The sequence below is a fragment of the Pseudomonas sp. DF5 genome (assembly GCF_058148225.1).
Window position 1 is genome coordinate 1 of record NZ_JBYVYM010000025.1, and the last position, 110,585, is coordinate 110,585.

General features: G+C 59.3%; 100 protein-coding genes, 4 tRNA genes and 2 pseudogenes. 68 read left to right on the top strand and 38 right to left on the bottom strand.

What is annotated here, in order from left to right:
• Window positions 1–1,762: VCBS domain-containing protein (locus tag AC30D7_RS21330; protein ID WP_490135384.1), on the bottom strand; the 1,762-nt coding region annotated here is incomplete at its 3' end.
• Window positions 1,763–2,500: 738 nt separating this feature from the next.
• Between AC30D7_RS21330 and AC30D7_RS21335 the strand changes: the two genes are divergently transcribed.
• Window positions 2,501–3,040, top strand: a complete 540-nt coding sequence (locus tag AC30D7_RS21335) for a hypothetical protein (RefSeq protein WP_490135385.1) — start codon at window positions 2,501–2,503, stop codon at window positions 3,038–3,040.
• Between the two features lies 1 nt (window position 3,041).
• Here the strand turns inward: AC30D7_RS21335 and AC30D7_RS21340 are convergent, their stop codons facing one another.
• Window positions 3,042–7,190, bottom strand: coding sequence for a CheR family methyltransferase (locus AC30D7_RS21340; protein ID WP_490135386.1), 4,149 nt, complete (start codon window positions 7,188–7,190; stop codon window positions 3,042–3,044).
• Between the two features lie 369 nt (window positions 7,191–7,559).
• On the opposite strand from AC30D7_RS21340, the gene AC30D7_RS21345 reads away from it, so the two are divergent.
• The 4 genes from AC30D7_RS21345 to AC30D7_RS21360 all read left to right on the top strand — a co-directional run bounded on the left by AC30D7_RS21345 (window position 7,560) and on the right by AC30D7_RS21360 (window position 12,757).
• The gene (locus tag AC30D7_RS21345; protein WP_019650359.1) at window positions 7,560–9,164 is read left to right on the top strand and encodes a tetratricopeptide repeat-containing response regulator; all 1,605 of its coding nucleotides are present in this window, start codon (window positions 7,560–7,562) and stop codon (window positions 9,162–9,164) included.
• Window positions 9,161–9,853 carry a sensor histidine kinase gene (locus tag AC30D7_RS21350; protein ID WP_305422798.1) on the top strand — a complete coding sequence of 231 codons (693 nt, stop codon included), beginning with the start codon at window positions 9,161–9,163 and terminating at the stop codon, window positions 9,851–9,853. The genes AC30D7_RS21345 and AC30D7_RS21350 overlap by 4 nt, the downstream gene beginning before the upstream one ends.
• A gap of 221 nt (window positions 9,854–10,074) precedes the next feature.
• Window positions 10,075–11,316 (top strand): glutamine synthetase family protein, encoded by a 1,242-nt coding sequence (locus tag AC30D7_RS21355; protein ID WP_490135443.1) that lies wholly within the window; start codon window positions 10,075–10,077, stop codon window positions 11,314–11,316.
• Between the two features lie 70 nt (window positions 11,317–11,386).
• Window positions 11,387–12,757, top strand: coding sequence for an MFS transporter (locus AC30D7_RS21360; protein ID WP_490135387.1), 1,371 nt, complete (start codon window positions 11,387–11,389; stop codon window positions 12,755–12,757).
• A 63-nt stretch (window positions 12,758–12,820) separates the two neighbouring features.
• Here AC30D7_RS21360 and AC30D7_RS21365 read toward each other — a convergent pair whose 3' ends face one another.
• The 4 genes from AC30D7_RS21365 to flgA all read right to left on the bottom strand — a co-directional run bounded on the left by AC30D7_RS21365 (window position 12,821) and on the right by flgA (window position 15,427).
• Window positions 12,821–13,567 (bottom strand): flagellar brake protein, encoded by a 747-nt coding sequence (locus tag AC30D7_RS21365; protein ID WP_490135388.1) that lies wholly within the window; start codon window positions 13,565–13,567, stop codon window positions 12,821–12,823.
• A gap of 88 nt (window positions 13,568–13,655) precedes the next feature.
• Window positions 13,656–14,123, bottom strand: coding sequence for a flagella synthesis protein FlgN (locus AC30D7_RS21370; RefSeq protein ID WP_018926324.1), 468 nt, complete (start codon window positions 14,121–14,123; stop codon window positions 13,656–13,658).
• A 48-nt stretch (window positions 14,124–14,171) separates the two neighbouring features.
• Window positions 14,172–14,498: a flagellar biosynthesis anti-sigma factor FlgM gene (gene flgM / locus AC30D7_RS21375; RefSeq protein WP_490135389.1), complete on the bottom strand. Its 327-nt coding sequence runs from the start codon at window positions 14,496–14,498 to the stop codon at window positions 14,172–14,174.
• Window positions 14,499–14,665: 167 nt separating this feature from the next.
• The gene (gene flgA, locus AC30D7_RS21380; protein ID WP_033063966.1) at window positions 14,666–15,427 is read right to left on the bottom strand and encodes a flagellar basal body P-ring formation chaperone FlgA; all 762 of its coding nucleotides are present in this window, start codon (window positions 15,425–15,427) and stop codon (window positions 14,666–14,668) included.
• Between the two features lie 81 nt (window positions 15,428–15,508).
• Here flgA and AC30D7_RS21385 point away from each other — a divergent pair, with 81 nt between their 5' ends.
• The 6 genes from AC30D7_RS21385 to flgE all read left to right on the top strand — a co-directional run bounded on the left by AC30D7_RS21385 (window position 15,509) and on the right by flgE (window position 20,616).
• Window positions 15,509–16,441, top strand: a complete 933-nt coding sequence (locus tag AC30D7_RS21385; RefSeq protein WP_019650363.1) for a chemotaxis protein CheV — start codon at window positions 15,509–15,511, stop codon at window positions 16,439–16,441.
• 46 nt (window positions 16,442–16,487) lie between these two features.
• Window positions 16,488–17,315, top strand: coding sequence for a protein-glutamate O-methyltransferase CheR (cheR, locus tag AC30D7_RS21390; RefSeq protein ID WP_019582906.1), 828 nt, complete (start codon window positions 16,488–16,490; stop codon window positions 17,313–17,315).
• Window positions 17,316–17,677: 362 nt separating this feature from the next.
• The gene (gene flgB, locus AC30D7_RS21395; RefSeq protein WP_007937506.1) at window positions 17,678–18,085 is read left to right on the top strand and encodes a flagellar basal body rod protein FlgB; all 408 of its coding nucleotides are present in this window, start codon (window positions 17,678–17,680) and stop codon (window positions 18,083–18,085) included.
• A gap of 3 nt (window positions 18,086–18,088) precedes the next feature.
• Window positions 18,089–18,532, top strand: coding sequence for a flagellar basal body rod protein FlgC (gene flgC / locus AC30D7_RS21400; protein ID WP_007937507.1), 444 nt, complete (start codon window positions 18,089–18,091; stop codon window positions 18,530–18,532).
• A gap of 16 nt (window positions 18,533–18,548) precedes the next feature.
• A complete protein-coding gene (gene flgD, locus AC30D7_RS21405) occupies window positions 18,549–19,271 on the top strand; it encodes a flagellar hook assembly protein FlgD (RefSeq protein ID WP_019582907.1) in 723 nt (240 codons plus the stop codon).
• A gap of 31 nt (window positions 19,272–19,302) precedes the next feature.
• Entirely contained in the window at window positions 19,303–20,616 is a 1,314-nt protein-coding gene (gene flgE, locus AC30D7_RS21410) for a flagellar hook protein FlgE (protein ID WP_490135390.1), read from the top strand.
• Between the two features lie 226 nt (window positions 20,617–20,842).
• Here the strand turns inward: flgE and AC30D7_RS21415 are convergent, their stop codons facing one another.
• Entirely contained in the window at window positions 20,843–23,737 is a 2,895-nt protein-coding gene (locus AC30D7_RS21415) for a ribonucleoside-diphosphate reductase subunit alpha (protein ID WP_018926318.1), read from the bottom strand.
• Window positions 23,738–24,474: 737 nt separating this feature from the next.
• On the opposite strand from AC30D7_RS21415, the gene AC30D7_RS21420 reads away from it, so the two are divergent.
• Both AC30D7_RS21420 and AC30D7_RS21425 read left to right on the top strand, forming a co-directional pair.
• Window positions 24,475–25,188 (top strand): response regulator, encoded by a 714-nt coding sequence (locus tag AC30D7_RS21420; protein WP_490135391.1) that lies wholly within the window; start codon window positions 24,475–24,477, stop codon window positions 25,186–25,188.
• Entirely contained in the window at window positions 25,185–26,795 is a 1,611-nt protein-coding gene (locus AC30D7_RS21425; protein WP_490135392.1) for an ATP-binding protein, read from the top strand. The genes AC30D7_RS21420 and AC30D7_RS21425 overlap by 4 nt, the downstream gene beginning before the upstream one ends.
• Before the next feature lie 111 nt (window positions 26,796–26,906).
• Here the strand turns inward: AC30D7_RS21425 and AC30D7_RS21430 are convergent, their stop codons facing one another.
• A complete protein-coding gene (locus AC30D7_RS21430; RefSeq protein ID WP_490135393.1) occupies window positions 26,907–27,632 on the bottom strand; it encodes a 4'-phosphopantetheinyl transferase family protein in 726 nt (241 codons plus the stop codon).
• Window positions 27,633–27,830: 198 nt separating this feature from the next.
• Window positions 27,831–28,622: a dienelactone hydrolase family protein gene (locus tag AC30D7_RS21435; RefSeq protein WP_019581239.1), complete on the bottom strand. Its 792-nt coding sequence runs from the start codon at window positions 28,620–28,622 to the stop codon at window positions 27,831–27,833.
• 147 nt (window positions 28,623–28,769) lie between these two features.
• On the opposite strand from AC30D7_RS21435, the gene AC30D7_RS21440 reads away from it, so the two are divergent.
• The 5 genes from AC30D7_RS21440 (at window position 28,770) to AC30D7_RS21460 (ending at window position 34,913) form a co-directional block, all read left to right on the top strand.
• The gene (locus AC30D7_RS21440; RefSeq protein WP_019581238.1) at window positions 28,770–29,372 is read left to right on the top strand and encodes a membrane protein; all 603 of its coding nucleotides are present in this window, start codon (window positions 28,770–28,772) and stop codon (window positions 29,370–29,372) included.
• A 92-nt stretch (window positions 29,373–29,464) separates the two neighbouring features.
• The gene (locus AC30D7_RS21445) at window positions 29,465–30,142 is read left to right on the top strand and encodes a response regulator (RefSeq protein ID WP_490135394.1); all 678 of its coding nucleotides are present in this window, start codon (window positions 29,465–29,467) and stop codon (window positions 30,140–30,142) included.
• Window positions 30,139–31,485, top strand: coding sequence for an ATP-binding protein (locus AC30D7_RS21450; RefSeq protein ID WP_490135395.1), 1,347 nt, complete (start codon window positions 30,139–30,141; stop codon window positions 31,483–31,485). The genes AC30D7_RS21445 and AC30D7_RS21450 overlap by 4 nt, the downstream gene beginning before the upstream one ends.
• Before the next feature lie 203 nt (window positions 31,486–31,688).
• Window positions 31,689–34,067 (top strand): hypothetical protein, encoded by a 2,379-nt coding sequence (locus AC30D7_RS21455; RefSeq protein ID WP_490135396.1) that lies wholly within the window; start codon window positions 31,689–31,691, stop codon window positions 34,065–34,067.
• 486 nt (window positions 34,068–34,553) lie between these two features.
• Window positions 34,554–34,913 (top strand): DUF6124 family protein, encoded by a 360-nt coding sequence (locus tag AC30D7_RS21460; protein ID WP_490135397.1) that lies wholly within the window; start codon window positions 34,554–34,556, stop codon window positions 34,911–34,913.
• 203 nt (window positions 34,914–35,116) lie between these two features.
• On the opposite strand, the gene AC30D7_RS21465 is transcribed toward AC30D7_RS21460, so the two are convergent.
• The gene (locus tag AC30D7_RS21465) at window positions 35,117–36,115 is read right to left on the bottom strand and encodes an AraC family transcriptional regulator (RefSeq protein ID WP_490135398.1); all 999 of its coding nucleotides are present in this window, start codon (window positions 36,113–36,115) and stop codon (window positions 35,117–35,119) included.
• Window positions 36,116–36,455: 340 nt separating this feature from the next.
• Between AC30D7_RS21465 and AC30D7_RS21470 the strand changes: the two genes are divergently transcribed.
• Both AC30D7_RS21470 and AC30D7_RS21475 read left to right on the top strand, forming a co-directional pair.
• Window positions 36,456–37,790, top strand: a complete 1,335-nt coding sequence (locus tag AC30D7_RS21470) for a dicarboxylate/amino acid:cation symporter (protein ID WP_490135399.1) — start codon at window positions 36,456–36,458, stop codon at window positions 37,788–37,790.
• Window positions 37,791–37,933: 143 nt separating this feature from the next.
• Window positions 37,934–39,115, top strand: a complete 1,182-nt coding sequence (locus tag AC30D7_RS21475; protein ID WP_490135400.1) for a CaiB/BaiF CoA transferase family protein — start codon at window positions 37,934–37,936, stop codon at window positions 39,113–39,115.
• A gap of 24 nt (window positions 39,116–39,139) precedes the next feature.
• Here the strand turns inward: AC30D7_RS21475 and AC30D7_RS21480 are convergent, their stop codons facing one another.
• Together AC30D7_RS21480 and AC30D7_RS21485 are read right to left on the bottom strand one after the other, a co-directional pair.
• Entirely contained in the window at window positions 39,140–39,634 is a 495-nt protein-coding gene (locus AC30D7_RS21480) for a SprT family zinc-dependent metalloprotease (RefSeq protein ID WP_007937535.1), read from the bottom strand.
• Window positions 39,635–39,783: 149 nt separating this feature from the next.
• Entirely contained in the window at window positions 39,784–40,386 is a 603-nt protein-coding gene (locus tag AC30D7_RS21485) for a Yip1 family protein (RefSeq protein WP_490135401.1), read from the bottom strand.
• 447 nt (window positions 40,387–40,833) lie between these two features.
• Between AC30D7_RS21485 and ttcA the strand changes: the two genes are divergently transcribed.
• Together ttcA and AC30D7_RS21495 are read left to right on the top strand one after the other, a co-directional pair.
• Window positions 40,834–41,658, top strand: a complete 825-nt coding sequence (ttcA, locus tag AC30D7_RS21490) for a tRNA 2-thiocytidine(32) synthetase TtcA (RefSeq protein ID WP_007937538.1) — start codon at window positions 40,834–40,836, stop codon at window positions 41,656–41,658.
• A gap of 130 nt (window positions 41,659–41,788) precedes the next feature.
• Entirely contained in the window at window positions 41,789–42,463 is a 675-nt protein-coding gene (locus AC30D7_RS21495) for a DNA-3-methyladenine glycosylase I (protein WP_305409902.1), read from the top strand.
• Between the two features lie 114 nt (window positions 42,464–42,577).
• On the opposite strand, the gene AC30D7_RS21500 is transcribed toward AC30D7_RS21495, so the two are convergent.
• Genes AC30D7_RS21500 through arsC form a run of 3 tightly spaced genes read right to left on the bottom strand, consistent with a single transcriptional unit; the run spans window position 42,578 to window position 43,951 of the window.
• Window positions 42,578–43,003, bottom strand: a complete 426-nt coding sequence (locus tag AC30D7_RS21500) for a DUF2069 domain-containing protein (RefSeq protein WP_490135402.1) — start codon at window positions 43,001–43,003, stop codon at window positions 42,578–42,580.
• Window positions 42,996–43,601, bottom strand: a complete 606-nt coding sequence (wrbA, locus tag AC30D7_RS21505; RefSeq protein ID WP_018926302.1) for an NAD(P)H:quinone oxidoreductase — start codon at window positions 43,599–43,601, stop codon at window positions 42,996–42,998. Before wrbA ends, AC30D7_RS21500 begins: the two co-directional genes overlap by 8 nt.
• Window positions 43,598–43,951 carry an arsenate reductase (glutaredoxin) gene (gene arsC / locus AC30D7_RS21510; RefSeq protein WP_018926301.1) on the bottom strand — a complete coding sequence of 118 codons (354 nt, stop codon included), beginning with the start codon at window positions 43,949–43,951 and terminating at the stop codon, window positions 43,598–43,600. Before arsC ends, wrbA begins: the two co-directional genes overlap by 4 nt.
• 114 nt (window positions 43,952–44,065) lie before the next feature.
• Between arsC and AC30D7_RS21515 the strand changes: the two genes are divergently transcribed.
• Window positions 44,066–44,533 (top strand): TlpA family protein disulfide reductase, encoded by a 468-nt coding sequence (locus AC30D7_RS21515; RefSeq protein ID WP_490135403.1) that lies wholly within the window; start codon window positions 44,066–44,068, stop codon window positions 44,531–44,533.
• A gap of 186 nt (window positions 44,534–44,719) precedes the next feature.
• Here the strand turns inward: AC30D7_RS21515 and AC30D7_RS21520 are convergent, their stop codons facing one another.
• Window positions 44,720–45,124 (bottom strand): META domain-containing protein, encoded by a 405-nt coding sequence (locus tag AC30D7_RS21520; protein ID WP_490135404.1) that lies wholly within the window; start codon window positions 45,122–45,124, stop codon window positions 44,720–44,722.
• The gene (locus AC30D7_RS21525; RefSeq protein ID WP_490135405.1) at window positions 45,124–45,558 is read right to left on the bottom strand and encodes a hypothetical protein; all 435 of its coding nucleotides are present in this window, start codon (window positions 45,556–45,558) and stop codon (window positions 45,124–45,126) included. Before AC30D7_RS21525 ends, AC30D7_RS21520 begins: the two co-directional genes overlap by 1 nt.
• Window positions 45,559–45,692: 134 nt before the next feature.
• Between AC30D7_RS21525 and AC30D7_RS21530 the strand changes: the two genes are divergently transcribed.
• Window positions 45,693–46,088: a hypothetical protein gene (locus AC30D7_RS21530; RefSeq protein ID WP_490135406.1), complete on the top strand. Its 396-nt coding sequence runs from the start codon at window positions 45,693–45,695 to the stop codon at window positions 46,086–46,088.
• 5 nt (window positions 46,089–46,093) lie between these two features.
• Here AC30D7_RS21530 and AC30D7_RS21535 read toward each other — a convergent pair whose 3' ends face one another.
• Complete coding sequence (locus AC30D7_RS21535; protein ID WP_490135407.1) at window positions 46,094–47,083, bottom strand: 2-hydroxyacid dehydrogenase; 990 nt, start codon at window positions 47,081–47,083, stop codon at window positions 46,094–46,096.
• Between the two features lie 110 nt (window positions 47,084–47,193).
• The gene (locus AC30D7_RS21540) at window positions 47,194–49,944 is read right to left on the bottom strand and encodes a response regulator (protein WP_490135408.1); all 2,751 of its coding nucleotides are present in this window, start codon (window positions 49,942–49,944) and stop codon (window positions 47,194–47,196) included.
• Window positions 49,945–50,159: 215 nt separating this feature from the next.
• Here AC30D7_RS21540 and AC30D7_RS21545 point away from each other — a divergent pair, with 215 nt between their 5' ends.
• The 8 genes and pseudogenes from AC30D7_RS21545 to AC30D7_RS21580 all read left to right on the top strand — a co-directional run bounded on the left by AC30D7_RS21545 (window position 50,160) and on the right by AC30D7_RS21580 (window position 59,047).
• Window positions 50,160–50,882 (top strand): response regulator transcription factor, encoded by a 723-nt coding sequence (locus tag AC30D7_RS21545; RefSeq protein ID WP_490135409.1) that lies wholly within the window; start codon window positions 50,160–50,162, stop codon window positions 50,880–50,882.
• Window positions 50,883–50,895: 13 nt separating this feature from the next.
• Window positions 50,896–51,612: pseudogene (locus tag AC30D7_RS21550) on the top strand (sensor histidine kinase); the annotation flags it as partial.
• Window positions 51,613–51,757: 145 nt separating this feature from the next.
• Complete coding sequence (locus AC30D7_RS21555; protein WP_018926293.1) at window positions 51,758–52,780, top strand: PDDEXK nuclease domain-containing protein; 1,023 nt, start codon at window positions 51,758–51,760, stop codon at window positions 52,778–52,780.
• A 104-nt stretch (window positions 52,781–52,884) separates the two neighbouring features.
• Window positions 52,885–53,787 (top strand): cysteine synthase CysM, encoded by a 903-nt coding sequence (gene cysM / locus AC30D7_RS21560; protein WP_490135410.1) that lies wholly within the window; start codon window positions 52,885–52,887, stop codon window positions 53,785–53,787.
• Window positions 53,787–55,139: a 23S rRNA (uracil(1939)-C(5))-methyltransferase RlmD gene (gene rlmD, locus AC30D7_RS21565; protein ID WP_490135411.1), complete on the top strand. Its 1,353-nt coding sequence runs from the start codon at window positions 53,787–53,789 to the stop codon at window positions 55,137–55,139. Before cysM ends, rlmD begins: the two co-directional genes overlap by 1 nt.
• Window positions 55,140–55,260: 121 nt before the next feature.
• The gene (relA, locus tag AC30D7_RS21570) at window positions 55,261–57,504 is read left to right on the top strand and encodes a GTP diphosphokinase (protein WP_490135412.1); all 2,244 of its coding nucleotides are present in this window, start codon (window positions 55,261–55,263) and stop codon (window positions 57,502–57,504) included.
• Window positions 57,505–57,645: 141 nt separating this feature from the next.
• Entirely contained in the window at window positions 57,646–58,479 is an 834-nt protein-coding gene (mazG, locus tag AC30D7_RS21575) for a nucleoside triphosphate pyrophosphohydrolase (RefSeq protein ID WP_028938909.1), read from the top strand.
• Between the two features lie 25 nt (window positions 58,480–58,504).
• Complete coding sequence (locus AC30D7_RS21580; RefSeq protein ID WP_477815485.1) at window positions 58,505–59,047, top strand: DUF2058 domain-containing protein; 543 nt, start codon at window positions 58,505–58,507, stop codon at window positions 59,045–59,047.
• Window positions 59,048–59,113: 66 nt separating this feature from the next.
• On the opposite strand, the gene AC30D7_RS21585 is transcribed toward AC30D7_RS21580, so the two are convergent.
• From AC30D7_RS21585 to AC30D7_RS21610, 6 genes are all read right to left on the bottom strand, one after another.
• Complete coding sequence (locus tag AC30D7_RS21585) at window positions 59,114–59,302, bottom strand: hypothetical protein (protein ID WP_030130084.1); 189 nt, start codon at window positions 59,300–59,302, stop codon at window positions 59,114–59,116.
• 375 nt (window positions 59,303–59,677) lie between these two features.
• A complete protein-coding gene (gene fabB, locus AC30D7_RS21590) occupies window positions 59,678–60,898 on the bottom strand; it encodes a beta-ketoacyl-ACP synthase I (RefSeq protein ID WP_007937568.1) in 1,221 nt (406 codons plus the stop codon).
• A gap of 11 nt (window positions 60,899–60,909) precedes the next feature.
• Window positions 60,910–61,425, bottom strand: a complete 516-nt coding sequence (gene fabA, locus AC30D7_RS21595; RefSeq protein WP_018926285.1) for a 3-hydroxyacyl-[acyl-carrier-protein] dehydratase FabA — start codon at window positions 61,423–61,425, stop codon at window positions 60,910–60,912.
• A gap of 245 nt (window positions 61,426–61,670) precedes the next feature.
• A complete protein-coding gene (locus tag AC30D7_RS21600) occupies window positions 61,671–63,572 on the bottom strand; it encodes an ATP-binding protein (RefSeq protein WP_490135413.1) in 1,902 nt (633 codons plus the stop codon).
• Window positions 63,569–64,501 (bottom strand): ABC transporter substrate-binding protein, encoded by a 933-nt coding sequence (locus AC30D7_RS21605; RefSeq protein WP_490135414.1) that lies wholly within the window; start codon window positions 64,499–64,501, stop codon window positions 63,569–63,571. Before AC30D7_RS21605 ends, AC30D7_RS21600 begins: the two co-directional genes overlap by 4 nt.
• Window position 64,502: 1 nt before the next feature.
• On the bottom strand, window positions 64,503–66,620 hold the full coding sequence (locus AC30D7_RS21610) for a TonB-dependent receptor plug domain-containing protein (protein ID WP_490135415.1): 2,118 nt from the start codon (window positions 66,618–66,620) through the stop codon (window positions 64,503–64,505).
• Window positions 66,621–66,816: 196 nt separating this feature from the next.
• Between AC30D7_RS21610 and AC30D7_RS21615 the strand changes: the two genes are divergently transcribed.
• The 10 genes from AC30D7_RS21615 (at window position 66,817) to AC30D7_RS21660 (ending at window position 75,476) form a co-directional block, all read left to right on the top strand.
• Window positions 66,817–67,839: an NAD(P)H-dependent glycerol-3-phosphate dehydrogenase gene (locus AC30D7_RS21615; RefSeq protein WP_490135416.1), complete on the top strand. Its 1,023-nt coding sequence runs from the start codon at window positions 66,817–66,819 to the stop codon at window positions 67,837–67,839.
• 35 nt (window positions 67,840–67,874) lie between these two features.
• Window positions 67,875–68,222: a DUF4389 domain-containing protein gene (locus AC30D7_RS21620; RefSeq protein WP_007937595.1), complete on the top strand. Its 348-nt coding sequence runs from the start codon at window positions 67,875–67,877 to the stop codon at window positions 68,220–68,222.
• On the top strand, window positions 68,219–68,671 hold the full coding sequence (gene sixA, locus AC30D7_RS21625) for a phosphohistidine phosphatase SixA (protein WP_489836897.1): 453 nt from the start codon (window positions 68,219–68,221) through the stop codon (window positions 68,669–68,671). The genes AC30D7_RS21620 and sixA overlap by 4 nt, the downstream gene beginning before the upstream one ends.
• A 196-nt stretch (window positions 68,672–68,867) precedes the next feature.
• Complete coding sequence (locus tag AC30D7_RS21630; protein ID WP_490135417.1) at window positions 68,868–70,535, top strand: AMP-binding protein; 1,668 nt, start codon at window positions 68,868–68,870, stop codon at window positions 70,533–70,535.
• Between the two features lie 32 nt (window positions 70,536–70,567).
• Complete coding sequence (locus AC30D7_RS21635; RefSeq protein WP_096480908.1) at window positions 70,568–71,011, top strand: hotdog fold thioesterase; 444 nt, start codon at window positions 70,568–70,570, stop codon at window positions 71,009–71,011.
• 157 nt (window positions 71,012–71,168) lie between these two features.
• A complete protein-coding gene (locus AC30D7_RS21640) occupies window positions 71,169–71,975 on the top strand; it encodes an alpha/beta fold hydrolase (RefSeq protein WP_490135418.1) in 807 nt (268 codons plus the stop codon).
• Window positions 71,972–72,826, top strand: a complete 855-nt coding sequence (locus tag AC30D7_RS21645) for an alpha/beta hydrolase (protein WP_018926275.1) — start codon at window positions 71,972–71,974, stop codon at window positions 72,824–72,826. Before AC30D7_RS21640 ends, AC30D7_RS21645 begins: the two co-directional genes overlap by 4 nt.
• A 50-nt stretch (window positions 72,827–72,876) precedes the next feature.
• Window positions 72,877–73,536, top strand: a complete 660-nt coding sequence (locus AC30D7_RS21650; RefSeq protein ID WP_019581213.1) for a glutathione S-transferase family protein — start codon at window positions 72,877–72,879, stop codon at window positions 73,534–73,536.
• Window positions 73,537–73,544: 8 nt separating this feature from the next.
• The gene (locus AC30D7_RS21655; RefSeq protein WP_019650391.1) at window positions 73,545–74,351 is read left to right on the top strand and encodes a DUF4892 domain-containing protein; all 807 of its coding nucleotides are present in this window, start codon (window positions 73,545–73,547) and stop codon (window positions 74,349–74,351) included.
• Window positions 74,352–74,420: 69 nt separating this feature from the next.
• On the top strand, window positions 74,421–75,476 hold the full coding sequence (locus tag AC30D7_RS21660; RefSeq protein WP_430954860.1) for an AI-2E family transporter: 1,056 nt from the start codon (window positions 74,421–74,423) through the stop codon (window positions 75,474–75,476).
• A 106-nt stretch (window positions 75,477–75,582) separates the two neighbouring features.
• Here the strand turns inward: AC30D7_RS21660 and xopAW are convergent, their stop codons facing one another.
• The 3 genes from xopAW to AC30D7_RS21675 form a co-directional block, all read right to left on the bottom strand.
• On the bottom strand, window positions 75,583–76,437 hold the full coding sequence (xopAW, locus tag AC30D7_RS21665; protein WP_490135419.1) for a XopAW family type III secretion system calcium-binding effector: 855 nt from the start codon (window positions 76,435–76,437) through the stop codon (window positions 75,583–75,585).
• Between the two features lie 227 nt (window positions 76,438–76,664).
• Window positions 76,665–77,717 carry a sensor histidine kinase gene (locus tag AC30D7_RS21670; protein ID WP_490135420.1) on the bottom strand — a complete coding sequence of 351 codons (1,053 nt, stop codon included), beginning with the start codon at window positions 77,715–77,717 and terminating at the stop codon, window positions 76,665–76,667.
• Window positions 77,717–78,475 (bottom strand): response regulator, encoded by a 759-nt coding sequence (locus AC30D7_RS21675; protein ID WP_490135421.1) that lies wholly within the window; start codon window positions 78,473–78,475, stop codon window positions 77,717–77,719. Before AC30D7_RS21675 ends, AC30D7_RS21670 begins: the two co-directional genes overlap by 1 nt.
• Window positions 78,476–78,767: 292 nt before the next feature.
• Between AC30D7_RS21675 and pyrF the strand changes: the two genes are divergently transcribed.
• Window positions 78,768–79,466: an orotidine-5'-phosphate decarboxylase gene (gene pyrF / locus AC30D7_RS21680; RefSeq protein WP_167331181.1), complete on the top strand. Its 699-nt coding sequence runs from the start codon at window positions 78,768–78,770 to the stop codon at window positions 79,464–79,466.
• A gap of 72 nt (window positions 79,467–79,538) precedes the next feature.
• Here the strand turns inward: pyrF and AC30D7_RS21685 are convergent, their stop codons facing one another.
• Entirely contained in the window at window positions 79,539–80,543 is a 1,005-nt protein-coding gene (locus AC30D7_RS21685; protein ID WP_490135422.1) for an NADP-dependent oxidoreductase, read from the bottom strand.
• A gap of 235 nt (window positions 80,544–80,778) precedes the next feature.
• Between AC30D7_RS21685 and AC30D7_RS21690 the strand changes: the two genes are divergently transcribed.
• The 4 genes and pseudogenes from AC30D7_RS21690 (at window position 80,779) to AC30D7_RS21705 (ending at window position 85,321) form a co-directional block, all read left to right on the top strand.
• Complete coding sequence (locus AC30D7_RS21690; RefSeq protein WP_018926266.1) at window positions 80,779–81,540, top strand: SDR family oxidoreductase; 762 nt, start codon at window positions 80,779–80,781, stop codon at window positions 81,538–81,540.
• Between the two features lie 316 nt (window positions 81,541–81,856).
• A complete protein-coding gene (locus AC30D7_RS21695) occupies window positions 81,857–83,248 on the top strand; it encodes an aminotransferase-like domain-containing protein (RefSeq protein WP_490135423.1) in 1,392 nt (463 codons plus the stop codon).
• 147 nt (window positions 83,249–83,395) lie between these two features.
• Window positions 83,396–84,460: pseudogene (locus tag AC30D7_RS21700) on the top strand (HAMP domain-containing protein); the annotation flags it as partial.
• Entirely contained in the window at window positions 84,458–85,321 is an 864-nt protein-coding gene (locus tag AC30D7_RS21705) for a methyl-accepting chemotaxis protein (protein WP_370741109.1), read from the top strand. The pseudogene AC30D7_RS21700 and the gene AC30D7_RS21705, both read left to right, overlap by 3 nt.
• Before the next feature lie 110 nt (window positions 85,322–85,431).
• Here AC30D7_RS21705 and AC30D7_RS21710 read toward each other — a convergent pair whose 3' ends face one another.
• On the bottom strand, window positions 85,432–86,190 hold the full coding sequence (locus tag AC30D7_RS21710; protein ID WP_490135424.1) for a hypothetical protein: 759 nt from the start codon (window positions 86,188–86,190) through the stop codon (window positions 85,432–85,434).
• Window positions 86,191–86,585: 395 nt separating this feature from the next.
• On the opposite strand from AC30D7_RS21710, the gene AC30D7_RS21715 reads away from it, so the two are divergent.
• From AC30D7_RS21715 to AC30D7_RS21730, 4 genes are all read left to right on the top strand, one after another.
• Window positions 86,586–86,661, top strand: a tRNA-Glu gene (locus AC30D7_RS21715).
• A 2-nt stretch (window positions 86,662–86,663) separates the two neighbouring features.
• Window positions 86,664–86,739: transfer RNA gene (locus tag AC30D7_RS21720), tRNA-Gly, on the top strand.
• Between the two features lie 104 nt (window positions 86,740–86,843).
• Window positions 86,844–86,919 (top strand) — tRNA-Glu (locus AC30D7_RS21725).
• Between the two features lie 3 nt (window positions 86,920–86,922).
• Window positions 86,923–86,998 (top strand) — tRNA-Gly (locus AC30D7_RS21730).
• A 58-nt stretch (window positions 86,999–87,056) separates the two neighbouring features.
• On the opposite strand, the gene AC30D7_RS21735 is transcribed toward AC30D7_RS21730, so the two are convergent.
• Window positions 87,057–87,920: a helix-turn-helix transcriptional regulator gene (locus AC30D7_RS21735; RefSeq protein ID WP_096480901.1), complete on the bottom strand. Its 864-nt coding sequence runs from the start codon at window positions 87,918–87,920 to the stop codon at window positions 87,057–87,059.
• A 413-nt stretch (window positions 87,921–88,333) separates the two neighbouring features.
• Here AC30D7_RS21735 and AC30D7_RS21740 point away from each other — a divergent pair, with 413 nt between their 5' ends.
• The 12 genes from AC30D7_RS21740 (at window position 88,334) to AC30D7_RS21795 (ending at window position 98,621) form a co-directional block, all read left to right on the top strand.
• Window positions 88,334–88,534, top strand: a complete 201-nt coding sequence (locus tag AC30D7_RS21740) for a Flp family type IVb pilin (protein WP_349746983.1) — start codon at window positions 88,334–88,336, stop codon at window positions 88,532–88,534.
• A gap of 157 nt (window positions 88,535–88,691) precedes the next feature.
• On the top strand, window positions 88,692–88,886 hold the full coding sequence (locus AC30D7_RS21745) for a Flp family type IVb pilin (protein ID WP_349746982.1): 195 nt from the start codon (window positions 88,692–88,694) through the stop codon (window positions 88,884–88,886).
• Window positions 88,887–88,916: 30 nt separating this feature from the next.
• Complete coding sequence (locus AC30D7_RS21750) at window positions 88,917–89,447, top strand: A24 family peptidase (RefSeq protein WP_349746981.1); 531 nt, start codon at window positions 88,917–88,919, stop codon at window positions 89,445–89,447.
• A gap of 2 nt (window positions 89,448–89,449) precedes the next feature.
• Window positions 89,450–90,775: a DUF8689 domain-containing protein gene (locus tag AC30D7_RS21755; protein WP_490135425.1), complete on the top strand. Its 1,326-nt coding sequence runs from the start codon at window positions 89,450–89,452 to the stop codon at window positions 90,773–90,775.
• 15 nt (window positions 90,776–90,790) lie between these two features.
• Window positions 90,791–91,597, top strand: coding sequence for a Flp pilus assembly protein CpaB (gene cpaB, locus AC30D7_RS21760; protein ID WP_490135426.1), 807 nt, complete (start codon window positions 90,791–90,793; stop codon window positions 91,595–91,597).
• A 75-nt stretch (window positions 91,598–91,672) separates the two neighbouring features.
• The gene (locus AC30D7_RS21765; RefSeq protein ID WP_490135427.1) at window positions 91,673–93,004 is read left to right on the top strand and encodes a Tad domain-containing protein; all 1,332 of its coding nucleotides are present in this window, start codon (window positions 91,673–91,675) and stop codon (window positions 93,002–93,004) included.
• An 8-nt stretch (window positions 93,005–93,012) separates the two neighbouring features.
• Window positions 93,013–93,492 carry a TadE/TadG family type IV pilus assembly protein gene (locus AC30D7_RS21770; RefSeq protein ID WP_490135428.1) on the top strand — a complete coding sequence of 160 codons (480 nt, stop codon included), beginning with the start codon at window positions 93,013–93,015 and terminating at the stop codon, window positions 93,490–93,492.
• A complete protein-coding gene (locus tag AC30D7_RS21775; protein ID WP_490135429.1) occupies window positions 93,492–93,986 on the top strand; it encodes a TadE family protein in 495 nt (164 codons plus the stop codon). The genes AC30D7_RS21770 and AC30D7_RS21775 overlap by 1 nt, the downstream gene beginning before the upstream one ends.
• Window positions 93,980–95,200, top strand: coding sequence for an AAA family ATPase (locus AC30D7_RS21780; protein WP_490135430.1), 1,221 nt, complete (start codon window positions 93,980–93,982; stop codon window positions 95,198–95,200). Before AC30D7_RS21775 ends, AC30D7_RS21780 begins: the two co-directional genes overlap by 7 nt.
• 3 nt (window positions 95,201–95,203) lie before the next feature.
• Window positions 95,204–96,646, top strand: a complete 1,443-nt coding sequence (locus tag AC30D7_RS21785; RefSeq protein WP_490135431.1) for a TadA family conjugal transfer-associated ATPase — start codon at window positions 95,204–95,206, stop codon at window positions 96,644–96,646.
• Window positions 96,643–97,629, top strand: a complete 987-nt coding sequence (locus tag AC30D7_RS21790; protein WP_490135432.1) for a type II secretion system F family protein — start codon at window positions 96,643–96,645, stop codon at window positions 97,627–97,629. Before AC30D7_RS21785 ends, AC30D7_RS21790 begins: the two co-directional genes overlap by 4 nt.
• A 29-nt stretch (window positions 97,630–97,658) precedes the next feature.
• On the top strand, window positions 97,659–98,621 hold the full coding sequence (locus tag AC30D7_RS21795; RefSeq protein ID WP_490135433.1) for a type II secretion system F family protein: 963 nt from the start codon (window positions 97,659–97,661) through the stop codon (window positions 98,619–98,621).
• 288 nt (window positions 98,622–98,909) lie between these two features.
• Here AC30D7_RS21795 and AC30D7_RS21800 read toward each other — a convergent pair whose 3' ends face one another.
• The 5 genes from AC30D7_RS21800 to AC30D7_RS21820 form a co-directional block, all read right to left on the bottom strand.
• Window positions 98,910–99,179 carry a DUF3613 domain-containing protein gene (locus tag AC30D7_RS21800; protein ID WP_490135434.1) on the bottom strand — a complete coding sequence of 90 codons (270 nt, stop codon included), beginning with the start codon at window positions 99,177–99,179 and terminating at the stop codon, window positions 98,910–98,912.
• Window positions 99,180–99,197: 18 nt separating this feature from the next.
• On the bottom strand, window positions 99,198–99,911 hold the full coding sequence (locus AC30D7_RS21805) for a tetratricopeptide repeat protein (protein WP_490135435.1): 714 nt from the start codon (window positions 99,909–99,911) through the stop codon (window positions 99,198–99,200).
• A 122-nt stretch (window positions 99,912–100,033) separates the two neighbouring features.
• On the bottom strand, window positions 100,034–101,263 hold the full coding sequence (locus AC30D7_RS21810; RefSeq protein ID WP_490135436.1) for a type II and III secretion system protein family protein: 1,230 nt from the start codon (window positions 101,261–101,263) through the stop codon (window positions 100,034–100,036).
• Window positions 101,264–101,854: 591 nt separating this feature from the next.
• A complete protein-coding gene (locus AC30D7_RS21815) occupies window positions 101,855–102,181 on the bottom strand; it encodes a hypothetical protein (RefSeq protein ID WP_490135437.1) in 327 nt (108 codons plus the stop codon).
• 4 nt (window positions 102,182–102,185) lie between these two features.
• Window positions 102,186–102,812 carry an alanyl-tRNA editing protein gene (locus AC30D7_RS21820; protein WP_490135438.1) on the bottom strand — a complete coding sequence of 209 codons (627 nt, stop codon included), beginning with the start codon at window positions 102,810–102,812 and terminating at the stop codon, window positions 102,186–102,188.
• A 90-nt stretch (window positions 102,813–102,902) separates the two neighbouring features.
• On the opposite strand from AC30D7_RS21820, the gene AC30D7_RS21825 reads away from it, so the two are divergent.
• Window positions 102,903–103,901 carry a LysR family transcriptional regulator gene (locus tag AC30D7_RS21825; protein ID WP_490135439.1) on the top strand — a complete coding sequence of 333 codons (999 nt, stop codon included), beginning with the start codon at window positions 102,903–102,905 and terminating at the stop codon, window positions 103,899–103,901.
• A gap of 72 nt (window positions 103,902–103,973) precedes the next feature.
• On the opposite strand, the gene AC30D7_RS21830 is transcribed toward AC30D7_RS21825, so the two are convergent.
• Both AC30D7_RS21830 and AC30D7_RS21835 read right to left on the bottom strand, forming a co-directional pair.
• A complete protein-coding gene (locus AC30D7_RS21830) occupies window positions 103,974–104,381 on the bottom strand; it encodes a PA2817 family protein (RefSeq protein ID WP_007938686.1) in 408 nt (135 codons plus the stop codon).
• Between the two features lie 108 nt (window positions 104,382–104,489).
• The gene (locus tag AC30D7_RS21835; RefSeq protein WP_490135440.1) at window positions 104,490–106,946 is read right to left on the bottom strand and encodes an acyl-CoA dehydrogenase; all 2,457 of its coding nucleotides are present in this window, start codon (window positions 106,944–106,946) and stop codon (window positions 104,490–104,492) included.
• Between the two features lie 246 nt (window positions 106,947–107,192).
• Between AC30D7_RS21835 and AC30D7_RS21840 the strand changes: the two genes are divergently transcribed.
• The 4 genes from AC30D7_RS21840 to AC30D7_RS21855 all read left to right on the top strand — a co-directional run bounded on the left by AC30D7_RS21840 (window position 107,193) and on the right by AC30D7_RS21855 (window position 110,362).
• Window positions 107,193–107,852, top strand: a complete 660-nt coding sequence (locus tag AC30D7_RS21840) for a transglutaminase-like domain-containing protein (RefSeq protein ID WP_490135441.1) — start codon at window positions 107,193–107,195, stop codon at window positions 107,850–107,852.
• Between the two features lie 44 nt (window positions 107,853–107,896).
• Window positions 107,897–108,520, top strand: a complete 624-nt coding sequence (locus AC30D7_RS21845) for a glutathione S-transferase family protein (protein WP_461772464.1) — start codon at window positions 107,897–107,899, stop codon at window positions 108,518–108,520.
• A 133-nt stretch (window positions 108,521–108,653) separates the two neighbouring features.
• Window positions 108,654–109,586, top strand: a complete 933-nt coding sequence (locus AC30D7_RS21850; protein WP_490135442.1) for an ABC transporter ATP-binding protein — start codon at window positions 108,654–108,656, stop codon at window positions 109,584–109,586.
• Complete coding sequence (locus AC30D7_RS21855; protein WP_018926238.1) at window positions 109,583–110,362, top strand: ABC transporter permease; 780 nt, start codon at window positions 109,583–109,585, stop codon at window positions 110,360–110,362. Before AC30D7_RS21850 ends, AC30D7_RS21855 begins: the two co-directional genes overlap by 4 nt.
• The last annotated feature ends 223 nt before the right edge of the window (window positions 110,363–110,585 follow it).

Below are 110,585 nucleotides of genomic sequence, written 5' to 3' on the forward strand. Positions count from 1 at the left end.
TGCCGTCGACGGCGATCGAGCCATAAGTGCCGGTATTGGACCCGGCAATACTCCAGGTAGCCGTGGCCGCATGATCAATGTCGCTCGAGCTGAACTGGCCACTGACGCTGAGGGTGGTGTCTTCCTGCACCGCGCCGGCATCGTTGCCGGTGGCGAAACTCAGCACCGGTGCATCGTTGCTACCAGTAATGGTGATGGTGACAGTCTGCGTCGCCGAAGCAGCGTTAGCCGCGCCGCTGTTGTCGGTGGCGACCACCGTGTACGAGAAGGTGACGGTTTCACCTGCGCCGAGGAAGTCGAGGTTCTGGCTGGTGCTGTAGTCCCAACTGTTGTGATCGACCGAGAAACCGGCGACCAGTGCCGAAGCCACGCCCGCATCGAGCGTGCCGCCGCTCCAGGCGATGTTGCCGTTGGAGGTGTGCGACACAGTCACCACGTCGATGTTGTCCACATCGGCAAAGCTCAGTGCGCCGCTGTCGCTCAGTGTGGCCGTACCGTTGCCTTCGCTCATGGCGCCGGTGGTGTCGGCAATCGCCAGCGTCGGCCGATCGTTGGTGCCGGTGATGGTAATGGTCACGGTCTGTACCGTGCCGTCACCGATCGCCACGTTATAAGTCTGGGTGAGGGTCTGGCCTTCGCCCAGGAACTGCACGGCGGCGTTGTCTACCGTGAAGTGCCAGCCCAGCGAGCCGCTGCCTGTACCGGTGCTGTCATGCAGTGGATCTGTGGTGAAGCTGCCCAGATAGCCGGAAGCGCCCGGTGTGACGGTGACGCTGTGGGTGTCGATCAGGTCGGCGTCGGTGAAGGTGATGCTGCCGTTGGCGGCGTAGTCGCCACTGTCTTCCTTGACATCGCCGGTCTGCACGCCGCTGGTGATGTGCACCTGGTCGTTGGTGCCGGTGATGGTGATGATCACATTTTGCGTTGTCGACGAACCATGCCCATCGTTGAGGGTGACCACATAGGTTTCGGTAGCCGTCTGACCTTGGGCCAGGTACTGGGCTGCCGCATTGTTCACGGTGTAAGTCCAGTTAACGGTGCCGTTGGCCGCATTGGCCGCTTCAACCACAGAGGCCAGGCTGAAGTTGCCCAGCGCTGTGGTATTGCCTCCCGCCGCCACGAATGAGGCGGTATGCGTGTCGCTCAGATCGACATCGCTAAACGCAATCGTGCCCGTCGTACTCAGCGAATCGGTTATGCTCGGCGTTGTGGGCGCATCTTCGGTCACCGTGCCAGCCTGCACGCCGATGTTCATCGTCACACTGTCATTCATACCTGCGAATTGCACTTGCGCAGTGGCCCAACTGAGGGTGCCATTGCCGAGACGAATCGCATACGTAAAGCTGTCTGTCAGGGACGCTCCGGCGGCAAGCGACTGAAGTTGCGTCTTGAACGCAGTCGACAATGTAGCGGCGTCGTAGCCGACCTTGCCATCCGAGGTAATCCAGATCTTTGCCCCATTGAGGCTGGTGTCGGTACTCGTCGCCTCGATTCTGTTCGTGTCCTGGACCAGGAGGTCGGCCGGGGCATAAACCTTGGTGGCAGTAGAGAGACTGGTCCCATCATCAAGTGACCAGAGTGTCTTTGCGTTACCGCCCAGGTCATTGGACATGACGTCCAGGTACACGACCCCCAGCAGGTCTTCAGTGATGCTAGCGCTGTTCGTGCCAATGACACCTGTGGTGAAAATGTCGTCCTGCGCCTGCGGTGTATTGGAAAACGAAGTAACGGTGCCGCCGCTGGTTGTGGTGGTGGTAGCCATGTCTTTCTCCCGAGAATGCTTTTTTTATTGGAATCGCCAGGGACTGCTAACAGGACGAAGTCCCGTGTTTGTGCCGCTCAGAGTGTTCAGGAGCGGTACGGGGCGGCTACCGGACATCGTCGACCGTCTGGGCTAGACGGGACAGGCGCTGCCGGCAGAGGGGTGCTGGTCTCGCGGGGGTGAAGAAACTCGCCGTACTTGAGGAGCGAATCGCAGGAGCGGTCGGGCGAACGTGGGCCCAAGCCTGAGGCTGCGCTGCGCGTGGCGCGCAGTATCCTGAGAGCACCCATAGGGAAGGGACTCCTGAAGTAATGGCTGGATGAGGCCGTATTTTGGTACAGCACTGATTCAGGGATACGGCCTTTCCTGATATCAGTTTGATAGGTGTTTAGTTGTGGGGTCAGGCTTTGTAAAGGTGTTAAGCGCAGGTAACAGTACGATGTGCCAATATTCCGACAAGTGGATGTTTTGGTGTCAATATTATGTCGATTTGTTTTTGGCGAAAGGGCCGAGGCACTCAATACCAGTACGCCTAAAATGAGCTGAAACCCTTATTCGGCATGGCCTGGCGGCGGTATACCAATGCTGGAACACCCTCTGGTTTCAGCGTCAGCGGTTAGAAAGCCCCGCCGGGGCATTCCTCTGGCGGGGTTTTTCGTGCTCGAACCACCCGACGACCTACATGGAAAGTCCGACATTGCTGTGTATTACTTCTGACTCCACTCACGGAGCCAAGCAATGCGACACAGAGGTGCACAGTTCTGGTTATGGACCGATCCCCGGTTGCCTCACCACATTCATGAAGAAGTGCTCAGTGACGGGACGCAAGTGGAAGTGCGGGCACGGCTGAGTCGTAAGGGGATCACCCAGGTGTTCATCGGTGTTTACGATGACCATGGGATCATGCTGTGTGAGGAGTTCCACGACAGGGGCCACGATGAGCCTTACTGCGCGGCGTTGAAGTGGGGCGCTCTACGAGCGGGCGAGATCGTCGCCGGCACGCAGGCGTTCGTTGCACCTCATCGGGTGCAACTGACGCTAGGCACGGTCATCACCGATGAGTCGGTACTGGCGCTGCGGCGGATGGAAATGAGCGAATATGAGCGTCTCAAGCTCCGTTGTGAGGACGCGTGGTCGGAATACCTGGCCGCCAAAGCAGCCATGCTGAACCTCATGCGTGCGCCCAAGGTCGATCCAAAAGTCTGGGCAGACCACAAAGAGCGATTGAAACAGGCGATTGACCGGCGCGTCTGCGTGCAACGCGCCTATCTTCGCTGAACTATCGAGAACCTGGTGCCTGGGGCTGGCGCAGGGATTCAATGGTTGCGATCAGATCGTCGTAGGACACCGGTTTTCCAATGTGCTGGTTAAACCCCGATTGGCGGGCCTTCTGAATATCGCTATTGGCGCCATAACCCGTCAGGGCAATGGCCGGCACATTCTTGACATTTGGCAACTGACGTAATGCTTGTATCAGTTCATGGCCATTCATGACCGGCATGCCCAAATCCGAAATGATCAGGTCGAAGTGGTTGCTTGTGGCCGCATCCAGAGCGTCCTTCGCACGATCAAAGGCAACGACTTCGGCGTCTTCCATTTCCAGTAGCATCTTCAGGGTTTCCAGTACCTCGGCAGAGTCGTCGACCAGCAGAATCGTCAGGCCGCTCAGTCTTCCTGACACCTCGTCGGTTGGCGTTGTGGTTTGAGTTTTACCTTCACTACTGGCCAGCGGCAAATAGACAGTGAAGGTACAGCCTTCACCAACGCCCGGCGAACTCACCTCAACCGTGCCATGTTGTGCCTCGGTCAATTGGCGCACCAGTGACAAGCCGATGCCTAGCCCCTCGCGCTGGTGATTGGTGTGCTGTGTTTCAGCCTGGCCAAACAGATCGAATACGTGTTCGAGGTTCTCGGCTGCGATGCCGGTGCCATTATCCTTGACGTCCAGCCGCGCCATGTTCCCGACCTGGCTGGCGATCAATTGCACGCGGCCATCGGGCGGGGTGAATTTCAGTGCGTTGTTCACCAGGTTCCAGATGATCTGCTCCAGGCGCGTCGGATCGGCATGGACCATCAACGGCTCCGAAGGTACTTGCAGCTCGACAGTGGTGCCGTGCTGATCGTTGAGGACGACGGTGTAAATATCGCGCAGCACACTGGCCAGATCCACGGCGATCGGCTTGAGCTTGAGCTTGCCGGTGCGCACACGGGCGACGTCCAGCAGGTCGTCGATGATCCGCGCCTGGCTGCTGACGGCATCGCAGATGGTGCTCACGGCTTTGGCAGCCGGCGCCACCGACTTGGTCACCGGCAAGCGCCGCAGCAGTTCGGCATTGAGCTGGATCAGGTTCAGAGGATGCTTGAGTTCGTGGGACATGACCGCGAAGAACTCATCCTTGAGGTAATTGGTGTTCAGCGTCTCGGCCAGTTGTTGGCTCTGCTCTTCATGCTGGCGTTTGTGGCCGGTCAGATCCCGGGCGATTTTCACGTAGCCGTGAAGGTTGTCACCGTTGAGCTGGGTCACCTCGCCGCTGCAATAGAAACGGCTGCCATCCTTGCGTAGATGCCAGCGTTCATCTTCGGAACGGCCATGGGTGCGAGCCCCCAGCAGTTCGGTTTCAGGCACGCCGGAGGCGCGGTCTTCGGCGGAAAAAATGAAGTCGTAGTAAGCGCCTTCGGCCTCGGTCTTGCTGTAACCGAAGATCAGCTCGGCGCCTTTGTTCCAGGTGGTGATCACGCCTTGTTCATCAAGGGTGATGATCGCGTAGTCGCGGGTGCTTTCCGCTACCAGGCGCATGCGTTCTTCGCCTCGGCGCAGTTCTTCTTCGGCCTCGCGGCGTTTGGTGATGTCAATGAACGTCAGCACGGTGCCGTCGATACGGTCTTCGCTGGAGCGGTAGGGCAGCAGGCGGGCGATATACCAGTGCTTGTCGGTGCTGCTGACTTCACGCTCGATCATGTTCAATGATTCGAACACCTGTGCGGCATCACTCGCCAGGTCGTCGTAGTGCAGGCGATGCGTGATGTCGAGCAGGGAGCGGCCGGTATCCATCGGCAACATGCTGAAAATGTCGGTGGCGCGCGGGGTGAACCATTTGATTCGCATGCTGCGGTCGACAAACACCGTGGCAATGTCGGTGGAGGCGATCAGGTTGGTCAGGTAGTCGTTGATCTTGTCGGTTTCTTCAACTTTGGTCTTTAGCTCGTAGTTGACCGTCAGCAGCTCTTCGTTGATCGATTGCAGCTCTTCCTTGCTGGTTTCCAGCTCTTCGGTGGCCGAGCGCAGTTCTTCGTTGATCGCCTGCATTTCTTCGTTGGAAGCTTTCAGTTCTTCGCTGGAGATTTCCGATTGTTCGATGGTGTCCTGCAAGTGCAGCTTGGTGCGTTGCAGTTCTCGTTCCAGGTTGGACAGCACCTGGCTTTCGGTTTGCAGCAGGGTCGTGGCCGTCGCTTGTGAAGGATCGACTTCAACTTCCTCGAAAATCACCAGGACGAACTCGCCGTCCGACTCGTCATCCTTGTAAGGCTGCGCCTCCAGGCTGACCTTGTAACGCCGCTCTTCGCGCTTGATCGGCACCTCGCGGGATTTCACCGCCAGGCCACTTTGCTGGACCTGGAACAGCGTGGTGCGGATTTCCAGGCGCAGCTCCGGCAGGATCAGCGTCAGCAGGTTGCGTGACAGCTCACCGCCCACATGCCGCAGGAAGCGCCCGGCACTTTCGCTCATGTGCAGGATGTCGGCGTTGGCATCGACGATCATGCTCGGCGGAGCCGCGCGTTCGAGGGCGCGCTGGTGGATGTCGGCGAAGGACAGTTTGCGCTGCACGGTGTGTTGCGGTGCCTGATGGGAAATATTGGAGCGTACGTAACCACCGCGCGGCACAGTCGGCGTGCGTCGGCTGTTGGCAGTGCCGGTCTTGGCGCGGAAGATCCGGTTGCGTTTGTCCACCGGCGTGAACAGCTCATGGCAAGCGTCTGCGCTTTCGGAAGACCCCAGGAACAGGAAGCCACCGGGCCGTAATGCAAAGTGGAACATCTGCAGGATTTCGCGCTGTACTTCGCGATCCAGGTAGATCAACAGGTTCCGGCACACGATCAGATCGATTTGCGAGAAGGGTGGATCGGACAGCAGGCTGTGCTTGGCGAACAGCACCTTCTCGCGGATTTCCTTGCGAATCCGATAGTGGTCGTCTTCCTTGATGAAGTAGTGCCGCAGCCGTGTCGGCGGCACGTCCGTCACGATGGCTTGCGGGTACAGGCCGGCCCGGCCGAAGCTGATGGCGCGTTCGTCGATGTCGGTGGCGAAAACTTGCAGTGAGGCCTTGCTGGCTTCCTGTTGCAGCTGATCGTTGACCAGCATCGCCAGGCTATAGGCTTCTTCGCCGGTGGAACAACCAGCCGACCAGATGCGGATTTCTTCTTTTTCAGGCTGCGCCCCCACCGCGGCGCTGACCAGTTGCGGCACGATATCGCGCTCCAGCGCTTCGAAGGCTTCGCGATCACGGAAGAAGTTGGTCACGCCGATCAGCATGTCTGCCAGCAACGCCTTGGTTTCTTCGGGGTTGTTTTGCAGGTAGCGGTAATAAGCCCCCAGCTCTGGCTGGGCGGTGACTTGCATCCGGCGCTCGATCCGCCGCAATACTGTCGCGCGTTTATAGTGCTTGAAGTCATGACCAGTGCCGGTGCGCAACAGGATCAGGATGTCGTGCAGCATTTGCTCGGCCAGCGCCGCATCGCGCTCGGACACCGAGGTGAAGGATTGCAATTCCGGATCGTTGGCGGCAGGCAAGCTGATTTCTCGGGAGTTGCGCCACAGGTCCAGCAGCTTTTGCGGCATGTCCGTCACTGGCAACACCAGATCGACCATGCCTGTCTCGATGGCCGCCCGGGGCATACCATCGAACTCGGCATCTTCCGGCACCTGTGCCAGGGTAACACCGCCCTGTTCCTTGATCCGCGAAAGACCGACGGCGCCGTCGGAACCGCTGCCCGAGAGCACTAGGCAGAAGGCGCGTTCGCGGTGTACCTGCGCCAGATCGCGGAAGAACAGATCGATCGAGGCGTGGCGTCCCAGTTGTGGATCGTTTTCACCGACCTCAAGGTTATTGCCGTTCATTGTCAGCCGCTGTGCCGGTGAGATGACGTACACCCGGTTTTTCTCGATCGGCACGGTTTCGGTGACCTGCAAGACCGGCATCCGGGTCGATTCCTGGATGATCTTGTCAGCGATGCTTTGGTGATCGGGGGACAGATGAAGAATGATCACGAACGCCATGCCATTGTCGTGAGGCATGTGTTCGAAAAACAACTTGATGGCTTGCAACCCACCTGCTGACGCGCCAATTCCCACCACCGGAAAGTCCAGGGTGCTGGGACTCAAGGCCTTTCGCTCGGGAGCTGTGGCCGAGTGCTTGGGGGGGGTGGTCATTTCTTTCTGCCTTTGCTGGCGATGTAAAACGTATTGAGGGCGAACGGGTATAAAACGCGGGTTTCTTAAAACAGGATAATCCCGTTTTTCAATAACGCCTTCAATTATTTAGCGCGCATTTGTGCGGCTATATAAGTTTTTGACAAGCAAATGCGCGATTGCACTCCCGCCGCTTCAAGGGATCGCGACTACTGGCCGATAACCTCGATGGTCGTCGCTTCTGGCGGCTGGCAATCACAGCTTGTGCGAAATGACTTGATAGCCTATGGCCTCTCGCTATCATCTGCGCGCCCAAAAGGGCCGCGAAGCCGGTTTGCTCACAGTGGTTGCCTTTAGGTTGTTCTTCCTTAAATTGCCTGGAAATCTTCGATGCTGTCGTATCACCAAAAAAGCTTTCTGATCGTCGATGATTTCTCGGATTTCCGCAGTTCCGTCAGGTCCATGCTGCGGGAGCTGGGCGTCAAGGACGTCGACACCGCTGATACCGGTGAGCAGGCGCTGCGCATGTGCTCGCAGAAGTCCTACGACTTCATCCTGCAGGATTTCCACCTGGGCGATGGCAAGAAAAACGGTCAGCAGGTACTCGAAGATCTGATGATCGAGAAGCTGATCAGCCATGAAAGCGTGTTTGTCATGGTCACCGCCGAAACCAGCCAGGCCATGGTGCTCAGCGCGCTGGAGCATGAGCCCGACGCTTATCTGACCAAACCGTTCAACCGCTCCGGCCTGGCCCAGCGCCTGGAGCGGCTGGAACAGCGCAAGACCTTGCTCAAGCCGATCCTGCAAGCCCTTGACCGGGGCAAACCGGTTGAAGTGCTCAATGCCTGCATCGCCCTGTGCAAACAGGACATTCGTTATTCGCCGCTGTGCCTGCGTTACCGCGCCGATGCGTTGCGCGACTTGAACCAGAACGAAGCGCTGGAGCGTCTTTACGACAGCATCATTGCTGATCGGCCATTGCCCTGGGCGTTTGCCGGATTGGGCCAATTGCTGTTCAAGCGCGGGCAGGTCAGCCAGGCCAAGGGCATTTACGAAAAAGCCTTGAAAGTCTTCCCGATGATGCCCGCCCTCTACGATGGCATGGCTGATGTGCTGGTCGCCGAAGGCGACACCAAAGCGGCGCAGAAAGTATTGGAAGAGGCTATTCGCCTGTCGCCGCTGGCGGTGCGTCGGCAAGCGTTGCTAGGCAAGTTGGCAATGGCCAACGAAGATTTCGACACCGCCTCCAAAGCCTATCGCCAGGCGGTGAACCAAGGGGCGCAGTCACGGTTCAAGGATGCGGAAAGCAACCTCGGCCTGGCCCATGCCTTGATCAGCAAAGGCTCGGAAAAGGGCCTGGACACGCGAACCCGACTGGAAATCAACACGACGCTGAGTGCGGTGGCGAAGGAGAACCCGTCAGACCCGGGCCTGCAGATTCGCGCGCGTCTGATGAAGGCCACCAGCCTGCTGCTCAACGATGCCGAAACCGCCGAGAAGCTCACCGAGCAAGCGATGATGCGCCTCGACGGCATGGAGCAGTTCATGAGCGCCGAAGCAGCGCTGCTGGTGGCCAAGCAGCTGCAAATGCTCGGGCAGGCGAGTGCGGGTGCTTCGATGCTGAAAAACTGTGCGGAAATCTACGGCGACGATCCGACCGTGATGAAAGGCATCGCCAAGCTGACCGACGACCCGACCATCCTCAACTCGGGCAACGCCGCCGCCGACCTCAACCGTCAGGGTGTGCGGGTGTACAAGACTGGCAACCTGGTTGAAGCCCGGGAAGTGTTCCGCAAAGCCCTGGCGCTGCAACCGAAGAACATCAGTATTGCCCTGAACATGGCGCAGTCGCTGCTGCATGGCACCGACACCAGCGTGCCGTCGGCTGAGCTGGAAGAGTGCCGGGCCTGCCTGAAAACGGTCGGCCTGATGCCCGATACCGACGCGCGTTATCCGCGCTACCAGAAACTGAAAATCAAGGCGTTCGGCGAATGATCGACAGCGAACCGTCACTCGACTTCTCCACGGTGATTGCTTCCACCGTGCATGACATGAAGAACTCACTGGCCATGCTGATGCAGGCGCACAGTCAATGGCTGGCGCGCTTACCCGACCCTGAGCAACACACGCCGGAGCAGGGCGTCATCGACTTCGAGTTCGCCCACCTCAATGGCATGCTGGTGCAGTTGCTGGGGCTGTATAAGCTGGGCGTCAACCAGATGCCGTTGCAGCCGGCCTACCATGAGCTGGATGACTTCATTGAGGCGCAACTGGCGGCTCACCAGGAAGTGTTCGCCAGCCGCGGCATTATCGCGACCTATGAAGTGGACCCGTTGAGCCCGCTGGGTTTCTTCGATCGAGAGCTGATTGCCTCGGTGCTCGCCAACAGCATCAACAACGCCATCCGTTACGCCCGGCATGCCTTGTTGATCAGCGTCAGCGATGAGGCCGGGCAACTGGTGCTGACCATCAACGACGATGGCGAGGGTTATCCACCCGAGATGATCGAGCGTCAGGCCGACTATGTGCAGGGCATCAACCACAGCAGTGGCAGTACCGGCCTGGGCCTGTACTTCGCCGGGCGGATTGCCGCCTTGCACCAGCGCAATGGCGTGGGCGGACGCACCGAAATCAGTAACGGCGGCCCATTGGGTGGCGGCGTGTTCAGCCTCTATCTCCCCTGAACGACACGTTCCTCACAGGATTGCGCCTTTTTGTTTGACGCTGCTTGATATTCTGAACAGCTGGAGCCTATTTTGTACGGGTCGCCGTTCGCGGCTCGTACAACAACAAGGATTGCGTCATGACAACCGATGGCCATCGTTCACTCGCGCAGCGATTGACGGGCATTGATGAGATTGAATGTATTACGCCGGACCTGAACGGCGTACCCCGCGGCAAGGTAATGACCGCCGAAGGATTTCTTGAGGGGCGGCGTTTGCAGATGGCGCGGGGAGTGCTGCTGCAATGCATCATGGGCGGCTATCCGCCGGCGCATTTTTACGGCAGCGATGATGGCGACCTGGCGCTGGTGCCGGATCCGGCGCAGATCCACCGCTTGCCCTGGAGTTCGCACCCTCGGGCACTGGCCATATGCGATGCGCAGGAACTGACTGGCGAGAGCTCGCGCCTGTCGACTCGCGGCCAACTCAAGGCGGTGATCGCTCGCTACGCCGCCCTCGGTCTGGCGCCGGTCGTGGCGACCGAGCTGGAATTCTTTGTGTTCGCGCCCAACCCTGACCCTACGCAACCCTTCCAGCCGCCAGTGGGCCTGGACGGTCGTCGCGAGGACGGTCATTCGGCATTCAGCATCAGCTCCAATAACGGCTTGCGGCCGTTCTTCACTGAAGTCTACGCAGGCATGGCGGCGCTGGGCTTACCCCGCGATACCTTCATGCACGAGATGGGCGTCAGCCAGTTCGAGATCAACCTGTTGCATGGCGATCCGCTGCTGCTGGCCGACCAGACCTTGCTGTTCAAGCATCTGCTCAAGGAAGTCGCGCTCAAGCATGGCCTGACCGTGGTCTGCATGGCCAAGCCGTTGGCTCACACGCCGGGCAGTTCGATGCATATTCACCAGAGCGTCGTCGAGATCGGCACCGGGCGTAACGTGTTCAGCGACAAGGCTGGCGAGCCGACCGCGACCTTCCGTCATTTCATCGGTGGTCAGCAAGCTGGCCTTGCGGATTTCACCGTGCTGTTTGCGCCGAACGTGAACTCTTATCAGCGCCTGTGCCATCCTTTTGCATCGCCCAATAATGCCTGCTGGTCCCACGACAACCGCGCGGCCGGCCTGCGCATTCCAGCCAGTTCACCGGTCGCTCGTCGGGTCGAAAACCGCTTGCCGGGGGCTGATGCCAACCCGTACCTGGCGATCGCCGCGAGCCTGGCGTCGGGGCTGTATGGCATCGAAAACAAACTGGAACCGAGCGAAGCGGCCCGGGGCGAGTTCGTGGTGCCGGATAATCTTGCGTTGCCGTGTACCTTGCATGCCGCACTTGAACGTCTGAAACGTAGCCAATTGGCGAAGGAACTGTTCGGCAAGGAGTTCATCGAAGGCTACATCGCTTCGAAGACCCTGGAGTTGACCAGCTTCCTCGATGAAATTACTCCCTGGGAACGGCGTGTTCTAGCAGCCCAGGCCTGACGACCTGTCGCCATCGGGCTATCGTTGTCGATAGCCCGATACTCACTGCAAGGAGCCGCTCGGAACGCCAATGCGCCAAATCCTGAAATCCTTTCGAGGACTTTATTTCGCCTCGCTGATGATGTTGATCGGCTCGGGCCTGTTGAGTACTTACCTGGCCCTGCGCCTGGCGGCCGATAAGGTCGACAGCCTGTGGGTCGGCGCGTTGATGGCGGCCAACTATTTCGGCCTGGTGCTGGGCGGCAAGATCGGCCATCGGCTGATTGCCCGGGTGGGGCATATTCGAGCTTATTCAGCCTGCGCCGGGATCGTCGGCGCGGCGGTGCTGGGCCATGGCCTGGTCGATTGGCTGCCCGCGTGGCTGTTCCTGCGGGTGATCGTTGGCCTGGGCATGATGTGCCAGTACATGGTGATCGAAAGCTGGCTCAACGAGCAGGCTGAAGCCAAGCAGCGTGGCGTGGTGTTCAGCGGCTACATGATCGCTTCGTACCTGGGGCTGGTATTGGGGCAGCTGATTCTGGTCATGCACCCGGGGCTGGGCCTGGAACTGTTGATGCTGGTCGCGCTGTGTTTTGCCCTGTGTCTGGTGCCGGTGGCCCTGACCCGACGGATTCACCCGGCACCTTTGCACCCGGCGCCGATGGAACCGCGCTTTTTCATCAAGCGTGTGCCGCAGTCGCTGAGCACGGTGTTGGGGGCGGGATTGATCGTCGGCTCGTTCTACGGCCTGGCGCCTCTGTATGCCTCCCAGCAAGGATTGTCCACCGAGCAGGTCGGTCTGTTCATGGGCACCTGTATTTTTGCAGGCCTGGTGGTGCAGTGGCCGTTGGGTTGGCTGTCGGATCGTTATGACCGGGCGGTATTGATCCGCAGTTTTGCGTTTAGCCTGGCACTGGCAGCATTGCCGCTGGCGATCATGCCGCAGGTGCAACTGGAGGTGCTGTTCATCGCCGGTTTCCTCTGTTCGTTGGTGCAATTCTGTCTGTACCCGCTGGCGGTGGCGTTCTCCAACGACCACGTCGAGGGGGATCGCCGGGTGTCGCTGACGGCGATGCTGCTGGTGACTTACGGTGTCGGCGCGAGTATCGGACCGTTGGTGGCCGGGGTATTGATGAAGCTGTTCGGCAGCCAGATGCTGTATGCCTTTTTCAGTTTTTTTGCCTTGGTACTGGTGTGGCGAATCCGCCCGAAAGCAGTCACCAATCTGCATCAGGTGGACGATGCTCCGCTGCATCACGTGGCCATGCCGGACAGCATGACGAGTTCGCCACTGGTGGCTTGCCTTGACCCGCGTGTCGATGAACAGGTGGTGCAGGATCAGATGCAGAATCCGGTCAACCCGGAACCTGATCTGGAGCCGGATACCGAGCCTGAATCGGTAACGGAGTCAGAAGACCCTGATACAGCGCGCGAGCAAAGTTTTACCGAAGCGCGGCCGTGATCAAGGCATAAAAAAACGGGCAGTCACCGTAAGGGACTGCCCGTTTTTTATTGGCGGGGCGTATCAGAAATCGTCTTTATCGAAGCGCCGCGCTTCACGTTGCAGCTGATAGACGAACCGCTCGACTTGCCGTTGTACCAGTCCGCTCATGTTGTGAAAACGCACGCCGGCGAAGGTAGTGTTGATCTTTTCTTCAAAGTGCAGGTAACGCAGTTCGACCGGTGCCGTCATGCTGCCAAAGGGCAGGGCGGCGATGAAGCGGTCGTAGACCTGACCTAATTGCAGCCTGGCGGTGATATCGCCGTCGAAGCGCAATTTGCAGCCGGTGGCGGAGATGTCCAGCAGTTTGCCGGCGATGGGCGACTTGAGTTTCTCACCCCCCAGCTCGACATTGACCAGTTGCGCCAGTTTCAATGCAGCACGGAAAGCATTGCGGCGCTGGTGGTAAACCACCTCATCGGGCAGCGTGCCACGGTAGCAGCGGCCATCGCCGGACTCGTCGATGGTCAGCGGGCCATTGCTTTCCCAGGCGATGCGTACACCGTCGTGGAAGCCTTCAACCTTGAACGGTTCGCCGGCCAGCAGAAAGCGTTCACCGTCGCGCGGGATCATTTCGTCCAGGGCGATCATGTTGCTGTCACGATCAACATCCACCAAGTAACTCTGGAAGCGCTGGCTGCGCTCATGGAATGTGATGATCAGCGGGTCATGGCTGTCTTGCAGCTGACGCAGGTTGCCGGAGATTTCCAGGGGCGTGGTGAGCACCTTGGGTGGCTGCGGAGCATCTTCCGCGCTTAAGGCATTGAACACGGGGCATCAATCTCCAGACAAATATGACTACTAGCCAGCATTCTGCCAGCATGTTTCGCGTCTTGATAGGGCGTGCTCATTGAAAGGCTCAGGCCTGACTGAGCGGGCGTGGCTTGGCGAGCTTGGAGGTTGATCCGCGGGCATCGTAGAGCGCTGGCGGCTCGCCGCCGGTGAGGATTTTCAGCTGGTTGGCCGTGGCGGCCTGCTGCACCAGAATCGACTGGCCATTATTGGCATTGGCGGCCTGGCACTGGGCCAGAAGGTCGGTCAGCACATCGCTCTGTCCCAGCAACCGTTCGCCAATGCTCGACTGGCTGGCGAGTTGCTCCAGGCCTTGGCGATTGGTCGGCAGGTTGAGGCTGGCGAGGATTTCACTGCGCTTGCGGCCATGCTGTTCGAGCAGAATGATCAATGCCTGTTTATGCGCCAGAATTTCTTCGAGCAGTGGCATGTCGCGACCGTGCAAGGCGAGGGACTCGGTTTGCAGCAGCTCCAGCAATTGTTGCGCCGGGGCAAAGTCGTCGATGATCAGTTGCAGTAAATGAGTGTCGTGCATGGCTGGCCTTGGGTTTTAAGCGTCCAAAAGCCTGGCGCGGGCCGTGGCCTAGCGCTGGGCTTCGAAATTGAGCAGTTTGCTGGCTACACGGTTGCTGTCGACTTTATAGCTGCCATCGGCAATCGCTGCTTTCAACTCGGCCACGCGGGCGTTGTCGACGGCAGGCTGATCGCGCAGCTTGTCAGTGACCTTCTGCAACTGTTGAGCCTCATTGCTGAGGTGTACCGATTCCCCGCTTTTGGTGGTACTGGCCTGTTCGGCCGGGGTATTCAGCTGCGCGGATTGGCCGGCTTCGGCGGTTTCCTTAGCGGTGCTGGTACGCGTACTGCCCGTAAGTGACGAGGAGCTGTTTAAACGACTGAAATCGATGACCATGACAAAAAACCTCTGGATATTTGGACGCTTGCCATGTTTTCGGCGATTCCCCGAAAAACTTTAGGCCCATTTATCAATGAGCTTGCATGCGCCAGCGCATGCCCTGCATGCGGCACAGTTTAGGCAACCGCCAGGCGGTGCGCCATCACTTCACAAACACAGAGCCCTTACATGGCCACTTCCACCTGGCCGGGCGCGGTGACTTGCGCCTTGATGACCCGCTGGGAGTTAAGGTTCTTCACGCGAATCTGTTCGCTCAGGCCGCCGTTGGACAGCGCTTCACCGGGCATGCGCACACTGAGCGTACCACTGCGGGCGGTAATCACCACCTGGTCGCCCTTGCGGACCACTTCCGCCTGTTCGAGGTGCACCAGGGTGATGATCTGATCGGCGACCATTGGTCGGGTAAGTTTTTGCCCGATCGCCTGATCGACGGAAGTCAGAAAGCCTTGGTTTATCAGGCTGATATCGCGCTCGCGCAGGGTTACGTCCTGAGGTTCGATAATCCCCGTGCGCTTGAGCGGACGAGTGGTCGTCACGATGTCGCGAAACAGCTTTACCTGGGCGGGCACGAAGACGGTCCAGGGCGAGGCGCCATCGCAGCGAACCTTGACCGTGACCCGTCCCAGAGGCCTCGCCGGGCTCTCGAGGGTGGCTGTCAATTCCTTGTCGCACATAGGCATGCGCAAGCGCGGATCGAGCTGGTTGACCTGGATTTCGTAGCGACCTTGCGTTTGACTGGTGGCCAGATAGTCCTCTACGGTGAATTCAAGAAAGCCCTGGGTGACGCCGATAAGCATGTCAGGCAAGGTAACCGTATCAGCAAGGGCAGGGCTGCCAGCGTTGAACAGGCAAGCAGCCGACATCGCGCAGAGTAATCTGCGGCAGGTTGATTTCAGGTGTCGGAAAAATGTCGGTTCTGTGTTCATAAGAGTTAAAAAGCAAGCGCCGTGCCGTTTCGTGATGAATGTGCGTCGCAACACACTTAGCGTTGGTGTAGGAGTCTGGGCATGGCTGGTGTAATGGATTCGGTGAACCAGCGCACGCAACTGGTAGGGCAGAATCGCCTTGAGCTGTTGTTGTTCCGTCTCGACGGCCAGCAGCTGTATGGGATCAACGTGTTCAAGGTTCGCGAGGTGCTGCAATGCCCCAAGCTGACCCTGATGCCCAAGTCCAGTCCTGTCGTGTGCGGTGTGGCGAATATTCGGGGGGCAACCATTCCGATTCTGGATCTGGCGATGGCGACCGGTGCCGGTCGGTTGCTGGACCAGAGCAATCCCTTCGTGATCATCACGGAGTACAACACCAAGACCCAGGGTTTCCTGGTTCGGTCGGTGGAGCGCATCGTCAACATGAACTGGGAGGAGATTCATCCGCCACCCAAGGGCACGGGGCGCGATCACTACCTGACGGCTGTGACTCGGGTCGACAATCAGTTAGTCGAAATCATCGATGTCGAGAAGGTGCTGGCGGAAGTAGCGCCGACACCGGAAGCGATTTCGGTTGGCGTGGTGGATGTCGAGACTCAGCACAAGGCATTGTCCTTGCGGGTGCTGACGGTCGATGACTCGTCAGTGGCGCGCAAGCAGGTGACCCGTTGCCTGCAAACGATCGGTGTCGAAGTGGTGGCGTTGAATGACGGCCGACAAGCGCTGGATTACCTGCGCAAGCTGGTCGACGAGGGCAAGAAGCCGGAAGAAGAGTTCCTGATGATGATCTCCGATATCGAGATGCCGGAGATGGACGGGTACACCCTGACGGCCGAGATCCGCAACGACCCGCGCATGCAAAAGCTCCATATCATCCTGCATACTTCGTTGTCGGGTGTGTTCAATCAGGCGATGGTCAAGAAGGTCGGTGCCGATGACTTCCTGGCCAAGTTCCGTCCTGATGACCTGGCATCCCGGGTAGTCGACCGGATCAAAGCAGCAGATAACAGCTAGAGGCCTTCTGCCCCTGGCGGTCAACACGATTTAAGAGGCGGTATCTTTGTCTACGGGTAATTTGGATTTCGAACAGTTCCGGGTATTCCTGGAAAAAGCCTGTGGCATTTTGCTCGGTGAAAACAAGCAATATCTGGTCTCGAGCCGTCTCAACAAACTGATGGAACAGCAGGGCATCAAATCGTTGGGTGAGCTGGTTCAGCGCATCCAGACCCAGCCGCGCAGCGGTTTGCGCGAGATGGTGGTGGATGCCATGACCACCAACGAAACCCTGTGGTTTCGTGACACCTATCCGTTTGAAGTCTTGAAGAACAAGGTATTGCCTGAAGCGATCAAGGCCAGCCCCGGTCAGCGCCTGCGGATCTGGTCGGCGGCGTGTTCGTCGGGTCAGGAACCGTATTCGCTGTCGATGTCCATCGATGAGTTCGAACGGGTCAACATGGGCCAGTTGAAGATGGGCGTGCAGATCGTTGCCACCGACCTGTCCGGCAGCATGCTGACCAACTGCAAGACCGGCGAATACGACAGCCTGGCCATCGGTCGCGGTCTGTCGCCCGAGCGCCTTCAGCGTTACTTCGACCCCAAGGGGCCGGGGCGCTGGGCCATCAAGGCACCAATCAAGAGTCGGGTGGAGTTTCGCTCGTTCAACTTGCTGGACAGCTACGCGAGTCTGGGCAAGTTCGACATCGTGTTCTGCCGCAACGTGCTGATCTACTTCTCTGCCGAGGTGAAGAAAGACATCCTGTTGCGCATTCACAGCACACTCAAGCCGGGCGGTTATCTGTTCCTTGGCGCGTCCGAAGCGCTGAACGGTTTGCCGGACCATTACCAGATGGTCCAGTGCAGCCCGGGGATCATTTACAAGGCGAAGTGACTCGTTGACGGCATACAAAAAAACGGGAGTCCTCAGGGGCTCCCGTTTTTTTTGCCTGCTTGTTTCTCATAGGCACCCCAATACCTGTAGGAGCGAGGCTTGCCCGCGAAAGCGTTGGGGCGGTCAATGATGATTGTTGTCTGGCACACCGTTTTCGCGGGCAAGCCTCGCTCCTACAGTTGATCGGTGTTGCCCTGGGAAAGCGGCAGAAAAGCGGCAGGCGGCGGAAATCGGTTGCCGCTTTTCTGGCATTGCCGCCTCACCACTGCCCGCAAAGCCCCGGTTTACCGGGTTTTTTGAATTGGCACGCCGCTTGCTATGTTCACGTTACGAAAAATCAGGTCACCCGAAGGTTTCCCGACATGAGCATCAGCTTCGATAAAGCGCTCGGTATCCACGAACAAGCCCTGGGCTTCCGCGCTCAGCGTGCCGAAGTCCTGGCCAACAACATCGCCAACGCCGACACCCCGAACTACAAGGCTCGGGATCTGGACTTCTCGAAAGTGCTCGCCGAGCAGAACGAGAAAACCAAAAACGGCAAGTTCGCCTTGAGCATGACCAACAGCCGTCACATCGAAGCTGAAGGCCTGGGCAATGGTGATGAGTCGCTGATGTATCGCACGCCGATGCAACCGTCGATCGACCAGAACACCGTGGACGCCCAACTGGAACAGTCGAACTACGCGGAAAACGCGGTCAACTTCCAGGCCAGCTTCACCCTGCTCAACAGTAAATTCAAAGGGCTGGTGTCAGCCCTGCGCGGAGAGTAATTCATGTCCCTATCCAGTGTTTTCAACATTGCCGGTAGCGGCATGAGTGCCCAGACCACTCGCTTGAACACCGTGGCCTCGAACATCGCCAACGCCGAAACCGTTTCGTCGAGCATCGACCAGACCTACCGCGCCCGTCACCCGGTGTTCGCCACCATGTTCCAGGGTGGCCAGAGCGGCGGCAGCGATTCGCTGTTCCAGAACCAGGACGCGGCCGGTCAAGGCGTCCAAGTGCTGGGCGTGGTCGAAGACCAGAGCAACCTCGAAGCGCGCTACGAGCCGAATCATCCGGCCGCCGATGCCAAGGGCTACGTCTACTACCCGAACGTCAACGTCGTCGAAGAAATGGCCGACATGATTTCCGCGAGCCGTTCGTTCCAGACCAACGCCGAAATGATGAACACCGCCAAAACCATGATGCAGAAGGTCCTGACCCTCGGTCAGTGATAAGGGGCGACTTTCGATGAGTGTTACCGATACCACCAGCGGCGTAAGCATCAAGGATGTCCTGGCCAACTCTTCGGTCAAGACCACGACCACCAGTGATGGTCTTTCCGCGGCGACCAGCAGTGCCACCGGCAGCAAGGCATTGGGCAAGGATGCGTTCCTGCAACTGCTGGTCACCCAGCTGAAAAACCAGAACCCGCTCGATCCTCAGGACAACAGCGCGTTCGTAGCTCAGTTGGCGCAGTTCAGTAGCCTGGAAGGCATCACCACGCTGAACGACACCGTCAGCGGTATTGCAGGCAACTACAACTCGTCGCAAGCCTTGCAGGCTTCTTCGCTGGTGGGCCGCTCGGTCATCGCGCAGACCGACAAAGCGGTGGTCGATACCTCCAAGAGCCTCAACGGTACCGTCGTGGTGCCGACATCGGTTTCCGCAGCCACCGTCAAGATCACCAACTCGGCAGGCACGGTCATCCGCACCCTCGACCTGGGCAGTCAAAGCGCCGGCAATGCCAGTTTCATTTGGGACGGCAAGGATAGTTCGGGCGCGGTGGCACCGGCGGGTACTTACACCTTCGGCGCCACGACCACCATCGATGGCACGAACACCTCACTGATTACTTACCTGCCGGCAACGGTCAACAGCGTGACCATCAGCCAGACCGGCGGTGAGTTGATGCTGAACCTGGCAGGCCTGGGCAGCGTTGCCCTGTCCAAAGTGCAAACCATTGGTCTATAGAGCCGACTAACACGGCACAAAGGAGTGGAATATGTCTTTCAATATCGGCCTTAGCGGTCTCTATGCAGCCAACAAACAACTGGACGTGACTGGCAACAACATCGCCAACGTCGCGACCACCGGTTTCAAATCGTCCCGTGCAGAATTCGAAGACGTGTACTCGGCCACTCGCCTGGGCACCGGCAGCAAAACCATCGGCAACGGCGTACGCCTGGCCAACGTTTCCCAGCAGTTCAGCCAGGGCGACGTGAACAACACCGGCAACGTGCTGGACATGGGCATCCAGGGTAACGGCTTCTTCATCCTCAGCGACAACGGCTCCCTGAGCTACACCCGTGCCGGTGCGTTCAAGACCGACGCTCAAAACTTTGTGGTCGATAACAACGGTAACCGTCTGCAGGGTTATGGCGTCGATGCCAACGGCAAGATTGTCAACGGTGTGTTGACTGACTTGAAGATCGATACGTCGAGCCTGAAGCCGAATCCGACGACCCGAATTGATCAAACCCTTAACCTCAACTCGTCGGAATTATCGCCGACCGTGGCTACGTTCAGCCCTACGGATACCAACAGCTATAACAAGACCATTTCCACCAAGGTCTATGACAGCCAGGGCAACGAACACACCATGGATCAGTACTACGTGAAGACGGGTACTAACACCTGGAAAATGTATACCTACATGGATGGCCGTACTCCATCCGATCCGGCTAACAACACACTGACTCCGCTGACTGCCGACATCGTTTTCAACTCGGACGGCACGGTCAAGACCCTGACCGGCAGTGTTGGTTTTGCTAACGTCGGTGGCACGCTGACCATGACGGGATGGAAACCTGGGGCAATCACAAACGCCAATACAACACCTGTTACCTGGGGCTTGAACGGGGCTGATGCTGCGGCCGCCGGTATTGCGGTGTCCATGACTAAGGTCTCTTCCTATAACTCGCCAACTGCCCGTACCGCCCAATACCAGGACGGCTACGCCACCGGCCAGATCTCCAGCCTGACCATCGACGCCAGCGGCGTCATGACCGCCAACTTCAGCAACCAGCAAACCAAGGCCATCGGCCAGGTGGCTGTGGCGAGCTTCGCCAACGAGCAAGGCTTGCAGCCAATTGGCGGTACGCGCTGGAAAGAAACCTTCGCCTCCGGTGTGGCCGGTGTCGATGCGCCGAAAACCGGTACCCTGGGTTCGGTCGTGTCCAACTCGCTGGAAGAGTCCAACGTCAACCTGACCAACGAGCTGGTTGATTTGATCAAGGCGCAGAGCAACTACCAGGCGAACGCGAAGACCATCTCCACCCAGAGCACCATCATGCAGACCATCATTCAGATGACTTGATGCTTGATAGTGCAGCACAAGAAACCCCTCGAAAGAGGGGTTTTTTCATTCTGTAGGAGCGAGGCTTGCCCGCGAAGAATGCACTGCGGTTTTTCAGGTATTACGCGTCATCGTTCTTCGCGGGCAAGCCTCGCTCCTACAAGGCAGGGGCAAAAGAAAACCCCCGACCAGCCAGAGGCTCATCGGGGGTTTCAGGTAAGCGCCCTGGAGCGCCTACTGGCTCAGCTTACTGGCAAGCTTCGCAATCCGGCTCGTCGATGGCGCAAGCCTTCGGCACTGGAGCTGGACCGGCTGGGGCTGCCAGGACCGAGTCGTCACCGTGGTTGCCGCCGCTGGAAACAGCGTTCAGCTTACCGGTGTTGATGGTCGACTTCTCGGTGCTGGTCGCGGCCAGGGCACGGAGGTAGTAGGTGGTTTTCAGACCACGGTACCAGGCCATGCGGTAGGTCACGTCCAGCTTCTTGCCCGAAGCGCCGGCGATGTACAGGTTCAGCGACTGAGCCTGGTCGATCCACTTCTGACGACGGCTGGCGGCGTCGACGATCCACTTGGTGTCCACTTCGAAGGCAGTCGCGTAGAGCTCTTTGAGTTCTTGCGGGATGCGCTCGATCTGCTGCACCGAACCGTCGTAGTACTTCAGGTCGTTGATCATGACCGAGTCCCACAGACCGCGAGCCTTCAGGTCGCGAACCAGGTACGGGTTGATCACGGTGAATTCGCCCGACAGGTTCGATTTCACATAGAGGTTCTGGTAGGTCGGTTCGATCGACTGCGACACGCCGGTGATGTTGGCGATGGTTGCGGTCGGTGCGATGGCCATGATGTTGGAGTTACGAATGCCTTTCTGCACACGGGCGCGAACCGGTGCCCAGTCCAGGGTTTCGTTCAGGTCAACGTCGATGTACTTCTGGCCACGCTGCTCGATCAGGATCTGTTGCGAATCCAGCGGCAGGATGCCTTTGGACCACAGCGAACCCTGGAACGTCTCGTAGGCGCCACGCTCGTCAGCCAAGTCGCAGGAAGCCTGGATCGCGTAGTAGCTGACCGCTTCCATCGACTTGTCGGCGAACTCGACGGCAGCGTCGGAACCGTAAGGGATATGCTGCAGGTACAGAGCGTCCTGGAAGCCCATGATGCCCAGACCAACCGGACGGTGCTTGAAGTTGGAGTTCTTCGCTTGCGGCACCGAGTAGTAGTTGATGTCGATCACGTTATCGAGCATGCGCACGGCGGTGTTCACGGTGCGTTGCAGCTTGGCGGTGTCCAGCTTGCCGTCGACGATGTGGTTCGGCAGGTTGATCGAGCCCAGGTTGCAAACGGCGATCTCGTCCTTGTTGGTGTTCAAGGTGATCTCGGTGCACAGGTTCGAGCTGTGAACCACGCCCACGTGCTGCTGCGGGCTGCGCAGGTTGCACGGGTCTTTGAAGGTCAGCCATGGGTGGCCGGTTTCAAACAGCATGGACAGCATTTTGCGCCACAGGTCTTTGGCCTGGATGGTCTTGAACAGCTTGACCTTGCCCGGGTACTCGGTCAGGGCTTCGTAGTACTCGTAGCGCTCTTCGAAGGCCTTGCCGGTCAGGTCGTGCAGGTCCGGTACTTCGGACGGCGAGAACAGGGTCCACTTGCCGTCATCGAAGACACGCTTCATGAACAGGTCAGGGATCCAGTTGGCGGTGTTCATGTCGTGGGTACGACGACGGTCATCACCGGTGTTCTTACGCAGTTCGATGAACTCTTCGATGTCCATGTGCCAGGTTTCCAGGTAGGCACAGACAGCGCCTTTGCGCTTGCCACCCTGGTTAACGGCGACGGCGGTGTCGTTCACCACTTTCAGGAACGGTACGACGCCCTGGGATTTGCCGTTGGTGCCCTTGATGTACGAACCCAGCGCCCGAACCGGAGTCCAGTCGTTGCCCAGGCCGCCTGCGAATTTCGACAACATGGCGTTGTCGTGGATCGCGTGGTAGATGCCCGACAGGTCATCCGGCACGGTGGTCAGGTAGCAGCTCGACAGCTGTGGACGCAGGGTGCCGGCGTTGAACAGGGTCGGGGTCGAGGACATGTAGTCGAAGGACGACAACAGGTTGTAGAACTCGATCGCACGGTCTTCTTTCTGCTTCTCTTCGATCGCCAGGCCCATGGCCACGCGCATGAAGAAAATTTGTGGCAGTTCGAAGCGGATACCATCCTTGTGGATGAAGTAACGGTCGTACAGGGTTTGCAGGCCCAGGTACGTGAACTGCTGATCGCGCTCGTGGTTGATCGCCTTGCCGAGTTTTTCCAGGTCGAAGGACGCCAGAACCGGGTTCAGCAATTCGAATTCGATACCTTTGGCGATGTACGCAGGCAGTGCCTTGGCATACAGGTCGACCATTTCGTGGTGGGTCGCGCTGTCGGCGACACCGAGGAAGCCCAGGCCTTCGGCACGCAGGGTGTCCATCAGCAGGCGGGCGGTCACGAACGAGTAGTTCGGCTCACGCTCGACCAGCGTACGGGCGGTCATCACCAGAGCGGTGTTGACGTCGGTCAGGGCCACGCCGTCGTACAGGTTTTTCAGGGTTTCGCGCTGGATCAGCTCGCCATCGACTTCTTCCAGGCCTTCGCACGCTTCGGTAACGATGGTGTTCAGACGACCCATGTCCAGTGGCGCGAGGCTGCCATCGGCGCGGGTGATGCGGATCGATGGGTGAGCGTTGACGGCTTCTTCGGCAGGGGAGTGTGCTGCGCGCTCTTTGGCGCGGGAGTCACGGTAGATCACATAGTCGCGGGCGACTTTCTGCTCGCCGGCACGCATCAAGGCCAGTTCGACCTGGTCCTGGATTTCTTCGATGTGGATGGTGCCGCCCGAAGGCATGCGACGCTTGAAGGTCGCGGTGACTTGTTCGGTCAGGCGGGCAACGGTGTCGTGGATTCGCGACGAAGCGGCAGCGGTGCCGCCCTCAACTGCGAGAAACGCTTTGGTGATGGCGACGGTGATCTTGTCATCGGTGTAAGGGACGACAGTGCCGTTACGCTTGATCACGCGCAGTTGGCCAGGCGCGGTGGCGGACAGATCCGAATTCGAATCGGCAGCCTGCGGCAAGGTGCCCTGCGGGTTCTCGCGAGTTGTGTCGGTTTGCATGGGGGGGTATCTCCACATTCTCTATGTTTGTTTGGGCACCATCACGGTGCCCACCGTTCTGTCCTGAAGCACTACAACCGGCGGGGGCCGGGCATACCAACTTCGGGACAGATCAGGAAGGGGCTATCGGGCGCCGCTTCCATGCCGAAGTCTTTGGTGTCACGCCTTAGGCCTGAAACCGAATTCCGTTTTGGGCGGCAGTAAATGACTGCAACACCCGTACCGTTATCGCCGTTTCGGGCTTAAAAACAGTAGCCATCCGCACGCGCGGTTTGGTCTTTCGAAAATACGTTTGGTTCAACCGGAAAGAGGCAATAAAAGCGCTTGAAATCGGTGTCCGGTTTGTGTTTGGTTTTTGGCGTAAAACCCTACATGTAGGGTTTTTTTTGCGCCGAGGTACAAGATAATGCGTTTTGGAGGGTGTTGCAACGTACTACCTGTGGATAAACCTGTGCGTAAATTGTGTGTGAAAGAGGGAACAGGCGTGTAGGCCGCGACCTAGCTGGAGCCGACCATTTTTCACTGATTTTCAGCGACAGAAAACAGTCATCCGGATTTTTAAGGGCGCGAACCCTATCACAAAAAACCGTTGTGTCCGAACGCATTTACCGGCTTGTGTTCCAGACGTGTGGCGTTTATACAATCGGCCAATGCAGATGCATTCTTATCCTCCCCAATCATTACAAAAAGACGGGTGGATCCTTCCTTATTGATGGTGTTGGCAAGCAGAGGTGATCGTGGAGCAAGAAGCCTGGCAGGTATTGATTGTCGAGGACGACCAGCGTCTGGCCGAACTGACCCGCGATTACCTGCAAACCAACGGCCTGCGAGTATCGATCGAGGGTAATGGCGCCCTGGCCGCGGCACGCATCATCAAGGAGAAACCGGACCTGGTGATTCTCGACCTGATGCTCCCGGGCGAAGACGGCTTGAGCATTTGCCGCAAGATTCGCGACCGCTATGACGGGCCGATCCTGATGCTCACCGCGCGCACCGATGACACCGATCAGATTCTTGGCCTGGACCTGGGCGCCGACGACTACGTCTGCAAACCGGTGCGTCCACGTTTATTGCTCGCGCGTATTCAAGCCCTGCTGCGCCGCAGCGAAGCCCCGGAGGTGGCCCCGGAAAAACTCCGGCGCCTGCAGTTCGGTCCGTTGGTGGTGGACAATGCATTGCGCGAAGCCTGGCTGCATGACAAAGGCATCGAATTGACCAGTGCCGAGTTCGATCTGCTCTGGCTGCTGGTGGCCAATGCCGGGCGTATTCTGTCCCGCGAAGAAATATTCACCGCGCTGCGCGGTATCGGTTATGACGGCCAGGACCGCTCGATCGACGTGCGCATCTCGCGCATCCGCCCCAAGATCGGCGATGACCCGGAGCATCCGCGGCTGATCAAGACCGTCCGCAGCAAAGGCTATTTGTTCGTGCCGGAAGCCTGCACCCTGTGAACTCGATCTTCCTGCGTATTTATGGCGGCATGTGCGCGGCGCTGATTCTGGTGGCCGTACTCGGTGTGCTGGCCTTGCACCTGCTTAACCAGGTGCGCAGCGAGCAGTACCGCGAGCGCCTGGCCCACGGCACGTTCTCGCTGATGGCCGATAACCTGCAACCGATGAACGAGACCGAGCGCCACCGGGCCTTGCTGGTGTGGGAGCGCTTGCTCGGGATTCCGCTGGCGCTGAAGACGTTCCCCCAGACCGACCTCGACCTGACCCAGCGTACCCGCGTACTGCGCGGTCAGGCACTGGTGGAGCAGACCGGCCCGCACGCGGCGAAGGTTTATCGTCTGGTCAGCGACAAGGAACAACTGGTGCTCACCGGTGAAGTCCAGCAGATCAGCGAGCAACTGGCGCGGGCGACCATCTACCTGCTGGCCGATGAACTGGTGCGCTACCCGGTGGCCGAGCAGCCCAAGCGTCTGGAGCAGTTAAAGGAAGATAAGGGTTTCGGCTTCGATCTGCGGCTGGTGACGGTTGATGAGGCCGACATGGACGAAGACCAGAGCCGCCGCGTGTCAGAAGGCGACACGGTGATGGCGTTAGGCAAGGGCGGCGATTCGATTCGGGTGTTTGCCGGCATGGTTGGTACGCCGTGGGTGCTGGAAATTGGCCCGTTGTATCAGATGAATCCTTACCCGCCCGAGTGGCTGGTGCTGATCGCGGCCCTTGGCCTGAGCCTGATCGGTTTGATTGTCTATCTGTTGGTGCGGCAACTGGAGCGTCGTTTGCGCGGTCTGGAAGCCGCCGCCACGCGAATTGCCAAGGGCAGCCTGGAAACCCGCGTACCGGCACGCGGTGCCGACTCGGTGGGGCGGCTGGCCGCAGCGTTCAACGGCATGGCCGAGCACTTGCAGCAATTGTTGGCGATTCAGCGAGAACTGGTGCGTGCCGTGTCCCACGAATTGCGTACACCGGTGGCGCGTCTGCGTTTTGGCCTGGAGATGATCGGTTCGGCCAGCACGCCTGAGGCACTGGAGAAATACCGCGAGGGCATGGACCACGACATCGAAGACCTCGATCGGCTGGTCGACGAGATGCTCACCTATGCGCGGCTGGAGCAGGGTTCGCCGGCGCTGAATTTCCAGCGGATCGATCTGGATGCGCTGGTCAATCAGGTGATCGAGGAGTTGGCACCGTTGCGCGCCGAGGTCACGGTACAGCGCGGCTTGTGCCTGTCGGCCGCCGATTGCGACGGGGCTTGGGTCGAGGCCGAGCCGCGTTACCTGCACCGGGCGTTGCAGAATCTGGTGAGCAACGCCATGCGCCATGCCCATTCACGGGTGACCGTCAGCTATCAGGTGGGGCAGCAGCGCTGTCGGGTGGATGTCGAGGATGACGGGCCGGGCGTGCCGGAAACCGCGTGGGAGAAAATCTTCACCCCGTTCCTGCGCCTCGACGATAGCCGCACCCGCGCCTCGGGTGGGCATGGGCTGGGGTTGTCGATCGTGCGGCGGATCATCCATTGGCACGACGGGCGAGCGCTGATCAGCAAGAGCAAAAGCCTGGGCGGGGCGTGTTTCAGTTTGAGCTGGCCGAGGAATCAGGAGCGGCGTTGAGATTTTTGGTGGTGTCAGGGCTGTCGCCTTCGCGGGCAAGCCTCGCTCCTACAGAATTCCCGTAGGAGCGAGGCTTGCCCGCGAAGAGGCCCTGACAGCCACTACAAACCCTCAGGCCTTGATACTGACCAGACTCAACAACTGCCCATCCATCACCGCAAACTGCGCGTCCAGTTCGGTGCCGCTGCGCCACTCACTGGACAGGTCGGTCAGCAACCGCAACCGCACTTCACCGCCCTCGCTCCACTCCAGCACTTCGGCGTGTTCGAAATAGAAGCGCTTTTGGACGATCGGGTAGAGCGCCTTGAACAGGCTTTCCTTCACCGAAAACGTCAGCGTCACCACCATCGCCAACTGATCGCGAGCCCCGGCGGCCATGCGCCGCAACTCAGTCCCGGTGAGAATCTCTCCGGCCAGGCGTTCGGCCCGTTCTGCGTCGAGCAGATTTTCCAGGTCCATTCCCAAGCCGCGCCAATGGGCCTTGTTCGCGACAATCGCCGCGGCCCGGCCGGTGCTGTGGGTGATCGAACCGGTGATATGCGCTGGCCACACCGGTGCGCGGTCTTCACCAATGGCCGGAATGAAGCTCAGCCCTTCCAGCTGTTGCAACGCGGCCCGAGCGCAAATTCGCCCGGCGAGAAACTCGGCCTGACGCTTGGCCACCGAACGCTGGATGCTCGCGGGCGGCTCGATGGCGCTGCGCTGGAAATCATCGCTGGCCAATTGCTTGGTATCGAAGTGAGTGCCCAGCAGGACCGTATCGGGCAGCACAAACGGCAGCGGCCAATGGGCGTCGAGCGGGGTGCAGCAGGCGGGTAGGGCGGGGACGGGATTCATGACGGGCATTTTGCCGTTTAGCTCAATGGCTGGGTAGTGGCAGCAGGGCTTTTGTGGCGAGGGGGCTTGCCCCCGTTCGGCTGCGAAGCAGTCGTAAACCCGGTCAACGTAGTGTGTCTGTCGACATGCGATTGCAGGTTTTGGGGCTGCTTCGCAGCCCAACGGGGGCAAGCCCCCTCGCCACAGAGGTCTATCTGATCAGCCAAAGATCTTCTTGAAAAACGCCTGCATGTCCGCCCACGATTTCTCATCGGCGGCCTTGTTGTAACCAATGTCCGGCCCGCCATGATCGCCGTGGCTCAGACGATCCGCATCAGGGTTGCTGAAGCCATGCTTGGCGCCTTCAAGACTGACGAACTTATAGTCGGCACCGGCCTTGTCCATTTCCGCCTTGAACGCCGCCACATTATCCGCCGTGACCATGCTGTCCTGCGCGCCATGCTCCACCAGTATTTTCGCTTTCACACTGCCAGGCGCCGCCGGCGTATTGGTCGCCAGTGCACCGTGGAAACTCACCACGCCCGCCAGCGGCAAGCCTTGGCGTGCGGCATTCAGCACCACTGCGCCGCCGAAGCAATAGCCGATGGCCGCCAGTTTGGCCGGATCGGTCTGTGGCTGTTTCTTCAGCAAATCGAGCCCGGCCTGAAACCGCGCGCTGGCTGCTGCGCTGTCCTTCGTCGCGGCTTGCATGAACGCCATGGCGTCCTTGGGGTGTTCGGTGTTCTTGCCGTCGCCATACATGTCGATCGCCAGCGCGCTGTAGCCCAGGCCGGCCAGATCGCGGGCGCGTCGCTTGGCGTAGTCGTTGAGCCCCCACCATTCATGTACCACCACCACACCCGGACGCGGACCTTTAATGGCGTCGTCGTAGGCGTAATAGCCAATCAGCTTGGTGCCATCGGCACTCTGATAGGGAATTTCCTGGGTCTTGATGGCGGCCTGGCTGAGCCCGCTCACGGCCAGCAATACAAGGGCGAGCAACACACGCATGGCTGAATCTCCTTATAAACAAACGTCAAGAAAGCGTAGTCGATTTGATTCAGCTCAGGTTCAGAGTGCGTTCAGGGGCTGTACAGGGTGAGGTCAGTAACCTTGCCCCGTACCCAAAAAGCACATAGCGCATGAGGAAATTCCCCAATGACTACTTTGAAAAAACTGCTCCTGGCTTTCACCGTGATGGGCGCCAGTGTTGCCGCCCACGCCGACACCACCAATTTTGCCGGCCTGACCTTTGGCCAGACCAGCGACAAGGTTAAAAAATCCAGTGCCCTGAACGACAACCTCAACCACCCGAACGCCGACGGTGTGATCGGCAAGGACAACACCTGGGGTTTGCGTGTGGGCCAGCAAGACAGCCAGGGCCGCTACTACGCCACTTACGACAACGTGTCGGGCTCGCATAATGGCATTAAACTGCGTCAGGAAAACCTGCTGGGCAGCTACGATCTGTTTTACCCAGTGGGTGGCAGCACCAAACTGTTCGGCGGTGCCACGGCCGGTTTGACCAAAATGACCCAGGAATCGCCAGGCTTCAGCCGCGACAGCGACATCGGTTACGCCATTGGCGGCCAGGTCGGCGTGTTGCAGCAAGTTACGCAAAACACCTCGGTCGAGCTGGGTTACCGTTACCTGCGTAGCAACGCCAGCACCGAGATGAGCGAGCGCGGCGGCAGCAAACAGGGTTCGCTGGACTTGACCAGCAGCGCCCAGACGTACTTGTCCGCCAACTACGCTTTCTAAACAGCGTTTGGTTGCCAGTCAGTTAAGCCTCGCAACCTGTGGGAGCAGGCTTAACTGACCTTTGGAGATGTTGATTTGCCCCGGAGAGCCTTATGAAATTGCTGGTTGTCGAAGATGAAGCGCTGTTGCGCCATCACCTGCAGACCCGTTTGACGGACAGCGGCCACGTGGTCGAGGCCGTGGCCAACGCCATCGATGCGTTGCATCAGGCCGAGCAGTTCAACCATGACCTGGCGGTGATCGACCTCGGTCTGCCGGGCATGGGCGGGCTCGACCTGATTCGTCAGCTGCGCTCCCAAGGCAAGACGTTTCCGATCCTGATCCTCACCGCGCGCGGCAACTGGCAAGACAAGGTCGAAGGCCTCGCCGCCGGTGCCGACGACTACGTGGTCAAGCCGTTCCAGTTCGAAGAGCTGGACGCCCGGCTCAATGCCTTGCTGCGTCGCTCCAGCGGTTTCACCCAGTCGACCATCGTCGCCGGTCCCTTGCTGCTGGACCTCAATCGCAAACAGGCGTCCCTCGATGATCAGCCGCTGGCGCTGACCGCCTACGAATATCGGATCCTCGAATACCTGATGCGGCATCATCAGCAAGTGGTGGCCAAGGACCGCTTAATGGAGCAGCTCTACCCGGATGACGACGAGCGCGATCCGAATGTGATCGAAGTGCTGGTCGGCCGCTTGCGCCGCAAACTCGAAGGCCCGACCGGGTTCAAGCCGATCGATACCGTGCGTGGCCTCGGCTACCTGTTCAATGAGCGCTGCACTTGATTCGTTCCCTTCGTGTCCGCTTGATGCTCGCCGCTACCACCCTGGCGGTGTTGTTCATGCTGGCGTTGCTGCCAGCGATGCAAGGTGCGTTCAGCCTGGCATTGCAGGACTCCATCGAGCAACGCCTGGCGTCGGACGTCACCACGCTGATCTCCGCCGCCCGGGTGGATAACAACCGCTTGCAGATGCCGGCGCAGTTGCCTGATGAGCGTTTCAACCTCGCCGACAGCCGATTGCTCGGCTACATCTATGACCGCGAAGGTCACCTGGTCTGGCGCTCGAAGGCCACCCAGGAAGAGAACATCAACTACAAGCCGCGTTACGACGGACGCGGCAACGAGTTCGCGAGGATTCGCGAGGCCAATGGTGAAGAGTTTTTCGTCTATGACGTCGAGGTCAAGCTGCTCGGCGGCAAAAGCGCGGCGTTCAGCATCGTCGCGCTGCAACCGGTGCGCGAATACGAAGCCACCCTCGAAGGCCTGCGGGAAAACCTCTATCTGGGCTTCGGTGCCGCATTGCTGGTGTTGCTCGTTTTACTCTGGGTTGGCCTGACCTGGGGCTTGCAGGCGTTGAGCCGCCTGAGCCAGGAGCTGGACCAGATCGAAAGCGGCACCCGCGAAAGCCTCAGCGAACAACACCCGCGCGAACTGCTGCGCCTGACCGGCTCGCTCAACCGTTTGCTGCACAGCGAGCGTGAACAGCGCAGCCGTTATCGCGACTCTCTCGACGACCTGGCCCACAGCCTGAAAACTCCGCTGGCGGTGCTGCAAGGGGTCAGCGAAGACATGGCGCAAAAGCCGCAAGAGCGCGATCAGGCTTGGGTGCTGCAAACCCAGATCGAGCGCATGAGCCAGCAGATCAGCTATCAACTGCAACGGGCCAGCCTGCGCAAAAGCGGCCTGGTGCGCCATCAGGTGCGCCTGCGCCCGGTGCTGCAAAGCCTCTGCGACACCCTGGACAAGGTCTACCGCGACAAACGCGTGCGGGTCGCCTTCGATCTGCCGGATCAGTGTTACGTGCCGATCGAGCAGGGCGCCTTGCTGGAAATGATGGGCAACCTGCTGGAAAACGCCTATCGCCTGTGCCTGAACGAAGTACGCATCAGCGTGCGCGAAACCCTCAGTGGCATTGAGCTTTGCATTGAAGACGATGGCCCTGGTGTACCAACCGACCAGCGCGCGCGGATTCTCGAACGCGGCGAGCGGCTGGATCGCCAGCATCCGGGGCAGGGGATTGGTTTGGCGGTGGTCAAGGACATCATCGAGAGCTATAGCGCCAGGCTGACGCTGGGGGATTCGCCGATGGGCGGCGCGGCGTTCCGGATTCATTTTCCGGTGGTTTGATGACGGCGGTGTAGCCGAAAGATCGTCGCCTCGTCAGAGCGCGCAGGCGCTGCCGAAGGCTGTGATCTTTTGATCTGATTCCCGCAACCACTCGTCGTTACTATCAGATCTGACAGTAGCCGGTCATTAATAAGTTCGCGTTATATCTCTCCAGCAGTTCCTGATTTCGGTTCCTTGAACTCGACGCCTTTGGAGATATCGCGATGGAAAACGCACGCTCGATTGAACTCTTTGCGCTGACACTGCCTTACGCGCCCAATATGGTTGATGTGGTGCCAGCCGATTCAGTGGAGCATGGCGGAGCTTCCATTGCTGACGCCAACGCGATCGATGGTTTTTACGTGATTTTGTTTGCGTACGTGGGGCAGTCAGTAAATGACCTTATTACGCTTTATCTGAACGATGAGTTTGCGGGCAAAGTGACCATTGCAAAAGGCAAGGAAGGGGAGGATGTAACGTTGACTATTCCTCCTGGACGTTTTCAGAGGGGCCAAAACAAAATTAAATTCAGTGTCAAACGTCCCTCCCAAAACGAAGAATTCACCCCCGAATTAATTTTGCTCTACCGCAGCTCCCCTCCGGGTGATACCCCGCCTGTATTGAACATTGACGTTAGCCACAAGAGTATTGGTAACGCTGAGGCGGATAGCGTGACCGTTACCGTGGGCTATAAAAATATGCAGTGGTACGACCGTATTTTTGTCGACTGCAACGGTGTCATCGTCAGGCACCAATTGCTGCCTGACAGCGAACCACCTACTTCGGCGCCTCCAACAAGCATCGTCATCCCGATTTCCAGGCAAGTGCTGGAACAAGGCGGGGATGATTCGGATTTTACATTCATGTTTCGGGTTGTGGACAATCTGACCAACCCGTCCGGGCCGCCTACCTGGTCGGAGATTGTGATTGCTGATGTTCACCTCAAACGGATTACCTTGCCGAAGGCGATATTTCGAGAAATTCCGACCGATAACAATGACGATCCCAAGACCGTGGACCTTCGCAAGTTGGCCGGTAATCCGTTATGGGCGTTAATTCACCTTGTTGAAACGATCTGGAAAGTGGGGGATTCCATCAAGCTGGTGTTTACTGCCGAGTTGAATGGCAGTGTCGTTGCGACTCACGAAGAAACACAGGCAGTCACTCAAGTCCCGAGTCAATTTTTGGGGAGTATTCCCAACGACAAAGTCATCGCCAATAGCATCTTGACGCTCGTGTATCAGATGGTCAGAGGCGGTACGGTCATCGCTACCTCGACGCCTGCCACGGCGCAGGTGATTGGCGAAGGCGCCATCAAGTTAATCCCGCCGACACTGGTTGCACCGGCCGTCAGTCCCATCGACCTATGGCGCTATTCGACCGGAGTCACCGTACGCATCGAGTTCCTGGCCGCGCTTGCCGGGGACAAGGCTCGCTTGATCGAAATCAACCCTGTACCGGGCGCCACGCCATTTTCGGCGGTGGCCTTCAACACGAACAAGCGGACGAACACCGTCCTGACCCAGGCATTTCTTGCGGCGCGGCACGGCAAACAACTGGAGTTTCGCTGGGCACTGATTCGGGATGGCAAGGAGATTGCCCGGTCTGGGCCGCTGGTGTTGAACGTTAATCGGATTGCGGATGGGGATGCGCGGTTTCCCACACCGGTCATTGTCGGTCAGACCGGGCAGGAACTGGATGTCCCAAAACTGGTGGCGACCGACACGTTGAGTGTTGGGTTATGGACACCGAGCGAATCTGGGCAAATCGTCTGGTTACGCTATGACGGGGTTAACAGCAGTGGGGCAGTGATTCATTTCGACGACCTTAATGGCGTGCCGCACACTGGAACGCAAGGGGTGACTCGGCCGGCACTGGTTGACTGGCTGAAAACGCTCAAGGATGGCACGAACGTGACGATCACGTTCAGGGTTAACTTTGGCAAGGTGGCTGATTTGGGTACCGCGGTGACCTTCCCGCCGCGGCGTTACACGGTCAAAGTGATGCCTGACATCCCTAAACTCATCGTAGACACGTCCCCACTACACCTTTCCGGGGCGCACATCTCCTTAAAAGGCAGTGGCTTCAATTGGACGCTCTTATCAGACCCACAAGGTACCTCCGCCACCCGTCCCGTGACAGGTGGCGTCCCCCCGATTAAATTTCTTGTATCCAATGATCAAATAGTATCCGTCGACAGCGGAAACGGGACGATCAGAAGCCTATGGAACGGTAACGCAACTGTCACTATAACCGACGCCATCGGCCAGAAAAAAACCATCGAGGTCACAGTTTCCAACGTTGCACAACTCCTCTACAACCCCACTCGCATGACATTCCAACAAGCATCTGCATGGATAAGCAGCATAGGCGGTCAACATTTCAACCACGTAACTGCCGCCCGAGCCTATATTTATGTCCTCTTGAACAACTATCATCCCAACAACAACCCGCCACCCAATACTTTGCCAGCTTTTCACCTCGGATGGAGTGATTTAACCTGGGGCATTACGCTTGGCACGGGACCCAACGGCCGATTCTCCGGACCATATGCTCACAACATGGGGGTTATAGCCCCCGCTATTTGTTATCGGCGGATCTGACACCTGCATTGCCAATTCGGGTACGAATTTAACGCAAACATAAGAGGCCCCCATTAGCCGGTCTCGAGTCAAGGCTAAAAGCCCGAAGGAAAAGGGGACGCATTTATTTAGGATATGAGTGAGCAATAAATGGAGATGTTTAAAATACATCTCCAGACACTCACTCAGGCTACACATCCTTGCGCCGCTGCCTACGACTACGCCAGAATCCGCCGGCTTGTGCGCCTGGGGCGTGGGTTCTATCGTTTCCGGGTCGCTGACGAATCAGCGATCGGGTTTAGCGATCCGATCCCCTACACAGACGCAAAAGTGCCCAAGTTTGATTGCAGTTTTTAGTGCCTGCAATTCGCGTAATGGTGGCTGTGCGTGGGAGACCTTCGAGTCTACCCGGGGTTTCTGTGACCCGGATCGCTAACCTGCGTACAGCCGCCACCTTTACTTGTTTAGCGATAGGTCGTGGCGGCTCAACCAATTACGGAGCTTCACATGTTCAAACCTACGCCGAACCCACCGGAAACCGATCCAACATCCCCCTACGAATCCCTCGATTCAAAAAAACTCCACGAAGCCGCCGACCGCGCCCTCGACCACTACCTCAAACCACCCACCCCCAAAGACACCAAGCGCAAGCCCAGCACCATTTACCATGTCGGTGCGAAGGTCGATAACGAAACCCTGCTGGTCAACGCCTGCGAATCCCTGGCGTCAGCGAGCGTGATGCTCAGTGAGTTCGCCGGGTTGATGGACATGCCACATCGCAACATGATGTTGGGGATTCAATCGGTGGTCATGCTTGGCGAGTTGGCGGTGAATCGGGTGCTGGATAACATCGATCCACCAGCCTGACGAAAGTCTGTGGTGAGAGCACTTATTGTGGCGAGGGAGCTTGTCGGATCGCCGCACCGTCCCGCTCGGCTGCGAAGCAGTCGCAAAACCTGAGTTTGCGGGGTGTCTGAAAAATCGTGATTGCCGGGTTTGGGGCCGCTTCGCGGCCCAGCGGGAGCAAGCTCCCTCGCCACAACAGCATGGCTGCCTGCAAAGTTGTGAAATCAGTTCTCCTGAGCCCGATAAGCCCCCGGCGTCAACCCCGTCCACTTCTTGAACGCCCGATGAAACGCCGAAGGTTCGGAAAACCCCAACTGCTCGGCAATCTGTTGCAACGACAGATCCGCCCGCCCCAGGTGATAAATCGCGATGTCCCGGCGTAACTGATCCTTCAATTCCTGAAAGCTCGTGCCTTCCTCACGCAAATGCCGGCGCAAGGTTTGCGGGCTGATGTGCAGGTGCGCCGCCACCGCTTCCAGATCCGGCCAGCGTGCGCTGTCGCGGCTGAGCAAGCGCCGCAATTGGCTGCTCAGGCTGTCGCCTTCGTCGGGGCGTGACAGCAGGTCGGCGGGGGAGCGCTCGAGAAAGTGCTTGAGGGTTCGTTCGTCCTGCAACAGCGACATGTTCAGGTAGCGGCCGTGGAACAGCAGGCTACTCTGAGTAGTATCGAACGTTAGCGGGCAGGAAAACAGCAAGTCGTATTCGGCCCCGTGCTCGGGTCTCGGGTAGCTGAATGTGGCGTGCTCCAGACGAATGCGCTGGCCGATCAGCCAGCTGCCGAAACGATGCCAGATCACCAGCAGGCTTTCGCAAAGGAAATGGTCCGGGTCCCACAGCGGCGAATCGTCGAGGCTCAGGCGAATCATCTCGCCTTCGCGGCTCAAGGTCAGACGCGGCGCCCCGGGAAACAGGCTGTAAAACAACAGGCCGCGATTGAGTGCTTTCTCCAGCGTGCGGCAGTGGATCACCGCGTGGCACATCATCGCGAAACTGCCGGGTTTGCTCGGCGCCAACCCGAAACCCAGGTATTCGTCATCCAGGGCCAGCCACAATCCCTGGATCAACCGGGTGAACTGCTCAGGCGCGATCCGCGCCCGTGGTTCCTCCAGCAACTCGGAGCTGATCCCCAGTTGCTGCAACAGGCTCGAATAGTCGAAGCCACGTCGGCGTGCACCGCCGAGGGCGGCGCGGGCGAAATGGCTGGCGATGGTGCGTTCACGCATGAGAGGGCAGGTCCGTCCACTGAGCAATGGATGGTAGCGGTGCCCATCAACGGTGGACAAGGCGGATATCCGCCAAATTGCAGGACGAGGTCTGGCGGATGGGCGGAAATCCGCCACATGGTCATAACGGGTTGGTGACCCAAAAAAACCTGTAACCCTTGATGTCAAAAGGTTCGCAGGCTTTTTGGTGAATGTGGCACGGGCCTTGCGATACAACGAGCAGATGCCTGCCGTTGCGCAGCTCGACAAAACAAATCCCTCCGGTGCAGGAGGGTTCGCAATTGAAGTGTCCTGGGCAACAGATGGATGTTGTCATTGGGCACTCTTGAGGAACTTTGCAATGACGACTCGTCAGCCACTGTACAAATCCCTGTATTTCCAGGTGATCGTTGCCATCGCCATCGGCATCCTGCTCGGTCACTTCTACCCGCAGACCGGTGTAGCCCTCAAGCCGTTGGGTGACGGGTTCATCAAACTGATCAAAATGATCATCGCTCCCATCATTTTCTGCACCGTTGTCAGCGGAATCGCGGGCATGCAGAACATGAAGTCGGTCGGCAAGACCGGCGGTTACGCGCTGCTCTACTTCGAAATCGTTTCGACCATTGCATTGCTGGTCGGTCTGGTGGTGGTCAACATCATCCAGCCGGGTAACGGCATGCACATCGATGTGACTAAGTTGGATGCTTCCAAAGTCGCTCAGTACGTCGCGGCCGGTGCTGATCAAAGCGTCGTTGGCTTCCTGCTCAACGTGATCCCGAACACCATCTTCGGCGCGTTCGCCACCGGCGATATCCTGCAAGTGCTGATGTTCTCGGTGATCTTCGGTTTCGCTCTGCATCGCCTGGGTGCCTACGGCAAGCCAATCCTGGACTTCATCGATCGCTTTGCCCACGTGATGTTCAACATCATCAACATGATCATGAAGCTCGCGCCACTCGGTGCCTTGGGCGCCATGGCGTTCACCATCGGTGCCTACGGTGTGGGCTCGTTGGTGCAACTCGGTCAGTTGATGGCGTGCTTCTACATCACCTGCCTGCTGTTCGTTCTGGTCGTGCTGGGTGGTATTGCTCGCGCTCACGGCTTCAGCGTACTGAAAATGATTCGTTACATCCGTGAAGAGCTGCTGATCGTGTTGGGTACTTCTTCTTCTGAATCGGTACTGCCACGCATGCTGATCAAGATGGAGCGTCTGGGTGCGCAGAAATCCGTCGTAGGTCTGGTGATTCCGACCGGCTACTCGTTCAACCTTGACGGTACTGCGATCTACCTGACCATGGCGGCAGTGTTCATTGCTCAGGCCACCGACACGCAAATGGACATCACTCACCAGATCACTCTGCTGGTGGTGTTGCTGCTGTCCTCCAAAGGCGCTGCTGGCGTGACCGGTAGTGGCTTCATCGTACTGGCCGCTACCTTGTCCGCTGTTGGCCACCTGCCGGTTGCCGGCCTGGCGCTGATCCTCGGTATCGACCGTTTCATGTCCGAAGCCCGCGCGCTGACCAACCTGGTAGGTAACGCGGTTGCCACCATTGTTGTGGCCAAGTGGGTCAAGGAACTGGACACCGACGTGCTGCAATCCGAGCTGGCCTCGGGTGGTCGCGGCATTGCCGACGAGCCTAAAGACGATGTTTTGGGCCACGTTGAAGGGGCAACCCCGACGAACGCCAAGTAAGCCTTGTTGCAATGAAAAACCCGCTTCGGCGGGTTTTTTGTTGCCTGCGATTTGAGCGTAACGGTCAGCGTCACTGGCACATAAGGTGATTGCTGCAATGTCCCGGGCTGCCTAGGCTTGGGGGACTGCACTGGAGAACGCTCATGCTCGGTCCACTGGCATCACTCAAGGTTCTGGATTTCTCGACATTGTTGCCGGGGCCGTTCGCCTCGTTGCTGTTGGCGGACATGGGCGCCGAGGTGCTACGCATCGAATCGCCGACCCGCATGGATTTGCTGCGGGTGCTGCCGCCCCATGATCAGGGCGTGTCGGCCAGCCACGCGTACCTCAATCGCAACAAGCGCAGCCTGGCGCTGGACCTCAAGCAGCCCGAGGCGCTGGAGGTGATCAAGCAATTGCTTGCGGACTACGACATTGTGCTGGAGCAGTTCCGCCCTGGCGTGATGGAACGGCTGGGCCTGGGGTATGAAGCCTTGAAGGCGATCAATCCACGGTTGATTTATGTGTCGATCACCGGCTACGGGCAGACCGGCCCTTACAAGGACCGCGCCGGCCACGACATCAACTACCTGGCGCTGGCGGGCCTTTCGAGCTACACCGGCCGTGCCGACAGCGGCCCGTTGCCGTTGGGCATGCAGGTGGCGGATGTCGCGGGCGGTTCGTTGCATGGGGTGATCGGGCTGCTGGCAGCGGTGATCGCGCGGCAACAGACCGGGCAGGGGCAGCATCTGGATGTGAGCATGACTGACTGCGCCTTCAGCCTGAACGCCATGGCTGGTGCCGGCTACCTGGCCTGCGGCGTTGAGCCTGGCAGGGAAGACCAGATGCTCAACGGCGGCAGCTTCTACGATTACTACCGGTCGCGCGATGGCCGCTGGTTGTCGGTGGGCAGTCTGGAACCGGGGTTCATGCAGCAACTGTGCACGGTGCTGGGCCGTCCGGAACTGGCGGCCGAGGGATTGTCGTCCGACCCCGCCCGGCAACGGGCGCTCAAGGACGCGCTGAACATTGAATTCGAAAAACACGACTTTGCCTGGCTGTGTGAGCTGTTTGCCGGGGTCGATGCGTGTGTCGAGCCGGTGTTGAGCCTGGGCGAAGCGGTCAGGCATCCGCAGTTGCAGGCGCGGGAATTGGTGGCTGAGGTGCCGCGGGGCGATGGCTCGACCCAGGCGCAGATGGCCTGTCCGTTGAAGTTTTCAGCGGGGTTACCTGAGCCGCGGCACATTGGCGCCCGGGTGGGGCAGCATACGGATGAGGTGTTGGGGGAGTTGGGGTTTAGTGTTGAGCGGATTGAAGCGCTGCGGCGGGCCAAGGTAGTTATCTAGCGTCTGTCCCGGCCGAAACTCAACTTATTCGACCCGCATCTCCCCACTGAACACCAACGTACTGCGACAACGCCGGCACAAATACCGCCGCCCCTGGCGCACCAGGCTATGACGCTGGGCCGAAAACGGGAAATCGCTGTCGGCGCAGGGGCATTTGTAGATGTAGCGGGTCACGCTGCGGCGTTTGACGTCATAGGTGTGGCAGCGGTTGGGCGGCAGTTCGTAAACGCCACGCATGATCAGTTGCCATTCTTCGCCGTGGGGCTGGATGCGGTCGCCGAACAGTTGATGGGCGATCAGGTGCGCGACTTCATGCGCCACGGTCTGCTTGAGGAAGTCTTCGGTGTTTTCCCGGTACAGCTGCGGGTTGAAGCGCAGCAGGTTCTCGTGCAAGTGCGCGACACCGGCTTTTTGCCCGCGCAGCTTGAGGCTCACCACGGGGCGTTTGAAAGGTCGTTTGAAAAAGGATTCGGCTTGCAGGAAACAGTCTTCGACGCGGGTATTGAGTTGCTCGGGCATGCTTGATGGATCTCCAAGGATGTCGAGTATGCCGCAACCCCGAGGGCTTGCGAATCGCTCAGGCGCCGAATGGTCGTTGCTCGCATTAGAAGGCCGCCTTGCGGCGGCCTGTAGTGGCGGAACGTGTTTTTTATGTCGGCGCTTGTTTGTCAGTTGGTATAGACCGGTCCCACGCCAAGGCCCCAGACAATCACGGTAAACGCCATGATGGCTACCAGCACCACCAGTCCTACGGCGAGCACCGAGCTCGAAAACAGGAAGCCCTCGTCAGATGGAATGTTCATGAACGTTGGTAGCCCTACATACAGCAGGTACACCGTGTAGCAGACAGCCGCGGTGCCGACGATCATCCCCAGCCACAAGTGCGGGTACAGCGCCGCCAGGCCGCCGATGAACAGTGGGGTGGCGGTGTACGTGGCGAATGCGATACAGCGCGCCAGGCTCGGGTTGGCGTCATAGGTGCGGGCCATCCAGTGAATGAAGGCGCCCATCACCGCGACACCGCCGAGCATCGCCAGGTACGACATGATGGTCATCCATAGCGCGCTTTCCATGGTCAGCATGACCGGCGCTCGATTACCGATGACCCAGCCGACTTGCGTAGTGCCTATAAATGCCGAGACGGCGGGGATCGCCGCCAGAATCAGGGTGTGCGTCAGGTACATGTGGCTGATGCTTTCTTCCTCGTCGCCACGGATTTCTTTCCATTCCTGGTCAGGGTGGGTGAAGAGCCCCACTACGTGATGGATCATGCCAGTCACTCCTCTTGTTGTTGCCATCGCCCCCCAGCGGAGCGCTTACGGGCCAAAGTGGCCAGGTAAGAACAGGTCTGAATACGTATGTGACCTTATGTCGCAGTATAGAAAGGAGTCACTGGCAATAGTGCGAGGGCTTTAGAGCAAATCGCGCTGTAAACAATCTTGTTAATCGCCGCAAGGTCTGTGCCGAATGGAACCTGTGGCGAGGGAGCTTGCTCCCGCTGGGCCGGGCTGGCGCTCCAGCGCGAAGCGGCCCCAAAACAGTCCTCCCTGTTGTGTCAGGCAAACCGCGGCGGCAGGTTTTGCGACTGCTGCGCAGCCGAGCGGGAGCAAGCTCCCTCGCCACAGGGGTATGCTCAAGTCATATAAGTGCAGGCTTCGCCCCGTCAGGGTTTTTGCGTAAAATGCCGACCTTTCGTCACACCTCACGGATTTCGCGTCATGGGCACTCTTACGGTCAACCAGAACAAACTGCAAAAGCGCCTTCGCCGCCAGGCCGGTGAGGCTGTTGCCGATTTCAATATGATTGAAGACGGCGACAAGGTCATGGTCTGCCTGTCCGGTGGCAAGGACAGCTACACCATGCTCGACGTGCTGATGCATTTGCAGAAAGTCGCCCCGATCAAGTTCGAGATCGTCGCCGTGAACATGGACCAGAAGCAGCCGGGCTTCCCCGAGCACGTGCTGCCGGCTTACCTCAAAGAACTGGGCATCGAGTACCACATCGTCGAGAAAGACACCTACTCGGTGGTCAAGGAGCTGATCCCGGAAGGCAAGACCACTTGCTCGCTCTGCTCGCGCTTGCGTCGCGGCACGCTGTACACCTTTGCCGACGAAATCGGCGCGACCAAAATGGCCCTCGGTCACCACCGTGACGACATCGTCGAGACGTTCTTCCTGAACATGTTCTTCAACGGCTCGCTCAAGGCCATGCCGCCAAAGCTGCGTGCCGACGACGGGCGCAACGTGGTCATCCGCCCGCTGGCCTACTGCAACGAAAAAGACATCCAGGCCTACTCGGACCTCAAGCAATTCCCGATCATCCCGTGCAACCTCTGCGGCTCCCAGGAAAACCTGCAACGCCAGGTGGTTAAGGAGATGCTGCAGGAGTGGGAACGCAAGACCCCGGGCCGTACCGAGAGTATTTTCCGCAGCCTGCAGAACGTGATCCCGTCGCAACTGGCGGACCGCAACCTGTTCGACTTCACCAACCTGCGTATCGACGAAAGCGCCGCATCGCGGTTCGTTAACGTAGTGAACCTCTGAACGCTTTTGTGGGAGCGGGCTTGCTCGCGAATGCTTAGTGTCATCCGACATTCATGTTGAATGGCACACCGCTTTCGCGAGCAAGCCCGCTCCCACAGTTGGTTTTTCGCTTCAATCCTCAGGAGAGGGCATGCGCGATTACAAGTGGCTGCACGAATACTGTCTGAACCGCTTTGGTTCGGCGGCTGAACTGGAAGCCCATCTGCCGGTTCCCAAGACCCCGGCGCAATTGCGCAAGATCAGCGACGACCGCTACCTCTCGACCATGGCGTTGCGGGTATTCCGTGCCGGGCTCAAGCACAGCCTGGTGGACGCCAAGTGGCCGGCGTTCGAAGAAGTGTTCTTCAAGTTCGACCCGGAAAAGGTTGTGCTGATGAGTGCCGAACATCTGGAGCGCTTGATGCAGGACGCGCGAATCATCCGCCACTTGGGCAAGCTCAAGAGCGTGCCGCGCAATGCGCAGTTCATTCTGGACGTAGCCCATGAGAAGGGCAGCTTTGGCGCGTTGCTCGCCGACTGGCCGGTGACCGATATTGTCGGCTTGTGGACCTACCTGAAAAAACACGGCCATCAGTTGGGCGGGTTATCGGCGCCGCGATTCTTGCGGATGGTCGGCAAGGACACTTTCGTGCCGAGCTACGACGTGGTGGCAGCGCTGAATGCACAGCAGATCGTCGACAAGGTGCCGAGCAGTCTGCGAGACCTGGCCACGGTGCAGAATGCGTTCAACCAATGGCACGAAGAGAGCGGTGGACGGCCGATGAGCCAGATATCGATGATGCTGGCTTACACCGTGAATCATTGAGACCGAGTCGATTTCATCGCGGGCAAGCCCGCTCCCACAGGGTTTTGAGTTGATCACACCATTGTGTTTCAACACAGATCCTGTGGGAGCTGGCTTGCCTGCGATGGCGGTGTGTCAAGCGACGCTGGTCTCGCCTTCCCCCGCCAACTTGCGGTTCAACTGATACCGCCACCGCACATACAGCATCGCCGAGCAGAACACCGCCAGGCTCGCGCCCATCTCCAGCAAACCGAACAGCTGCCGGTTCGGGTCATAGGCGGCCAATGCGCCCTTGATGAAGTACAGATTCACCACAAAACACATCCACGAATGCCCACGGGCACTGCCGACGATCATTCCCGGTGCCAGCAACAGCAGCGGCACCAGTTCGATCAGCAGAATCACCCACGGCCGCGCGCCATGCAGGTCGGCGAACACCAGGTAGTAGGCGCAAAGCAGCCCCGCCAGGCCGAAAAAGCACAGCAGGCTGATGACGCGCATCGCCCGTACACGCGGTTCAAGCCATTCGATGGCAGGCAACACCTTAGGCTTCTTAGCCACGATGGCTCTCCAGTTTCTGCGCAGTCTTCGCCAGGCGCAGGCCCAAGGCACGGCACAATGCAACTTCATGTTCGTTCAAACCGCTTTTGCCATCGGCCCCGGCGTGATGACTGGCGCCGTAAGGCGTGCCGCCGCCACGGGTTTCCAGCAGTGCCGATTCGCTGTAAGGCAGGCCGGTAATCAGCATGCCGTGGTGCAGCAACGGCAGCATCATCGACAGCAGCGTGGTTTCCTGGCCGCCGTGCAGGCTGGCGGTCGAGGTGAAGACTCCGGCCGGTTTGCCCACCAGGGCGCCGGTCAGCCACAGGTTGCTGGTGCCGTCGAGGAAGTATTTCAGCGGTGCGGCCATGTTGCCGAAGCGGGTCGGGCTGCCCAGGGCCAGGCCGGCGCAGTTCTTCAAATCGTCGAGGCTGGCGTACAGCGCGCCTTCATCGGGAATGTCCGGCGCCACGGCTTCGCATTCAGTGGAGATCGCCGGCACCGTGCGCAACCTGGCTTCAAGGCCGGCCTGCTCGACGCCACGGGCAATCTGCCGGGCCATTTCATTGGTCGAGCCGCTGCGGCTGTAATACAGCACCAGAATGTACGGCGCGCTCACGGCAGCAACTCCAGTACATTCTCCGGCGGACGGCCGATGATGGCTTTGTCGCCGACTTCGAGAATCGGCCGCTCCATGAGTTTCGGGTGTGCGGCAATGGCGGCGATCAATTGCGCTTCGCTCAAGCTGCTGTCGGCCAGGTTGAGGGTTTTGTACTCGTCCTCGCCGGTGCGCAGCAATTGCCGGGCGCTGATGCCGAGTTTGCTCAACAGGCTCTGGATTTGCGCGGCGTCCAGTGGTGTTTCCAGGTAGCGGACGACCGTTGGCGTCAGGCCACGGGCTTCGATGAGTTCGAGCGCACCGCGGGATTTCGAGCAGCGCGGGTTGTGATAAAGCGTCAGATCGGTCATGTGCGGGTCGCTTCTTGCGTAAAGTGGCGGCTATTCTAACTGTGCGGCGCGTAATCCAGAACCTTGGGAGGCGATGGGTCGCAGGTGCATTCTATTTTTGACAAGGATTGAGACATGACAAGGCGACTGGCAGCGGCATTGGCGATCATGGGGGCGTTATTGCTGGGGGGCTGTGGCAACGACTATGGCATCGACCAGAATGGTCACAAGGTCGCCGCCGAGCGTCTGGACAAACAATGGCTGGTGCTCAATTACTGGGCCGAGTGGTGCAGCCCGTGCCGGACCGAAATCCCACAGCTGAATGTGTTGGCCGAGCAGCTCCAGGGCAAGAAGATCGGCGTGTTCGGGGTCAACTTCGACAATGTGCAGGGTGAAGAGCTGAAAAGCGCCAGCGAGAAGCTGGGGATCAAGTTCACTGTGCTGGCCCAGGATCCGGCCGACCTTTTCGAATTGCCACGCAGTGAAGCGCTGCCAGTGACTTACATCATCGACAACAAGGGCAAGGTGCGGGAACAGTTGATGGGCGAGCAGACGGCGGCGGGAGTGATGGCGAAGCTTGAGGCGTTGCAGGCGACCAACTGACCGAGCACCGCCTGTGGCAAAGGAGCTTTGTGGCGAGGGGGCTTGCCCCCGTTGGGCTGCGAAGCAGCCCTAAACCCTGAAACCTCGTTTCATCAGACATTGCGGGTGTACGTTTTGCGACTGCTGCGCAGCCGAACGGGGGCAAGCCCCCTCGCCACAAGTCACTTGGCTACAACCGAGGGGCAATCACCCCTCTTCAAGCCACCAACGCAATGGCTTGCCTTCGGCCGGCCAGAAGCGCATCTGCTCGATCGGTGAAACGTCCCAGCGCTGGACGTTTTCCAGCGCCTGCAGGAAGCGTTTTTCCTGCTCCATCAGCGCCGGCGCGCAGAGTTTGCGGGTGCTGCCGATCTTGCCGAAGCTGAGCTTTTCACCTTCCAGGGAATACGGCGCGAACCAGTGGTTGCAGCCGCCGTTACCATAGGCCCGACCATCGTCACCGAGGGTGATGGTCAGGTGGCTGTAGTCCATCAGCGGACGCTCGCCGATCCATTCCAGAATGTAGCTGCGGTTCTGTTGCAACTTTGCCGGCTCGGCGGCGCAGCCCAGCAGGCTGGCACCGACCATCGTGGTCAGAGCAAGGCGTTTCATCACGCAAGCTCCCGGCATTTCGGGCACAGGTGTTTTTCGCCAGAAGCGGTCCAGCCCAGTTCGGCAATCCGTGCGGTGGCGGCTGGTTTTTCGGCCTTGTTGCCCAGCTTGGCGTCAACCGCGAACTCGAAGCTCAGCTCTTTGGCGCAGCTGTCGCAGTTGACTTTCCAGGTGTGGATCGCCAGTTCGCCGAACACCGGACCACTGGCCACCGCGACCCATTGGCCAGGCGGGTTGATCAGGTGGCGAACCGTTTCGACGGTCAGGCGCATGGATAAGTCCTTGCTGCCTTTGAGGGTCACTACCAGCACGTCGTTATTACGAATCGAGCCACCGTTGCCGGTGACTTGATAACGCCCCGGCACCAGGGCGCGGCATTCGGTGAGGGTGTGTTGCGGGTTCATCAGGCTGTAGCGGAAATCGTGTTCGACCATGGGTCCTCCAAATATGCGCGATATGCTAGCACGGGCATCAACGCAGCATGGCGCGGGCATGTGACCTTCGATCAGGTTCAAATTGCCTGCTAACCCATGGCAAACTGCCACTTTTTCATCTCTAAGGAACAGAAATGGCGTTGATCGAATGTTACGAGTGCAAGCAACGCATCAGTTCCACTGCGCCTGCTTGTGTTCATTGCGGTGCGCCTGCGGCAACGGTGCAAACGGTCACTTCGACGGCAGCGCCTGTGGAAGCAGCGCTCTCTTTCGGGCGTTTACCGAGCAATGAGAGTGTGCCACGGGTGACTCCGGCCGCATTCGGGCGTAAACGAAAAACCGAAGTCCAGGCTGAGGTTCCGGTATCGGTGCTCAATGGGCCGCGTCCGGTGGAGCTGTGGCTGAAATTGATGATTTTTTTACTGCCACCGTTTTTTGTCTGGTTCCTGCTGCGCCGCGGGCATTCAACGGGTCAGCGTTTGCTGGGCTTCGGCTGGTTGGGCCTGATGATCATCTTGTCCAAGGCCTGAGCCGCTCAGCTTTCGACCTGATTCTGCGGCGAACCGGCCACCCAGGCTGCGATGTTCTGCAAAGTAGTCGCGGCAATCGCACCCAGGGCTTCGCGAGTGAGGAAGGCTTGGTGTGCGGTGACGATCACGTTCGGAAAGGTCAGCAGGCGTGCCAGCACATCGTCCTGCAGTGGCAGGTCGGAGCGGTCCTCGAAGAACAACTGCGCCTCCTCTTCATAGACATCCAGCCCCAGATAGCCCAATTGACCGTCCTTCAACGCATCGATCAGCGCCGGCGTATCGACCAGACCACCGCGCCCGGTGTTGATCAGCATCGCGCCGGGCTGCATGTGCGCCAGTGACTCGCGGTTGATTAAATGTTTGCTTTGCTCGTTGAGCGGGCAATGCAGGCTGATGATCTGCGACTCGGCCAGCAGTTGCGGCAAGCTCAGGTAGCGTGCGCCGAGGGCTTCGACCTGCGGGTTCGGATAGGGGTCATAAGCCAGCAAGTGGCAACCGAAGCCGTGCATGATTTTTGCGAAGGTCGTACCGATCTGCCCGGTGCCAACCACGCCGACGGTCTTGTTCACCAGGTCGAAACCAGTCAACCCGTGCAGGCTGAAATCGCCCTCGCGGGTACGGTTATAGGCGCGGTGCAGGCGGCGGTTAAGTGCCAGGATCAACGCCACCGCGTGTTCGGCCACGGCGTGGGGTGAGTAGGCCGGGACCCGCACAATCACCAATCCCAGGCGCTTGGCCGCTACGAGGTCGACATGGTTGTAACCGGCCGAGCGCAGGGCGATCAGGCGTGTTCCGCCCGCCGCGAGGCGTTCGAGCACCGGGGCGCTGAGATCATCATTAATGAAGGCACAGACCACTTCGTGATGCTCGGCCAGCGCTGCCGTATCGAGGCTTAGTCGCGCCGGCTGGAAATGCAGTTCGATGCCGGTGGGCAAGTCGGCGGCGAGAAAACTGTCGCGGTCGTAGGTCTGGCTGCTGAAAAGAATCGTGCGCATGCTGTCCTCCTGGAGATCTCAAACCCCGTAGCAGCTGGCGAAACCTGCGTTCGGCAGCTGCTACGGGGGTTGAGTTTAGCGTTCAACGCCCCCGGCGTTATTGCGCTGCATCAGGCATTGATACGCGCATGAGCCGCCAGGCGATTGATAGCGCGTTCGAGTTCTTCCAGAGCGCCGGAGGCTTTCGGGTCTTGTTGCTTGAGCAAGGTTTCGCTGCGCTGGCAGGCCGCGCGCAGTTGCGGTACGCCGCAATAACGGGTTGCCCCGTGCAGGCGATGGACCCGCTCGATCAGGGCATTTTGATCGTTGGCTTCACGGGCGACGCGGATGGCCTCGCGGTCGGCTTCCAGGGAGGCCAGCAGCATTGCCAGCATGTCCGCCGCCAGATCGGCCTTGCCGGCCGCCAGGCGCAGGCCTTCTTCGTGATCGAGCACCTGCAGTTCATGACTGCTGTTGCTGTCGCGATTGCGCTCTGGTCCCTGATTGCGCAGCGCCAGGCCCGTCCATTTCAACACCACTTGCGCCAGTTGCCGTTCGCTGATGGGTTTGGTCAGGTAGTCGTCCATGCCGCTTTGCAGCAACGCGCGTTTTTCGTTGGCCATTGCATGGGCGGTAAGGGCGACGACCGGCAGTGGCGTGCAATGCCGCTCGCTTTCCCATTGGCGAATGGCTTCGGTGCTTTGACGCCCATCCATGCCGGGCATTTGCACGTCCATCAGCACCAGATCGAAAGTCTCGTTCTGTACAGCCTTGACCGCGGCGTAACCACTTTCTACCGCGAGTACCTTGGCGCCCATGTCTTCAAGCAGGGTTTGCACCAGTAGCAGGTTGGCCGGGTTGTCGTCGACGCAAAGGACCTTCGGTGCACGGCTGGAAACCGGTTCGGCGGGGTCGCTGCGCTGCTGGCGCGGGTTGACCAGATCAGACAAGGCCCGACGCAGCTTGCGGGTGCAGGCCGGTTTGGACTGGAGCTGGCTGTGGGGGTTGGGCACCGAGAGGTGGAACAGCGTCAGTTCGGTGGTCGGGCACAGCACCAGCACTCTGCAGCCCAGGTGTTCAAGGTCCCAGATGTGCTGGTTGAGGCGCTCCGGCGGCATGTCGTTGCTGGTGATGCCGAGCACCGCCAGGCCGATTGCCTGATCGGTCTGGTGGGCGCCGGTTACGCCGTTGGCCAGGCTTTCCAGGGTATTGAACGGCGTGACGGCCAAGCCGCAGTCTTCCAGTTGATGCTGCAATGCCTGACGGGCCAGTTCATGGTTTTCCAGGACTGCCACCCGCTGCCCGAGCAGCGGTGGACCTGGCAGGTCTTCGGCGTCGTCGCGGGTTTTGGGCAGGCTCAGGCTGATCCAGAATTCCGAGCCTTCGCCCGGTGTGCTGTCGACGCCGATCTCGCCGCCCATTTGTTCGATCAACCGTTTGGAAATCACCAGCCCGAGGCCGGTGCCGCCGGGTTGTCGGGACAACGAGTTATCGGCCTGGCTGAAGGCCTGGAACAAGGCGCGCACGTCTTGGTTCGACAAACCGATGCCGGTGTCCTGAATGCTGATGCGCAGTTGCACGCTGTCTTCATGCTCTTCTTCGAGCATCGCACGGGCGACGATGGTGCCTTCGCGGGTGAACTTGATCGCATTGCTCACAAGGTTTGTGAGGATCTGCTTGAGTCGCAGCGGATCGCCCACCAGCGACAGTGGCGTATCGCGATAAACCAGGCTCACCAGCTCAAGCTCTTTGGCGTGGGCGGCCGGGGCGAGGATGTTCAAGGTGTCTTGCAGCAAGTCGCGCAGGTTGAACGGAATATGGTCGAGCACCAGTTTGCCGGCCTCGATTTTCGAGAAGTCGAGAATCTCGTTGATGATCCCCAGCAGGCTGTCGGCCGACTTTTCTATGGTGCCCAGGTAATCGAGCTGGCGCGGCGTCAGTTCGCTTTTTTGCAGCAGATGCGTGAAGCCGAGAATGCCGTTGAGCGGCGTGCGGATTTCATGACTCATGTTGGCCAGGAACTCGGATTTGATCCGGCTCGCCTCCAGGGCTTCTTTGCGCGCCAGGTCCAGTTCGATGTTCTGGATTTCGATGGTTTCCAGGTTCTGGCGCACGTCTTCGGTGGCCTGGTCGACGCTGTTTTGCAATTCTTCCTGCGCGTTCTGCAGGGTCCCGGCCATGCGGTTGATGCCGGACGCCAGTTCATCCAGTTCCTGGCTGCCGAGGGGCGGCAGGCGGGTTTCCAGATGACCGTCCTTGAGTTGCGCCACGGCCTGTTTGATCTGGCTCAATGGCCGGTTGATGGTCTGGCCCATGCGTAACGCCAGCAGCGCCGCACCGGCCAGGCCCCCGCCGATCAGTAGCAGGCTGGCGAACAGGCTGCGGTAACCGCGCAGCAACATGCCGTTGTGGGACAGTTCGAGCTCGACCCAGCCCAGCAGGCGGTCGGCTTCATCGGGGATCAGGTCGCCGGCCAGGTTGCGGTGTTTGCCGAACACCGGCAGCAGGTAACGCGTGGCGTCATTGCCGCTGCGGCGCAGCAGTTGTGAACCGTTGCCCAGCGGCGCCTGATTGAGCATCGTCGGGCCGGCATGGGCCAGGGGCGTGCGGTCGGGGGCGAGGAAGGTCACCGCGCGCACGTCGGTCTGTTCCAGGGACTGGGTGGCGATGCGCTCCAGCAGCTCGTTGTCTTTGCGACCCATGGCAGGGGCCACCAATGGCGCCAGCTGTTCGGCGATCATTTCGCCGCGCTGCATGAGTTGGGCTTGCAGGTCCGATTGCTGCATCCAGGTGAAATAGCCGCCCAGGACCAGCGCCATCAGGGTGGTTGGCAACAGGGTCAGTAACAGCACGCGGCCTTTGATTCCCAGTTTCTTGAGCACGCATCTCTCCTGCATCCAGCTATTTATTGACCTGCACATGCGTCCGGCATGCGCCACCTGCGCAGTGTAGCGATTTGCATGCGGGCAATCTTCGTAAAATTGATGTCGTCATTCGTCGGTCAGTTCAATGCTTTGGTCCAGGGAGGCGAACCTTGGGTTGCCCCTGGAGAGGCAATCTTGAATAATCAGCAATTGAGAATTATTTGCAGATACTCATGACTCCCATCGCGATTGACCATCCTCGCATCCTCTCTATCGAAGACGATCCAGTGCTCGGTGCTTATGTTCATGAGCATCTGGGGCACTGCGGTTTTCAGGTGACCTGGTGCCAGAACGGGCAGGAAGGCCTGGCGATTGCGCGCCAGCAGGCTTTCGACTTGGTGTTGATGGATATCCTGTTGCCGGGGCTCGATGGCCTGGCAGTGCTGACCCAATTGCGCCAGAGCCATTCCACGCCGGTGGTGCTGATGTCGGCGCTGGGCGCCGAGGCGGACCGCATCAGTGGCTTTCGCCTCGGCGCCGACGATTACCTGCCCAAGCCCTTCAGCATGGCCGAGCTGCGGGTGCGCATCGAAGCGATCCTGCGGCGGGTGGCGCTCGACCGTCGGCTTACGCCGGCACCTATTACCCCGGTGCTGGACAGCCTGCGTTTCGACGATGAACTGGGGGAGGTCTTTTGGGGCGAATACGCGGCCGGCCTGACCCGCAGCGAATACCGCTTGCTGGACACGCTGAACCGCAACGGCGATGAAGTGTTGAGCAAGGCGTTCCTTTATCAGCAGGTGTTGCAGCGCCGTTATGCGCCCCATGACCGCAGCCTGGATATGCATATCAGTCAGATTCGCCGCAAGCTCAAGGCCATCGGCTACACCGAGCGTGAAGTGCGCACGGTGTGGGGCAAAGGGTACGTATTGAGTGCGGTCGATGAAGTGGTCTGACGTGTCGGGCCGCACGGTGGCCCGGCAACAGCAACTGCTGCGCGATCTGTCTCACGAATTGCGCACGCCGCTCAGCCGGTTGCGGGTGGCCTGCGAGAGCGAGCAGGATCTGGAGCAATTGCGCGAGCGCATCAGCCGGGAAGTCGACGGCATGCAGCGCCTGGTCGAGGATACGCTGCAACTGGCCTGGCTCGGCACCGAGAACACGCCGTTGCCCGATGAGGCAATCCAGGTCCAGGCCTTGTGGGAAATACTCACGGAAAACGCTTGCTATGAAAGTGGCTGGCCGGCGAGTCAGTTGCATTGTGCGGTGGATGCCTCCTGTTGGGTGCGCGGCCATCTCAATACCCTGGCCCAGGCGCTGGAAAACATCCTGCGCAATGCCATTCGTCATTCACCGAAGGGAGCTGTCGTGACGCTCGATGGCAGGCGCGATGGCGACTTCTGGCATCTGTGGCTGGAGGACGAGGGCGGTGGGGTGGCTGACGAGGATCTTGAGCGGATCTTCTCGCCGTTCATCCGGCTCGACGGTTCACGGCCGGGGGAGGGTGGGTTCGGGTTGGGGTTGAGCATTGCGAGGAATGCGGTGCAGCGGCAGGGCGGGCGGCTTTGGGCGGAGAATGCAGGGCGGGGCTTACGGCTGAATATGCTGTTATTGGCTGATCTCCATGGCGACAATGATGACGCCCCCGCTCCCACAATTGATATGTGTCGACCACAAATTGCGTGATCAACCCCGGCCGCGAAGAGGCTTGCTGATTTTGCCGGAGCGTTCCCGTTATTTTGTACGACCTTTCTTAAAGGGTATCGCCGACACCTTAAGCCTGACTTGACGGAATAGACTCGCGTTTTTCCTCGTCCTCCAGGAGTTCGGTATGAATGCATCCAGCGTCCCCGGCAACGCACACGACGACCGTTTCAATGAAGTGCTTGCGCTGATTCAAAATGCCAAACAGCAGGCCATGCAGGCGGTGAATACCCAGTTGATCGAGCTGTATTGGCAGGTCGGTGCTTACATCAGCCGCAAGCTGGAACAGGCTGAGTGGGGCGATTCTGTGGTCAGCCAACTGGCTGAGCATCTGGCTCAGACTCAACCGGGGTTGCGCGGGTTTACCCGGTCGAACTTGTTTCGCATGCGCCAGTTCTATGAGACTTATCACGCTGAAGAGAAAGTCGCACCACTGGTGCGACAATTGTCCTGGTCGCATAACCTGATCATTTTCAGCCAGAGTAAACGGCCGGAAGAGCGGGAGTTCTACGTGCGTTTGGCAGTTCAGGAAAAATGGTCGAAGCGCGAACTAGAGCGTCAGTTCAAAACCGCACTGTTTGAACGAAGCGTGACCCAACCAGCAAAAATCTCAGCAGTGCTGAGACAAGCCCACCCGGCAGCGCTTGAGATATTCCGCGACGCCTACATGCTCGAGTTTCTCGACCTGCCGGGTGGCCATGCCGAAACTGATCTGCATAAAGGGTTGATGGCGCGCCTCAAAGAATTCCTGAGCGAGCTTGGCCGCGATTTCTGCTTTGTCGGTTCCGAGTATCCGCTTCAAGTGGGTGGGTGTGATTTTTCCCTGGACCTGCTGTTCTTCCACCGTGGCCTTAATTGTCTTGTAGCCATTGAGCTTAAGGTCGGTCGTTTTAAGCCGGAGTATTTGGGCAAGCTGAACTTCTATTTGGAAGCGCTGGATCGCAAGGAGCGCAAACCCCACGAAAACCCGGCCATCGGTGTGTTGCTCTGCGCCAGTAAGGATGACGAAGTGGTCGAATACGCCCTTAACCGCAGCCTGTCGCCAGCGTTGATCGCTGAATACCAGGTCCAGCTTCCGGACAAACAGCTGCTGCAGGCCAAATTGCATGAGTTTTATGCATTGAATATTGCACAAGGAGAAGAGGAGTGAACTGCTTATTCCCATAAGCCATAAGCCCCTTACTTTGCGTGATATGGCCTGCGCACGTTTGCCGGTATGATAGGCGCCCCCGCAGTCCGGATTGCGAATACGCCATGACCTTGCAGTACCCAACCATCGCCGATTGCGTCGGCAACACTCCGCTGGTCCGTTTGCAGCGCCTGCCTGGCGTCACCAGCAACACGCTTTTGCTCAAGCTCGAAGGGAACAACCCGGCGGGTTCGGTCAAGGATCGTCCGGCGCTGTCGATGATCACCCGCGCCGAATTGCGCGGGCAGATCCACGTCGGCGACACGCTGATCGAAGCGACTTCGGGTAACACCGGGATTGCCCTGGCCATGGCCGCCGCGATCAAGGGTTACAAGATGATCCTGATCATGCCGGACAACTCCAGCGCCGAGCGTAAAGCCGCGATGACGGCCTATGGCGCCGAGCTGATTCTGGTCAGCCAGGAAGAAGGCATGGAAGGCGCGCGCGACCTCGCCCAGCGAATGGAAGCCGAAGGCCGTGGCAAGGTGCTCGATCAGTTCGCCAACGGTGACAACCCCGAGGCGCACTACACCACCACTGGTCCGGAAATCTGGCGTCAGACCCAGGGCACCATCACCCATTTCGTCAGCTCGATGGGCACCACCGGCACCATCATGGGTGTCTCGCGCTACCTGAAAGAACAGAACGAGAACGTGCAGATCATCGGTCTGCAACCCATGGAAGGCTCGGCAATTCCAGGCATCCGCCGCTGGCCGCAGGAATACCTGCCAAAGATTTATCAGGCCGATCGCGTGGACCGGATCGTCGACATGGCGCAAAGCGAGGCCGAAGACGTGACCCGTCGTCTGGCGCGCGAAGAAGGCATCTTCTGCGGCGTGTCTTCGGGCGGTGCCGTGGCGGCGATGCTGCGCCTGTCCAAAGAAGTTGAAAGCGCGGTGATCGTTGCGATCATCTGTGACCGTGGCGACCGTTACTTGTCGACCGGCATTTTCGACGCGCCCAACTGATGGCCAAGCAAGAGAGAGGCCTGCGCTTCCAGCCCACGGGTGGCAGCAAGGCCCCGCAAGTCCCAACCGGCAAAAAGCAGCGCTTGAACATCGAGCGCCTGGCTAATGACGGTCGCGGTATCGCGTTTTTTGAAGGTCGCACCTGGTTCGTCATCGGCGCCTTGGCCGGTGAAGAAGTCGAGGCGCGGGTCTTGGGTGCCCACGGTAAAGTGGTCGAGGCGCGTACCGAACGGGTGTTCCAGGCCAGCGAATTGCGTCGCCCGGCACCGTGCGCCCATGCCGGTCGCTGCGGTGGTTGCAGCGTGCAGCATCTGCCCCATAACGAACAACTCGCCCTGAAACAGCGCATGCTCGCCGAGCAATTGTCGCGGGTCGCCGGCGTCGAACCCGAAGAGTGGGCTGCGCCATTGAGCGGTCCGGAATTCGGCTACCGGCGTCGTGCCCGGGTGGCGGTGCGTTGGGACATGAAGGCGAAAAAGCTCGAAGTCGGTTTCCGCGCAGCCGGTAGCCAGGACATCGTCGCCATCAACGAGTGCCCGGTGCTGGTACAGCCCTTGCAGCCGATCATGACCCGTTTGCCGGACATGTTGCGGCGCTTGAGCAAACCTCAGGCACTGGGGCATGTGGAATTGTTCAGCGGTTCGTCGTTGGCGGTCTTGCTGCGGCACATGGCGCCGTTGTCCGAAGCCGACATGACGATCCTCAAGGAATTCTGCGCGCTCCATGAGGCTCAGTTGTGGTTGCATGGCGACGGCGAGCCGCAACCGGTCGTGGCCGATCAGTCCTTGGGCTATCGCCTTGAACAGTGGGATTTGAACCTGGCGTATCGGCCTGGAGATTTCATCCAGGTCAACGCCGGGGTCAACGAAGCGATGGTCGCTCAGGCGCTGGAATGGTTGGCGCCGAAAGCCGATGAGCGGGTTCTGGATCTGTTCTGTGGGTTGGGCAATTTTGCCTTGCCGCTGGCCAGGACCGTTCGTGAAGTGGTGGCGGTGGAAGGTGTGCAGGCCATGGTCGAGCGAGCCGCCGCGAACGCCGCTAGTAATAATTTGCATAACGCGAAATTTTTTCAGGCCGATTTATCCCAGCCTTTGGCTGATGCCGAATGGGCCAGCGAAGGCTTTTGTGCGGTACTCTTGGACCCACCTCGCGACGGTGCTTTCGAGGTGGTGCGCAAGCTGGCGTCCCTGGGTGCCGAACGATTGGTTTATGTGTCGTGCAACCCTGCAACTCTGGCGCGCGATACGGTCGAATTGATCAAGCAGGGCTACCGGTTAAAACGTGCCGGGATTCTCGATATGTTTCCTCAAACGGCGCATGTCGAGGCCATGGCGTTATTTGAAGCGAGCTAGGATGGCTCGTCTGGTCCGACTGACCGTCCGTGCGGCCACGCACCAGCCCGACGGGGCGCCCGGACAATGAAGGTCAGCGATTTGACGCATTGAATCTGCGTCGTAGGGAAGGTAAAGCAAGATGGTACAGGTGAGAGCACACCAGCCGATCAACACTGACGGCAGTATCAATCTCGAGGCTTGGCTCGATCACGCGGTCAGTATCGATACGGCACTGAATCGCGAAGCCTTGAAAGAAGCCTGCGAGTTCGCTCGCGAGGCCGAACAACAAGCCAATGCGGCGAAAAACCTGTGGTCCGAAGGGACCTCGAGTTTCCGCACCGGCCTTGAGATCGCCGAGATTCTCGCCGACCTCAAACTCGATCAGGATTCGTTGGTCGCGGCGGTCCTGTACCGCGGCGTGCGCGAAGGCCAGATCCAGTTGCCGGCGGTCAGCCAGCGCTTCGGCCCGGTGGTCGCCAAACTGATTGACGGCGTGCAACGCATGGCGGCGATCAGCGACAGCCTGAGTCCGCGTAAATCCATGGTGATGGGCACCCAGGGCCAGGTGGAAAACCTGCGCAAGATGCTCGTGGCCATGGTTGACGACGTGCGCGTTGCGCTGATCAAACTGGCCGAACGCACCTGTGCGATCCGCGCGGTGAAAACCGCTGATGACGAGAAGCGCAACCGCGTCGCCCGTGAAGTCTTCGACATCTACGCGCCGCTGGCTCACCGCCTCGGTATCGGTCACATCAAGTGGGAGCTGGAGGACTTATCCTTCCGTTACCTCGAGCCCGACCAGTACAAGCAGATCGCCAAGCTGCTCCATGAGCGACGGCTGGATCGCGAGCGCTTCATCAGCGATGTGATGACCCAGCTCAAGAACGAGTTGCAGGCCACCGGCGTCGAGGCCGACATCAGCGGCCGGGCCAAACACATCTATTCGATCTGGCGCAAAATGCAGCGCAAGGGTCTGGAGTTCAGCCAGATCTACGACGTGCGCGCCGTTCGCGTGCTGGTGCCGGAAATGCGCGACTGCTACACCGCGCTGGGCATTGTCCACACCCTGTGGCGGCACATCCCGAAAGAGTTCGACGACTACATCGCCAACCCGAAAGAGAACGGCTACCGCTCGCTGCACACCGCGGTAATCGGCCCTGAAGGCAAGGTGCTGGAAGTGCAGATCCGCACCCACGCCATGCATGAAGAAGCCGAGTTGGGTGTTTGCGCGCACTGGCGTTACAAGGGCACCGACGTCAAGTCCGGCTCGAACCACTACGAAGAGAAAATCTCCTGGCTGCGTCAGGTTCTCGAGTGGCACGAAGAGCTGGGCGATATCGGCGGTCTGGCCGAACAGCTGCGGGTCGATATCGAGCCGGACCGGGTTTATATCTTCACTCCCGACGGCCACGCCATCGACTTGCCGAAAGGCGCGACACCGCTGGACTTCGCCTACCGCGTGCACACCGAAATCGGTCACAACTGCCGCGGCGCCAAGATCAACGGGCGCATCGTACCGCTCAACTACAGCCTGCAAACCGGTGAACAGGTCGAGATCATCACCAGCAAGCACGGCACCCCGAGCCGCGACTGGCTGAACCCGAACCTGGGTTACATCACCACGTCGCGGGCGCGGGCGAAGATCGTTCACTGGTTCAAGTTGCAGGCACGCGATCAGAACGTCGCAGCCGGTAAAACCTTGCTTGAGCGCGAACTCAATCGCCTCGGTCTGCCGCAAGTGGATTTCGACAAGCTGGCCGAAAAGGCCAACATGAAGACCGCCGAGGACATGTTCGCTGCGTTGGGCGCGGGCGATTTGCGCCTGGCTCAACTGATGAACCTGGCGCAGCAACTGGTCGAGCCGGAACGCGGCAACGAACAGCTGGAACTGATCCCGCGCAAAGCCACCGGCTACAAACCGGGCAAGCGCGGCGATATCCAGATCCAGGGCGTCGGCAACCTGATGACCCAGATGGCCGGCTGCTGCCAACCGCTGCCGGGGGACGCCATCGTCGGTTACATCACCCAGGGCCGTGGCGTGAGCATCCACCGTCAGGACTGCGCCTCGGTGCTGCAACTGGCCGGGCGCGAGCCGGAGCGGATCATCCAGGTCAGCTGGGGGCCGGTGCCGGTGCTCACCTATCCGGTGGACATCATCATTCGCGCCTACGACCGTTCCGGTCTGCTGCGTGACGTGTCGCAGGTGCTGCTCAACGAGCGGATCAACGTGCTGGCGGTCAACACCCGCTCGAACAAAGAGGACAACACTGCGCTGATGTCCCTGACCATTGAGATTCCGGGGCTGGATGCGCTTGGGCGGTTGCTGGGGCGGATTTCCCAGTTGCCGAACATCATCGAAACCCGGCGTAACCGCACGCCGTGATGATGTTCATGTCTGGCACCGATCCACTGTGGGAGCGGGCTTGCTCGCGAAGAGGGAGTATCAGTCGACATCAATGTTGCCCGACACACCGCTTTCGCGAGCAAGCCCGCTCCCACAAGGGGTTTGCAGTGAGAGTGATTGATGTACAGCCTTGAAGACCTGCTGCACCTGATGAACCGTCTGCGCGACCCGCAATACGGCTGCCCGTGGGACATCAAGCAAACCTACGCCACCATCGTCCCGCACACCCTGGAAGAAGCCTACGAAGTCGCCGACGCCATCGAGCGGGGTGATTTCGATCACTTGCAGGGTGAGTTGGGCGACTTGTTGTTCCAGGTGGTTTATTACAGCCAACTGGCTCGGGAAGAAGGGCGCTTCGAGTTCGCGGGGGTGGTCGACAGCATCACGCGCAAGTTGATCCGCCGCCATCCTCACGTATTCCCCACCGGTGATCTGTACGCGCCGCTGGACGTCCCGCGTCTGAATGAAGAGCAGGTCAAGCAACGCTGGGAAGAGATCAAGGCTGAAGAACGTGCCGAGAAGTCTTCGGCGCCCGAGCAGTTGTCCTTGCTCGATGACGTACCCGCGGCACTGCCTGCGTTGTCCCGTTCGGCAAAACTGCAGAAGCGCGCAGGGCAGGTCGGTTTCGACTGGCCTGACGCCTTGCCGGTGCTCGACAAGGTTCGCGAAGAGCTCGATGAAGTGCTCGAAGCCATGGCCGACAATGACTCGGTGGCGATTGCCGATGAAGTCGGCGACCTGCTGTTTTCCGTGGTCAATCTGGCGCGTCACCTCAAGGTCGATCCGGAAACCGCACTGCGTGGCGCGAACACAAAATTTGAAAGACGCTTCCGATTTATCGAACAGGCATTGCGCGACACCCACCGTCCCATAGAAGATTGCACCCTCGAAGAGTTGGACGCCTTGTGGGGCGAAGCCAAACGTCAGGAAAAGAATTTGCCCAGCTGCGGCTGAGCTGTTGCCTAAGTGAGTAAGCACCATGAGCCTTTCCCTTCGCGACCAGTTGCTCAAAGCAGGGCTGGTCAACCAAAAGCAGGCCAAACAGGTCGGCAAAGAAAAACAGAAACAACAGCGTCTGGCCCACAAAGGCCAGATCGAACTCGATGACTCCCAGCAGCGTGCGGCTCAGGAAGCCATGGCCGAGAAGGTCAAGCGCGATCAGGAGCTCAACCGTCAGCAGCAGGAGAAGGCCGAGCAGAAGGCCCGCGCCGCACAGGTCAAGCAATTGATCGAGGTTTCGCGCCTGCCCAAGCTGAACACCGAGGACTACTACAACTTCGTCGACGACAAAAAGGTCAAGCGCATCTCCGTCAACACCCTGATGCGCAACAAGCTCAGCAGCGGTTCCCTGGCGATCGTGCATCACGCTGGCGGTTACGAAGTGATCCCTCGTGAAGCGGCCCTGAAGATTCAGGAGCGCGATCCACAGCGCATCGTGCAGCTGAATGTGAAGACAGAAGAAGTCAGTGCCGAAGACGATCCGTACGCGGCCTATCAGATTCCTGACGATCTGATGTGGTAAGGCGTTAACGGCTGCAATAACGACAAACCCCGCTCATGGCGGGGTTTGTCATTTTCAATGTGGTGGTTATGCAGAACGCGCTTCGCGTTGCTGCTCCAGTGTTTCCAGTTCGGCCTTGTATTGGTGGGCTTCGGTCTCGGAGTGGAACATCCCGACCAGCAGGTCTTGTTGATGTACATCCCAGATGCGGATACCGGCGGCGATGCCTTCATGGGACATATGTGAATCGTCGCGTTCAGTTACTTTTACAGTCATCTGCTAGCTCCAATCTCTGTTATCTGCAGCAAGGCGTGTGCAGGCCTTTGTTATAGAGTTTGTTAGCTAGCTAAGTAAACGGCTGAATTCGGTAACGGACTTTTTCAAAAACGGAGAAAGTGCTGCAGCCCGCGAAATACGCGACATTCAGTCGCAGGCTGTTGAGTTCCATGACAAATGTTTCATGTTTTCGAGGAGGAAAACACAGGCTGAACCTGATATCTGTAGGAGCCAGGCTTGCCGGCGAAAGCGTCCTTGAATACGCCTTCGCCGGCAAGCCTGGCTCCTACAAAGAGCGATTCCCGGAGCCAATTTACAAGCAAAAAAACGCCCCGAACCAGTCGGGGCGTTTTTATGTGTGGCGTAAGCGGGGTATTACTTACCCTGCCAGCGCTTCAGTACCAGCGTGGCGTTGGTGCCACCGAAGCCGAAGCTGTTGCTCATCACGGTGTTGATGGTGGCGTCTTCACGAGTCTTGGTCAGGATTGGCATGTCTGCCACTTCCGGGTCCAGTTCGTCGATGTTGGCGGAACCCGCCATGAAGTTGCCTTCCATCATCAGCATGCAGTAGATCGCTTCGTGAACGCCGGCGGCGCCCAGGGAGTGACCCGACAGGCTCTTGGTGGAGCTGATGGCCGGAGCGTTGTCGCCGAACACTTCACGCACACCTTTCATTTCCATCACGTCGCCGACCGGAGTCGAGGTGCCGTGGGTGTTCAGGTAGTCGATCGGTGCGTCGACGGTGGACATAGCCATCTGCATGCAGCGGATGGCACCTTCGCCGCTTGGGGCGACCATGTCGTAGCCATCGGAAGTCGCGCCGTAGCCAACGATTTCCGCATAGATCTTCGCGCCGCGGGCCAGAGCATGTTCCAGCTCTTCGACCACGACCATGCCGCCACCGCCGGCGATGACGAAACCGTCACGCTTGGCATCGTAGGCACGGGAAGCTTTTTCCGGGGTTTCGTTGTACTGGCTGGACAGGGCGCCCATGGCGTCGAACAGGAACGACTGGCTCCAATGCTCTTCTTCACCGCCGCCGGCGAATACGATGTCCTGCTTGCCCATCTGGATCTGTTCCATGGCGGTACCGATGCAGTGAGCACTGGTGGCGCAGGCAGAAGCGATGGAGTAGTTCAGGCCCTTGATCTTGAACGGGGTGGCCAGGCAGGCGGAAACAGTGCTGCTCATGGTCCGCGTTACGCGGTATGGGCCGACGCGCTTGACGCCTTTTTCGCGCAGGATGTCCAGCGCTTCCATCTGGTTCAGCGTGGAGGCACCACCGGAACCGGCGATCAGGCCGGTACGCGGGTTGGAAACTTGCTCTTCGGTCAGACCGGAGTCTGCGATGGCATCTTTCATGGCCAGGTAGGCGTAAGCCGCCGCGTGGCCGACGAAGCGATAGATCTTGCGATCGATCAGCTCTTCGAGGGGAAGGTCAATGGAGCCGGAAACCTGGCTACGCAGACCCATTTCGGCATATTCCGGATTGAACCGGATGCCAGGGCGGCTTGCACGCAGGTTAGCGGAGACGGTCTCTTTGTCATTGCCCAGGCACGAAACGATGCCCAGACCAGTGATAACGACGCGGCGCATGCGGATAACCCTTAGAAATTGTCAGTGGAGGTGAAAACGCCGACCCGAAGGCCTTCGGCGGTATAGATTTCGCGGCCGTCGACAGTCACGGAACCATCGGCGATGGCCATGTTCAGCTTGCCTTTGAGGACGCGTTTGATATGGATGTTATAGGTGACTTTCTTGGCGGTCGGCAGTACCTGGCCAAAGAATTTCACTTCGCCCGAGCCCAGGGCACGACCGCGGCCTGGCAGACCTTGCCAGCCAAGGAAGAAACCGACCAGTTGCCACATGGCGTCGAGGCCCAGGCAGCCCGGCATCACCGGATCACCTTCGAAGTGGCAGGCGAAGAACCACAGGTCTGGAGTGATATCCAGCTCGGCGACCAATTCACCTTTGCCGTACTTGCCACCCTCTTCGGAGATCAGGGTGATGCGATCGACCATCAGCATGTTCGGGGCGGGCAGTTGCGCGTTACCTGGGCCGAACAGCTCACCACGACTGCAGCGCAGCAGGTCTTCCCGGGTAAAGGCGTTTTGTTTGGTCATGCGAGCTCCTCAATAGTCCATGCGGCAGGGGGGCGAATCTTCCCGGCCGATCGAAGCGTTCATGCCTCGAGTCAGCAGCCTACTCATAGACTATTGCGTTGTAGTGAAAGTCACAGCACCAAGGACATGAATGTACACTTGTGCACTGAAATTATTATTCAAGCCCCTTTTAGGACTTGTTCGGGTGCCTAAGACTGCCGCACTTTCGTCTTTCACGCCAGTCGCAGATAGCCGAAAGGCCTGCACTACTGCACCCATCGCTGCAGAATTTGCTGCAGATCAGTGCGTTTGAAGGGCTTGGCCAGGTAATCGTTCATTCCTGCGGACAAACAGGCTTCACGGTCGCCCTGCAAGGCGTTGGCCGTCAGGGCAATGATCGGCACGTCAGCGCAGCCGGGCAGTCGGCGAATCTGTCGGGTGGCCTCGTAGCCGTCAATGACCGGCAGTCGGCAATCCATCAGAATTGCTTCGAAAATCAGGCTTTCGGCACTGCGCACCGCTTGTGCACCGTCGGTGACGACGCTGACAGTAAAGCCCAGACTGCGCAACATTGCTTCGACGACGGTGCGGTTGACCGGGTTGTCTTCCACCAGCAACACATTGCGACCTTCGCCGTGGCCATTGCCGGTATGTACTCGCGGCGTCAGCACCGGCAACGACTGCTTATACAGCGCCAAAGGAATTTCCAGGGTGAACACCGAGCCAACGCCTTCTTCGCTCTGAGCACGCAAGGTGCCGCCCATTCGTTCTGCCAGGGTGCGGGCAATCGGTAGCCCCAGCCCGGTGCCGCCGTAACGTCTTGAAATAGAACTGTCGGCCTGCTGGAACGCGTTGAACATCAATTCCAGGCTTTCAGCCGGGATGCCAATCCCGCTGTCGCGCACGGTGCAGGTGAACCACAGCAATTCGTGATCCAGCGACTGCCACTGCGGTTCGATCGTGACGCGACCCCGTTCGGTGAACTTCAGCGCATTGCCGACCAGGTTGACCAGTATCTGCCTGATCCGCGTCGGGTCGCCCTGAACCTGCAGGGCGCGCATGTCCTCGGGGATCTGCAGTTGCAGGTCAAGCCCGCGTTGCACTGCGCTGTGCTGGAACGACTGGGCGCAACTGGTGATCAGGTCCGCGAGGTTGAACGCAATGTGCTCCAGCTCCAGTTCCGAACGTTCGATGCGCGAGAAATCGAGAATATCGTTGATCACTTTGAGCAGATGCTCCGTTGATTCCGAGGCCAGCGCCGCGTATTCGATCTGCTCCTCGGTCATCTCGGTGGTTTCCAGCAGTTGCAGCATGCCCAGCACGCCATTCATCGGCGTGCGCAGCTCATGGCTCATCATGGCCAGGAAATCGGATTTGGCGTTGTTGGCCTTTTCCGCTTCCTCGCGGGTCCGGATCAATTGCGCCATGGCCTGATGTTGTTCGCGGCTGGCCTGTTCAAGGCCCTGGGCAAGGTTATTGATGTGTTGCGACAGGGCGCCCAGTTCGGTGTCGTCGACAATCGGCAGGGGCGTTTTGAAGTCGCCTTTCTGGATCGCCTTGACCGCATTACCGATGTCGTGGATCGGTTGCGACAGGCTGCTGGCCAGGCGCCGAGCCAGCAGAAAGGTAAACAGAAGGGCGAATAGGGCCAGGATCCCGGCCTTGAACAGGATTTCCTGCTGGCGCTGGTTGAAGGCGTCGTTGGACAGGCCGACGATCACCCGCCCCAGATAGTCCTCGCCCGGTTTCGTGGGAGTGGAGCGGCTGTTCTGGAAGAAGTCATTGTTGAGCGCGATGCGTTGCAGCCGAACCGGTGCCTGGAACACTTCGACCTGATGCGAGCGGTGGTGGCTTTCCGACGGTTGTTCGACATACACCAGAATCCGGTTGGTGCTGTCCTGCACTTCCAGAAAGCGCACATTGGGTGTGGCCAGGGTCGCTTTGAGCAAACTTTCGAGCACGTCGTTATTGCCAGAGATCACCCCGTATTCGGTGGCCGGCGCCAGTTGGTTGGCGATCAACTGACCGGTGTGGTCGAGTTCCTGGCGCAGGTCCTGGATTCGCACGAAAGTGAAGAAACTGATCAGTAACAACGTCAACAGCAGCGCCGGGCCGAGGCTGATGATCTGGGTACGGGTATTGATGTCCCAACCGCGACGGAAGGTCATGGGCGGTGTTCTCCTTCGGCCAGCTGTGTTGCGACTGAGGCTTCATTCATCGGTTCAATGCTTAATGAGCGAGCCACTTGCGGGTTGCTCAAGACCTTGAAGTGCTGCGGATAAAGGGTGCGCGGCCAGGTGCTGGAGGGGCGGTCGAGCAGTTCGTCGAGAATCTTCAGCCAATCGCTCTGGTCGCTGTAGGTGCTGGCGAGGCTGCCGGCCCTGACGAAGGCGGCGTTGGGACCGATCAGCGGCAACTGCCGTGCATAGCTGCTGAGCAGCAGGTTTTTCACGGTTTTCGGGTTATACAAATCAGGATCATCCAGGCCCAGCAGTACATCACTGTTTTTCAGCAGGGCCTGCAACGGGCGGCTGTCATTGGTGTTGTCCCAACGCTCTGTGACCACTTCAAGGCCCAGGGGCAGGGCAGCCTGATGCAGTTCCTTCAACAGGAATTCGCTGTGGCTGTCGAAAAGCACGCCGACCCGTCGGGCCTCGGGCAGGACGAGTCGGGTCAGGCGCAATTGTCGATCCAGCGGCGGATCGCTCCAGAGCAGGCTCAGGTGCGGGGGCAAAACATCGCCAAAGCGTTGGTGGGCTTGTAAGCGGCTGATGCGCAGCACCAGCGTCGCCGGACCCTGAGGGGCTTGCAGGCGCCAATCGAGACTTTGCAGGTCGAGCAGAATCAGGCGGGTGCCAGTGGGCAGCTGATCTGGCGCCGGAAGGCTGGTGACCGGCTGGAAACGCACATTGTCGGTGGGGCGCAACTCGCTCAGGGCCTGAACGAAAGACTCCACGCCGGGGCTGTCCTCGGCGCCGGTCAGCAGAATGTCGGCGGCCCGGGCCGGCAGAATGCACAGCAACCCGGTAAACAGCAGGCACAGCCCGGCCAGCAGGCGGCCAAGGGTTGGCGTCTTCCGTGGCAGGCGATGCTGCATCTTAAAACTCCAGCTCCGCGCTGAAGTAGAGCACCCGGCGCTCGTCGTAGTTGTTGTCGACGAAGGTGGTGGGCTGATTGTCGAGGCGTTGCTGGAGGATCCCGGCCAGTTCCAGATTGGCCTTGCCCAGGCCGATGCGTTTGGCGATGCGGGTGTCGACCCGTTCGAAGCGATAGCCGTTGAGGGCGTCGGCGCCATAGTAGAAGAGCGCGCTGTTCCAGCCCAGGCCCCAGTTGCGCAGCCAGCCGGCGGAGCCGCTGTTGCGCGCCGTCTGTTGTGCATCCAGCGGGTTGCTCGCCTCGGCATCGACATAGGCGTAGGTCAGGCGCAGACGGTCGGCGCTGCTGACGCGCCAGTCCAGCTGGGTTTCAGTCCCGGAGAATCGAGAGCTGTTCGAGTTGCTGGCAATGTACTGATTGTTGCGCAGCGGTTCGCTGATCATGCCGTTGATTTCGTCGTAGAACAGCTTCACATCGACCATCAGCCCCCACTCTGTGAAGAAGCCGTTGTAGCCCAGTTCCCGGGAGCGCATGCGTTCCTGTTCGAGGTCGCCCGGGCCACGGGTCCTGACGAAATAGCGGGCGCTGCTCTGGCCGTAGGCACTGGGTTGCAGGTTGGTCACCTGGTAGCTCCAGTTGACGCTGTTCTCGAACATGTCCGGTGAGCGGACGGCTTCCGAATACACCGCGCGCAAACCGTGGCGCGGGTTGATCAGATAGTTGACCGCCACCCGCGGGGTCAGTGAACTGCCGGTCAATTGCGTGTCTTCGAACATCGCCCCGCCTTGCAGCAACCAGTGCTCGGTGGCGCGCCACTCGAGTTGGCCGAACGCCCGCCAGGTGGTGTCGTCGAGCGTGCCATTGAAGTAGGTCTCGGAATCAGCCCGGTCGTAACGATAGTTCATGCCGCTGACCAGCCGCAGCGTGTCGGACAGGCTGAGGGTGTCTTGCAGTTCGAGGTCGTAGCGCGACTCTCGGGCACTCTGGTCGATGTCGCCGCACAGCGTTTTGTTCGCGCCGTTTCGCCATTGCGCCAGAACCTGATTGGCCAGGTCTTGTTCTGCCGCTGTACCGGGGGGCGCGCCGGTGAAACGAGCAATGTTGCGCGCCAGGCGTTCGGTGTAATTGGGATTGAGCTGCCAAAGTTGAGTCAGCTGCGGGCTGAACGAGATCTCGGCATCGCAGGCACGCCAGGTCTGCTGACGATCCCAGTGTTGCGCCGAGCCTTGAATATAAAGGCTGTGATCGGGGTTGATGTCCAGGTTCCAGCGCAGCGAGCCGGCATAGTCTTTGGCAATGACGTCGGAATTGTTCCCGGCGGCAGTAATCCCCGAGAATACCGGGCGATAGGTATAGGGCCGTTGATTGGTTCCGTCCTTGGCGTTCAGTTGCCAATCGATGCTCTGGTTCTCATTCAGCGTCTGGCTGACGGCGAGGCTGAAGCGGTTCAAGCGACGGCTGTCGCGGTAATCGGCACCGGTGCGGTCCGAGTCGAAGCCATCGTCTTGTTGGCCGGAGAGCGATAAACGCAAGTCGCCGCTGTCCCAGCCCATACCCTGGCTGGCGTAGAAATCATTGATGCCGCGTTGGCCACGGGTGACTTTCAGCCGTGTGCCGTGGCTGTCCACCGGTTTGCGGGTGATGATATTGACCACCGCCATCAGCGCATTGGCGCCGTAGCTGACGGTGTTCGGGCCACGGAAAACCTCGATGCGCTCGATGTCTTCCATGGCCACCGGAATATCACTCCAATCCACCGTGGCCAAGCCTGCACGGTACACCGAGCGGCCGTCGATCAGCACTTGCATGCGCCGCGCTTCGCTGGCGTTGGTGCCGTGGTAGTTCACCGCCGCCTGATTGCCGCTGATATTGCCGACCATCATTCCTGGCACCAGCCGCAGCAACTCGCTGATGTCCCGCGCACCGCTGGCGTTGATCAGTTCGCTGTCGATCACCGTCATGCTGCCCGGCACGGCCGCCGGCGACTGCTTCAGGCGCGTCGCGGTCAGCACTTGCGGCAACGGATCGTTGTCCAGGAACAAGTCGTCGGCCAGCAATGGCGAGCTGAACATCAGCGCCAGCACCAGTGGCGAGCGAGGAGAGGGAGAGCCAAAAGACACGGCACGGCCTTGATAGCGGTTGATTGGCGCGCATGTTAACCGAGAGCAAAGACTTTTCCAGTCACGTTGCAGGCATTTTCCTCGGTTTTCTCGGTCTTCTTCCTACAAGTGCCGGTAATTGATGTCGGGGCTGGCCGCCACTGGGCCGCTCCGTATAATGCGGGCATCGCCACTGGTATGGATTAACGGATTGCATATGACTGAACAGCGCCCAATTGCGGTCCTGGGAGGCGGAAGTTTTGGTACCGCCGTGGCTAATCTGCTGGCCGAGAACGGGCATCAGGTGCGGCTGTGGATGCGTGACCCCGAGCAGGCCGAGGCCATTCGGGTCAATCGCGAGAACCCGCGTTACCTCAAAGGCATCAAAATTCTTCCGGCGGTGGAGGCGGTCACAGAGCTGCAAGCCACGCTGGAGGCCTGCGACCTGTGCTTCGTCGCGCTGCCCTCCAGCGCGCTGCGCTCGGTGCTGGCGCCTTACGCTCAGCTTTTGAGCGGCAAAATGCTGGTGAGCCTGACCAAAGGCATCGAAGCCCATACGTTCAAGCTGATGAGCCAGATTCTTGAAGACATCGCCCCGCAAGCGCGCATCGGCGTGCTGTCCGGGCCGAACCTGGCCCGTGAGATCGCCGAACACGCGCTGACCGCCACGGTGGTCGCCAGCGAAGACGAAGACCTTTGCCAGCAGGTCCAGGCCGCGCTGCATGGCCGGACCTTTCGCGTGTACGCCAGCGCCGACCGCTTTGGCGTGGAGTTGGGCGGGGCGCTGAAAAACGTCTACGCCATCATCGCCGGCATGGCGGTGGCGCTGGGCATGGGGGAAAACACCAAGAGCATGCTGATTACCCGGGCACTGGCGGAAATGACCCGCTTCGCGGTGAGTCAGGGTGCCAACCCGATGACGTTCCTGGGGCTGGCGGGCGTCGGTGATTTGATCGTCACCTGCTCATCGCCCAAAAGCCGCAATTACCAGGTCGGGTTTGCCCTCGGCCAGGGCTTGAGCCTGGAGGACGCGGTGACGCGTCTGGGCGAAGTGGCCGAAGGCGTGAACACCCTCAAGGTGCTCAAGGCCAAGGCTCAGGAAGTAGGCGTGTACATGCCGCTGGTCGCCGGATTGCATGCGATTCTGTTCGAAGGGCGCACGCTGAATCAGGTGATCGAGTTGTTGATGCGTGGCGAACCGAAAACCGACGTGGACTTTATTTCCCCCAGTGGTTTCTAAGCACTTAACCGATACGAGCAGGGAACGAGGCAGACATGAACGATCCGAAAGTAGAAGGCAAGTACGAATCCATCCTGCTGCGGGTGCTGTGGATGATTGTCTATGTGCTGGTCTGGCAAGTGGCGCAATTGATCCTCGGCGCAGTGGTGCTGGTGCAGCTGATCTATCGTTTGATATATGGCGCACCGAGCGCCAGCCTGATGAATTTCGGTGACAGCCTGAGTCAGTTTCTGGCGCAGATCGGTCGTTTTGGCAGCTTTCATAGCGACCAGAAGCCTTGGCCGTTCGCCGACTGGCCAGCGCCGCGTACACCGGAGGGTGAAGCCCCGCACGTTGTGGCGCCGGCACCGCATCCGGCCCGAGATGAGGAACCGAAACTATGAAACTCTGGGTATTGCGTCATGGTGAAGCTGAGCCTCACGGTACTCGCCCGGACTCCGAGCGGGCACTGACCGACAAGGGGCGCAAAGAGGTGAAGCGCATCGCGGCCAAATTGAAGGGCAAACACCTGACTGCCATTTATGCCAGCCCTTACCTGCGAGCACAGGAGACCGCAATGCTGGTGCGCAAGGAGCTGGGGTTTGCACCGGAGATTCGCACCGTCGAGTGGCTGACGCCCGACAATAATCCGCAAGCGGTGGCGGAGCAGTTGGTGTCCGTGGATCATGCGCTGCTGGTCAGCCACAACCCGCTGGTCGGCAACCTGCTGGGTTATTTGCAGCATGGCCATGTGCAGGAACCGGAGAGAGTCTGCACTGCCGGGCTGGCGGAGCTTGAGGGCGATGAACTGCTGGTTGGGGCAATGAAGCTCAACGGCATCAAACACCCGTAACCTGCTTTTTGTGGGAGCGTGGCTTGCCCGCGATGCAGACACCACGGTGTATCAGTGAAACCGCGTTGATGCCATCGCGGGCAAGCCACGCTCCCACAGAGTCGGCGGCATTCTTGGTTTTTGCGTGAAATAGTCAACCAAGCACTTGCTTGGTTGACTACGCTTGCTCCAGATCAGAAATAAGGGAGCAAGTCGCATGTCCGCTGCTTTTCGTTTGCCACTGGACGTCTTCTACGAGCGCGAAGCCCGTCATCCGCGCCAGCGCTTTCTGGTCCAGCCGACCGGAGGCGGCCAGGTCGAAACGCTGACCTGGGCCGATGTCGGCCATCAGGCGCGCTGCGCTGCCCACTGGCTGCGGGCTCGCGAATTGCCGCAAGGCAGTCACATCGCATTGATCTCGAAAAACTGCGCTCACTGGATCATCGCCGACCTCGCGATCTGGATGGCCGGGCATGTTTCGGTGCCGCTGTACCCCAATCTGACCGCCGAATCCGTGGCCCAGGTGCTCGATCATTCTGAAGCCGCACTGGCGTTCATCGGCAAGCTGGATGACTGGCCGGGCATGTCCGTCGGGATTAGGCCTGACCTGCCGACCATCAGCCTGCCGCTGTGCCCGGTGGGCACTTTCGATTTCAGCTGGGCCGACCTGCAACGCAGCTCACCGATTCAGGACGACCCCAAACCCGCCGCCGATCAACTGGCGACCATCATTTACACCTCCGGCACCACGGGCCAGCCAAAAGGCGTGATGCACAGTTTCGGCACTCTGGGATTTGCCACCACCCATGGCACCCGGTTGTTTGGCCTGAATGAGTCGGATCGCCTGCTGTCTTACCTGCCGCTGTGCCACGTCGCCGAGCGGATGTTCGTCGAGCTGGCAGCGATCTACACCGGGCAAACAGTGTTTTTCGCCGAGAGCCTCGACACCTTCCTCACCGATTTGCAGCGTGCCCGACCGACCGCGCTGTTCGGCGTGCCACGCATCTGGACCAAATTCCAGATGGGCGTGTACAGCAAGATCCCGGCAAAACGCCTCGACTTCCTGCTCGGCCTGCCTTTCATCGGTAAACGGGTAGGGCACAAAGTCCTCGCCGGGCTGGGGCTGGACGCCTTGCGCATTGCCTTGTCCGGCGCGGCGCCAGTGCCACAGGCTTTGTTGAGCTGGTATCGAAAGCTGGGGCTGGACGTGCTGGAGGTTTACGGCATGACCGAAAGCTGCGGTTACTCCCATATCGGCCTGCCCGGTCAAAACAAACCCGGCTGGATCGGCAAGCCCTGCCCGGAGGTCGAGGTGCGTATCGAGCCGTCCGGCGAAGTGCTGGTGCGCAGTGGCGCGACCATGCTCGGCTATTTCAAGGAGCCTTTGAAAACCGCCGAAACCCTCACCGAGGACGGTTTCCTGCGCACCGGTGACAAAGGCGAGGAAGACGCCGAGGGCAACCTGCGCCTGACCGGGCGCCTGAAGGAAATCTTCAAGACCAGCAAAGGCAAATACGTGGCCCCGGCGCCAATCGAGAATCGTCTGGCGGTGCATTCGCGGATCGAACAAGTGTGCGTGGTCGGCGATGGCTTGAGCGCGCCACTGGGGTTGTGCGTGTTGTCGGCGGTCGGTCAGCAGGACGCCAGCGGGACGGCGAGGGCGGGTTTGCATTCAAGCCTGGAACAACTGCTGGAGGAGGTCAACGGCGTCCTCGACAGGCATGAACGCTTGCATCGGCTGGTGGTGGTCAAGGACAGTTGGGCGGTGGAAAACGGCTTCCTGACACCGACCCTGAAGATCAAGCGCAACATGATCGAAGCGGCTTACGGTGCGCGCTTCGAAGAATGGAGCGCGCGCAGCGAGGCGGTGCTGTGGCAGGATTGAGTCACGAACAACACCAACAAAGGAACGCAACGATGACTCTGTGGCGCACCACTCCCAACATCGAGCAGTTGAACGCTATCCAGAAAAACACCATCGGCGAAGTGCTGGATATTCGCTTCGAAGCTTTCGATGACGAGTCGCTGACCGCGAGCATGGTCATCGACCACCGTACGCACCAGCCTTATGGCTTGCTGCACGGCGGCGCTTCGGTGGTGCTGGCCGAAACCGTTGGCTCGATGGCCAGTTTCCTGTGCATCGACGCCAGCAAGTTTTATTGCGTGGGCCTGGAAATCAACGCCAACCATTTGCGCGGTCTGCGCAGCGGGCGGGTGACGGCGGTGGCCAAGGCGATTCACATCGGGCGCACCACCCATGTCTGGGATATTCGCTTGACCAGTGATGAGGGCAAGGCCAGTTGTGTGTCGCGGCTGACCATGGCGGTGGTGCCGTTGGGGGAGAATCCGCCGGCGCGATGAGTTTCGGCATGCTCTGTGTAGCAAGGCGAGGGGGCATTCTTGCTCCCCCGCCATAGCCCTGACCCGACTGTCATCATTCCTGTCAGTTACGGTCATTGCTGTAGGACGCCGTCTTACGGACAATCAACGTCTGTTTTTCGCACATGGATCTGCCGGTATGTCGCAACAGATATTTTTCGCCCACGCCAATGGCTTTCCTTCGGGGACCTACAGCAAGTTGTTCGCGGCGCTGGCGCCCGAGTACCAGGTGGCGCATCTGGAGCAGCACGCCCATGACCCGCGTTTTCCGGCGGACGACAACTGGAACAATTTGGTGGATGAGCTGATTCATCACCTCCAGCAGCAGCCGGAGCCGGTCTGGGGCGTCGGCCACTCTTTCGGCGGCGTGCTGCACCTGCACGCCGCGTTGCGTTGCCCTGAGTTGTATCGCGGTGTGGTCATGCTCGATTCACCAGTGCTGACCCGCACCGATCAATGGGTAATCCGTGCCGCCAAACGCTTCGGATTCATCGATCGCCTGACCCCGGCCGGTCGCACGTTGGGGCGACGGGAAGAGTTCGCCGATCTGGAAGCGGCCCGCCTGTATTTCGCCGGTAAAACCCTGTTTCGTGGCTTCGACCCGGAATGCTTCGAAGCCTATCTTCAACATGGTTTGCAAAAGGTCGGCGACAAGCTGCGCCTGCGCTTCGACCCGGCCACGGAAATCAGCATCTACCGTGGCGTACCGCACACCAGCCCTGGCCGCGCGCGGCAGTTGAAAGTGCCGCTGGCAGTGGTTCGCGGGCACAAGAGCCGCGTGGTGATGCGTCATCACGCCCGATCCGTCGGGCGCATGCCTCTGGGCGAGTCCTTGACCCTGCCCGGTGGCCACATGTTTCCCCTCGAACGTCCACAAGACACGGCCACACTGCTGAAGAACCTGTTCAGTCGCTGGGACAGTCGCCGCCAACAGGATTGCGCATGAGCAGCGTTGTTGAAGAAGTTCGCCTGAGCCTGCCGCATATCGAGTTGGCGGCGCACCTGTTCGGTCCCGAGGACGGTTTGCCGGTGATTGCCTTGCACGGCTGGCTGGACAACGCCAACAGCTTTGCCCGGTTGGCGCCGAAGCTCAACGGCTTGCGCATCATCGCGCTGGACATGGCCGGGCACGGTCACTCGGGGCATCGGCCGAACGGCGCCGGTTACGCGCTGTGGGACTACGCCCACGACGTGCTGCAAGTGGCCGAGCAGTTGGGATGGAAACGTTTTGCGCTGCTGGGGCATTCCCTGGGGGCGATCGTCTCGCTGGTGCTGGCCGGGTCGTTGCCGGAGCGGGTGACTCACCTGGCGTTGATCGACGGCATCATTCCTCCTACAGACAAAGGCGAAAACGCTGCCGAACGCATGGGCATGGCCCTGCAAGCGCAGCTGGATCTGCGGGAAAAACGCAAACCGGTCTACAACACCCTCGACCGGGCCATCGAAGCGCGCATGAAAGGCTTGGTGGCGGTCAGTCGCGAAGCTGCTGAACTGCTGGCCCAGCGCGGCTTGATGCCGGTGCCGGGCGGTTATACTTGGCGCACCGACAGCCGCCTGACGCTGCCATCGCCGCTGCGTCTGACCACTGAGCAGGCGATGGCTTTCGTCCAGCGCGTCAGTTGTCCTGCACACTTGGTGGTCGCGGCTGACGGCATGCTCGCCAAACATCCCGAGTTGCTGGAACGTCTACCCTTTAGCCATGAACAGTTGCCTGGCGGCCATCACTTGCACCTCAATGACGAACCCGGTGCCGGTCTTGTCGCAGACTGTTTCAATCGGTTCTTCGCCGTTCCTTGACTTGCGTCGGGCAACTGTCGAGGCTGGGCGGGTTGAAATGGGAGACAACCATGATAGATCTGTACACCGCAGCGACCCCGAATGGCCACAAGGTCTCTATCGTGCTCGAGGAACTCGGCCTGCCCTACACGGTGCATGCCTTGAGTTTCGACAAAAAGGAACAGAAGTCCGAGGAGTTCCTCAAGATCAACCCCAATGGCCGGATTCCGGCGATTGTCGACCGCGCCAATGGCGATTTCGCCGTGTTCGAGTCCGGCGCGATTCTGATTTACCTCGCCGAGATGACCGGCAAACTGCTGCCCCAGGATCCGAAAGGGCGCTCGGTGGTGTTGCAGTGGCTGATGTTCCAGATGGGCGGCATCGGCCCGATGCAGGGCCAGGCCAACGTGTTTTTCCGCTATTTCCCGGAAAAGCTCCAGGGCGCCATCGATCGCTATCAACATGAAACCCGACGCTTGTATGAAGTGCTCGACACGCGTCTGCAAGCCGTGGAGTTCCTGGCGGGCGAGTACAGCATTGCTGATATCGCGACCTTTCCGTGGGTCCGTGGCCATGACTGGTCCGGTGTCTCGGTGGACGGCTTGCCGGCCTTGCAGCGCTGGATAGCCGCCCTCGAGGCGCGCCCTGCGGTGCAGCGCGGTTTGCGGGTGCCGGAGCGCATCGATGATGCCAGTGTCATCAAGGGTGCCCAGGCCATGTTGATCCGATGAGCCTGTCCATGCGTTCACTCACTCTGCTGGCGCTATGCAGTTTCAGTCCCTGGTTATTGGCTGCTGACATTCCTGGCAGTCAGGACCTGCCTATCGTGCCGCGCATGACCGATGCGCAGATCGTCGACTATCGCCCGACGGTGGAACTCGAGCGGATTTACCCGCTGGGTTCGATCCGCAAGATCAGCGGCCAATTGCGTTTCGACGGCCAGGTCACCGCTCGCGGTCAAACCACCTCGGTCACCTATGAATTGCCACCGGAGCATTCCTCCACCGATGCCTTCACCGCCGCCCGCGAAGCCTTGCAGAAGCAGGGCGCCGAGCTGTTGTTCTGGTGTCAGGCCCGGGATTGTGGCGAAAGCAGCCTGTGGGCCAATGAAGTCTTCGGTAACGCCAAGCTCTATGGCGCCGATAATCAGCAGGCTTATTTGCTGCTGCGTCTGGCGGCCCCTCAAGACAACACGCTGGTGGCGCTTTACAGCATCACTCGTGGTAATCGCAGGGCTTATCTGCACGTCGAACAGTTCGATGCCTCGGCGCCGCTGGGTGATTTGTTGCCGACGTCCGCGACGTTGCTGCGCCAGCTCAAAAGCACCGGGAAACTCGATTTCCCCAAACTCGACGGCGACCCTGACGACACCTGGCTGCGTTTGATTTCCCGAGGCCTGAACCTGGACACCACACTGCGAGTCAGCATTTCCGGAGCCAGTGCCGAAGCCTGGCGCCAGGCGCTGATCGGCCAGGGCGTGCGCACGGCGCGGATGGAAACCGGCAGCGTCGAAGGCTCTGGCCTGCACTTCGAACTGTTGCGATAAGCTTCATTTGGCAAATGCGTTCTGCGCATTTGCCTACTCTTTACGGACTGACTTTTTTCGGGATCTTACATGGTCAATAACGATCGGCTGTTGGTGCAGATCCTGCTGCTGGTACTGTTTGGCGCGAGTTTATGGGTAATGGCGCCGTTCTGGTCGGCACTGTTCTGGGGCGCGGTGCTGGCGTTTGCCAGTTGGCCGTTGATGCGTCTGTTGACTCGTTGGCTCAATGGTCGTGAATCCCTGGCGGCGCTGTTACTGACCCTCGGCTGGATGCTGCTGGTGGCGGTGCCGCTGGTGTGGCTGGGGTTCAACCTGGCGGATCACGTGCGCGATGCCACGGCGTTCATCAAGGATGTGCAGGTCGATGGTCTGCCTGAAGCGCCGGCCTGGGTTGGCGGTATTCCTTTGGTCGGCGAGCGGCTGGTAGGAATCTGGAACAGCATCGATCAGCAGGGGGCGGCGATGATGTTGGCGATCAAGCCATATCTGGGTCAGGTCGGTAACTGGTTGCTGGCACGCAGTGCGCAGATTGGCGGCGGGATCCTCGAGTTGACGCTGAGTATCGTGTTTGTGTTCTTTTTCTACCGGGACGGGCCGCGTTTGGCGGTGTTTGTCCATGGGTTGCTGGAGCGGCTGATTGGCGACCGCGCCGGGTATTACATCGAACTGGTAGCGGGCACCGTGCAACGGGTGGTCAACGGGGTGATCGGTACAGCGGCGGCGCAGGCGGTACTGGCGTTGATCGGCTTCCTGATTGCCGGCGTGCCTGGGGCGCTGGTACTGGGGATCGTGACGTTCTTGCTGAGCCTGATTCCGATGGGGCCGCCGTTGGTGTGGATTCCGGCCACGGCGTGGCTGGCCTGGAAGGGTGAGTATGGAATGGCGGTGTTCCTCGGGATTTGGGGGATGTTCATCATCAGCGGGGTCGACAATGTGCTTAAGCCGTACCTGATCAGCCGGGGCGGGAATTTACCGTTGGTAATTGTGCTGCTTGGGGTGTTTGGCGGGTTGATTGCGTTCGGGTTTATCGGTCTGTTCATCGGCCCGACGTTATTGGCCGTGGCTTACAGTCTGCTGACCGATTGGAGCAAGAGTCAGGCTCGGGTTGAGGATCGCCGGCCCTAATTTTGCTGGGGTTTAGGGCCTAATCGCGAGCAGGCTCGCTCCCACACTTATTTTGTGGCCGACACAAACCTATTTGGGAGCGAGCCTGCTCGCGAAGCTTTTTGACTTAAGTGGTCACGTTCAGGTGTTTGCCCACGGTCGCCACGTTGTCGAGCGAATACTGTTTGCTCAGGTTGGCGATCATTTTGTTCAGGGCTTCGGTCACGTTGAACTGATTGGTCGAGCTGTCGGAATTCTGCTCGCGGCCGGCTTGCAGGGCGGCTTTCAGTTCATCGCTGCTGACGCCACCACTGCTGTCGCTATCGAGTACCTTGAGCAACGCGGCGCTGTTGTCGGTAGAAGTCGACGAAGTGCTGTCGCTGGCCTGTAACGCGCTGCTCAGTTCCGTGGCGGTGACACTGCCATCGCTGTCGGTGTCGAGTTGGCTGAACAGCTCTTCGCTGGACATCTGCTGCGGCGGCGGTGGCGGCGGGGTCAGGCTGGCGGCGAGTTCGTCCTGGCTGACGGTACCGTCTTCATTCTTGTCCAGGGCCGAGAAGATTTCCGAGCTGTCGGCCGTGCTGCCGGTGCTGCTCAGTCCGTTGCTCAGCTCATCGCTGCTGATTGCGCCGTCGCCGTCTGTGTCCAGAGCGCTGATCAGCGCATCGGCCAGCTCGGTGTTCGGTGCCTGATCGTGCGACGGTGGCGGCGGAGGGGCCATCGCGGCCATTTCCTCGCTGCTCAGGCTGCCGCTTTCGTCGCTGTCCAGGTCGCTGAAGTTCTTGCTCAGGCTGACCAGCAGACCATCGTCGGTTTTCTGCGACAAGGCGCTCTTGAGCTCATCCTGATCCACCGCGCCGTCGCTGTTATTGTCGAGTTTGGCGAGCAGTTCTTTCTGGAATTGCTGGCTGCGGGCGCTGTTGGTGACGGTGTTGCTGCTGGTGCCGGTATAGCTCGTGTAGCTGCTGACACTACCGATCATTGTGCTCACTCCTTGGAATGGGAAACCGGTGGGTGCACCGGTTCATGCAGCCTCAAGGGGCAAGTTGTCGTGGGTATGTGGGATTTGTACCGTCCGGTACACAAACACAGGTATCAGACTAGCCTGCGATCCTGTGGGGGGCGGGCTTGCTCGCGAAAGCGGTGTGCCAGGTGACATCAATGCTGACTGTGCCGTCGTCTTCGCGAGCAAGCCCGCTTGTGTATGGCTCAGGCGCGGGGCAGGCGGATGACAGCGGTCAGGCCTCCGCCGGGGGTTTCTTCCAGGCTCAACTGCCCACCCAGACGTTCCGCGGCTTCCCGGGCGATGGTCATGCCCAGGCCAACACCGCCGGAGTTGCGATTGCGCGAACCTTCGAGGCGGAAGAACGGTTCAAACACCGCTTCACGTTTGTCCGCTGCGATACCCGGGCCATGGTCGATGACCCGGATCACCAGCGCCTCGCAGCTGTCCTCAAGCGTGATCAGCGCGTCCCCGGCATAACGCAAGGCGTTGTCCAGCAAGTTGTTGATGCACGAGCGCAAGGCCATCGGCTGTACTTCCAGCGGCGTGCAATGGCCGCTGCTCTCAACGTCAGCACCTTGATCCTGGGCGTTTTCGCTCAGGGACTCCACCAGAGCCTGCACGTCCATCCATTGTGGCGCCTCGCTGGTGCGCTGTTCGTGCAGGTAGGTAAGGGTGGAATCGAGCATGCCGATCATGTCGTCCAGATCCTGACGCATCTGGCCTTGCAACTTGTCGTCGTCGATCTGTTCCAGCCGCAGCTTGAGCCGCGACAGCGGTGTACGCAGGTCATGGGACACCGCGCCGAGCATGCGCGAGCGTTGTTGTATTTGTTCAAGAATGCGTTTCTGCATCAGGTTGAAGGTGTGCGCCGCTTGCCGCGCTTCCCGTGGGCCGGACTCATCCAGCGGCGGACTGTCGAGATTTTCACTCAGGCGCCCGGCGGCGTCGCTCAGCCGCTGAATCGGGCGGGTCAAGAGCTTGGCGCCGTACCAGGCGGCGATGATCAGCGAGACAAACTGAAAGGTCAGTGGCACCAGTGGCCCGCCGAACCACGGCCGCGGCGGTCGATTGCCGAAACGCGGATCCATCGGTGGAGGTGGTCCGTCCATGCGCTCGGAAAACTCCGAAGGCGGAGGGGGAGGCGGGGGCGGCCCGTAATGCCTGAACCATAAAAAAGCTAACAAATGCGCCAGTACGATCGCCACCAGCAGCATGCCAAACAGGCGGCCGAACAGCGTATCGAAGCGCGCACGCATCAGCCGATGTCTCGTGCGTCGAACAGATAACCCTCACCGCGAACGGTCTTGATCAACTGCGGGGCTTTCGGGTCGTCGCCCAGTTTCTGACGCAGGCGTGACACCAATAGATCGATGCTGCGATCAAACGCTTCGATCGAGCGACCGCGCGCGGCGTCCAGCAGTTGTTCGCGGCTGAGAACCCGGCGCGGACGTTCGATGAACACCCAAAGCAAGCGGAATTCGGCGTTGGACAGCGGCACCACCAGGCCATCGGCGGAGATCAGCTGACGCAATACGCTGTTTAATCGCCAGTTGTCGAAGCGAATATTCGCACGCTGTTCTGAACGGTCGTCGCGCACCCGACGCAGAATGGTCTGAATTCGTGCGACCAGTTCCCGTGGCTCGAACGGCTTGGCCATGTAGTCGTCGGCGCCCAGTTCCAGGCCGATGATCCGGTCGGTGGGTTCGCAACGGGCGGTGAGCATCAGGATCGGAATGTCCGATTCGGCGCGCAGCCAGCGGCACAGCGACAAGCCGTCTTCGCCTGGGAGCATCAGATCGAGTACCACCACGTCGAAATGTTCGGCTTGCAGCGCCTGACGCATGGCGGCGCCATCGGAGACGCCACTGGCGTGGATATTGAATCGGGCCAGGTAGTCGATCATCAGTTCGCGGATCGGGACGTCATCGTCGACGATCAGGGCGCGAATGCTCCAGCGTTTGTCATCGGCCGGCGCTTTTTGATCGTCGTTCAGAGGTGCTGGGGAGTTGTGCATGCGTGCGTTCATCTGCCAGGTAGGCTGCCAACCACAAAGATAGGCTGCGAGGTTGTGGCTTCAGCATAGGCGTCCGGCCGTGAGGCGGGAAGTGCTGTAGGATTTGTTGCGGCTGACGAGGGTAGCGTTGAAGGGTGTTGTGGGCGTGTCGTGTGTGTATCGGGCTCGACACAATTGCCGCAGCAGCTAGTCTTGCCTGAGCCGCGACGACGAATTACCGATCATCGGGTCCCGCAGTGGCGTTGGTTCCGCTACAATGCGCGCCGATTTCGACTTGCCTGAGAGCCCACTCATGTCCGCCTGCCAGACGCCTATCATCGTCGCCCTGGATTTCCCCACCCGTGACGCCGCACTGAAGCTGGCGGATCAACTGGACCCGAAACTGTGCCGGGTCAAAGTCGGTAAAGAACTGTTTACCAGTTGCGCTTCGGAAATCGTCGGCACCTTGCGCGACAAGGGCTTCGAAGTGTTCCTGGACCTCAAGTTCCACGACATTCCGAACACCACCGCCATGGCCGTCAAGGCGGCTGCGGAGATGGGCGTGTGGATGGTCAACGTGCACTGCTCCGGCGGCTTGCGCATGATGGCTGCCTGCCGTGAAGTGCTCGATCAGCGCAGCGGCCCGAAACCGCTGTTGATCGGCGTGACCGTGCTGACCAGCATGGAACGTGAGGATCTGGCGGGTATCGGCCTGGACATCGAGCCGCAGGAGCAGGTGCTGCGCCTGGCCGCGCTGGCGGAAAAAGCCGGGATGGATGGTCTGGTTTGCTCGGCCCAGGAAGCCCAGGCCTTGAAAGCCGCTCACCCATCGCTGCAACTGGTAACCCCGGGGATTCGTCCGGCGGGCAGCGCCCTGGACGATCAGCGTCGCATCCTGACTCCGCGTCAGGCGCTGGATGCCGGTTCCGATTACCTGGTGATCGGCCGTCCGATCAGCCAGGCGGCGGATCCGGCCAAGGCGTTGGCGGCGGTCGTCGCAGAAATCGCTTAAGCGGCGATTCGCGGGCAAGCCTCGCTCCTGTAGGAGCGAGCGGTGCGGCGATCCGACTTGCCCGCGAAGCTTTTATACCTTCAACACCAACTTCCCGAAATTCTCGCCGCTGAACAACTTCATCAGCGTCTCCGGGAATGTTTCCAGTCCCTCGACGATGTCTTCCTTGCTCTTGAGCTGCCCCTTGGCCATCCAGCCGGCCATTTCCTGCCCGGCGGCGGCGAACTGTGCGGCGTAATCCATCACCACGAAGCCTTCCATCCGCGCGCGGTTGACCAGCAAGGCCAGGTAGTTGGCCGGGCCTTTGACCGCTTCCTTGTTGTTGTACTGGCTGATGGCACCGCAAATCACCACCCGTGCCTTCATGTTCAGGCGGCTCAGCACGGCGTCGAGAATATCGCCGCCGACGTTATCGAAATACACGTCGACGCCTTTCGGGCATTCACGCTTGAGGCCGGCGATCACGTCTTCGTTCTTGTAATCGATGGCACCGTCGAAACCCAACTCATCGATCAGGAACTTGCACTTGTCCGCGCCGCCGGCGATGCCGACCACCCGGCAACCTTTGATCTTGGCGATTTGCCCGGCAATGCTGCCCACCGCACCGGCCGCGCCCGACAGCACCACGGTGTCGCCGGCTTTCGGTGCGCCGACATCAAGCAGGGCGAAGTAGGCGGTCATTCCGGTCATGCCCAGCGCGGATAAATAACGCGGCAGCGGCGCCAGTTTCGGATCGACCTTGTAGAAACCTCGCGGTTCGCCAAGGAAGTAATCCTGCACACCCAAGGCACCGTTGACGTAGTCCCCGACGGCAAAGCCCGGATTGTTCGAGGCGATGACTTTGCCTACGCCCAATGCGCGCATGACTTCGCCAATGCCGACCGGCGGGATGTAGGACTTGCCTTCGTTCATCCAGCCACGCATGGCCGGGTCCAGGGACAGGTATTCGTTCTTGACCAGGATCTGACCTGCCGCCGGCTCGCCGACCGGTACTTCTTGATAGGTGAACGTCTCCCGGGTAGCTGGCCCCACGGGACGTTTGGCGAGCAGGAACTGGCGATTGATCTGGGTAGTCATGACAGGCACTCAAGGTGAATGAAGTCTTGTTGATAGACCTTCATGGGCGATGCTGCAAGGTTGGCTGACGCGGCGAATGCACATCGATCCAGTGCAGTGATAGTCAGGGCAGCTGTTCTATCACTGTCACTCATGGGCGTCCAACCGGCCTTCTGATAGTGCTGCCGTGCCATCGACCCCTGTGGCTAGACTGGGAACTCGCAATCCCCACATTCTTGCCTTCGAGGACATAACAATGAGCATGACGTTTTCTGGCCAGGTCGCCGTTGTGACGGGCGCGGCCAACGGGATTGGCCGCGCCACCGCTTTGGCGTTCGCCGCCGAGGGTTTGAAAGTGGTGGTGGCCGATCTGGACGTGGCCGGTGGTGAAGGCACTGTGGCGCTGATTCGCGCCGCTGGCGGTGAAGCGACATTCGTGCGCTGCAATGTCACTGTGGAAAGCGATGTAAAAAATCTGATGGACGAGGTCGTGAATGCCTACGGCCGTCTCGACTACGCCTTCAACAATGCCGGCATCGAAATCGAGAAAGGCAAACTGGCCGAGGGCACGCTTGATGAGTTCGACGCGATCATGGGCGTCAACGTCAAAGGCGTCTGGCTGTGCATGAAGTACCAATTGCCATTGCTGCTGGCCCAGGGCGGTGGTGCGATCGTCAATACCGCTTCGGTCGCCGGCCTGGGGGCTGCGCCAAAGATGAGTATCTATGCCGCCTCGAAACACGCGGTGATTGGCCTGACCAAGTCTGCGGCCATCGAATACGCGAAGAAAAAGATCCGCGTGAATGCGGTGTGCCCGGCGGTGATCGACACCGACATGTTCCGTCGCGCCTATGAGGCGGACCCGAAAAAGGGCGAGTTCGCCAATGCCATGCACCCGGTCGGGCGTATAGGTAAAGTCGAGGAGATTGCCAGCGCGGTGTTGTACCTGTGCAGCGACGGCGCGGCGTTCACCACCGGTCATTCGCTGGCGGTGGATGGTGGGGTCACGGCGTTTTAATCAGGCATTTCGATATACCTGCTTTTGTGGCGAGGGAGCTTGCTCACGCTGGGCTGCGTAGCGGCCCCAAAAATCTGACAACCATTGCCGGTTTTTGTGAGTGCTACGCACTGGAGCGCCAGCCCGGTCAAGCGGGAGCAAGCTCCCTCGCCACAGGTTTCTCAGCATTACGCACACTGCCATCGGTTCCGTGAAAGCACTGGGCATTGTGTTTCAAATGGTTAGAACCGACGGTTTTGGCGGTTTTGTCGCACATCTTGTCGAGCGCTCCTGTGATTAACTGTTTCCCGCAAAACAGACAGGAGTTTGCTTGCTCATGGAGTTGAGAATCGATCGACAGGCATTGGTGCCGGTCGTGCAGCAAATCGTCGACGCATTGGCCGACTGGCTCCGTCGCGGCGAAGTGCCGCCGGGTACACGTTTGCCTTCCGTGCGGCAGATTGCGCGGATTAATCTGCTCAGCCAATCCAGTGTCGTCGAGGCCTGTGAGCGGTTAGTGGCTCAAGGGGTGCTGGCGACACGTAGCGGGGCGGGTTTCTTTGTCGCGGCAACGGCGCTGGCCGCTCACGGGCAGCCGGATTCCTTCTGGTTCGAGGGCGTTGAGGCGCAGCAGAGTGGCGTTGCGGGCGAATTGAAGCTGGGTTGCGGCGGATTACCCGAAAGCTGGCGCGAGACGGACGACCTGAGCTATGCAATACGCCAGGTCAGCCGCACCGACATGGCTGCTTTGTTCAACTACAGCACCCCGCTGGGCCTGCTTGCCCTGCGCCAACAGATCCTCAAGCGGCTGAAGCAGCTGGATATCTCGGTGGATGAAAATCGAATCCTGACCACGGCGGGTGCCAGTCATGGACTCGACTTGATCGTGCGCGCGTTGTTCAAGCCGGGCGATTGCGTGGTGGTGGAGAGCCCCGGTTATTCAATGCTGTTCGATTTGCTCAGGCTGCACGGGGTCCGCATGATCGAGGTGCCACGAACCCCTCGCGGTCCAGACATCGAAGCACTCCAGACATTGTTGCTGAAGTACAAACCCCGAGGCTTGTTCATCAACAGCTTCTATCACAACCCGACCGGTAGCAGTTTGACCCCGGACGTCGCTCAGCAGGTGTTGCAACTGGCCAGAAGCCATGGCGTGCTGGTGATAGAAGACGACGTCTATGCGGATTTGCACAGCGGCCCCGGTACGCGTCTTGCGGCACTGGGTATCGATGACAACGTGATCTACGTCGGCAGCTATTCCAAAACCCTCAGCAGTTCGTTGCGGGTCGGCTTTGTCGTGGCGGGTGCCGACGTCATTTCGCGACTGGCCGAGGTCAAGATGATCAGCAGCATGGGCGTCTCGCGGTTTTGCGAGTCGGTGCTGGCGTGTCTATTGGCCAGTGGCGCCTATCGCAAAATGGTCCAGCGCCAGCGTCAGCGTTTAAGCACCGACAGGGAAGCAGCCTTGCAGGTGCTCGAGGATGCGCAATGGGAGGTTTTCGGCAAACCCGCAGGTGGCCTGTTCATCTGGGCGCGCTCGCGCAAGTCCGACGCCGTTCAGGTGCGGGTTCAGGCGCGGCGCTTCGGCATCCTGCTGTCATGCGCAACGGCATTCAGCCCCACCGGCCAGGCCCAAGACTGGCAGCGCATCAACGTTGCCTATGCCTGCGATCCTCGCGCTCGGGCATTTTTTCAAGCTACCGCTCGGGATCGACCTCAAGCATTCTGAAAACGACGCGGGCGTAGCTTTTTGCCATTATTCCGACGCCAGAGACTTGTGTTGGCACAAGCCCGTTGCGAATCTGCATCAACAGACAATGGCAGGGGGCTACGCGCAATGATTTCGGCCGTGCAAGGACGTTTTGCCAACCTCGGTATGGCGAAAAAACTGGGTGTCGGGTTTGTACTGGTGCTGCTGTTGACAGCCCTGGTGGCTGCCATCGGCGTATGGTCCCTGCAAACCATCAGTCATCGCTTCGACGGGCTCAAGCAGATGTCGTCGCTCAACAGCGGTTTGCTCAAGGTGCGTTTGCTCGAGCAGGACTACGCCTTGCGCGGCGACCCGAAAACCGTGGACGCCTTGCATTCGGGGGTGGACGCGCTGATCGCTCTGGCGACCGAACTCAAGGCACAGTCTGCGGCTAACGTGCCGGTGATGAATGACGTCGAACAGTCTCTGGGTGCCTATCGCAAGGCTTTTGACGAGTTCGTCTCGCTGAGTCAGGCCAAGGACCTGGCGTTGGAAATGGCCAGTTGGTCGGTGTCCAGCGTGGCCAATAACCTGGATGTGCTGCAGGCCGGGCTTAGCGATGATGGCGCCTATGCCTTGAAGGAGTCCGAGGGCAAGGACGGCGCGCAATTCATCGACCAGGCGAATCAGGTCAGTCAGGTCTCGCGGCTGATGCTGCAGGCCATGAACGAAGCGCGTGTACGCCTGGATCAGAGCCGCAAAGGCGACGACAGTGCCGGGCAGGGCAAGATCGAACAGGCCGATCAGGCGCTGACCCAGGCCGAACAGTTGAAAGCCACGGTCAAGGATGAGGGCTACCAGACGGTCCTCAATGAAGTGTCCGGTCATATCGGCAGTTTCAGTGAAAAACTCGCCGAGTACACCGGCCTGTTGGCACAGGAAAAGACCGTTTCCGAACAACTCCACCAGCGCGCCGCGCAAGTGGTGGAACGGGTGGATCAGGCCTACGTCGCCCAAGATCACTCGATGCAGGCAGAGCTGAAAAAGAACTCGTTGTTGATCATCGGCTCCTCGGCACTGGCCTTGCTGGTCGGGCTGATTGCTGCGTGGGTGATTACCCGGTTGATCGTCGCACCGTTGCGCAGCGTGATCCGCGTCGCCCAGCAGATCGCCGCGGGCGATTTGAGTGCGACGATTGAGGTGACCCGCCGTGACGAGATCGGCCAGTTGATGCAAGCCATGCAGCAAATGGGCGCTGGGCTCAGCAGCATCGTCAGTGGTTTACAGGCCGGTATCGAACAGCTGGCAAGCTCTGCGCAATCGCTGTCGGCGGTGACCGAGCAGACCAACCTTGAAGTCAGCAGCCAGAAAGAAGAAACCGAGCAGGTCGCCACCGCGATGAACCAGATGACCGCCACGGTGCACGACGTTGCACGTAATGCGGAGGAGGCCGCCCAGGCGGCACAGACGGCTGACGGCAAGGTCGAAAGCGGTCAGCAGGTGGTGCGTCAGAGCATGGCGCGGATCGAGCAACTGGCGGACTCGGCCACCTCGGCCAGCTCCAGCATCGAAAGCCTCAGTGCGGAAATCCAGAATATCGGCACGGTGCTCAGCGTGATCAAAAGCGTGGCCGAGCAGACCAACCTGTTGGCGCTCAATGCGGCCATCGAAGCGGCGCGGGCGGGTGAGCAGGGCAGGGGCTTTGCGGTGGTGGCCGATGAAGTTCGGGCGCTGGCCAGGCGAACCCAGCAATCTACCGAGGAAATCGAGCGTCTGGTCAGTGCCTTGCGCTCGGCGGCGCAGTCGTCGGTGCAGCAGATTCAGAGCAGTGGTGAGTTGGTGAAACTGGCGGTGAGCGATGCGTTGCAGACCGAAAGTGCATTGGGGAGTATTGCGGCGGCGGTGTCGCTGATTCAGCAGATGAACCAGCAGATTGCGGCGGCTGCGGAGGAGCAGAGCTCGGTGGCCGAGGAGATCAATCGCAGCGTCACGAGCATTCGCGCCAGTGCGGATCAGTCTTCATTGGCGATGCAGGGCAATGCGGCGTCGAGTATTGAACTGGCACAGTTGGGGAGTGAGTTGAGGGGGATGGTGGGGCATTTCAAGCTGTAGCAGCTGCCGAAGGCTCGGGCTGCGTCCGGATAGTCTATTGATTCTGGCGGCCCTCAATCCCAACGCAAAAAAAAGCCACCTGACCCGGTGGCTTTTCAGTATTTGCATGATCAGTCGTAGATCACTTTCTTCTTCCAGTCGGCATCCGCCTCGACGTCTTTGAGCCCTTCAGTCAGTTGGTTCACTTCGCCTTCAACCGGGGCGATCTTGTCCATGACTTGGTCGTTGGCGCGGGCCAGGAGTTTTTCCAGGTACTCGAGTTGTTCGCTGTAGGCCTGTGGCTCCGGTTGTTTGCGCAGGTATTGCACGCCGCGCTCGAAGGCCAGACGGGCCTGGCCCGGCTGATTCTGTTGCAGTGAATGCTGACCGAGGTTGTTGAAGAATTCGATGTGCAGCAGGACCAGGATATGGCGCACTTCGCGGATCCAGCGCTTGGCTTCGTTGGCCGGCAGGAAACCGTCCTGTGCGGCGCGGGTGATCTGGCCATGCATGGCTTCCAGCAGGAAGCGTACGTCTTTGGCCTTGGCTTCGGTCTGGATCGGTGCCGGCGGGTTGTTGACAGGGATCGATTCGCCCTGGGCGACCAAGGCACTCAACTCGGTAATCCGTGGCTTGAGCGTGGCGCTGGTTTTTTCCAGGTTGAGCAGGCGCTGGCAGACGTTCAATTCCAGGCGGGTCAACAGCAGCTTGAGTGCCGGTGTCATGAACTGACCGGGAAAAGTCTCGGTGATTTCGCCGCAGCGACGCAGGCGGTCATTGAGTTCAACCTTGGTGCGGGCTTTTTCCAGCTTATTGTTTTCCACCACATGGTTCATGTAGCCAATGGCGATCAATAGTGCGATCCCGGCTACGACTAGCAGGGTGATCATGAGTGGTGTCACCGGTAAGACCTCTTTATGGGGTTCGCGTGCGAGTCGAGTGTAGTTTGCTTGGCATATGGGCGCATAGCGTTGCTCGACGAGTGAATCGGCTATGGCTCTTTGCTTATATCGGCCGCAATGCTGCTTCTATAAGTAAATAGCGTGCGAGGTGCACATTGCCATCATCTCGGCATGGACTATAGCGTCTTGGTGGATGCCAGAATATAGGCGCCAAAGGTCAGGCGACACAAAAGCCTGAATCGCTGCCAAAGCAGGGCGAAGTCATTGATTTAAATAAATTTATATCTGGGGGTTGACGACCCCTCAATCCATCCATAGAATGCGCGCCACTTACAGCGTAAAGCACACAGCGAAACGCGGTAGGGAGTGAATGTTGTACGTGTGTCCCCTTCGTCTAGTGGCCTAGGACACCGCCCTTTCACGGCGGTAACAGGGGTTCGAGTCCCCTAGGGGACGCCAATGCGGGAATAGCTCAGTTGGTAGAGCACGACCTTGCCAAGGTCGGGGTCGCGAGTTCGAGTCTCGTTTCCCGCTCCAATTTTAAACAGCGTTGCTTTCGGGCAAGGCTGAGTGAAACCAGAACCAAGTCTTCGGATGCGGATCTGGGCACCGAAACACACACCATGTGTTCCGGGCAGCGTGTCCCCTTCGTCTAGTGGCCTAGGACACCGCCCTTTCACGGCGGTAACAGGGGTTCGAGTCCCCTAGGGGACGCCATTTGCGGGAATAGCTCAGTTGGTAGAGCACGACCTTGCCAAGGTCGGGGTCGCGAGTTCGAGTCTCGTTTCCCGCTCCAAATTCAAAAAAACGCCGCTCATTGAGCGGCGTTTTTTTATGCGCGTAAAAAACCTGCCTCAACTTCCAAGGCTCTGCACCAGGCTTTCAAGTGCTTCAATGGTTGTATCTTCCAGTGGCGGTTGCGCTGCTACCGCTCTAAGTTGGCTGGCCAAACGGTATTCGCTGGGCGTGCAGTTGACGAACTGCTTGAAGGCGCGGGCGAAGTAGGAAGGATCCTTGAAACCGGCCTCATAGCCGATGCTGGTAATCGGCATCTGGCTGTTGTCGAGCAGTTGTTTGGCGAAGCTCATGCGTTTGTCCAGGATGTAATCGGTAAAGCCGACGCCATTGGCTTCCTTGAACAGGCGACTGAAGCGAAAAGTCGTCATGCCGCAGCGCTTGGCCAAATCCCTCTGATCGATGCTGTCTCGAAAGTGCTGGTCGATGTACAGCATGATATGGCTCAGCGCCTGGTGTTTTTGGTGCCCGGAGGTCAGGCGGATGCTATCTGGCAGAGTGGGCGAGTGGTCGATCAGCAATGTCTTGTCCTGACCGGCATTGCGGCGCAACTCGCAGAGCTGCATCAGTGCCGTCAGGTAGCGCTTCCTTTCGGCGTTGGTGAGCGGGAGCACCATGTATTCCCAGACACTGGAGCGCATGGCCCAGACAGCCAGTTCTTCTGAGTGCTGCACGGTGAACATGGTAATCGGGATGGTAGGGGTGGTGCGTTTGATCTCCAGCAACAACCTCAAGCCGGGGGTGTCGGGGCGATCGAAATGGATGCAGATCATGTCTGCCTGTTCTCCGTGTGGCAGCACGGAATTTTTTGCCAGTTTGCAGTCGCAGGAGTCCTCGAACTGCGCGATGAGTTCCTTCGTGGAACGATCGTGAGTCAGATCGAACCAAAGCAGCGATGGCCTTCTGGTCATGTTGGACGTCATGTCTCTACTCTGGGGTTCTTCGTGCCTCTCTTCGCTGAGTAGTATTGCTAACGTGCTATCACTTTGCAGATTAAATGCTGATAAGAAAGACGAGTTTTAGTTCTATCTGCTCTATGCGTTATCTGGAAATCAGTCCCGGGCAACTTCCTGTTGGTGTGTCGTCTATGCATCAGGTATCAACCGCTCGTCGCTTGTAAATCGAAGTCAGTGGTTTCCGCGAGCCCTCTCTTGTTTTACCCCTCCTGTTACTTCTGCAAAGGCCAATAACCGTATTTGGCCGCACCCGCAAAAAAGTCCTAGTGATGTGCAAAATCTTCCTAACGCCCATGCCTTCCCCCTGACTAGTGTTGCATCCAGGCAGTGCAGAACGTACTGCCTTCCGGAAAAAACAACATTCGAGTGAGGTGGGCAAAATGATCATTCAAGCAATCAAGGCTTCGGTCGTGAAGTTCGTCAAAGACGAAGACGGCCTGACCATTGTGGAGTATGCGGTGGCGGGTGGGTTGATTACGGTAGGTGTTGTCGTGGCGTTCACTACCCTTGGACAAAATGTGAATGTCCAAATCAAGGCGCTTTGCAATGCCCTTAAAGGTAATGGTGGTACAGCTTGTTAATAACGATGACTCCCGGTGGGGGGACGCGGAGATGTCCATTGAGTAGTTCGTGCCTCTATTTTGCTGGTAGGGCTGTCGGACATCTTTCTAAATGGTCTTCGCGTCGTCTCTGCCTATATATGTTTCGAGCAGTATGACCGCTAGAGAGGTGAGCAAAATGCAAGCGTTCAAGACTTCGGTACTGAAGTTCATCAAAGACGAGGATGGCCTGACCATTGTGGAGTATGCGGTAGCGGGAGGGTTGATTACGGTAGGTGTTGTCGTGGCGTTCACTACCCTTGGGCAAAATGTGAATGTTCAAATCAAGGCGCTGTGCAATGCCCTTATCGCTAACGGCGGTACTGCTTGCTGATAACGATAATTCCACTAGGGGAGACGCGCCATGTCCATGGAATTGCTGGTGTCGACTGTTTTACTGCTAGGACTTCTGGGCGTCGCGGTGGTGAGCGATCTGCTTCGCCACCGTATCCCCAACATGCTGGTTTTGTTGGGCCTTGTCTTGGGCTTGGCCAGTCAGACTTATTCAGGTGGTTTCAGTGGATTGGGTGACGGCCTGTTGGGCATCCTGATCTGTTTTGCACTGTTTCTGCCTATGTATGCCTTTGGTGGCATGGCCGCCGGTGACGTCAAGTTAATGGCCATGGTCGGCAGTTTTCTACCGTTTCATTTCGCGTTGTGGGCTGCCATGTTCAGCTTGATTGCGGGAGGAGGGTGCGGTTTGTTGATCGTGCTGGTTCGCGGTCAATTGCTTCAGACCCTGGGGCGCTATTGGCTGATTCTGAGGGCGCATGCCTATCTGGCGCCGACTTCAGATGAAGTAGCCGGCAAGCCTTTCCCCTATTCGATTGCAATATTGATAGGCACTTTGAACAGCGTCTACTGGCAGCTCGTTGCCGGTGGATTGGGAGGTTAGTCATGCACGTCATCGTCGATAGTGATGCCTACACCAGCGATCGGAGCGCGGTGCAACGACTGGCTCCTCAGCCCTGCACAATCCGCGAAACCGGTTTGACCGATAGTTTCCTCGGCGAGTTGGTATGCAAGCATTTGTATGATGCCGGCGTGCTGGACATGCCACGGCTGGTGGAGCGCCTGGCGCTGACCGGCGCCGTACTTGAAGAGGTCCTGGCGTTTCTGCGCAAGGACGGCCGTGTCGAAGTCCTTGGCCAGATGGGACAATCGGGTGGACAGCTGCGTTATGGTCTGACCGAACGTGGTCGCAGTGCCGCCCGCGATGCCCTGTCGCGCAGCGGCTATATCGGTGCTGCACCTTTCCCGGTGAGCACTTACCGCTCCCTGATCAAAATCCAGACCATTCACCACGGTCGCATCAACGCCAACGATATGCATCGGGCTCTGGCGGGCGTCGTGCTCACGGAGGGGATGCTCGATCAACTGGGTGTGGCACTGAACTCCGGGCGCGCAATCATGATTTATGGCCCGGCGGGTACCGGCAAGACCTATGTCAGCAGTCGGCTGATTCGTCTGTTCGCCGAGGCCATCTGGGTACCTCATGCCATCGTGATCAACGAATCGGTGATCGAGATTTATGACCCGCAGGTACATCAGCGTCTGGATGACAACGGTCAACAGAACAACCTGATGCTCAACGAAGGGATCGATCGTCGACTACTGTGCTGCAAACGCCCGGTCGTCATTACGGGCGGCGAGTTGAGCATGGAACAGCTGGACGTTCGCTATGACCCCTTCACCCGTCAGTACCAGGCCGCCTTGCAGCTCAAGGCCAGTAATGGCCTGTTCATCATCGATGACATGGGACGCCAGCGCATGGCACCCGCCGAGTTGTTCAATCGCTGGATCGTCCCGATGGAAGAGAAACGCGATTTCCTCAACCTGGGCGGCGGCCGGCATTGCGAGCTGCCATTCGATCTGATTCTGGTGTTCTCCACCAACCTCAATCCCCTGGAACTGGCTGACGAGGCCTTCTTGCGGCGGATTGGCTACAAGCTGCAGTTCGGTTACCTGAAGCCTGAGGAGTACGAAAAGATCTGGCGTCAGGAAAGCGAGCGTCTGGGCATTCCTTTCGACCCGCTGTTGCTGCGTTATGTACTGCAAAGGCTTTATGCAAGTGAAGGCATGCCCCTGGTGCCTTGCCATCCCCGTGATCTCCTGAACATGGCCCTCGATCGTCAGCGTTATATCGGCGGTTCCGGGGCACTGTCACCGCAAGAGTTGGAATGGGCCTGGCACAACTATTTCGTCCAGCTCGACTTTCTTTGATACGGAGATACTGACATGAGCTCTCGTACTCTTCCCCTGATAGGCGTTTCCCTGGTCATGGGCCTTGGTGCTGCATGGATGGCCGACTCCTGGCTGAGCGCCCGGCTCAATGCCACGCCGGATGACCATCTTCGAAGCGTGGTGGTTGCCACGGTAGAGATTCCATTCGGGCAGATGGTCGAGGCCCAACAGGTCACGACCGTGCGCATGCCCATGGATACGATCCCGGACGATGCTCTGGATTCCAGCGACAAGGCCGTGGGCAAGATCGCAACGTTCGACATCTTGCGTGGCGACGTCATGCGCGGCGCACGCCTGAGCGAGCACCTGGGCGGCAGTACCCTGGCCTCTCTGATTGCCACAGACAAACGTGCCATATCGGTACGCGTGGATGACGTGGTGGGTGTCGGTGGATTCCTTCTGCCAGGTAACCGGGTCGATGTACTGGCGACCAAACGCACGGATGGCGCCGGCAATAACGCTGTGTCCAAGACCATCCTCGAGAATTTGCGGGTGTTGGCGGTGGACCAGACAGCGGGTACCGACAAGACCCAACCGGTGGTGGTGCGCGCAGTGACGCTGGAGATGACGACCGCAGAGGCTGAAACCCTGGTCACGGCGCAAACGGAAGGGAAATTGCAATTGGCCCTGCGCAATCCGCTGAACTCCGAGAAAAAAATCGTGACCGCTGCACCTGTCGCGCCGGCCCCCATGATTGTGGCCGCCGCCCCGGTGCAAAAACGCGTGGTGCAACGTGGCGACGGTGGCGGGGCTGTCACCATCATTCGCGGGATCCAGACCAGTGTAGTGAAAGTTCGTTGACAGGGCGGTAAGGGTGCCTGGGCACCAAAGTAATGGCGGAGCCGATCCGGTTCAGTATCGGCAAACGAGGGCTTGATGATGAATCTTCGTATTCAGCAGCCGTTCACTGCGACGCCAAGGCGCCAGGAAGGATCGGTGAGCGTATTGATGGTAATCGCGTTGGCGGCGATGGCGATGATGGCGGCATTGGCGTTGGACGGCGGACACATGTTGCTGAACAAAACGCGCCTGCAGAATGCGGTAGACGCCGCCGCCCTGAGTGGTGCCAAAACTCTGCTTCAGGTGGAAGGTAGTACCAATATGGCCAGCGCGACACGAACTGCCGCGCTCTATACGCTGGCGCAAAATGCCAATGCCGCGGGCAACAATGAATTGGCAACGGCTATTGGTGGCAACCCAGGCACATTTGCGGCGGTAGAACTGGCGAAAACCGTCTATGGACCATTCTCCTATCCAGGGCCTTCGGATGCCAAATACGTTCGGGTATCGGTAGCGGGGTATAGCCTGACGGGGTTTTTCTGGAACTTCGCCCAGTCATTCGGCGTCGTGGGGAACAAAGCAGTAGCGGCGATCGCCACTGCTGGACCCAGCCCTGCCAGTCCTTGTGATCTCGCACCTTTGATGGTTTGTGGCGACCCGACTAAATATGACCCGGCCGCTGGCATGTTCTGGGGCTTCCAGTTTGGCGATTTGCAGGTACTGAAGACGGCTGCCGGCAATTCATCCCCCATTGGCCCAGGCAACTTTCAGTTGCTCGACTTTGGCTCGGGCGGCAGCACAGTCAGGGATGACCTGGCTGGAGGCGGCGAGGTCTGCCGCAACGTAGGGCAAAACGTCCAGACTGCTCCTGGTAACAAGGTCGGCCCTACCTCTCAAGGATTCAATACGCGCTTCGGCATCTACAACGGCCCGGTCAGTGCCTCGGACTATCCGCCAGACCTGGTGACTACGTCGAGCAACCCCGCAATCACTGACGACGGCACAGGCCCGAAATACCAGGGGCAAACCATCACATCGAGCAACGGTAATCTGACAGCGGGCGGCAACGCGATATTTGACTACAACGACTGGCGTGCGAGCACTGCCGCGTGTGTGGCCGGGTCCGGCAGTGGCTGTCAGAGCGGTGGGGTGTTCGAGCGCCGGATGCTGAAAATCGTCGTGGGCGACTGCACCGGTAAACAGGGCGGTACCACCTCGGTCCCCGTTCTAGGTTTTGGTTGCTATTTCGTGGTGCAGCCTATGAGTAACGGCGGCACGGAATCGCAGATCTTCGGACAGTTTGTGAAGGAGTGTGAAGGCGACAACGTAGCCGGCCCCTCGCCGTCCACCGATTCCGGCCCGCAGATCATTCAGCTCTACAAAACCTATATTGGCAGCGGCACTGGCACTCCGAGCACAGACTCGTAGGAGGCGTCATGAGACTTCGCGCATTTAAACGAGCACAGGCACAACAGGGCGTGGCACTGGTGGAGTTCACCCTGGTCCTGCCGGTGTTGCTGCTACTGTTGCTGGCCTTCGGCGAGTTCGGCCGCATGCTCTATCAGTACAACGTCTTGCTGCAGGCCAGCCGTGATGCCGACCGCTTTGTCGCCAGTAAGGCCTGGAACTCGACGCTTGGTGCTGTCTCTCTGAGCGATACGCTGCTGACCCAAACGAAAAACGTCGCGGTCTATGGTGTGCCTGCAAATACCGGGACCGCGGTGGTGTCAGGGTTGACGACCGCAAACGTCGCGGTCGCCGCAGTGGGCATCGACCATGTGCGAGTCACCATCACCTACAACTTCTGCCCGGTGATTGGCAGCGGCAGTTGTGCCGGCTCGATTCCGGGATTTTTTGGCAGTCCGATTGCGCTGAGCATTCCGCTAGTCGCCACCACTGTCATGAGGGCACTGTGATGAATCGCAAACACATGCGCGGTCTGTATATCGTGGAATTCGCCGTCATCGGCATGCTGGTGTTCACGCTGTTGTTCGGCGTGCTGGAGATGGGCCGGCTGTACTTCACGGTCAATGCGCTGGATGAAGCCGCACGGCGTGGTGCACGCCTGGCGGCAGTGTGCAACATCAGCGATCCGGTGGTGTTGCGGCGGGCGATCTTCAATGCCGCGACCGACGCTGGTACGAGCCAGCTGATCACGAGTCTGGCCACCACTAACCTGACGCTGACCTATCTGGATGTTAACGGTGCTGTGGTGGCCAATCCCGGCGACCTGGTCAGCGCCACTGGTTTTCGTGCCATCCGTTATGTCCAGTTGAGTCTGCAAGGCTTCGTTTTCAATCTGTTTATTCCCGGGTTCGGCGTGCCCATTACCTTGCCTGCATTCAAGGCAACTTTGCCACGCGAAAGCCTCGGGCGTCATTCCGATTCCGGGGAGATCACACCATGCTGAATACCAAGGACACTCCGCTCTCCACCTCGACCGGCAAGACCGGGCTCCGGTTGCTGATCAGCAGTCGTGATGCCAACTCGTTGCGCGATCTGCAGAGCGTCTGCCAGCGCATGCCCAGCCTGGAGGTGAGCACTCGCCTGGTGAGCAATGGGCATGTCGACCCGCTCTACGGTCTGGACCGCATGCCCGATCTGTTGCTACTGCGCGTTAGCCACCTGTGGCGCGAGGAGCTATCGGCACTGTTACAGCGTCCGGCCCATGAGCGTCCACCGATGTTGGTGTGCGGCCTGCTGAGCGAGCAGGAAGGCATGCGTCTGGCGATGCAGGCCGGCGCCCGAGACGTGCTGCCGGAGCCTATCGCCGAGACAGAACTGGTTGCTGCTTTGAATCGCCTAGTCATGGAGGTTCGCACCGGCAGCGGGTCAGAAGGCAAATTGATCGCTGTGATGAGTGCGAAGGGTGGCTCCGGCGGAACCTTGCTGGCCTGTAACCTGGCTCAACAACTCAGCGTCAAGGGCGGCAGTACCCTGCTGCTGGACATGGACCTGCAATTCGGCAGCGTGACGCATTACCTGGATGTGGCACAGACGCACAGCCATCTCGAGGTGTTGCATCAGATCGACGGCATGGACAGCGTCGCGCTACGCGGTTTTTGCAGCCACTTCAGCCCTACCTTGCATGTACTGGGTGGTCGGGCCGGTGAGCTGTGCCTGCCGCAGGATGCCCAACCCGAGCAACTCGACACCCTGTTGCAACTGGCCCGCGTCAGCTATGACTGGGTGGTGATCGACCTGCCGCGACAAATCGACCACCTCACCGGCTCCGTGCTGGAACAGGTGGATCGGGTCTACGTGGTGGTGCAGCAGAGCGTCAGTCATCTGCGCGATGCCAGCTCCCTGGTGCGGATTCTTCGCGACGACCTGGGCGTGCGCGGCGATCAGTTGCAGATCGTGGTCAACCGCTATGACAAGGCCGCAGCGATCAGCCTCAAGGATATTGGCGAGGCACTGCGCTGCACCAATCTGTCGAAATTACCCAACGACTTCAACCTGGTCAGCCAGAGTCAGAACACTGGCGTGCCGTTGGGGCTGCATGCGCCGAGGGCCGCGATTACTACTGCCCTGCGCGACATGACCGAGGACCTGGTCGGTCAACAGGTGGCCGGGAACAAAGGCTTACTCAAACGCGCCTTCAACCGTTTTTTCGGGGGATGACCCATGATCAGCGACTTTCGTAACCGCTTGCGCAAACAGTCCGGTAAACCCGCCTCATCGCCAGTTACTCCGTTGGGCGACGACCTGCTGGATCCGGCAGAGGAAATAATGGCGTGGGAGCGTGCAGCGCCGGACGTTCTTTACGAAACCAGAAGCCAGGTCACTCCGGTGGAAGCTGAGTGGCGGGAAAAAATCTACCAGCAGTTGCTCAAGGTCATGGACCTGTCCTTGCTGGACTCCCTTGAGCAGGCCGAGGCTGCGCGGCAGATTCGTGATATTTGCCAGCGCCTGCTCGATGAACATTCAGCACCGGTGAGTTCTTCCAGCCGCCAGTTGATCATCAAGCAGATCACCGATGAGGTGCTTGGCTTGGGTCCATTGGAACCGTTGCTGGCCGATCACAGCGTGTCCGACATTCTGGTCAACGGCCATGCCTCGGTCTATGTCGAGCGCTTCGGCAAACTGCAAAGGACTGATGTGCGTTTTCGCGATGATCAGCATTTGCTGAACATCATCGACCGCATTGTGTCCAGTCTGGGGCGGCGTATCGACGAGTCTTCACCGTTGGTGGACGCCCGGCTCAAGGACGGTTCGCGGGTCAACGCGATTATCCCGCCGTTGGCCATCGACGGCCCGAGCATGTCGATTCGCCGCTTTGCGGTGGACCTGCTCAATACCGACAGCCTGATCCAGGTGGGAACGTTGACCCCGGCCATTGCCCTGTTGCTTAAGGCGATTGTCCGTGGGCGTTTGAACGTGCTGATTTCCGGCGGTACCGGCAGCGGCAAGACCACCATGCTCAATGTGTTGTCCAGTTTCATTCCGCAGAACGAGCGGATCGTCACCATCGAAGACTCGGCCGAACTGCAACTGCAGCAGCCCCACGTGGTGCGCCTGGAAACCCGACCTTCGAATATCGAGGGGCGTGGCGAGGTGAGCCAGCGGGAGTTGGTGCGCAACAGTTTGCGGATGCGCCCGGACCGCATTGTGATCGGCGAAGTGCGTGGCGCAGAGGCGCTGGACATGCTGACGGCCATGAACACCGGTCACGACGGTTCGTTGACCACGATCCACGCCAACACCGCGCGCGATGCGCTGGGGCGAGTCGAGAACATGGTGTCGATGAGCGGGGCGACCTTCCCGATCAAGGCCATGCGGCAGCAGATCGCCTCGGCCATCGATGTGGTGATCCAGCTGGAACGTCAGGAGGACGGCAAGCGTCGGCTGGTCAGCGTGCAAGAGATCAACGGCATGGAGGGCGAGATCATCACCATGACCGAAATTTTCTCCTTTGCGCGCCAGGGCATGGGTGAAAACGGTGAAGTGCTCGGCGATTATCGCCCCAGCGGCATGATCCCGGCCTTCCGCGATGTGCTGGCCAAGCGCGGCATCGAATTGCCGCTGACGATGTTCAGGCCTGAATGGATGGAGGCACGGCAGTCATGAGCCATATTCCTGGTGAATTCATTCTGATGTTCCTGGGTATGGTGTTTATCGCCGTGTTCCTCCTGTCCCAGGGCGTGGTAGTGCCGGTGTTCGGTGAGGCCGGCAAGATGCGCAAGCGCATCCGTGGTCGCTTGCACGTACTGGAGAAAGCCAACAATCTGCCCAACATGCAGACGGTGTTGCGACAGAAATATCTGACGCGTTTGTCGCCGCTGGAGGCCATGCTCGAGCAATTGCCCTTTATGGCGAACCTGACACAGGTAATCGAGCAGGCGGGTCATGAATATCGTGCTTATCGGGTGCTGTTGCTCGGGTTGTTCCTGGGCGCCTGCGCGGGCGTCTCGATCTGGATGGTATCGACTGTCTGGTGGATGGCACTGCTGGCGGGCTTCGGGGTGTTCTGGGTACCCCTGCTGAAAATTTTTCGTGACCGTGGCAAACGTTTCGCTGAGTTTGAGGAAGGTCTGCCGGATGCACTGGATGCCATGTGCCGAGCCTTGCGCGCCGGGCACCCTTTCAATGAGACCCTGCGCCTGGTCGCCGAGGAACACAAGGGACCGGTCGCTCATGAGTTCGGTATGACCTTCGCCGATATCAACTACGGCAATGATGTACGTCGGGCCATGCTCGGCTTGCTGGAGAGAATGCCGAGCATGACGGTGATGATGTTAGTGACATCGATCCTTATTCACCGTGAGACGGGTGGCAATCTGACCGAGGTGCTGGAGCGCCTGAGTCGCCTGATCCGTGGGCGCTTTCGCTTCCAGCGCAAGGTCAAGACCCTGTCGGCCGAAGGGCGGATGTCGGCCTGGATACTGGTGGCCATTCCCTTTGTGCTGGCCATTGCGATAGTTATCACAAGCCCCACCTACCTGCCTGTGCTACTCAATGATCCCATGGGACATAAGCTGATCATCGGGGCTTTTTGCGCCATGTTGATCGGAATTTTCTGGATACGCAAAATCATCCGGATTCAGGTTTAAGCGGTATTCGCTACCGGGAGGTACAGGTTATGGATTTTTTACTCGGGTTGTTCAGTCGGGTCACGGGGAACGAGGAGGTGGCGCGCCTGTTGTTCCTTGGCGCGATCAGTCTCAGTACAGTGCTTGCAGTCGTTGCAGTGATCTTCTTGATGCTAGGTCTTCAGGACCCGGTGCGGCGCCGTCTGGCGCTGATCAAGCGTGGTCATTTAGGCAACACGACTGGCCAGGACGCTCCAGGTAACCTGCAACTGTTGCTGGAGCGGGTCGGCCAGCGTTTTGCCTCGGCCGAGTCGGCTCAGGCGTCCGCCACTCAGACCATGTTGACGCACGCGGGGTACCGTTCCTCTTCAGCTGTGCAGATGTACTGGGCAGTGCGCTTGCTGTTACCCCTGGTGTTGGTCGGCATTACGTTGTTGCTGCTGCCGATGATTCCCAAGGTTTCGCTGAGCATTGGTCTGTTGTTGGTGCTCATGGTGGCTGGTATGGGATGGCTGCTGCCAGCGCTGTATGTCGGCAACCGCAAGCAGGCGCGTCAAGGTCGGCTGCGTGCCGCGTTTCCGGATGCGCTGGATCTGATGGTGGTTTGTGTGGAGTCGGGCCTGGCCCTGCCTACGACCATTGAACGGGTGGCTGAAGAGATGTCAGTCAGTCAGGTTGAGCTAGCTGAAGAGCTGGCTCTGGTCAATGCGCAAATCCGCGCGGGCATTTCCAGTACCGAGGCGCTCAAGCAACTGGCTTTGCGTACTGGCCTGGATGACGTGCAAGGGTTGGTTAGCCTGTTGGCGCAAAGTATTCGCTTCGGTACCAGCGTAGCCGACACCCTGCGCATCTATGCCGATGAGTTCCGTGACCGGCGTACACAAGCCGCCGAAGAGATGGGGGCAAAAGTCGGTACCAAGTTGGTATTTCCGCTGATTTTCTGCTTGTGGCCGAGCTTCTTTCTGGTCGCCATCGGCCCTGCGCTGATCGGCGTGTTCAGAGCATTCGGGTGAGGTAAACGTGCAGAGGCTGTCGAGCACGATGGCCTCTACCCGAGCTTGATCTTTACTTTCCCTCTGAAGGTCTATATGTCCCCTGGAGCGAGGCTTGCCCGCGAAAGCGTTCTGTCTGCCACGTAGATATGACGGCTTCTTCGCGGGCAAGCCTCGCTCATGCGGGGGGATTCGGTTAGAACTGGGAAATGTGTAGATGCTAATACTTTCCGGCAGACGTAATTAAGCCTGGCTTTTTAACCAGGCTACTCTGGACGATGCCAGAGGTTGATCATCCATTGACGTGCCTCATTTGCTGGTGGACATTTCCCCCGCAGCTTTCTGCTCAAAGAACATCGGGATCGGGTAGGTGAAGCTGTTCAGCCAACGCTGGAAGGCCAGGTCACGCTCGGTGACCGATGCAGTTTGCCGAAAAGGGGAGGCAACCACACCACGGATCTGTAGCTGCATCCACTGTTCGGTGCCTTTTTGCGGCGCCGAGGAGGGGCCCGGCTCAATAGCCCAGGCACTGGTGGACAGGCAAACCATGCACACAATCAACAGCCTTTTGGTATTCATCTCGACTCCTCGTACGTTCTACTTGATCGCAGCACCGGCTGAGGCATCGGCTACCTCAGCCTTGCGATTCCCCTCCGAAGCCACCGCTTTTTTAGCAGAGGCCTTGAGTTTTTCCGCGCGGTTTTGAGCCTCTGCGACTTGCTGGGGACTCAAGCTGGCGCGGTTTGCGAGTTCGGCAGCCGCCTTCCAGTTATCCTGATAGATCAGCAGCGTCACCATGTTGAGTGCCGCCAGTGAATCCGCCTGCTTGAGCTCCATGGCTGTCATGAACTCGAAGCGTGCTTCAGGGATCCGTCGCTGATTGAGGTAGACGACCCCTAGGTCATTGCGCATCTTGTCGTCGGTGGGGGACATCTTCACCGCTCGCTCAAGGTGAGTGGCAGCGGTGGCGTTATCATTTTTTGCCGCAGCCAACTGGCCCAGGCCATGTTCCCCTTCAGGGGCCAGACAGGTGCCGAGCAAGCTTTGATACAACGGCTCCGCATCTTTACGCCCCATCAAGCGAAGCACCCGAGCCTTGCGCAGGCGAGCCTGGACCAGGTCATCGGGCAAGCTTTCCAGGTTCGCCAGGCTGGCATACAAACGGCCCTCATTGACCATGTTGTCCGCCAGATTCAGGGCCAGCTCTTGCTCCGAACTGGGCTTGGCACAGACAGCCGTTCGCGAAGACAGGCCATTGGTGGCACAACCTGCGAGCATCAATGTCGCCGTTATTGCAATGATTGCTTTCATCGAGTGTCCTCTGGCTACAACACGTTGAACGCCTGGCCAATGGCAATACAGCTGGCCCGCCAAGCGCTCAAGGTCACCGTTAAGAGTGAGGGCGAAAGCCCGGTTCAGCGTCTGGCTCCGGCTCATTGCGAAAGCCCGCTGCGACTGTCGAAATCGCCATTTTCAAGGAAGAACATGCGGTAGAAGTTCGGGTCGTAATTACGCAGCTGTTCGCCAGGCAATGATGGCAGTTGTGCATTGGCCGCCAGAGGCTGGACCAGGTGTGGGGTGACGATCATCAGCAGCTCGCGCTCTTCACGGTTGATGGTGTTATCGCGAAAAAACGCGCCCAGAATCGGGATATCGCCAAGCCCCGGGAATTTGTTCACCTGGGAGTTGTTGCGGGTACTGATCAGGCCGCTGATGACGAAGCTTTCGCCGTCGGCCAGGGAGATGCTGGTGTCGGTACGGCGTATGGTCAGCGCCGGAACTATCGTGCCGGCGATGCTCACGGCGTTGGTGAAGTCCAGTTCACTGACTTCTGGCGCCACCTTCAGGGCAATACGGTTTTTCTCGATGATGGTTGGCGTCAGGGTCAGGCGGATACCGAACTCCTTGTACTCGATGGAGATGTTATTGCTGCTCGAACTGGGCACCGGAATCGGTACTTCACCGCCGGCCAGGAAGCTCGCACTTTGCCCGCTGAGCGCCACCAGGCTTGGCCGCGCCAGGGTATAGGCGAAGCCGCTGCCTTCCAGCGCGTTGATCGCCACCAGGGTACTGCCGGTCGCAAAAGAGAGGTTGAAATTATCGTTGTTCACCGGCAATGACGGCGTAACGATGCCGCCGATGGTAGGTAAGGTTCTCGGCGAGCCGAACAGGAAGTTGCCGCGGGTGCCGAAAATAGACGCTGAGGCTTCCTTGAGTTTGGTCCGGCTGACTTCAACGAAGCGAATATCGGTTTGCACCTGGCTTGGCAGCAGCGGGTCTTCGGTAGGTCCGGTCGACACGCTGGTCAGCGCCGAGGTGGCCCGGCCCTTGACGAACACCATGCTTTGGCGTGGTTCTTTCGAACAGGTGGTCCAGACCATCAGGCTGGTGGCTCCCGGTGTCAGACCAGTGAGCAGGAAGGCGTTGGGGTTTTTGCCGCTGGGTTGCACGTCGGCAATTTTCGGGTCACCCACGGCCAGTTGCGTCACCGGAACCGGTGTGCGCAGTTCACTCTGAAGCCCCTGACCGACCTCGAACGTTGTCGGCATACTGTCCATCTGCGAACAGTTGGCCGCCGCGGCCTGAGCCGCGTCCACGCTGAGGCCCATCCAGAACAGGCCATGGATAATTCGCTTGAAAGCGGGCACGGTACGATAGCTCATTAAGTGCATCCTCGCTGAATAGGCCATCTTCAAGGCTAACTGGGTTGCCTCGGATCACTACAAGGGGCCTGAGTCGACCCTCAACCTCGCCAGGGCACTAATCACTAATGTCTCCGGCAATATTCCTTGGTGCTGCTATATACACGCGGGTGCAATGCGCTGGTCTTTAGTGAACAGCGAGCGACCTTCGCTAAAACGGTTTTGAATGATCCGGTTACCAGGGCTGCCTACCAGAGCGAAATGCCCCGGCCCGACAGCAATAGCGGCTATAGACAGTACTGTCCGCCGAGCTGACTCCCCTGAAAAGAAACCGGCAATCAAGACACAAAGCCGGAAAAAACTTGCCAGGACCATAGTGAGGTAACTCCTTTTGCCAATCCGCTATTTGATCGCTGAACCTGATCTGGAAATTCCAAACCGTTATGACTTCTTCTTGTTTGAAAGGTAGTTCAACCAAGGCAAAGCGCCACGCTTTGTGCGAAAACTTTCCGTGCAAAGGAGGGAGATAGGCAGGTTGCGGGTGATGGAGCACTACATGATGTGGTTCGAAGGGAATACTTGGCCGCCCACCGACCTCAAGCGACAGGCTCATTAGTCCTGCTTCTTGACCTGCGAGAACCAGACCACGCCGATGCCCCGGATAGTCGCCGTATTGCGGGAAAACTGGCCCTCAGCGTTGCAGCGCATCCCGCGAAATTCATGCCCAAATCGGTGCGACAGCAGGTCGAGGCTTTTGCAATCGACGAAAATCTGGTTGTCCGAAAGCACTAACGCCTTAATTGCAATCCCTGCGTCACGCATGTCGCGGGTTAGGCCGTTAAAGGCCGCCAACCTGGCGGGGAACTCCTCGGTAAGGATACTCAGCGGTCGACGCGCCGAGGAGGGCGATCTGGCGATGACGGGGTCGACATCGCTCAAATGCTCAGGCCACGCTGTAGTGGACTGACAGCGCTCCCTTTTTCTGCGAAAGGGACATGATCGTGATTGTGCCCAAGTCCTTCAGGCTCCGTACATGAGTGCCACCGCAGCCGTAGGTGGGCAGTTCACCGAAGCCGACTTGCCGGGCACCTTCGCGCAACAACGTCTGGCGCGGCAGGTCACGGGTAATCCAATGCCTGATGCCGTGTTGAATCGTCTGGGCATCGACCTCTTGGGCACTGTCGCCCGGTTTGAACTGGACACGTCCTTCGTCCGGCCAGTGATGAGCCTTGGTCGGTATCCAGCCCAAAGCCTGGACGAAGTGGCCAATCAGGTGCCCCGCCGAATGCATGCGCGTATTGAATCGGCGGCGTTGCTCGTCGACCTGAATCCGGGTCATACCGAGTTTTACCGGGTGGTCGACAAAGTGGATGATGCGGTCCTGATCCTGAACCACACGAAGCACCTGGCTCTCGCCGATCCAGCCGGTATCCCAGGGTTGCCCGCCGCCTTGGGGGTGAAACAGGGTGGCGTGCAGCACCACGGCGAATTCGTTCTCGTAGGGCGTGCAATCGAGGACTTCCACATTAGCGTTGAGGTCATCACTGTGGAAAAAGAGGCGCAACGTCATGTTTCATGCCCTTATTAAAGTTTCTGTTTTTATTATATGAATCGTGGAATCGCGTGATAATCCGTTCCAACCTCAAAGGACTATTGCGCTATGAGCATAAATCTTCCCCTGCCATTGCTCGGTGAAATGGCGATTTTCGTCAAGGTCGTCGAGACCGGCAGCTTCTCCGAAGCGGCGCGTCAGTTGGGGTCTTCACCCTCGGCGGTAAGTCGCAGCATTTCGCGGCTGGAGAAGTCGCTCGCCATGCGTTTGTTGCAACGAACCACGCGCAAGCTACGCCTGAGCGACGGAGGCGAAGAGGTGTTCAAACGATGCCAGGAGATGGTCAGCGCGGCGAAGTCGGTGATGGAAATCAGCGGTCAATTCACCTATGAAGCAGAAGGGCTGGTGCGTGTCAGCGTGCCCAAGGCCGTTGGGCGATTCGTCATTCATCCGCATATGCCGGAATTTCTGCGGCGCTATCCAAAAGTGGATGTGCAATTGTTACTCGAGGACCGTCAGGTGGATTTGATCGACGACAACGTCGACCTGGCAATCCGTATCACCGATCGGCCACCCGTGGGGCTGGTGGGGCGTCAATTGCTGACCATCGATCATCTACTCTGCGCAACGCCGCAGTATCTGGCCAAGCGCGGTACGCCGACTCATCCTCATGACCTGCTCAATCACAGCTGCATCTATCTGGGGGAAACCCCGAGCGATGCGCGCTGGAAGTTCAAGAAGGGCAGCAAAGCCGTGACCGTCAGCGTGCGCGGACGTTACGCCGCCAATCACACGGGCGTGCGATTGGACGCGGTATTGCAACACATCGGGATCGGTAGCCTGCCTTACTTCACCGCTCGTTATGCGCTGGAACAGGGGCTGATAGTGCAGGTATTGCCGGACTGGACCTTTCTGGCGTCCTACCACGGAGGCGCCTGGTTGCTGCATTCGCCCACCCGCTATCTGCCGCCCAAATTACGGGTGTTTATCGACTATCTGGTGGAATGCCTGGAGAAGGAGCCGACCTTGAGCAAGCCGGGCAAGCCAAGTGCGTTGGGCAAGGGCGCGGCAGCGTATGAGTTGCCCGAGAGTGATGGGTTGCTTTGAAAAGATCTTCCCGACCAATAAAAAAGGCCCGCATGAATAACCATGCGGGCCTTTTGCATTACCGGGCGGGGATCAGTGCTTGCTGTCCTGGTTCGACATCGCCAGCAGCTGTTTTTCCTGATTCCAATCGAACGGTTCATCGTTCTGTTCGGCTTCGAAGCGACGTTCTTCCAGCGCCTGGTACAGGTCGATTTCATCATCGGGCATGTAATGCAGGCAGTCACCGGCGAAGTACCACAGCAGGTCGCGCGGCACCAGGTGGGCGATTTGCGGGTAGCGGGTGATGATCTGGCACAGGATGTCCTGGCCCAGGTATTGGCTTTCGATCGGGTCGACCGGCAGCAATGCACGCAGTTCGTCGAAGCGCTCCAGGAACAAGGCATGGCTTTCTTCGGGAACCTGTTCGGCCTCACCTACGGCGACCAGGATACTGCGCAGGTGGTCGAGCAAGACGAGATGATCGGCAACGACATTGGACACGAGATAAGTCCTCAAGAGCAAAACGGGCGCAGGAGTATAAAGCCCCCGCGCCCGTTTTTCACAGGGTAAAGCGCCCCATGATGGTAAGGCGACACATGGTCTTCTGGATCAGCGGACCTTGCCCTTGCCCAGCACCAGCACCTGTTTGTCGAAATCATCGACGTCGATCACCTTGCGCTGCGCCACTTCGACCTCGCGCAAGGTCTGGGCTTCAGCCGGTTGCAAGACGCCAGCTTCCAGCGCGGCATCGATGACAGATTCCCCGACAGTGGGTTTGACCTGGCGACTTCTCAGCGCCGTGTTGAGTTTTTTCTGTAGCGGTTTGGCGGCGTTCAGCAAGTCGCAGGCGTGCTGCAGGGCGCCGACCGGGTCCTCTGTCGATTGCGGGCGATAGCAGCCTCCCAATAGCTCCTCAAGGGTTGGATCGCCCTTGGCGCGTCCGAGAACGGCTGCGACTTTGGCCGCCAGTCTGTCCGAAGGGCCTCTGTGTCGGCGACCGAACGGGAACACCAGCACCCGCAGCAGGCAGCCGAGTACCTTGTTCGGGAAGTTGGTCAGCAGTTCGTCCAGCGCACGTTCGGACTGGCCGAGGCTCTCTTCCATGGCCCAGGCGAACAGCGGGCGCATATGCTCCGGCGAATCGAGATCGTGATACCGCTTGAGCGCGGCGGAGGCCAGATACAGGTAGCTGAGCACATCGCCCAGACGTGCGGACAACCTTTCGCGGCGTTTCAGTTCGCCGCCCAGCAACATCATGCACTGGTCCGCCAGCATGGCAAAAGCCGCTGCCTGACGGTTGAGGGCGCGGACATAGCCTTGGCTGAGCCTGTCCCCTGGTGCATGTTCGAAATGCCCCAGGCCAAGATTCAGCACCAGGGTACTGGCGGCGTTGCTCACGGCAAAACCAATGTGTTTGAGCAGCAGGGCGTCGAATTCGATCAGCGCCTGTTGTTTGTCTTCGCGATGGACCAGGGCCATTTCCTTGAGTACGAACGGATGACAGCGAATAGCGCCCTGACCGAAGATCATCAGGTTGCGCGTCAGGATGTTCGCACCTTCGACCGTGACGGAAATGGGCGCACCTTGCCAGCTACGCGCCAGGTAGTTGTTCGGGCCCATGATGATGGCCTTGCCGCCGTGGACATCCATGGCGTGGCTGATGCACTCGCGACCGCGTTCGGAGAGGTGGTATTTGATGATCGCGGAGGGCACCGACGGTTTTTCACCGAGGTCGACGGCGTTGGCGGTGAGCATCCGTGCGCTGTCCATCAACCAGGTACTGCCGCCGATCCGTGCCAGTGCTTCCTGAATCCCTTCGAAGGCTGACAGTGGTGCGTTGAATTGCTCGCGAACCTGCGCATATTGGCCCGTCACCAGGCTGCTGAACTTGCCCGCGGCGGTGCCGATGGCAGGCAGTGAAATGGAACGCCCGACCGACAGGCAGTTCATCAGCATCATCCAGCCTTCGCCGAGCATTTCCTGACCGCCGATGATGAAATCCAGCGGTATGAACACATCCTTGCCTGCGTTCGGGCCGTTCATGAAGGCGGCGCCCAGCGGCAGGTGACGGCGGCCGATCTCCACGCCGGGGGTCTGGGTTGGAATCAGTGCGAGACTGATCCCCAGGTCGACTTTGTCACCCAGTAAACGATCCGGGTCATAGGCCTTGAAGGCCAGGCCGATCAAGGTCGCCACCGGACCGAGGGTGATGTAGCGTTTTTCCCAGTTCAGGCGCAGGCCGAGGGTTTCCTGGCCTTCCCATTCACCTTTGCAAATCACCCCGGTGTCGGTCATGCCGCCGACGTTGGAGCCCGCCATCGGGCCTGTCAGGGCAAAGCAGGGAATATCGTCGCCGCGGGCCAGTCGTGGCAGGTAATGATTGCGTTGTTCTTCGGTGCCGTAATGCAGCAGCAGTTCCGCCGGGCCGAGGGAGTTGGGCACCATCACGGTGGAAGCGAGGTCGCCGCTGCGAGTCCCCAGTTTCATCGCAATCTGGGAGTGGGCATACGCCGAAAAGCCTTTGCCACCGTATTCCTTGGGGATGATCAAGGCAAAAAAGCCATGCTGCTTGATGTGATCCCAGGCCTTGGGTGGCAGGTCCATCAACTGGCTGATCTGCCAGTCGCTGACCATGGCACAGAGCTCTTCAGTCGGGCCATCGATGAATGCCTGTTCCTCTTCGCTCAGCTGCGCTTTGGGGTAGGCCAGCAGCTTGTTCCAGTCCGGGCGACCGCTGAACAGCTCGCCGTCCCACCAGACCGTGCCGGCTTCAATGGCTTCACGCTCGGTTTGCGACATGGGCGGCAGGTTTTTTTGAAACCAGTTGAATATGGGCGCCGTGAACATTTTTCGTCGCATGTCTGGCAGCAACAGGGGGACGGCCACGGCCGCGAGCAACACCCAGAAAATCAGCAGCAGCCAGACAGGGGCATGGCTCGCATGTCTGAAGATGCCCATCGCCAGCAGATAGACAGCGATGATGCCCAAGGCGGGCAGAGGTGCGGTGCGGCGATGTGCCAGCCAGGCAATCCCGACCACCAGAACCAGTATCCACAACAGCAGCATAATTAATTCTCCTGAAGCCAGGGGCAAAACCACTCTCAGAGCTTAGACGGCATCCATAAAAGTGGGGGACAGAGCGAAAAGTCTGAGCTTGTAGGAATCAACGGTTGAAATTCGTAGGTTGTTTCATGGAGAACTGCTGAAGTCTTTCGTCAACAGCGCAGTAAGCGCTGATATTTGGCCGAAACGTCGTTATCTCTGTGCTGAAGGTGTCGCTAGACTCGTGGCTTCCCTCAGGAGATTGCTCCCATGCACGCGTATCTGAGCCCCGGCCGCTTTATCGACAGTGACCATCCCTCGGTGGTGGCGTTCACCGAAAAACATCGTGGCGCCCGGCGCGATCCGCTCGGTCAGGCAATCAATCTCTATTACGCGGTGCGCGAAGCCGTGCGCTACAACCCCTATACCTTCAGTCGTGATCCAGACACCTTGCGCGGCAGCTATGCACTGGCGGCCGGGGAGAGTTATTGCGTGCCCAAAGCCACGCTGCTGGCAGGTTGCGCTCGGCATTGCGGGATCCCGGCGCGTATCGGTCTGGCGGATGTGCGCAATCATCTGTCGACGCCGCGTCTGCTCGAACTGCTCAAGAGCGATGTGTTCGCCATGCACGGCTACACCGAGCTTTATTTGAACGAGCGTTGGGTTAAAGCCACGCCGGCTTTCAATCAACAATTGTGCGAGCTGTTCAATGTCGCGCCGCTGGAATTCGACGGGATCAACGACAGCGTGTTCCATCCCTTCAACCGTGACGGCGAGCAGCTGATGGAGTACCTGGTCGATCACGGCCAGTTCACCGATGTGCCTGAAGCGTTCTTTTTCGAGCACTTGGAAAAGTGCTATCCGCATCTGTTTGGCGAGCGGCTGCCGCTGCAACTGGGTGACATGCAGAGCGATTTGAGTCGCGCCTGATCCGGCGTATGCTGCCTGCGCATTTATCCAACAAGGAGGCGGTCATGCTGAAGATCTGGGGTCGGAAAAATTCGTCGAATGTCAGAAAACCGTTGTGGGCCGCCGAAGAGCTGGGCCTGGCCTATGAAGCCATCGATGCCGGCGGTGCCTTTGGTGTGGTCGACACGCCTGAGTACCGGGCGATGAATCCTAACGGTCGCGTGCCGGTGATCGAAGACGACGGCTTCGTGCTGTGGGAATCCAACACCATCGTGCGTTACCTGATGGCCCGCCATGCCAGCGGCACGGCGTGGTATCCGACGGACCTGCAGGCCCGTGCCTCGGCGGAAAAGTGGATGGACTGGACCACCTCAAGTTTTGCTGCGCCGTTTCGCACGGTGTTCTGGGGCGTGTTGCGCACCCCGCAAGAGCAGCAGGACTGGCCGGCAATCAAGGCCGCGATCAAGGAATGCGACGATCTGCTGTCGATGGCCGATCAAGCGCTGGCGGCTAAACCCTACCTGTCGGGCGATGAGATCGGCATGGGCGACATTCCCCTGGGCAGCTTCATTTATGCCTGGTTCGAGATGCCGATCGAGCGCGCGCCGCAGCCTCATCTCGAAGCCTGGTATGCGCGGTTGAAGCAGCGTCCGGCGTATCGCAAAGCCGTCATGACCGCGTTGACTTAATACTCACTATCGACACGCTTGACTGTACTTGTGTGACGGCGACAAGCACCATTGCGCTCATGCGCCGCGGTTGCATTGATCGCCGCCCGCCCTTATTTATTCCTTTCTTCCCTTCTTGGTGTGTAAATCCGATATGAGTTCCGCTCTGTCCATCCGGCAGCTAACCAAAACCTACGGCAACGGTTTCCAGGCCTTGAGTGGTATCGATCTGGACGTCGCCGAAGGTGACTTTTTCGCCTTGCTCGGCCCGAACGGCGCCGGCAAATCCACGACCATCGGCATTATCTCGACCCTGGTGAACAAGACCAGCGGAACGGTGAATGTGTTCGGTCACGACCTGGACAAGGAACCGGCGGCGCTCAAGCGCTGCATTGGTGTGGTGCCCCAGGAATTCAACTTCAACCAGTTTGAAAAGACCTTCGACATTGTCGTGACCCAGGCCGGTTACTACGGCATTCCAGCGAAAATTGCCAAGGAACGCGCCGAGCAATACCTGACGCAACTGGGCCTGTGGGACAAGCGTGATGTGCCGTCGCGCTCCCTGTCGGGTGGCATGAAGCGCCGACTGATGATCGCCCGGGCGCTGGTCCACGAACCACGCCTGCTGATCCTCGACGAGCCGACGGCGGGGGTGGACATCGAATTGCGTCGCTCGATGTGGACCTTCCTCACCGAGCTGAACAAGAAAGGCATCACCATCATCCTCACCACCCACTACCTGGAGGAGGCTGAGCAGTTGTGCCGCAACATCGGCATCATCGACCACGGCACCATTGTCGAGAACACCAGCATGAAGCAGTTGCTCAGCCAACTGCATGTCGAGACGTTCCTGCTGGACTTGAAGAACACGTTGCAAGTGGCGCCACAGTTGCTCGGGTACCCGGCCAAACTGATCGACAGTCATACCCTGGAAGTCCAGGTCGACAAGGCCATGGGCATTACCGCGCTGTTCACCCAATTGGCGCAGCAGAACATCGAAGTGTTGAGCCTGCGTAACAAAACCAATCGCCTCGAGGAGTTGTTCGTGTCCCTGGTGGAGAAAAATCTGTCGAAGGTGGCGGTATGAGTTCTGAGCTGCAACCCAACCTCGTTGCCCTCAATACCATCGTTTACCGTGAGGTCAAACGCTTCACCCGAATCTGGCCGCAGACTCTGCTGCCGCCGGCCATCACCATGGTTCTGTACTTCGTGATCTTCGGCAATCTGATCGGGCGTCAGATCGGCGGCATGGGTGGTTTCACCTACATGGAGTACATCGTGCCGGGGCTGATCATGATGTCGGTGATCACCAACTCCTACGGCAACGTGGTATCGAGTTTCTTTGGCAGCAAGTTCCAGCGCTCCATCGAAGAGTTGATGGTGTCACCGGTGTCACCGCATACGATTCTGATCGGCTACACCCTGGGCGGCGTGCTGCGCGGGTTGATGGTCGGGCTCATCGTGACGCTGCTGTCGCTGTTCTTCACCACGCTACAGGTGCATCACTTGGGCGTGACCGTTCTGGTGGTGCTGCTGACGGCGACGATCTTCTCGCTGCTGGGCTTCATCAACGCGGTATTTGCGCGCAATTTCGATGACATCTCGATCATCCCGACCTTCGTGCTGACACCGCTGACGTACCTGGGCGGGGTGTTCTACTCGATCAGCCTGTTGCCACCGTTCTGGCAGACCGTGTCGTTGGCCAACCCGGTGTTGCACATGGTCAACGCCTTCCGTTACGGCATCCTTGGTGTGTCGGACATCAAGATCAGCGTGGCGATCGCCTTCATGCTGGTAGCGACTGTTGTGCTGTACATCGGTTGTGCGCGGCTGCTGGTGAGTGGGCGTGGGATGCGTACCTGATCGAGCCCCTTCGCGGGCAACATGTTTTTTGATGGTGTACATATCCGTTTCTTTGGTAACGGCGGCTGGCGGTTTCGCTCTTACAGCGAGTCACTTTGAAAAGCCCAAAGTAACCAAAGGCTCTTGCCCCTTTCGTTCGGCCCTTCGCCTAGGCTCAGGGTGCCCTCGCTCCGGTCCTGCTCCGTGGGCCCGCCGCCATCGGCCATCCATGGCCGGGGGCGGC

What these genes read in the sequence shown, in the direction of transcription:
- AC30D7_RS21335 (WP_490135385.1), top strand. Translation starts at nt 2,501, where the DNA reads ATGCGACACAGAGGTGCACAGTTCTGGTTATGGACCGATCCCCGGTTG.
- AC30D7_RS21340 (WP_490135386.1), bottom strand. Translation starts at nt 7,190, where the DNA reads ATGACCACCCCCCCCAAGCACTCGGCCACAGCTCCCGAGCGAAAGGCC.
- AC30D7_RS21345 (WP_019650359.1), top strand. Translation starts at nt 7,560, where the DNA reads ATGCTGTCGTATCACCAAAAAAGCTTTCTGATCGTCGATGATTTCTCG.
- AC30D7_RS21350 (WP_305422798.1), top strand. Translation starts at nt 9,161, where the DNA reads ATGATCGACAGCGAACCGTCACTCGACTTCTCCACGGTGATTGCTTCC.
- AC30D7_RS21355 (WP_490135443.1), top strand. Translation starts at nt 10,075, where the DNA reads ATGACCGCCGAAGGATTTCTTGAGGGGCGGCGTTTGCAGATGGCGCGG.
- AC30D7_RS21360 (WP_490135387.1), top strand. Translation starts at nt 11,387, where the DNA reads ATGCGCCAAATCCTGAAATCCTTTCGAGGACTTTATTTCGCCTCGCTG.
- AC30D7_RS21370 (WP_018926324.1), bottom strand. Translation starts at nt 14,123, where the DNA reads ATGCACGACACTCATTTACTGCAACTGATCATCGACGACTTTGCCCCG.
- flgM (WP_490135389.1), bottom strand. Translation starts at nt 14,498, where the DNA reads ATGGTCATCGATTTCAGTCGTTTAAACAGCTCCTCGTCACTTACGGGC.
- flgA (WP_033063966.1), bottom strand. Translation starts at nt 15,427, where the DNA reads ATGAACACAGAACCGACATTTTTCCGACACCTGAAATCAACCTGCCGC.
- AC30D7_RS21385 (WP_019650363.1), top strand. Translation starts at nt 15,509, where the DNA reads ATGGCTGGTGTAATGGATTCGGTGAACCAGCGCACGCAACTGGTAGGG.
- flgB (WP_007937506.1), top strand. Translation starts at nt 17,678, where the DNA reads ATGAGCATCAGCTTCGATAAAGCGCTCGGTATCCACGAACAAGCCCTG.
- flgC (WP_007937507.1), top strand. Translation starts at nt 18,089, where the DNA reads ATGTCCCTATCCAGTGTTTTCAACATTGCCGGTAGCGGCATGAGTGCC.
- flgD (WP_019582907.1), top strand. Translation starts at nt 18,549, where the DNA reads ATGAGTGTTACCGATACCACCAGCGGCGTAAGCATCAAGGATGTCCTG.
- flgE (WP_490135390.1), top strand. Translation starts at nt 19,303, where the DNA reads ATGTCTTTCAATATCGGCCTTAGCGGTCTCTATGCAGCCAACAAACAA.
- AC30D7_RS21415 (WP_018926318.1), bottom strand. Translation starts at nt 23,737, where the DNA reads ATGCAAACCGACACAACTCGCGAGAACCCGCAGGGCACCTTGCCGCAG.
- AC30D7_RS21430 (WP_490135393.1), bottom strand. Translation starts at nt 27,632, where the DNA reads ATGAATCCCGTCCCCGCCCTACCCGCCTGCTGCACCCCGCTCGACGCC.
- AC30D7_RS21435 (WP_019581239.1), bottom strand. Translation starts at nt 28,622, where the DNA reads ATGCGTGTGTTGCTCGCCCTTGTATTGCTGGCCGTGAGCGGGCTCAGC.
- AC30D7_RS21440 (WP_019581238.1), top strand. Translation starts at nt 28,770, where the DNA reads ATGACTACTTTGAAAAAACTGCTCCTGGCTTTCACCGTGATGGGCGCC.
- AC30D7_RS21445 (WP_490135394.1), top strand. Translation starts at nt 29,465, where the DNA reads ATGAAATTGCTGGTTGTCGAAGATGAAGCGCTGTTGCGCCATCACCTG.
- AC30D7_RS21455 (WP_490135396.1), top strand. Translation starts at nt 31,689, where the DNA reads ATGGAAAACGCACGCTCGATTGAACTCTTTGCGCTGACACTGCCTTAC.
- AC30D7_RS21460 (WP_490135397.1), top strand. Translation starts at nt 34,554, where the DNA reads ATGTTCAAACCTACGCCGAACCCACCGGAAACCGATCCAACATCCCCC.
- AC30D7_RS21465 (WP_490135398.1), bottom strand. Translation starts at nt 36,115, where the DNA reads ATGCGTGAACGCACCATCGCCAGCCATTTCGCCCGCGCCGCCCTCGGC.
- AC30D7_RS21470 (WP_490135399.1), top strand. Translation starts at nt 36,456, where the DNA reads ATGACGACTCGTCAGCCACTGTACAAATCCCTGTATTTCCAGGTGATC.
- AC30D7_RS21475 (WP_490135400.1), top strand. Translation starts at nt 37,934, where the DNA reads ATGCTCGGTCCACTGGCATCACTCAAGGTTCTGGATTTCTCGACATTG.
- AC30D7_RS21480 (WP_007937535.1), bottom strand. Translation starts at nt 39,634, where the DNA reads ATGCCCGAGCAACTCAATACCCGCGTCGAAGACTGTTTCCTGCAAGCC.
- AC30D7_RS21485 (WP_490135401.1), bottom strand. Translation starts at nt 40,386, where the DNA reads ATGATCCATCACGTAGTGGGGCTCTTCACCCACCCTGACCAGGAATGG.
- ttcA (WP_007937538.1), top strand. Translation starts at nt 40,834, where the DNA reads ATGGGCACTCTTACGGTCAACCAGAACAAACTGCAAAAGCGCCTTCGC.
- AC30D7_RS21495 (WP_305409902.1), top strand. Translation starts at nt 41,789, where the DNA reads ATGCGCGATTACAAGTGGCTGCACGAATACTGTCTGAACCGCTTTGGT.
- arsC (WP_018926301.1), bottom strand. Translation starts at nt 43,951, where the DNA reads ATGACCGATCTGACGCTTTATCACAACCCGCGCTGCTCGAAATCCCGC.
- AC30D7_RS21515 (WP_490135403.1), top strand. Translation starts at nt 44,066, where the DNA reads ATGACAAGGCGACTGGCAGCGGCATTGGCGATCATGGGGGCGTTATTG.
- AC30D7_RS21520 (WP_490135404.1), bottom strand. Translation starts at nt 45,124, where the DNA reads ATGAAACGCCTTGCTCTGACCACGATGGTCGGTGCCAGCCTGCTGGGC.
- AC30D7_RS21525 (WP_490135405.1), bottom strand. Translation starts at nt 45,558, where the DNA reads ATGGTCGAACACGATTTCCGCTACAGCCTGATGAACCCGCAACACACC.
- AC30D7_RS21530 (WP_490135406.1), top strand. Translation starts at nt 45,693, where the DNA reads ATGGCGTTGATCGAATGTTACGAGTGCAAGCAACGCATCAGTTCCACT.
- AC30D7_RS21535 (WP_490135407.1), bottom strand. Translation starts at nt 47,083, where the DNA reads ATGCGCACGATTCTTTTCAGCAGCCAGACCTACGACCGCGACAGTTTT.
- AC30D7_RS21545 (WP_490135409.1), top strand. Translation starts at nt 50,160, where the DNA reads ATGACTCCCATCGCGATTGACCATCCTCGCATCCTCTCTATCGAAGAC.
- AC30D7_RS21555 (WP_018926293.1), top strand. Translation starts at nt 51,758, where the DNA reads ATGAATGCATCCAGCGTCCCCGGCAACGCACACGACGACCGTTTCAAT.
- cysM (WP_490135410.1), top strand. Translation starts at nt 52,885, where the DNA reads ATGACCTTGCAGTACCCAACCATCGCCGATTGCGTCGGCAACACTCCG.
- rlmD (WP_490135411.1), top strand. Translation starts at nt 53,787, where the DNA reads ATGGCCAAGCAAGAGAGAGGCCTGCGCTTCCAGCCCACGGGTGGCAGC.
- relA (WP_490135412.1), top strand. Translation starts at nt 55,261, where the DNA reads ATGGTACAGGTGAGAGCACACCAGCCGATCAACACTGACGGCAGTATC.
- mazG (WP_028938909.1), top strand. Translation starts at nt 57,646, where the DNA reads ATGTACAGCCTTGAAGACCTGCTGCACCTGATGAACCGTCTGCGCGAC.
- AC30D7_RS21580 (WP_477815485.1), top strand. Translation starts at nt 58,505, where the DNA reads ATGAGCCTTTCCCTTCGCGACCAGTTGCTCAAAGCAGGGCTGGTCAAC.
- AC30D7_RS21585 (WP_030130084.1), bottom strand. Translation starts at nt 59,302, where the DNA reads ATGACTGTAAAAGTAACTGAACGCGACGATTCACATATGTCCCATGAA.
- fabB (WP_007937568.1), bottom strand. Translation starts at nt 60,898, where the DNA reads ATGCGCCGCGTCGTTATCACTGGTCTGGGCATCGTTTCGTGCCTGGGC.
- fabA (WP_018926285.1), bottom strand. Translation starts at nt 61,425, where the DNA reads ATGACCAAACAAAACGCCTTTACCCGGGAAGACCTGCTGCGCTGCAGT.
- AC30D7_RS21600 (WP_490135413.1), bottom strand. Translation starts at nt 63,572, where the DNA reads ATGACCTTCCGTCGCGGTTGGGACATCAATACCCGTACCCAGATCATC.
- AC30D7_RS21605 (WP_490135414.1), bottom strand. Translation starts at nt 64,501, where the DNA reads ATGCAGCATCGCCTGCCACGGAAGACGCCAACCCTTGGCCGCCTGCTG.
- AC30D7_RS21615 (WP_490135416.1), top strand. Translation starts at nt 66,817, where the DNA reads ATGACTGAACAGCGCCCAATTGCGGTCCTGGGAGGCGGAAGTTTTGGT.
- AC30D7_RS21620 (WP_007937595.1), top strand. Translation starts at nt 67,875, where the DNA reads ATGAACGATCCGAAAGTAGAAGGCAAGTACGAATCCATCCTGCTGCGG.
- sixA (WP_489836897.1), top strand. Translation starts at nt 68,219, where the DNA reads ATGAAACTCTGGGTATTGCGTCATGGTGAAGCTGAGCCTCACGGTACT.
- AC30D7_RS21630 (WP_490135417.1), top strand. Translation starts at nt 68,868, where the DNA reads ATGTCCGCTGCTTTTCGTTTGCCACTGGACGTCTTCTACGAGCGCGAA.
- AC30D7_RS21635 (WP_096480908.1), top strand. Translation starts at nt 70,568, where the DNA reads ATGACTCTGTGGCGCACCACTCCCAACATCGAGCAGTTGAACGCTATC.
- AC30D7_RS21640 (WP_490135418.1), top strand. Translation starts at nt 71,169, where the DNA reads ATGTCGCAACAGATATTTTTCGCCCACGCCAATGGCTTTCCTTCGGGG.
- AC30D7_RS21645 (WP_018926275.1), top strand. Translation starts at nt 71,972, where the DNA reads ATGAGCAGCGTTGTTGAAGAAGTTCGCCTGAGCCTGCCGCATATCGAG.
- AC30D7_RS21650 (WP_019581213.1), top strand. Translation starts at nt 72,877, where the DNA reads ATGATAGATCTGTACACCGCAGCGACCCCGAATGGCCACAAGGTCTCT.
- AC30D7_RS21655 (WP_019650391.1), top strand. Translation starts at nt 73,545, where the DNA reads ATGCGTTCACTCACTCTGCTGGCGCTATGCAGTTTCAGTCCCTGGTTA.
- AC30D7_RS21660 (WP_430954860.1), top strand. Translation starts at nt 74,421, where the DNA reads ATGGTCAATAACGATCGGCTGTTGGTGCAGATCCTGCTGCTGGTACTG.
- xopAW (WP_490135419.1), bottom strand. Translation starts at nt 76,437, where the DNA reads ATGATCGGTAGTGTCAGCAGCTACACGAGCTATACCGGCACCAGCAGC.
- AC30D7_RS21670 (WP_490135420.1), bottom strand. Translation starts at nt 77,717, where the DNA reads ATGCGTGCGCGCTTCGATACGCTGTTCGGCCGCCTGTTTGGCATGCTG.
- AC30D7_RS21675 (WP_490135421.1), bottom strand. Translation starts at nt 78,475, where the DNA reads ATGCACAACTCCCCAGCACCTCTGAACGACGATCAAAAAGCGCCGGCC.
- pyrF (WP_167331181.1), top strand. Translation starts at nt 78,768, where the DNA reads ATGTCCGCCTGCCAGACGCCTATCATCGTCGCCCTGGATTTCCCCACC.
- AC30D7_RS21685 (WP_490135422.1), bottom strand. Translation starts at nt 80,543, where the DNA reads ATGACTACCCAGATCAATCGCCAGTTCCTGCTCGCCAAACGTCCCGTG.
- AC30D7_RS21690 (WP_018926266.1), top strand. Translation starts at nt 80,779, where the DNA reads ATGAGCATGACGTTTTCTGGCCAGGTCGCCGTTGTGACGGGCGCGGCC.
- AC30D7_RS21695 (WP_490135423.1), top strand. Translation starts at nt 81,857, where the DNA reads ATGGAGTTGAGAATCGATCGACAGGCATTGGTGCCGGTCGTGCAGCAA.
- AC30D7_RS21705 (WP_370741109.1), top strand. Translation starts at nt 84,458, where the DNA reads ATGGGCGCTGGGCTCAGCAGCATCGTCAGTGGTTTACAGGCCGGTATC.
- AC30D7_RS21710 (WP_490135424.1), bottom strand. Translation starts at nt 86,190, where the DNA reads ATGATCACCCTGCTAGTCGTAGCCGGGATCGCACTATTGATCGCCATT.
- AC30D7_RS21735 (WP_096480901.1), bottom strand. Translation starts at nt 87,920, where the DNA reads ATGACGTCCAACATGACCAGAAGGCCATCGCTGCTTTGGTTCGATCTG.
- AC30D7_RS21740 (WP_349746983.1), top strand. Translation starts at nt 88,334, where the DNA reads ATGATCATTCAAGCAATCAAGGCTTCGGTCGTGAAGTTCGTCAAAGAC.
- AC30D7_RS21745 (WP_349746982.1), top strand. Translation starts at nt 88,692, where the DNA reads ATGCAAGCGTTCAAGACTTCGGTACTGAAGTTCATCAAAGACGAGGAT.
- AC30D7_RS21750 (WP_349746981.1), top strand. Translation starts at nt 88,917, where the DNA reads ATGTCCATGGAATTGCTGGTGTCGACTGTTTTACTGCTAGGACTTCTG.
- AC30D7_RS21755 (WP_490135425.1), top strand. Translation starts at nt 89,450, where the DNA reads ATGCACGTCATCGTCGATAGTGATGCCTACACCAGCGATCGGAGCGCG.
- cpaB (WP_490135426.1), top strand. Translation starts at nt 90,791, where the DNA reads ATGAGCTCTCGTACTCTTCCCCTGATAGGCGTTTCCCTGGTCATGGGC.
- AC30D7_RS21765 (WP_490135427.1), top strand. Translation starts at nt 91,673, where the DNA reads ATGATGAATCTTCGTATTCAGCAGCCGTTCACTGCGACGCCAAGGCGC.
- AC30D7_RS21770 (WP_490135428.1), top strand. Translation starts at nt 93,013, where the DNA reads ATGAGACTTCGCGCATTTAAACGAGCACAGGCACAACAGGGCGTGGCA.
- AC30D7_RS21775 (WP_490135429.1), top strand. Translation starts at nt 93,492, where the DNA reads ATGAATCGCAAACACATGCGCGGTCTGTATATCGTGGAATTCGCCGTC.
- AC30D7_RS21780 (WP_490135430.1), top strand. Translation starts at nt 93,980, where the DNA reads ATGCTGAATACCAAGGACACTCCGCTCTCCACCTCGACCGGCAAGACC.
- AC30D7_RS21785 (WP_490135431.1), top strand. Translation starts at nt 95,204, where the DNA reads ATGATCAGCGACTTTCGTAACCGCTTGCGCAAACAGTCCGGTAAACCC.
- AC30D7_RS21790 (WP_490135432.1), top strand. Translation starts at nt 96,643, where the DNA reads ATGAGCCATATTCCTGGTGAATTCATTCTGATGTTCCTGGGTATGGTG.
- AC30D7_RS21795 (WP_490135433.1), top strand. Translation starts at nt 97,659, where the DNA reads ATGGATTTTTTACTCGGGTTGTTCAGTCGGGTCACGGGGAACGAGGAG.
- AC30D7_RS21800 (WP_490135434.1), bottom strand. Translation starts at nt 99,179, where the DNA reads ATGAATACCAAAAGGCTGTTGATTGTGTGCATGGTTTGCCTGTCCACC.
- AC30D7_RS21805 (WP_490135435.1), bottom strand. Translation starts at nt 99,911, where the DNA reads ATGAAAGCAATCATTGCAATAACGGCGACATTGATGCTCGCAGGTTGT.
- AC30D7_RS21810 (WP_490135436.1), bottom strand. Translation starts at nt 101,263, where the DNA reads ATGAGCTATCGTACCGTGCCCGCTTTCAAGCGAATTATCCATGGCCTG.
- AC30D7_RS21820 (WP_490135438.1), bottom strand. Translation starts at nt 102,812, where the DNA reads ATGACGTTGCGCCTCTTTTTCCACAGTGATGACCTCAACGCTAATGTG.
- AC30D7_RS21825 (WP_490135439.1), top strand. Translation starts at nt 102,903, where the DNA reads ATGAGCATAAATCTTCCCCTGCCATTGCTCGGTGAAATGGCGATTTTC.
- AC30D7_RS21835 (WP_490135440.1), bottom strand. Translation starts at nt 106,946, where the DNA reads ATGCTGCTGTTGTGGATACTGGTTCTGGTGGTCGGGATTGCCTGGCTG.
- AC30D7_RS21840 (WP_490135441.1), top strand. Translation starts at nt 107,193, where the DNA reads ATGCACGCGTATCTGAGCCCCGGCCGCTTTATCGACAGTGACCATCCC.
- AC30D7_RS21845 (WP_461772464.1), top strand. Translation starts at nt 107,897, where the DNA reads ATGCTGAAGATCTGGGGTCGGAAAAATTCGTCGAATGTCAGAAAACCG.
- AC30D7_RS21850 (WP_490135442.1), top strand. Translation starts at nt 108,654, where the DNA reads ATGAGTTCCGCTCTGTCCATCCGGCAGCTAACCAAAACCTACGGCAAC.
- AC30D7_RS21855 (WP_018926238.1), top strand. Translation starts at nt 109,583, where the DNA reads ATGAGTTCTGAGCTGCAACCCAACCTCGTTGCCCTCAATACCATCGTT.